99 protein-coding genes, 1 other RNA gene and 1 CRISPR repeat array (1 of these 101 running past the window's edge) are annotated in these 115,343 nt (G+C 39.2%); of the genes, 56 read left to right on the forward strand and 44 right to left on the reverse strand.

The genetic code is table 11. The features are described from left to right. Positions 1-6 precede the first annotated feature (6 nt). Positions 7-889: a CRISPR direct-repeat array (repeat unit 46 nt; unit sequence GTTGTGAATTGCTTTCAAATTGATATCTTCCCAAGGGAATCACAGC). Positions 890-1,017: 128 nt separating this feature from the next. The 4 genes from cas2 to cas9 all read right to left on the reverse strand — a co-directional run bounded on the left by cas2 (position 1,018) and on the right by cas9 (position 7,309). Next, positions 1,018-1,365 carry a CRISPR-associated endonuclease Cas2 gene (cas2, locus tag A33Q_RS12530; protein ID WP_009035782.1) on the reverse strand — a complete coding sequence of 116 codons (348 nt, stop codon included), beginning with the start codon at positions 1,363-1,365 and terminating at the stop codon, positions 1,018-1,020. Then, entirely contained in the window at positions 1,358-2,254 is an 897-nt protein-coding gene (cas1, locus tag A33Q_RS12535; RefSeq protein WP_009035783.1) for a type II CRISPR-associated endonuclease Cas1, read from the reverse strand. Before cas1 ends, cas2 begins: the two co-directional genes overlap by 8 nt. A gap of 80 nt (positions 2,255-2,334) precedes the next feature. Then, complete coding sequence (locus A33Q_RS12540) at positions 2,335-2,925, reverse strand: transposase (RefSeq protein ID WP_009035784.1); 591 nt, start codon at positions 2,923-2,925, stop codon at positions 2,335-2,337. Positions 2,926-3,244: 319 nt separating this feature from the next. After that, the gene (cas9, locus tag A33Q_RS12545; RefSeq protein ID WP_009035786.1) at positions 3,245-7,309 is read right to left on the reverse strand and encodes a type II CRISPR RNA-guided endonuclease Cas9; all 4,065 of its coding nucleotides are present in this window, start codon (positions 7,307-7,309) and stop codon (positions 3,245-3,247) included. Between the two features lie 261 nt (positions 7,310-7,570). On the opposite strand from cas9, the gene A33Q_RS12550 reads away from it, so the two are divergent. The 8 genes from A33Q_RS12550 (at position 7,571) to A33Q_RS12585 (ending at position 21,457) form a co-directional block, all read left to right on the forward strand. Further along, on the forward strand, positions 7,571-8,152 hold the full coding sequence (locus A33Q_RS12550) for a peptidylprolyl isomerase (protein WP_009035787.1): 582 nt from the start codon (positions 7,571-7,573) through the stop codon (positions 8,150-8,152). Positions 8,153-8,211: 59 nt separating this feature from the next. After that, positions 8,212-12,570 carry a PAS domain-containing protein gene (locus A33Q_RS21580; RefSeq protein ID WP_009035788.1) on the forward strand — a complete coding sequence of 1,453 codons (4,359 nt, stop codon included), beginning with the start codon at positions 8,212-8,214 and terminating at the stop codon, positions 12,568-12,570. Positions 12,571-12,578: 8 nt separating this feature from the next. Then, positions 12,579-13,661, forward strand: a complete 1,083-nt coding sequence (locus A33Q_RS12560; RefSeq protein ID WP_009035789.1) for a Gfo/Idh/MocA family protein — start codon at positions 12,579-12,581, stop codon at positions 13,659-13,661. 163 nt (positions 13,662-13,824) lie between these two features. Beyond that, positions 13,825-17,508 (forward strand): PAS domain-containing protein, encoded by a 3,684-nt coding sequence (locus tag A33Q_RS12565; RefSeq protein WP_009035790.1) that lies wholly within the window; start codon positions 13,825-13,827, stop codon positions 17,506-17,508. Between the two features lie 3 nt (positions 17,509-17,511). Further along, the gene (locus A33Q_RS12570) at positions 17,512-19,524 is read left to right on the forward strand and encodes an ATP-binding protein (protein WP_009035791.1); all 2,013 of its coding nucleotides are present in this window, start codon (positions 17,512-17,514) and stop codon (positions 19,522-19,524) included. Between the two features lie 78 nt (positions 19,525-19,602). Beyond that, the gene (locus A33Q_RS12575; RefSeq protein ID WP_009035792.1) at positions 19,603-20,049 is read left to right on the forward strand and encodes a response regulator; all 447 of its coding nucleotides are present in this window, start codon (positions 19,603-19,605) and stop codon (positions 20,047-20,049) included. After that, on the forward strand, positions 20,046-21,059 hold the full coding sequence (locus A33Q_RS12580; protein WP_009035793.1) for a response regulator: 1,014 nt from the start codon (positions 20,046-20,048) through the stop codon (positions 21,057-21,059). The genes A33Q_RS12575 and A33Q_RS12580 overlap by 4 nt, the downstream gene beginning before the upstream one ends. Further along, entirely contained in the window at positions 21,056-21,457 is a 402-nt protein-coding gene (locus A33Q_RS12585; RefSeq protein ID WP_009035794.1) for a response regulator, read from the forward strand. Before A33Q_RS12580 ends, A33Q_RS12585 begins: the two co-directional genes overlap by 4 nt. Positions 21,458-21,505: 48 nt before the next feature. On the opposite strand, the gene A33Q_RS12590 is transcribed toward A33Q_RS12585, so the two are convergent. Further along, a complete protein-coding gene (locus tag A33Q_RS12590; protein WP_009035795.1) occupies positions 21,506-22,285 on the reverse strand; it encodes a hypothetical protein in 780 nt (259 codons plus the stop codon). Between the two features lie 75 nt (positions 22,286-22,360). Further along, a complete protein-coding gene (locus A33Q_RS12595) occupies positions 22,361-23,233 on the reverse strand; it encodes an AraC family transcriptional regulator (protein WP_009035796.1) in 873 nt (290 codons plus the stop codon). Between the two features lie 544 nt (positions 23,234-23,777). Here A33Q_RS12595 and A33Q_RS12600 point away from each other — a divergent pair. The 7 genes from A33Q_RS12600 to A33Q_RS12630 all read left to right on the forward strand — a co-directional run bounded on the left by A33Q_RS12600 (position 23,778) and on the right by A33Q_RS12630 (position 31,998). Then, complete coding sequence (locus A33Q_RS12600; RefSeq protein ID WP_009035797.1) at positions 23,778-24,530, forward strand: SDR family NAD(P)-dependent oxidoreductase; 753 nt, start codon at positions 23,778-23,780, stop codon at positions 24,528-24,530. 149 nt (positions 24,531-24,679) lie between these two features. Continuing rightward, positions 24,680-25,531 carry a fumarylacetoacetate hydrolase family protein gene (locus tag A33Q_RS12605; protein ID WP_009035798.1) on the forward strand — a complete coding sequence of 284 codons (852 nt, stop codon included), beginning with the start codon at positions 24,680-24,682 and terminating at the stop codon, positions 25,529-25,531. A gap of 25 nt (positions 25,532-25,556) precedes the next feature. Then, positions 25,557-26,387, forward strand: coding sequence for an amidohydrolase family protein (locus tag A33Q_RS12610; RefSeq protein WP_009035799.1), 831 nt, complete (start codon positions 25,557-25,559; stop codon positions 26,385-26,387). A gap of 6 nt (positions 26,388-26,393) precedes the next feature. Continuing rightward, on the forward strand, positions 26,394-27,179 hold the full coding sequence (locus A33Q_RS12615) for an L-fucose dehydrogenase (RefSeq protein WP_016255214.1): 786 nt from the start codon (positions 26,394-26,396) through the stop codon (positions 27,177-27,179). Positions 27,180-27,247: 68 nt separating this feature from the next. Continuing rightward, positions 27,248-28,543: an L-fucose:H+ symporter permease gene (gene fucP / locus A33Q_RS12620; protein ID WP_016255215.1), complete on the forward strand. Its 1,296-nt coding sequence runs from the start codon at positions 27,248-27,250 to the stop codon at positions 28,541-28,543. Positions 28,544-28,933: 390 nt separating this feature from the next. Continuing rightward, entirely contained in the window at positions 28,934-31,588 is a 2,655-nt protein-coding gene (locus A33Q_RS12625; RefSeq protein WP_009035801.1) for a ligand-binding sensor domain-containing protein, read from the forward strand. Beyond that, entirely contained in the window at positions 31,585-31,998 is a 414-nt protein-coding gene (locus A33Q_RS12630) for a response regulator (RefSeq protein ID WP_009035802.1), read from the forward strand. The genes A33Q_RS12625 and A33Q_RS12630 overlap by 4 nt, the downstream gene beginning before the upstream one ends. Positions 31,999-32,061: 63 nt before the next feature. Here A33Q_RS12630 and A33Q_RS12635 read toward each other — a convergent pair whose 3' ends face one another. Beyond that, positions 32,062-35,292, reverse strand: coding sequence for a S41 family peptidase (locus A33Q_RS12635; protein ID WP_009035803.1), 3,231 nt, complete (start codon positions 35,290-35,292; stop codon positions 32,062-32,064). Between the two features lie 243 nt (positions 35,293-35,535). On the opposite strand from A33Q_RS12635, the gene A33Q_RS12640 reads away from it, so the two are divergent. From A33Q_RS12640 to A33Q_RS12655, 4 genes are all read left to right on the forward strand, one after another. After that, positions 35,536-36,339 (forward strand): universal stress protein, encoded by an 804-nt coding sequence (locus tag A33Q_RS12640; RefSeq protein WP_009035804.1) that lies wholly within the window; start codon positions 35,536-35,538, stop codon positions 36,337-36,339. A gap of 129 nt (positions 36,340-36,468) precedes the next feature. Next, positions 36,469-37,347, forward strand: a complete 879-nt coding sequence (locus A33Q_RS12645) for a TraB/GumN family protein (protein ID WP_009035805.1) — start codon at positions 36,469-36,471, stop codon at positions 37,345-37,347. A gap of 325 nt (positions 37,348-37,672) precedes the next feature. Then, positions 37,673-38,938, forward strand: coding sequence for a competence/damage-inducible protein A (locus A33Q_RS12650; RefSeq protein WP_009035806.1), 1,266 nt, complete (start codon positions 37,673-37,675; stop codon positions 38,936-38,938). Between the two features lie 83 nt (positions 38,939-39,021). Further along, entirely contained in the window at positions 39,022-40,329 is a 1,308-nt protein-coding gene (locus A33Q_RS12655) for a dihydrolipoamide acetyltransferase family protein (RefSeq protein WP_009035807.1), read from the forward strand. A gap of 15 nt (positions 40,330-40,344) precedes the next feature. On the opposite strand, the gene A33Q_RS12660 is transcribed toward A33Q_RS12655, so the two are convergent. The 18 genes from A33Q_RS12660 to A33Q_RS12745 form a co-directional block, all read right to left on the reverse strand. Continuing rightward, positions 40,345-43,239: a PAS domain-containing hybrid sensor histidine kinase/response regulator gene (locus A33Q_RS12660; RefSeq protein WP_009035808.1), complete on the reverse strand. Its 2,895-nt coding sequence runs from the start codon at positions 43,237-43,239 to the stop codon at positions 40,345-40,347. Further along, a complete protein-coding gene (locus A33Q_RS12665) occupies positions 43,236-44,240 on the reverse strand; it encodes a hypothetical protein (protein ID WP_009035809.1) in 1,005 nt (334 codons plus the stop codon). The genes A33Q_RS12660 and A33Q_RS12665 overlap by 4 nt, the downstream gene beginning before the upstream one ends. 24 nt (positions 44,241-44,264) lie before the next feature. Continuing rightward, a complete protein-coding gene (locus A33Q_RS12670) occupies positions 44,265-44,504 on the reverse strand; it encodes a hypothetical protein (RefSeq protein ID WP_009035810.1) in 240 nt (79 codons plus the stop codon). Continuing rightward, the gene (locus tag A33Q_RS12675; RefSeq protein ID WP_009035811.1) at positions 44,501-44,917 is read right to left on the reverse strand and encodes an OsmC family protein; all 417 of its coding nucleotides are present in this window, start codon (positions 44,915-44,917) and stop codon (positions 44,501-44,503) included. Before A33Q_RS12675 ends, A33Q_RS12670 begins: the two co-directional genes overlap by 4 nt. 1 nt (position 44,918) lies before the next feature. Further along, positions 44,919-45,530, reverse strand: coding sequence for a bifunctional phosphoribosyl-AMP cyclohydrolase/phosphoribosyl-ATP diphosphatase HisIE (hisIE, locus tag A33Q_RS12680; protein ID WP_009035812.1), 612 nt, complete (start codon positions 45,528-45,530; stop codon positions 44,919-44,921). A 27-nt stretch (positions 45,531-45,557) separates the two neighbouring features. Further along, the gene (gene hisF, locus A33Q_RS12685) at positions 45,558-46,313 is read right to left on the reverse strand and encodes an imidazole glycerol phosphate synthase subunit HisF (RefSeq protein WP_009035813.1); all 756 of its coding nucleotides are present in this window, start codon (positions 46,311-46,313) and stop codon (positions 45,558-45,560) included. 143 nt (positions 46,314-46,456) lie between these two features. Next, positions 46,457-47,170, reverse strand: a complete 714-nt coding sequence (gene hisA / locus A33Q_RS12690) for a 1-(5-phosphoribosyl)-5-[(5-phosphoribosylamino)methylideneamino]imidazole-4-carboxamide isomerase (protein WP_009035814.1) — start codon at positions 47,168-47,170, stop codon at positions 46,457-46,459. A 253-nt stretch (positions 47,171-47,423) separates the two neighbouring features. Then, complete coding sequence (hisH, locus tag A33Q_RS12695) at positions 47,424-48,017, reverse strand: imidazole glycerol phosphate synthase subunit HisH (protein WP_009033224.1); 594 nt, start codon at positions 48,015-48,017, stop codon at positions 47,424-47,426. Between the two features lie 167 nt (positions 48,018-48,184). Then, the gene (locus A33Q_RS12700) at positions 48,185-49,078 is read right to left on the reverse strand and encodes an NAD-dependent epimerase/dehydratase family protein (protein ID WP_009033225.1); all 894 of its coding nucleotides are present in this window, start codon (positions 49,076-49,078) and stop codon (positions 48,185-48,187) included. An 11-nt stretch (positions 49,079-49,089) separates the two neighbouring features. Beyond that, positions 49,090-49,875, reverse strand: coding sequence for a phenylalanine 4-monooxygenase (locus A33Q_RS12705; RefSeq protein WP_009033226.1), 786 nt, complete (start codon positions 49,873-49,875; stop codon positions 49,090-49,092). A gap of 172 nt (positions 49,876-50,047) precedes the next feature. Continuing rightward, positions 50,048-51,067 carry a 3-deoxy-7-phosphoheptulonate synthase gene (gene aroF / locus A33Q_RS12710; protein WP_009033227.1) on the reverse strand — a complete coding sequence of 340 codons (1,020 nt, stop codon included), beginning with the start codon at positions 51,065-51,067 and terminating at the stop codon, positions 50,048-50,050. A 4-nt stretch (positions 51,068-51,071) separates the two neighbouring features. Then, positions 51,072-51,845, reverse strand: coding sequence for a tryptophan synthase subunit alpha (gene trpA / locus A33Q_RS12715; protein WP_009033228.1), 774 nt, complete (start codon positions 51,843-51,845; stop codon positions 51,072-51,074). Positions 51,846-52,266: 421 nt separating this feature from the next. Then, a complete protein-coding gene (gene trpB, locus A33Q_RS12720; RefSeq protein ID WP_009033229.1) occupies positions 52,267-53,445 on the reverse strand; it encodes a tryptophan synthase subunit beta in 1,179 nt (392 codons plus the stop codon). A gap of 127 nt (positions 53,446-53,572) precedes the next feature. Then, positions 53,573-54,196, reverse strand: coding sequence for a phosphoribosylanthranilate isomerase (locus A33Q_RS12725; protein WP_009033230.1), 624 nt, complete (start codon positions 54,194-54,196; stop codon positions 53,573-53,575). Between the two features lie 2 nt (positions 54,197-54,198). Further along, positions 54,199-55,014, reverse strand: coding sequence for an indole-3-glycerol phosphate synthase TrpC (trpC, locus tag A33Q_RS12730; RefSeq protein ID WP_009033231.1), 816 nt, complete (start codon positions 55,012-55,014; stop codon positions 54,199-54,201). A gap of 3 nt (positions 55,015-55,017) precedes the next feature. Beyond that, the gene (gene trpD / locus A33Q_RS12735; protein ID WP_009033232.1) at positions 55,018-56,031 is read right to left on the reverse strand and encodes an anthranilate phosphoribosyltransferase; all 1,014 of its coding nucleotides are present in this window, start codon (positions 56,029-56,031) and stop codon (positions 55,018-55,020) included. Positions 56,032-56,397: 366 nt separating this feature from the next. After that, a complete protein-coding gene (locus A33Q_RS12740; RefSeq protein WP_009033233.1) occupies positions 56,398-56,961 on the reverse strand; it encodes an anthranilate synthase component II in 564 nt (187 codons plus the stop codon). 184 nt (positions 56,962-57,145) lie between these two features. Further along, entirely contained in the window at positions 57,146-58,552 is a 1,407-nt protein-coding gene (locus A33Q_RS12745; RefSeq protein WP_009033234.1) for an anthranilate synthase component I family protein, read from the reverse strand. Between the two features lie 335 nt (positions 58,553-58,887). On the opposite strand from A33Q_RS12745, the gene A33Q_RS12750 reads away from it, so the two are divergent. The 4 genes from A33Q_RS12750 to A33Q_RS12765 all read left to right on the forward strand — a co-directional run bounded on the left by A33Q_RS12750 (position 58,888) and on the right by A33Q_RS12765 (position 62,388). Beyond that, entirely contained in the window at positions 58,888-59,118 is a 231-nt protein-coding gene (locus A33Q_RS12750) for a hypothetical protein (protein WP_009033235.1), read from the forward strand. 425 nt (positions 59,119-59,543) lie between these two features. After that, on the forward strand, positions 59,544-60,668 hold the full coding sequence (locus A33Q_RS12755) for a Re/Si-specific NAD(P)(+) transhydrogenase subunit alpha (protein WP_009033236.1): 1,125 nt from the start codon (positions 59,544-59,546) through the stop codon (positions 60,666-60,668). Between the two features lie 2 nt (positions 60,669-60,670). Beyond that, complete coding sequence (locus tag A33Q_RS12760; RefSeq protein ID WP_009033237.1) at positions 60,671-60,988, forward strand: NAD(P) transhydrogenase subunit alpha; 318 nt, start codon at positions 60,671-60,673, stop codon at positions 60,986-60,988. Further along, positions 60,988-62,388, forward strand: a complete 1,401-nt coding sequence (locus A33Q_RS12765; protein WP_040490483.1) for an NAD(P)(+) transhydrogenase (Re/Si-specific) subunit beta — start codon at positions 60,988-60,990, stop codon at positions 62,386-62,388. The genes A33Q_RS12760 and A33Q_RS12765 overlap by 1 nt, the downstream gene beginning before the upstream one ends. A 198-nt stretch (positions 62,389-62,586) precedes the next feature. Here the strand turns inward: A33Q_RS12765 and A33Q_RS12770 are convergent, their stop codons facing one another. Further along, positions 62,587-63,717 (reverse strand): aldose epimerase family protein, encoded by a 1,131-nt coding sequence (locus A33Q_RS12770; protein ID WP_009033239.1) that lies wholly within the window; start codon positions 63,715-63,717, stop codon positions 62,587-62,589. Positions 63,718-63,848: 131 nt separating this feature from the next. Here A33Q_RS12770 and A33Q_RS12775 point away from each other — a divergent pair, with 131 nt between their 5' ends. Next, positions 63,849-64,694 carry an OmpA family protein gene (locus A33Q_RS12775; RefSeq protein WP_009033240.1) on the forward strand — a complete coding sequence of 282 codons (846 nt, stop codon included), beginning with the start codon at positions 63,849-63,851 and terminating at the stop codon, positions 64,692-64,694. A 71-nt stretch (positions 64,695-64,765) separates the two neighbouring features. On the opposite strand, the gene A33Q_RS12780 is transcribed toward A33Q_RS12775, so the two are convergent. Beyond that, entirely contained in the window at positions 64,766-66,217 is a 1,452-nt protein-coding gene (locus A33Q_RS12780; RefSeq protein WP_009033241.1) for a PhoPQ-activated pathogenicity-related family protein, read from the reverse strand. A gap of 245 nt (positions 66,218-66,462) precedes the next feature. Then, the gene (locus A33Q_RS12785) at positions 66,463-69,174 is read right to left on the reverse strand and encodes a M14 family metallopeptidase (RefSeq protein ID WP_009033242.1); all 2,712 of its coding nucleotides are present in this window, start codon (positions 69,172-69,174) and stop codon (positions 66,463-66,465) included. A gap of 211 nt (positions 69,175-69,385) precedes the next feature. On the opposite strand from A33Q_RS12785, the gene A33Q_RS12790 reads away from it, so the two are divergent. From A33Q_RS12790 to A33Q_RS12810, 6 genes are all read left to right on the forward strand, one after another. After that, positions 69,386-70,249, forward strand: a complete 864-nt coding sequence (locus A33Q_RS12790; protein WP_009033243.1) for a dienelactone hydrolase family protein — start codon at positions 69,386-69,388, stop codon at positions 70,247-70,249. A gap of 300 nt (positions 70,250-70,549) precedes the next feature. Further along, positions 70,550-70,702 carry a hypothetical protein gene (locus A33Q_RS22200; RefSeq protein WP_009033244.1) on the forward strand — a complete coding sequence of 51 codons (153 nt, stop codon included), beginning with the start codon at positions 70,550-70,552 and terminating at the stop codon, positions 70,700-70,702. Continuing rightward, on the forward strand, positions 70,699-71,640 hold the full coding sequence (locus A33Q_RS12795; RefSeq protein ID WP_040490449.1) for a DUF4238 domain-containing protein: 942 nt from the start codon (positions 70,699-70,701) through the stop codon (positions 71,638-71,640). The genes A33Q_RS22200 and A33Q_RS12795 overlap by 4 nt, the downstream gene beginning before the upstream one ends. A gap of 207 nt (positions 71,641-71,847) precedes the next feature. Then, positions 71,848-72,387, forward strand: coding sequence for a hypothetical protein (locus tag A33Q_RS12800; RefSeq protein ID WP_009033246.1), 540 nt, complete (start codon positions 71,848-71,850; stop codon positions 72,385-72,387). A 10-nt stretch (positions 72,388-72,397) separates the two neighbouring features. Further along, complete coding sequence (locus A33Q_RS12805) at positions 72,398-72,787, forward strand: helix-turn-helix domain-containing protein (protein ID WP_009033247.1); 390 nt, start codon at positions 72,398-72,400, stop codon at positions 72,785-72,787. Between the two features lie 68 nt (positions 72,788-72,855). After that, positions 72,856-73,059 (forward strand): hypothetical protein, encoded by a 204-nt coding sequence (locus A33Q_RS12810; RefSeq protein ID WP_009033248.1) that lies wholly within the window; start codon positions 72,856-72,858, stop codon positions 73,057-73,059. Positions 73,060-73,296: 237 nt separating this feature from the next. On the opposite strand, the gene A33Q_RS12815 is transcribed toward A33Q_RS12810, so the two are convergent. The 3 genes from A33Q_RS12815 to A33Q_RS12825 all read right to left on the reverse strand — a co-directional run bounded on the left by A33Q_RS12815 (position 73,297) and on the right by A33Q_RS12825 (position 78,932). Next, complete coding sequence (locus A33Q_RS12815; RefSeq protein WP_009033249.1) at positions 73,297-75,426, reverse strand: TonB-dependent receptor; 2,130 nt, start codon at positions 75,424-75,426, stop codon at positions 73,297-73,299. 115 nt (positions 75,427-75,541) lie between these two features. Further along, positions 75,542-78,250, reverse strand: coding sequence for a PQQ-dependent sugar dehydrogenase (locus A33Q_RS12820; protein WP_009033250.1), 2,709 nt, complete (start codon positions 78,248-78,250; stop codon positions 75,542-75,544). Between the two features lie 103 nt (positions 78,251-78,353). After that, positions 78,354-78,932, reverse strand: coding sequence for an outer membrane beta-barrel protein (locus A33Q_RS12825; RefSeq protein ID WP_016255222.1), 579 nt, complete (start codon positions 78,930-78,932; stop codon positions 78,354-78,356). Between the two features lie 254 nt (positions 78,933-79,186). Between A33Q_RS12825 and msrA the strand changes: the two genes are divergently transcribed. Then, positions 79,187-80,290: a peptide-methionine (S)-S-oxide reductase MsrA gene (msrA, locus tag A33Q_RS12830; RefSeq protein WP_040490450.1), complete on the forward strand. Its 1,104-nt coding sequence runs from the start codon at positions 79,187-79,189 to the stop codon at positions 80,288-80,290. Between the two features lie 355 nt (positions 80,291-80,645). On the opposite strand, the gene A33Q_RS12835 is transcribed toward msrA, so the two are convergent. Beyond that, positions 80,646-81,251, reverse strand: a complete 606-nt coding sequence (locus A33Q_RS12835; RefSeq protein WP_009033253.1) for an alpha-ketoglutarate-dependent dioxygenase AlkB family protein — start codon at positions 81,249-81,251, stop codon at positions 80,646-80,648. 110 nt (positions 81,252-81,361) lie between these two features. Here A33Q_RS12835 and A33Q_RS12840 point away from each other — a divergent pair, with 110 nt between their 5' ends. Then, positions 81,362-81,772: a hypothetical protein gene (locus A33Q_RS12840; protein ID WP_009033254.1), complete on the forward strand. Its 411-nt coding sequence runs from the start codon at positions 81,362-81,364 to the stop codon at positions 81,770-81,772. Between the two features lie 257 nt (positions 81,773-82,029). On the opposite strand, the gene A33Q_RS12845 is transcribed toward A33Q_RS12840, so the two are convergent. Continuing rightward, positions 82,030-82,449 carry a Dabb family protein gene (locus tag A33Q_RS12845; protein WP_009033255.1) on the reverse strand — a complete coding sequence of 140 codons (420 nt, stop codon included), beginning with the start codon at positions 82,447-82,449 and terminating at the stop codon, positions 82,030-82,032. Positions 82,450-82,586: 137 nt separating this feature from the next. Between A33Q_RS12845 and A33Q_RS12850 the strand changes: the two genes are divergently transcribed. After that, positions 82,587-85,022: a penicillin acylase family protein gene (locus A33Q_RS12850; protein ID WP_009033256.1), complete on the forward strand. Its 2,436-nt coding sequence runs from the start codon at positions 82,587-82,589 to the stop codon at positions 85,020-85,022. Between the two features lie 84 nt (positions 85,023-85,106). On the opposite strand, the gene A33Q_RS12855 is transcribed toward A33Q_RS12850, so the two are convergent. The 6 genes from A33Q_RS12855 to A33Q_RS12880 form a co-directional block, all read right to left on the reverse strand. After that, the gene (locus A33Q_RS12855; protein WP_009033257.1) at positions 85,107-85,442 is read right to left on the reverse strand and encodes a rhodanese-like domain-containing protein; all 336 of its coding nucleotides are present in this window, start codon (positions 85,440-85,442) and stop codon (positions 85,107-85,109) included. A 123-nt stretch (positions 85,443-85,565) separates the two neighbouring features. Further along, the gene (locus A33Q_RS12860) at positions 85,566-85,808 is read right to left on the reverse strand and encodes a hypothetical protein (protein WP_009033258.1); all 243 of its coding nucleotides are present in this window, start codon (positions 85,806-85,808) and stop codon (positions 85,566-85,568) included. Continuing rightward, complete coding sequence (locus A33Q_RS12865) at positions 85,789-86,748, reverse strand: sterol desaturase family protein (RefSeq protein WP_009033259.1); 960 nt, start codon at positions 86,746-86,748, stop codon at positions 85,789-85,791. The genes A33Q_RS12860 and A33Q_RS12865 overlap by 20 nt, the downstream gene beginning before the upstream one ends. 319 nt (positions 86,749-87,067) lie before the next feature. Beyond that, on the reverse strand, positions 87,068-88,150 hold the full coding sequence (dinB, locus tag A33Q_RS12870; RefSeq protein WP_009033260.1) for a DNA polymerase IV: 1,083 nt from the start codon (positions 88,148-88,150) through the stop codon (positions 87,068-87,070). A 3-nt stretch (positions 88,151-88,153) separates the two neighbouring features. After that, positions 88,154-89,341, reverse strand: a complete 1,188-nt coding sequence (locus tag A33Q_RS12875; protein WP_235062801.1) for an anthranilate synthase component I family protein — start codon at positions 89,339-89,341, stop codon at positions 88,154-88,156. Positions 89,342-89,476: 135 nt separating this feature from the next. After that, positions 89,477-90,196: a YceI family protein gene (locus A33Q_RS12880; RefSeq protein WP_009033262.1), complete on the reverse strand. Its 720-nt coding sequence runs from the start codon at positions 90,194-90,196 to the stop codon at positions 89,477-89,479. 133 nt (positions 90,197-90,329) lie between these two features. Here A33Q_RS12880 and A33Q_RS12885 point away from each other — a divergent pair, with 133 nt between their 5' ends. The 6 genes from A33Q_RS12885 (at position 90,330) to A33Q_RS12910 (ending at position 96,225) form a co-directional block, all read left to right on the forward strand. Then, complete coding sequence (locus A33Q_RS12885) at positions 90,330-90,839, forward strand: gamma carbonic anhydrase family protein (RefSeq protein WP_009033263.1); 510 nt, start codon at positions 90,330-90,332, stop codon at positions 90,837-90,839. 458 nt (positions 90,840-91,297) lie between these two features. Further along, entirely contained in the window at positions 91,298-92,011 is a 714-nt protein-coding gene (locus A33Q_RS12890; protein ID WP_009033264.1) for an esterase family protein, read from the forward strand. A gap of 17 nt (positions 92,012-92,028) precedes the next feature. After that, the gene (locus A33Q_RS12895; protein WP_009033265.1) at positions 92,029-92,985 is read left to right on the forward strand and encodes an ATP-grasp domain-containing protein; all 957 of its coding nucleotides are present in this window, start codon (positions 92,029-92,031) and stop codon (positions 92,983-92,985) included. Between the two features lie 2 nt (positions 92,986-92,987). Further along, complete coding sequence (locus tag A33Q_RS12900) at positions 92,988-94,094, forward strand: carboxylate-amine ligase (protein WP_016255226.1); 1,107 nt, start codon at positions 92,988-92,990, stop codon at positions 94,092-94,094. Positions 94,095-94,200: 106 nt separating this feature from the next. Further along, on the forward strand, positions 94,201-95,025 hold the full coding sequence (locus A33Q_RS12905) for a type 1 glutamine amidotransferase (RefSeq protein ID WP_009033267.1): 825 nt from the start codon (positions 94,201-94,203) through the stop codon (positions 95,023-95,025). Between the two features lie 6 nt (positions 95,026-95,031). After that, a complete protein-coding gene (locus A33Q_RS12910) occupies positions 95,032-96,225 on the forward strand; it encodes a hypothetical protein (RefSeq protein ID WP_009033268.1) in 1,194 nt (397 codons plus the stop codon). Between the two features lie 46 nt (positions 96,226-96,271). Here the strand turns inward: A33Q_RS12910 and A33Q_RS12915 are convergent, their stop codons facing one another. Continuing rightward, on the reverse strand, positions 96,272-96,571 hold the full coding sequence (locus tag A33Q_RS12915) for a hypothetical protein (RefSeq protein WP_009033269.1): 300 nt from the start codon (positions 96,569-96,571) through the stop codon (positions 96,272-96,274). Between the two features lie 142 nt (positions 96,572-96,713). On the opposite strand from A33Q_RS12915, the gene ffs reads away from it, so the two are divergent. The 10 genes from ffs to secG all read left to right on the forward strand — a co-directional run bounded on the left by ffs (position 96,714) and on the right by secG (position 105,176). Next, positions 96,714-96,800: signal recognition particle sRNA small type (ffs, locus tag A33Q_RS21865), an RNA gene on the forward strand. A 206-nt stretch (positions 96,801-97,006) separates the two neighbouring features. After that, positions 97,007-97,666, forward strand: a complete 660-nt coding sequence (gene fsa, locus A33Q_RS12920; RefSeq protein ID WP_009033270.1) for a fructose-6-phosphate aldolase — start codon at positions 97,007-97,009, stop codon at positions 97,664-97,666. A 116-nt stretch (positions 97,667-97,782) separates the two neighbouring features. Beyond that, positions 97,783-97,986 (forward strand): hypothetical protein, encoded by a 204-nt coding sequence (locus A33Q_RS12925; RefSeq protein WP_009033271.1) that lies wholly within the window; start codon positions 97,783-97,785, stop codon positions 97,984-97,986. Between the two features lie 2 nt (positions 97,987-97,988). Then, a complete protein-coding gene (locus A33Q_RS12930) occupies positions 97,989-98,699 on the forward strand; it encodes a cell division ATP-binding protein FtsE (protein WP_009033272.1) in 711 nt (236 codons plus the stop codon). Positions 98,700-98,816: 117 nt separating this feature from the next. Further along, positions 98,817-100,202 carry a S41 family peptidase gene (locus A33Q_RS12935; protein ID WP_016255228.1) on the forward strand — a complete coding sequence of 462 codons (1,386 nt, stop codon included), beginning with the start codon at positions 98,817-98,819 and terminating at the stop codon, positions 100,200-100,202. A 337-nt stretch (positions 100,203-100,539) separates the two neighbouring features. Then, complete coding sequence (gene miaB, locus A33Q_RS12945) at positions 100,540-102,000, forward strand: tRNA (N6-isopentenyl adenosine(37)-C2)-methylthiotransferase MiaB (RefSeq protein ID WP_009033275.1); 1,461 nt, start codon at positions 100,540-100,542, stop codon at positions 101,998-102,000. Between the two features lie 14 nt (positions 102,001-102,014). Next, entirely contained in the window at positions 102,015-103,301 is a 1,287-nt protein-coding gene (locus A33Q_RS12950) for a sigma-54 interaction domain-containing protein (protein ID WP_009033276.1), read from the forward strand. Beyond that, complete coding sequence (lptE, locus tag A33Q_RS12955) at positions 103,288-103,830, forward strand: LPS assembly lipoprotein LptE (RefSeq protein ID WP_009033277.1); 543 nt, start codon at positions 103,288-103,290, stop codon at positions 103,828-103,830. The genes A33Q_RS12950 and lptE overlap by 14 nt, the downstream gene beginning before the upstream one ends. A gap of 37 nt (positions 103,831-103,867) precedes the next feature. Continuing rightward, on the forward strand, positions 103,868-104,788 hold the full coding sequence (locus A33Q_RS12960; RefSeq protein ID WP_009033278.1) for a hypothetical protein: 921 nt from the start codon (positions 103,868-103,870) through the stop codon (positions 104,786-104,788). Position 104,789: 1 nt separating this feature from the next. After that, positions 104,790-105,176, forward strand: coding sequence for a preprotein translocase subunit SecG (gene secG, locus A33Q_RS12965; protein WP_009033279.1), 387 nt, complete (start codon positions 104,790-104,792; stop codon positions 105,174-105,176). Between the two features lie 191 nt (positions 105,177-105,367). Here secG and A33Q_RS12970 read toward each other — a convergent pair whose 3' ends face one another. Next, positions 105,368-106,075 (reverse strand): hypothetical protein, encoded by a 708-nt coding sequence (locus A33Q_RS12970; protein WP_009033280.1) that lies wholly within the window; start codon positions 106,073-106,075, stop codon positions 105,368-105,370. 218 nt (positions 106,076-106,293) lie between these two features. On the opposite strand from A33Q_RS12970, the gene A33Q_RS12975 reads away from it, so the two are divergent. The 4 genes from A33Q_RS12975 to corA all read left to right on the forward strand — a co-directional run bounded on the left by A33Q_RS12975 (position 106,294) and on the right by corA (position 109,833). Continuing rightward, positions 106,294-106,572, forward strand: a complete 279-nt coding sequence (locus A33Q_RS12975) for a co-chaperone GroES (RefSeq protein WP_009033281.1) — start codon at positions 106,294-106,296, stop codon at positions 106,570-106,572. A 41-nt stretch (positions 106,573-106,613) separates the two neighbouring features. Then, the gene (gene groL, locus A33Q_RS12980; RefSeq protein WP_009033282.1) at positions 106,614-108,242 is read left to right on the forward strand and encodes a chaperonin GroEL; all 1,629 of its coding nucleotides are present in this window, start codon (positions 106,614-106,616) and stop codon (positions 108,240-108,242) included. 209 nt (positions 108,243-108,451) lie between these two features. Beyond that, positions 108,452-108,826 (forward strand): response regulator, encoded by a 375-nt coding sequence (locus tag A33Q_RS12985; RefSeq protein WP_009033283.1) that lies wholly within the window; start codon positions 108,452-108,454, stop codon positions 108,824-108,826. Continuing rightward, complete coding sequence (corA, locus tag A33Q_RS12990) at positions 108,826-109,833, forward strand: magnesium/cobalt transporter CorA (RefSeq protein WP_009033284.1); 1,008 nt, start codon at positions 108,826-108,828, stop codon at positions 109,831-109,833. Before A33Q_RS12985 ends, corA begins: the two co-directional genes overlap by 1 nt. Here corA and A33Q_RS12995 read toward each other — a convergent pair whose 3' ends face one another. Continuing rightward, positions 109,834-110,784, reverse strand: coding sequence for a DUF6563 family protein (locus A33Q_RS12995; protein ID WP_009033285.1), 951 nt, complete (start codon positions 110,782-110,784; stop codon positions 109,834-109,836). It lies immediately after the preceding gene. 417 nt (positions 110,785-111,201) lie between these two features. Here A33Q_RS12995 and proB point away from each other — a divergent pair, with 417 nt between their 5' ends. Next, positions 111,202-112,269, forward strand: coding sequence for a glutamate 5-kinase (proB, locus tag A33Q_RS13000; protein ID WP_040490451.1), 1,068 nt, complete (start codon positions 111,202-111,204; stop codon positions 112,267-112,269). A gap of 1 nt (position 112,270) precedes the next feature. Continuing rightward, positions 112,271-113,512, forward strand: a complete 1,242-nt coding sequence (locus tag A33Q_RS13005) for a glutamate-5-semialdehyde dehydrogenase (RefSeq protein WP_009033287.1) — start codon at positions 112,271-112,273, stop codon at positions 113,510-113,512. Here A33Q_RS13005 and A33Q_RS13010 read toward each other — a convergent pair. Continuing rightward, positions 113,509-114,042, reverse strand: a complete 534-nt coding sequence (locus A33Q_RS13010) for a hypothetical protein (RefSeq protein ID WP_009033288.1) — start codon at positions 114,040-114,042, stop codon at positions 113,509-113,511. The two genes, A33Q_RS13005 and A33Q_RS13010, sit on opposite strands and share 4 nt — an antisense overlap. A gap of 406 nt (positions 114,043-114,448) precedes the next feature. Continuing rightward, a complete protein-coding gene (locus A33Q_RS13015) occupies positions 114,449-114,817 on the reverse strand; it encodes a DUF2237 family protein (RefSeq protein WP_009033289.1) in 369 nt (122 codons plus the stop codon). 361 nt (positions 114,818-115,178) lie between these two features. On the opposite strand from A33Q_RS13015, the gene A33Q_RS13020 reads away from it, so the two are divergent. Beyond that, positions 115,179-115,343 carry the beginning of an alkaline phosphatase gene (locus A33Q_RS13020; protein WP_009033290.1) on the forward strand. Its footprint extends 1,242 nt past the window's final position, so the window shows 165 of its 1,407 coding nt (coding positions 1-165); the start codon lies at positions 115,179-115,181; the stop codon falls past the right edge of the window.

A 115,343-nucleotide genomic window follows, 5' to 3' on the forward strand; every position in this document is an offset into this window, starting at 1 on the left:
TGATCCGTTGTGAATTGCTTTCAAATTGATATCTTCCCAAGGGAATCACAGCGCTGACGATGTTATCTACAATGACCAATTGGTTGTGAATTGCTTTCAAATTGATATCTTCCCAAGGGAATCACAGCCTGTTAGTGATATTCCTACATTACCACTAAGTTGTGAATTGCTTTCAAATTGATATCTTCCCAAGGGAATCACAGCATCGCCTGTGTCACCATCACCCCAGGGCACGTTGTGAATTGCTTTCAAATTGATATCTTCCCAAGGGAATCACAGCAGTCCTTTATGGCCTGTTCGACAATTCGATGTTGTGAATTGCTTTCAAAATTGATATCTTCCCAAGGGAATCACAGCGGATTTCCTTTTGCATTGGAAATACCTGGTGTTGTGAATTGCTTTCAAATTGATATCTTCCCAAGGGAATCACAGCAAGAAGAATACATCAATGCCGAGCTGGACAGTTGTGAATTGCTTTCAAATTGATATCTTCCCAAGGGAATCACAGCACGTTGGAGTGATAACACTAAAATTATATTGTTGTGAATTGCTTTCAAATTGATATCTTCCCAAGGGAATCACAGCCATAAGCTTAAAGACAGGCAGGAAGCGGAGGTTGTGAATTGCTTTCAAATTGATATCTTCCCAAGGGAATCACAGCTGACGGGGTGGATTATGACCCCTCCAAGATGTTGTGAATTGCTTTCAAATTGATATCTTCCCAAGGGAATCACAGCCCAACAAGCTCAGAGAAGCAGGGAAGTTCCGTTGTGAATTGCTTTCAAATTGATATCTTCCCAAGGGAATCACAGCACTGAAATAGACATCCTCATCACGGATGCGGTTGTGAATTGCTTTCAAATTGATATCTTCCCAAGGGAATCACAGCATACCCCACCTTAAGTGGCTGGTATGCTGTTTTTTATGATTGAAATTAGAAAATAAAAATATTGCTTTTAAAATGCGAAATTGAGTCAGACCTGACAGGTTTTGAAAACCTGTCAGGTCTAAATACTTTCAAAACAACTCCAACTGTTGTGAAGGAGGTTCTGTCTCCTGCTTACTTGTTCCAAAAAATACCTCCATCATTCCAAACTGTTTATCGGTTATGGACATGATTCCAACCTTCCCCTTAGGAGGAAGGTTCTTTTTAGTACGCTTAATATGAACATCTGCGTTTTCTCTACTTGCGCAAAACCGCATATAGATGGAAAACTGAAACATGGCAAAACCATCATCCAATAGTTTTTTACGGAAAGAAGTGGCTATTTTCCTATCCTTTCGGGTTTCAGTGGGCAAATCAAAAAAGACTAGCACCCACAAACTCCTATATTGATTAAGTCTTGAAAAATATTTTTCATCCATATTCAGGGTAAATGATTTTTCGACTGATTCCGGAAAAACACTCAAACAAGGAGGAAGTCGTCCTTGATGCCGCTACCATCAACGGACTTTTTTGACCATCTATCTTCACATCCAAAGCAGGGATACTTAACAGTTCCTTCTTCAGTTCGGTAGTCAACTCTGAATATTCATCCTGAGTCTCTACGATATGGGATACCACCAAATCCACATAAGGCCTGTATGGTTCCATGATATCATCTGCCAAGCAGTATGCATTGTATTTGTTTCGGTGCCAAATCCCCACTCCAGGAAGCATCCCTGAAGAAACCAAGGCCCTTGCTATCACCGCTCTTAAAATGGCGTAGCCATAATTCAATAAATTATTTGGGGGAATACCCAGCTGACCTCTATTGAAATCAGGAATGTCAAACAATTTCTGCCAATAAATCGCCGCTGCCTGAGCTTCATGATTACCGGAATCTCCGGAACTAACATTTTTATATAGATACTCCATCCGTTTGGACTCCTTCCCTTTTTCATGTAAAAGCGCATATTGATTTTTAATTTTTGCGGATACGGTCTGTTGCCAAAGATTTTTTTTGAGAGGCTGAGAAGCTTCCAATTGATAACGGACCCGCTCTGTTTGCTCTGAATGCCCCTGCATCGGTAACAGTAGACCTTCCGGCAGGTGTTGGGCATTGCAAGAGACAACTGCTACTTTTCTATCGGTAAGTTTGGCTAATAAACCATTCGTGATAGTTATTTGCTGATTTTCCAGTACAATCATCCCCAAGTCTTCAATAGGAACTGTCCTATCAACCTTATCCGCTTCAGGAAAACTGATATGCAGCTGCTCGTTTTTGGTGCTGAGGTAGGCAGGGTTACCGAAGAAGAGGGTTCTTTTGATCATGTTTTAAAATTTAAAGACTTGGCAATTTTCAAGACCTCAAGACCTGAAAGGTTTCTAAAACCTGTCAGGTCTAACCTTGTCTACTCCAAATCCTTATTCATCAATAATTCTTTTTTCACTTCCATCATATTTCTCACATGCTCCCAGCTGTCAAAGAAATTGTTAAAATAGGCTCTGTCCAGATTTGAAGGCTTGTTGAGATTCTGATAGGCATGCCAACTAGACCACTTCCAATCTCGATGATCTTTGACAAAGCCATGCTTCACGGGGTTGAGGTGGATATATAGGAAATTTTCTTGCCATTGGCGTTCGTCTAGGATTGGGGTTCTTTTGAAAGCTCGAATAAATAAATTTCCTTTTCTATCAAACCGCTTATTGATTGCCTTTGTATAAGAATTGAAAAAATTTGTAAAACCTTTAATTGCTGGATTTTTGGATGGATGCTGGATCAGACCTGTCAGGTTTTGAAAACCTGACAGGTCTGAAGTCTGCTTCACCCCCACCAACAAATGAAAATGATTCGGCATCAAGCAATAGGCATAAGTATCTACCACCCCACTTAAATATTTTGAATATTGCTGCAGGAAAAACCTATAGTTCTCTTCTTCACGAAATATATTCTCCATTCCATTGGCGTGATTGTAGATATGATAGGATTGCCCTAGCTCCATACATTTAATTTTTGAACGAGTAATTTAAAAGATAGCTTGTCCAAAGTTTTAGAACTTTGGAAAAGTTGAAAAAAGAACCTATAATTCTCTTCTTCACGAAAGATATTCTCCATTCCGTTGGCGTGATTAAAGATAGGGTAGGATTGGCCTAGCTCCATAAGTTTAATTTTTTAACGACTAGTTTAAAGGAGAACTTTTCCAAAGTTTTAGAACTTTGGAAAAGTTGAAAAATGAACCTATAACTCTCCTCTTCTCGAAAGATATTCTCCATTCGGTTGGCGTGATTGAAGATATGATAGGATTGACCTAGCTCCATTTTTTAATACTCTCCAACTTGAATAATCTGTCCTAAATGGTTTAATCTAACTTTTTTTATTCCATTTAAATATTGAAGACTTTTCAATTGTTTATAAGCAACATCTTTAAGCTCTTTTACATCATTAAGTACAGTTTCAAGGTGATGCCGAAATACATAATCTCTAACTGCTGAGTTTCCATACATAACTTTAGAAAACTTTTGAGCTCTATAAAGATTTGGACTAATCAAATCATAATTTTTAGGATCCAATAAATCAAAATCATTAGGATTAAAATCTTGGGATGGAAAAACAAAAAACTCGTTTTGTTTAATTGAATACAAAAAATTCCAACCTTCTTCATGCCTATACTTAATTATTGATTCCCCTTGATTTCTTCTAATTACGGCTTCATAAAAATTAACTACTTCATCTTGTAAATTCCCATCTTCATCCTCGTAAATTGCTACATGATGATTATTACCTGTACTGACAAAATCAACTGGTATTTCATTTCCTTCCTCATCTAAAATTTTTTCTCCGAAATGATCTTTCTTCACATGAAGTGATTCTACATTGCTAACACCTGAAATCTTGACTCTTTTTATAGGAATACCTTTCTCCTTGTTTAGCCAGATAGGATTTTCTTCAAGATTTGAAAATGCAAGCTTAGCATTACCTCCAAACTCTTCCAATCGGCTTTCTAATATTCTTTTTATACCAACATCAATAACTTTATCCACCTTCAAATCCGGATCAATATTTTTTCTGATGGTGTAATTTTGCTCGAGCACAACAGTTTTAACTTTTTCAGATAGCTTGATATTTTTCCCCAGATCCAAATAAATTGGCATTTTATTCAAGGAATTTTTTCCGGTAAAAGCTTTTTTTGGGTCATTCCCATTTTCAGCTAGCCTTTTCAAAAGGGCTTCCCTTTCTTCTTTCTTGGCAACAGTATTAATTTTCTGAGCATCAAAAGAAGCACCAATTTTTTCAAATTTTGTACTGTAGTGAAAGGACTTCCCGTAAACTGTTTCCTTATGTAGTTGACCTCTTGGTGTTAATGCAGTCTGTTCATTAAAACCTGCTTTCTTCTTGGTTTTATTCTTATTAATTGTAACAACTTTATTTTTTGCCTTGTAAGATACCAAGATCTTTGAAAGGTGCTTTTTTGCCTCAGCCCGAATATTTTCTATTGGAGGAATAAAACAAAGTTTTCCATTTTCTCTTTTAAGATACTTTTGTTCTATTGCGAAAATCTCTGTGCCTTTTTTGTTACCTATCGCTTTAGCATTCAAATTATTGAGATATTGAATGTATGCTGGTTTTGTTAAAGCAACCGTTAGTGCATCCATCGCATGGTGGCGGTGATCATTCCTTTTATTCCAATCTTTAATTTTATTTAATCTTTCACCATGTTTCCCTTCAATTGTATAGGTCAAACCTAACTTATCATACTTTTCCCAATTCAGCTCTTTCATGATCTCTACCAATCCCCAATCTTCCCTTAGTTTATCGGTAATAGTTCCTGTAGTAACTGAAACTCTCATTGTTATCTCAAAGAGTATTTCCTTCGCCTTTTTACTGATATAGCGGGTTTCTTGAAGCTGTCTAGCAATAAAATCCTCTGGGATTTTATCATTGGCCATCAAAAGCTTTTGAATTTTGGCCTTACTCAATTTCCCATAAAGTGATTTCACCCGAGATTGATATTGCTCAAATTCATCAGCAGAAAGTTTATTTTGAAGAAAACTAAATGCCGTAACATTTGCTTTATCAATATTTAGCTGCCTTTCACAAATAGTTTTGTTAGAAAAAGAGTCATCAAATAATCTTGCCTTAGGAATAATATGCTCAATATCATATTCCTTGGAAAAAAGCTTACTTGCCTCAATTGGTTTACCAGTATAAAGAGATATCCCATCTGTTTCAAGCCAAAGCTTGTAGCGTAACAAATCGTTTTTAGTAACTCTTTTCAGCCCAAACTCTTTTTTGAGTATTTCTCTATATTTTTCATGGTCTCGAGTTGCTGATGCAATATTGGAAGTCATATTTTTCCGTTGCTCAGCATTTGCCTTTAGCTCGCGAGCCATTTCAACTCTTATTTCATCTGGCCTACCTAGATTTGGATCTTTTAAAATGGCATTTACCACATTTATCATCTGATTAAGAATCTTCTCTACGACAGGATTTCTTAAAGAATTCTTTTTTAATAATTCCAACTCTGCTCTCAACTCCCTCTTTTCATTTTCATCTTTTGTAAATGAAGAAGAATGATTATATCCTGCATAGGTACAAGCCTTGTCGTAAATAAGCCCAGATTGAAGATGTGGTAATATTTTTTTTATTGCCCTACTACTTAAGGAAGCGTGATCATCTTGAAGACTAATACTTGCCAAAATTTTTGCATGTTCAGGTTTGAAACCAAACTTTCTGATCAAATTTTGCTTTAATTTCTGATCATCCTCAGAGCTATATAATAAATGCCAAAATTGAATGTAGGACTGCTTTTCATATTCTGCCCCCTCGATATCACTATTTACTTGAAGTAATTCTGTATCTATGCCAATTCTCAAAAAAGCTTCAGAAAACTGATCCAAAATATCATCAGCTTTTAAATTACCCAAATCTATTGGCTCACCATCTTCTAATTCAATGATTTTTGCAAACGCCTCAAAAAAAGCATGATTAGTACGATTACCTTCTATTTTTGTAAAATTGAATTCCCAATCGCTAGGTTTTAAACCTAATACTTTCAAAGCATCCTTTACACTTAATTCCTTTTTGAAAGCTAATTCATTTGCTAGAGCAGTTTTATCCTCTAATGCTAATTCACATTTCTCATTTAGGTTATCTTTTTTTATCAAAGTTAAATTATTGAGATTTTGCCATATCCTAAACTCCTGAAAGATAGGATGTGATTTAGGTACAACTTTATGGTGTTCTTCAAACTCACAATTGCTAATCAAGTGCTTTTGAGATTTAAGTCGGCGCTGAAAGAAAATAGTAACATCCCTAACCTCCTGTTTTAATTCATCATTTAATTGAGGATAAAAACTTGACTGTACACTCCAAATTTTTTCGAATTCATCCAAATAATCCTGTCTATAAAATACCTGTCCTTTCAATCTTGTATGGGGATTCTTTTTGACTTGCTGATACAGATATTGACCAACAGTTAAATTTTTGAAGTATAACTCCTTACTTCTATCACTAATAGCACCTAAATAGCCACTGGAATTGGATATTTGAGAATTAATTTGGGAAAGAATTAATGCGATTTCCGAAAGATCTATTTTAAAGTTTACTGCTTCAGCTCTCCATTTATATTCTTGTAATCTTCTTTCTTCCCGTTTTCCTTTATTTTCGGCTAATTGAACTCCTCGTTTATTGAAATATTGCTTTGTAGGAGTACTAGCTTTTCCCATCCAATCTTCAACAAAAGATGTATTCAAAATATCTGGATAGAATTCAGATTGGTAATTCACAATTTTCTTAAATTCTTCCTGAAGGTCAGATCTATAAAAATCAGGGACATTTTTTCTACCATTTTTCAAAGCTTCATAGACCCACTGTCCAGGTGTTAGATCATTTTCATATAACTCCTTAGCTATACCCATGCTATCAATAGCCGTTCCTTCATCCTCTTCGGACATTGCCTTTCTACTGCTTTTATAGCCTCTTTTTTTATTGATTTGCAATAGGACTTTCACAAAATCATCGAGCTCTATTTTTTCTTTCGCTGCTTTATCTCTCAACTTCAATGTTGAAAAAGTAGAAGATGGACCGTCCTCAGCATATTGGAAGTTTGAAGGAATTAAATTCTTTTCTTTAAAGGTTTCAAGAAGTGCATTTCTCCTTTGCTTGAATCGTTGTAAGTTTCTTCTGGCTCCTCTTTTAAGAGTCCTATCTGCATTAATTGATATAGTATTCCCCTTAGCAAAGTCATTTTCTTCATCAGAACTGAGAGGTACTATCCTTACTCCCATATCAACAATTTCACTTCCAACCACATCTTTTTCAGGTTCTTTGATAAAAGCCCAACCAATTGAAGTAGTCCCCAAATCCAATCCCAAAATCTTTTTCATATTTTTATAAAAGTTTAAAGTTTAAAATCTATATTAGCGTCATCAATTTGAAGCAATTCACAATAAGGATTATTCCGTTGTGAAAACATTTAAGAGGGCCCCGATGGATTTGATCTTTCGGGGTCGTCTTTTTCTCCCCTACCCTAAGAAATCCCATTATACCCCTATTTATTTACTTAAAAAATCCCCTGTACAGGGGATTTTTATCGATTGACATACGCTGTCACATTTTTTTAATAAATTCACCCAAAATCCCATTTTATGAAAAATCTCTTTTTGATCATCGCTTTTTGCACGCTTATACCATTGTATAGTCCTGCTCAGGACAAAATCCCTGTAGGACTCATCGAAACACCCTTGGGGAAAATCTTTATTGAGTTTTCAGACCTGACGCCAAATCACCAGGAAAGCTTTGTCCAATTGGCTGAAGCCGGTTATTGGGATTCTTTGACTTTCAACAGGGTCATCCCTGATTTTGTGGCACAGGGTGGCTGCCCGGATACTCCCGAAGGATTCAATGATCCCGAATATCTCTTAGAACCGGAATTTCACCCCACACTCACTCATGTTTATGGAGCTGTTGGGGCAGGTAGGGATGATAATGTTGACAAGCTCTCTGCTAGATGCCAATTCTATATCGTCCAAAACAAAAACGGACTTCATCGGCTCGATGGAGACTACACTGTTTTCGGTCATGTGATCCAAGGAATGGAAATTGTAGATCAGATTGTTCAAGTTCCCAAAACAGAGCAAAACCAACCTTTAATAGCGATAACCTTAGACATCAAAATAACCTACATGACGTCGCAGGAAATTATTGATTTAAAGAAAGGAAATACATGATATTTATTTGACAACTTTTCATTTAATTTCATTAGTTTGTCAGCCAGAGTTCTTTTACGATGAGCGAGCCAAAGAAAATTTACAATGAGGAGGAGCGGTTAAAAAACCTTTATTCCTACCGGATTTTAGATACAGACGGAGAAAGCGACTTCGACTTCATCACAGCTATGGCTGCTCAGATCTGCGGAACCAAATACGCTACAGTGACATTGGTAGACAAAGAGCGACAGTGGTTTAAGTCTGCTTATGGTCTGACTGTCAAAGAAACCCCTATCTCGCACTCGGTCTGCGCCCTTGCCATCCAATCTCCGGATGATTTTTATGAAGTTCAAGACAGTGCTACCGATCCCAACATGTCTTCCCATCCTGCCTGGACCGAACTGGGCATCAAATACTACGCTTCTTATCCGCTTATTTCCGAAGATGGCTATGCATTGGGAACCCTTTGTGTGGCTGATGATGAACAAAAGACGCTTTCTGAAGAACAGAAAAAAACCCTAAGAGCATTGAGTACCCAAGTCATGAGGCTTTTGGAACTCAGAAAAAGAAATTCCGAACTCAAAAGAAACCAAGCATACTATAAATCTCTTTTGGAAAACACCCATGGAAGCCCCTATAGATGTAAAAATGACCCAAATCAAACTTTTGTTTTCCTGACTGATGGATTTGAAAAAATAACAGGCTATTCACTAAAAGATTTTTTGGATAACCCTAACCAATCATTTATCAACCTTATTCATAAAGAAGACCTGGAAAAGGTGCTGAGCGTAAAAGAAAAAGCGATCAAGGAAAAAAAACCTTGGCAGCTTCAATACAGAATAGTCCACAGCTCAGGGTTAATTAAATGGATAGATGAAAGGGGAAAAGTATTCCTGGACCAAGTAGCTCAGGAATACTACCTGGACGGTATTCTTTTGGATATATCAGCTACTAAAAATGAAGAGGTACTTTTCAGAAATATCTTTGACAACTCACAAGGTCTGATCTGTATACATGATTTTAATGGAAAAATTCTAAAGATCAATGAGGCTGCATCGAATTCTCTTGGATATGAATTAGATGAGGTGATCGGTAAAAACCTCCGGCAGTTTATCAATGACTACGATCAGTTTATGATTGACCTTTACTTTGAGGAAATGAAAAAAGTAGGTCGGCATAAGGGAATCCTTCGCCTGAAATCCAAAAACGGCATCAACAAGTACTGGGCTTATGACAATTCTGTAGCAGATTTTGGAGGCATCAGGGATATCATTGTAACCAATTCAGTAGATATTACAGAGAGTATAAAAGTAGAAAAAGCACTCAAAGCTACCGAAGAACGCCTTCAAATGATAGCCGAAACCGTGGATGACGCCTATTATGTCTATGATGTATTGAAGAACAAATACGAATATTTAAGCCCTAACAGCGAGAAAATCCTAGGTGTTGGTATGGATTTTTTCCAAAGTGGCAAGAGCTTTACCGATACCTATGTCCTTGAGGAGGACCGTTCGATCTGCCGCGAAGGCACTGATAAGCTCCACAATGGAGAAGCATACAACATTGAGTTCAGAGTGAACATCGACAATCAGATCCGCTGGCTCAATGAAAAGGCTTTTCCTGTATCCAATCAAAAAAAACAGGAAAAAAAAGTAGCCGGAAGAGTTTCGGACATCACAGCGAGAAAGGAAATCCAATTAGAATTGGAAAAAACCAAAGAAATATTGGAGCAAGCCAGTAGAACCGCTTCTGTAGGTGCTTGGGAAGTAGATCTTTTGGACAAAAAAGTCAATTGGTCCAATGTAATGAAGGAAATTCATGGTGTGAATCCGGATTTTGAGCTTTCTGTGGAAAACAGCCTTCAGTTTTTCAAAAAAGGATTCAACAGAAACAAAGTAAGAGAGGGCTTCGACCAATTAATCAAGAAGGGAAAAAGTTTAGATCAGGAATTGATCATCATTGATGCCCAAGGTCGGGAGAAATGGGTGAGATTGATTGCAAAAGGAGAATACAAGATGGGACAATGCATCCGTCTTTATGGTACGATGCAGGACATCAATGACATCAGGAAAAAAACTTCAGAATTGGTTAAAACCAAACAACAACTTGAAAGCATACTTTCAGAAATGGAAGATGTGGTTTGGGCTGTTAAATTACCAACAAAACGGGTTCTTTTTGTCACACCATCCATCAAGGATTTTTTTGGTCTTGAACCGGATGAAGGTATGGAGAATGCTGATTTCTGGTTAAAATTTATTCACCCAGAAGACGTAACTGTTGTCGAAGAGGTCAGGAAGCAAGTAGATGATCTCAAATCCTTTGAAAAGGAATTCAGAATTATAAAAACAGACGGGAGCACCCGATGGGTATATACTTTGGGCAAAATCATATTTGATGACCATGATGCCCCAGTAAGGCTTGATATCAAAATGACAGATATCACCAAAGACAAACAGTTTGAAAGTCAACTGATTGCGGAGACCGAGAGGGCCAATGCTGCCAGCAAATCAAAATCTGAATTTCTTGCCAATATGAGCCATGAAATCAGAACTCCCCTCAATGGTGTCATAGGCTTTACGGATATTTTGCTCAAGACAGAGCTAAGTCATATACAGAAGCAATATGCAGAAAATGCAAATACGGCAGGAAAATCCCTTTTGAACCTGATCAATGACATCCTGGATTTCTCCAAGATTGAGGCTGGTAAACTGGATTTGGAACTGATTGAAACAGATCTCCACCAGCTTCTGTATGAGACCATGGATATTATCAAATATCCTGCAGGACAAAAAAATCTGGAAGTGATCTTGGATATCAATCCAAATATCCCAGAATCAGTCCTGTTAGATCCTTTTAGACTCAGACAGATTCTGATCAATCTGCTCAACAATGCCATAAAATTCACAGAAAAAGGCCATGTTATTCTTAAGGTAGATTTTCAAACCAAGGAAAATCAGGAAATAGACTTAACCTTCTCAGTTATTGATACAGGAATAGGCATAACAGAATCCCAGCAGAAAAAATTATTCAAAGCTTTTTCCCAGGCAGACAATTCTACCACAAGGAAATTCGGAGGTACGGGACTTGGCCTTACCATTTCCAATTTGCTTGCCGAAAAAATGGGAGGCAAAATTCAGATTGAAAGTAAAGAAGGCAAAGGTTCTACCTTCTTCTTCCAAATAAATTCAAAAATATTAATTCCGACCAATAAACCTCTTGAACCAAGTCTTCCATTTAGTAAAGTGCTTGTCCTAGATGACAACAGAAACGTTGCTGAAGTTCTTGCTTCGCAGTTTTCTCTCTGGCAGGTTAAAACTTATCTGGCCTCAAACGGCCTGGAAGCCTTCAAAATATTAAAGGAACATTCTGATATTGAAATGGCCCTGATAGATTATCACATGCCTTATGTCAATGGCCTTGATGTGACCGGAAAAATCAGAAATGATTTGGGGCTCAGCGAAGAAAAACTGCCGGTATTTTTGATGAGTTATTATTCAGATGAAAAGGAACTTGCAGACCGATTAAAACCACTGGGAATCAAACAGACCCTCATCAAGCCGTTGAAATTAAAGCAAGTCTTCAGTATTCTTCAAAGCTACCGAGAGACAGAGAAAAATACTCCTGTCCCATCTCAGCCATCAAATAGAACAGATTCTAAGATTGAAGGAGAATTCACCATTCTGGTGGCAGAGGATATCAGCATGAATATGCTGCTATTGAAAACCTTATTGAACAATATTCTAAACAAGGTTAAAGTCATTGAATGCAGCAATGGAAAAATAGCCCTTGAGAAATATAAGGAAAACAAAGTTGACCTGATCTTTATGGACGTTCAGATGCCAGAAATGGATGGGCTGACGGCAACTCAGAAAATACGAAATTACGAAGCTGAAAACAACATAAAAACTCCCATTGTGGCACTTACTGCAGGTGCTCTGAGTGAGGAAAGGGAAAAATGTTTTAAGGCTGGAATGGATGACTTTCTGACCAAACCTATACAGCCAAATTCCCTCAAAGCAGTCTTGGAAAAACACCTGAATTGTTTGGAAAATACTGCTGAAAATCTAGATGCCCTGGAAAGCAAGGGTAAAGGATTGATCAGCTTCAATAAAGGAAAGCTCCTTAAGCTTATTGACAACAATATCCCTTTACTCAAAGAGCTTCTAATTACTTCCAAAGACCTCTCTTCGAAAGTATATGAAAATATAGATCATCTTAAGCAATCGAGGCTGGACGAAATTCAAGCGAACGCACATTATATCCGAGGGGCTTCCCAATCTATGGGCTTTGACATATTGGCCGAAATTACAGGAGATTTGGAAATGAGAGCTAAAGAAGCTGATCTGGAAAGCTTGAATGCTTTGGTTGCAGAAGTGAAGGAAGAATGGGATAAGCTGGCAATAATCATTGAAAATGAAATCAGTATCATCAATAGCTGAAAAAACATATGAGCAAATCAGATAAGCCACTTAAGATTTTGGTAGTAGGATGTGGAAACATGGGAGCCTCTCATGCTGCTGCCTACCACTCCATGAAAGAGTTTGAAATCTGTGGTCTTGTAGCACGAGGAAACAGCAAGGTAGAGCTCAATCTAAAACTAGGCGCTTCTTATCCTTTGTTTGCTGATTATGAAGAAGCATTGAAAACCACCAAGCCGGATGCAGTTTGCATATCTACTTATCCGGATACCCATGAGCCTTACGCCTTGAAGGCCTTAAAAGCAGGCTGCCATGTATTTATTGAAAAACCATTGGCAGATACAGTCTCAGGCTCTGAAAAAATTGTGGAAGCAGCCAAGAAGACCGGTAAAAAAGTAGTGGTCGGATATATTCTAAGACATCACCCTTCTTGGGAGAAGTTTATTTTTGAAGCCCAAAAACTTGGGAAACCCTTGGTGATGCGCATGAACCTCAATCAGCAGAGCAAAGGCTACATGTGGAACGTGCATAAAAACCTCATGCAAAGTCTCAGTCCAATAGTGGATTGTGGCGTGCATTATATTGACGTAATGTGTCAGATGACCCGTTCGAAGCCCCTTACGGTTTCAGCTATAGGCGCAAGATTGACGGATGAGATTGCCTCTGACAATTACAACTACGGTCAATTGCAGATTCGCTTTGAGGATGGATCGGTTGGCTGGTATGAAGCCGGCTGGGGACCCATGATCAGTGACAATGCATTTTTTATCAAGGATGTTTTTGGTCCAAAAGGTGCAGTTTCCATCGTAGCCAAAAATGCCGGAGGTATGGGCAAATCAGATGATGTGGATTCACATACAAAGACCGAAAGTATCAAAATACACCATGCAGCGATTGATTCAGAAAATCAATTCCTGAAAAAAGACGAATGGATTGATATGAAAGATGAACCTGACCATCAGGAACTATGCAACAGGGAACAAGAATATTTCCTAAAGGCTATTCAGGAAAACATTGATTTGACTGACCACTTAAGTGATGCAGTCAACAGCCTGAAAATTGCTTTTGCTTGTGATGAATCAGTAAAAACAGGGAATATTGTGAAGTTATGACTTTCTAAAATTATCTATTAGAAATTTTCCAGTTTGAGAAAAAAAATAATGTTTTGATTTAACAGTTATTATTTGGCTTTGTATAATTAGTTTCCTTATTTTTAGTTAAAGTAAGAATTTTAGGAAGAATTCACCACAGTAATCCTCACATTCTCTACACAACATGCTATCCGAAAACTCAAAATATAAGGCCATATTTGATGTTGCCCCTATTCCAATTTGGGAAGAAGATTTTTCGGAAATCAAAAATTACCTTGATGAGTTGGACTTGATGGGGAAGTCTGAAAATTCAGTAAGAAATAAACTTTTGAAATCCCCGGAAATTATAAATGCCTGCATCAGTAAATTGCGCATTCTCAATTTCAATCTAGCCTGCTTAGAATTACATAAAGCTAATAGTAAGCAAGAACTTTTAGAAAGTTTTCATAAGCTTATCCTTCCCGAAACCGGTGCTGCTTTTTTGGAACAAATAGTGGGCATCACGCAGGGAAAGCATTCCATGGAAATGGAGTCCAAAATGATGTCAATGGACGGCAGTGTCAGGGAAATTTACGTAAGGTGGAAAGTTGTACCAGGTTTTGAGGACAGTTTGAAAGAAGTTTTGGTAACCACAGAGGACATTTCATCCACCAAATCCCAAATCGAAAAGCAAAAAGAAACGGAACAAAAACTTAATGATGCTCAGAAGATAGCCAAAGTAGGCTATTTCGAATTTGATCCTGCCACAGAGGAGTTATTTTGGTCTGAAGAAGTATATCATATTTGGGAGATGGATCCTGAAAAAAGTAAGCCAGGTAAGATCAAACTTTGGCAAAGTATCCATCCGGACGACCGCAAAAACTTCCAATTGGTATTAAAAAAAGCTTTGTCAGGTGAAATCAATGCTGATTTCAAATACCGTATCATCACCTCAGAAGGAAATACCAAATGGATTAAGGAAAAAGGTTCTCTAAAATATGATCAGCATAGTAAAACTGAAAAATACAAAGGGACCATACAGGATGTCACAGAAGAGGAGGTTTTAAGGCAAGGACTCAAAGAATTGCTCAAGCGGTACCACTTGGTCAGCAAAGCCACTTCTGAAATCATTTACGATTGGGACTTGGTCAATGGATCCATTTTTTGGGGTGAAGGGCTTCGCTCCCAATTTGGCTATCATATTTCAAGCAGTTCGGTCAATTTAGATGATTTCGGAGGGTTTATACACCCTGAAGATGAGAGCTTTGTTAGAGAAAGCATGAATAATTTTTTCAAATCCAAGGATGAGTTTTGGCAGGGGGAATACAGGTTCAAAAAGTCCGATGGCAGCTATGCTACTGTCATTGATAAAGGCTACGGAGTAAGAAACTCCAAAGGTAAAATAGAAAGAATGGTCGGTGCGCTCCAGGATATTACAGAAATCAAAAAAACCACAGAAGACCTCAAACAAAGAAATCATTTTATTCAAACCACGATTGACAACCTCCCGATTGGCATCGCTGTCAATTCTATTGATTCAGGCCAAGTCACTTTGATGAATAAAAAATTTGCCGAGATTTACGGTTGGCCTATGGAAGATCTGAATAATATTCCATCTTTTTTTGAAAAAGTATATCCTGACCCTGTTTATAGAAAGCAGCTCCAGGAAAGAATCCTTGCAGATGTTGAAAGTGGAATTCCTGAAAAGATGAATTGGTCAGGTATAGAAATCACCACTAAAGAGGGGAAAAAGAAAATAGTCACTGCTAAAAACATCCCGGTTTATGACCAGGGACTGATGATCTCAACAGTAATTGATGAAACCGAAAAATACAAAGCAGAAAAAGAACTGGAAAAAATCAATGAGCGCTTTTTGTATGCTACCCATGCGGTATCCGATGCTATCTGGGACTGGAATTTGGAATCTGAAACCATTTTTTGGGGAAATGGCTACAAAACTTTGTTTGGGTACCCTCTTGAAACCAATTACGTGACACAAGACGCCTGGGAACATGCCATTCATCCGGAGGATAGAATTGCAATTGTAAAAAGCATAACAGCAGCAAGAAAAGATAAAAGTGTTTCAAAATGGGAAGGGGAATACCGGTTTAAAAAATACTGTGGTGAGTATGCTTTCGTCAAAGAAAAAACAATCATTCTGAGAAATGATAAAGGCAAACCAGTCAGAATGGTGGGAGCACTGCAGGACATCAGTGAGCAGAAGAGAACAGAGGAACTTATTGCCCAAGAAAGAAATCTCCTGAGAACCCTCATAGACAACATCCCCGATTACATCTATGTAAAGGACAAAGATTTCAAGCACCTGATCAACAACAAAGCAAATGTTCAATTGATCGGAAAAGAGCAAGAGTCAGAAACAATAGGCAAAACCGTCTTCGATTTATTTCCAAGTGATTTTGCAGAACTTTTCCATGCTGATGACCTGAAGGTCATGAAGCATAAAGAACCGGTCCTTAACAGAGAAGAGCCTATAATCGATGGTCATGGGCAGGTAAGAATCCTGAGCACTTCAAAGCTTCCATTGAAAGATCCTGAGGGTAAGGTTTTCGGGCTGGTCGGCATTTCCAGAGACATTACAGAAAATAAGGATTATGAAAAGTCCCTACTTTATAAAACCAAACTTTTGGAAACAATTACCTCGGTAGTCAAGCTTTTGCTTTTCAATCAGGACTGGTTAAAAGCTTTGGAGGAATGTTTGGAATTGATTGGGAAAGCTATAGGCGCAGACAGGGTCTATTTCTTTAAGAACTACACAGATGCTGAATCCGGAAAATTGATGACCCGACAGCTTGTTGAATGGAATGATCCAGAGGTAAGTTCAGAATTGGAAAATCCCGATTATCAAAAATTATCCCTTGATGATTTTCCTGAATTTTTGACTAAAGCCTATAAGAAAGAGCCTTTTGTAACTAACTCAAAAAATACTTCAGGACCTCTTCTGAAAATACTTTCAGAACAAAATATCAAATCGATTATTCAATTTCCCATTTTTATCCGAAAAGATTTTTTTGGATACATCGGTTTTGATTATTGCAAACAAGAAAGATTTTGGTCAGATGAAGAGATTTCATTCCTGAAAACCCTCACTTCCAATATAGAAGTGGCTATAGAAAGAGCGCAGAACTTGGAGTCTTTAAAAGCATTGAATGAAAAGCTGCAACAAAGCAATCATGAACTGGGAATGTCAAACAAAGAACTGGAACAGTTTGCCTATGTCGCCTCACATGATCTACAGGAGCCCTTGCGGATGATTACGAGCTTCCTTTCCATGATAGAAAGAAAATATGCTGAGCAACTCGATGACAAGGGAGTACAATATATCCGGTTTGCAGTTGAGGGCGCTATGAGAATGAAATCAATCATTCTGGATCTATTGGAGTATTCCAGGGTAGGCAGGATTCACATCCCCAGCGAGTCAATCAATTTGAATTTGCTTTTGGAAGAAATCACTTCTCTTTTCCAAACTAATATTGAAGAAAACAAGGCAAAGCTAATTTGGTCTAGCCTTCCTACGATCAAATCACAAAGACCGAATATCAGGCAGGTTCTTCAAAATTTAATTTCTAATGCGCTCAAATACAAGAGTGAGGATAGAGATCCTATAGTAGAAATCAAAACCTATGAAGAAGGAGATATCTGGCATTTTGAAGTCGCTGACAACGGGCTTGGAATTGCTGAAGAGTATCACAAGAAAATTTTCATTATCTTTCAAAGGTTGCATGGGAAGGAAAAATATTCAGGCACTGGAATAGGACTGGCTATTTGTAAAAAAATCATTGAAAACCTGGGTGGAAAGATTTGGGTAGAATCGAGTCCTGATCAAGGAAGTATATTCCATTTCACAGTACCGAAAAAGCACAAAAATTAATTTATGCGCAGCAAGTATTTGAAGTTCTTCTATAAAAAGCCTCTTTTTACAGGACTTTTCACTTTTGCAATATCCTTTTTAATCACACAGTTTCTTACCTATAAGGAAGTCGAGTTGTACCGGTCTTATGAAGAAAACTCAACCATAGAACAAGCCAATTTAATTGAAAAAAGAATTTCAAACGGACTTTCTGCAGCTATCACAGCCGCCAGGACATTGGAATTTATAGAAAGCCGATATGGGACTGAAAATGAATTTGAAGAAGTAGCAAAAAAAATACTAGCGGATAATCCTAACTTAGATGTGATCCAATTATTGAAAGGAGGAGAAATCATCCAAGTCTATCCGCTGGAAGGAAATGAACCTGTATTGGGTTATGATATCCTGGAAGACCCCACAAGAAGTCAAGAAGCAATCAAAGCCAGAGATAACAAAGACATCTTTTTCGCTGGGCCTTTTGAGCTCAAGCAGGGTGGCGTAGGCATAGTGGGCAGGTTACCCATTTTTAAAGACAATGAATTCTGGGGATTTTCAGCGGTGATTATTTATTTGGAAACTTTCAAAGAAATTATCGATTCAAGTATTGGTAATCAGGATCAATTTTATGTACAACTTTCTAAAGTAAACCCCTACACAAATTCTACCGAATACTTTTTACTTCAGGAAGATGAAGCGCAATTTACAGGATTTAGGGAAGATATTTTTATTGACTGGGGAGAATGGTCACTGACAGTTATTCTAAGAAAAAGTGAGGCTTTGAGTAAAGTTTATCTGGCATTTACCCTGAGGTTTATCTTCTCTTTAATCTTGGGAGTGGTGGCATGGTTTCTTGCCAAGCAACCTGCTATGCTGGAGGAAAAAGTACTGCAGCAATCCCAAAGGCTAGCTTTATCGAATGAACGTTTCAAATACGCCACAAGAGCTACTTCTGATGCCATTTGGGATTGGGACTTCAAGTCAGGTGAAGTTTACAGGTCCAAAAACTTTGAGAAACTTTTTGGTTTTAAGCGGGCCACCCTCAACAGCAGCACTGACTTCTGGGACAGCAGAATTCATCCTGATGACATTGATAGAGTACAGCGTAATTTAAAAGAAAACATTGCCTCGGAGCGAACCTACTGGGAACAGGAATTCAGATTTAAAAAAAGCGATGGTAACTATGCTTATGTCATTGACAAGGGGATTATTTTAAGGGATGATAAAGGGAAACCCCTGAGAATTATTGGGGCCACCCAGGATATCAGTAAAATAAAAGCTTCGGAAAACTCTCTAAAAGAAATCAGTGAGCAATTAAAAGAAAGAGCTAAAGAATTAGAGTTGTCAAATGAGGAGCTGGAGAAATTCGCCTACAATGTTTCCCATGACCTGCAGGAGCCTTTGAGAATGATCTCGAGCTTTATCAAATTGTTGGACAAAAAATACGGCCATCTCTTGGATGAGAAAGGCAAGCAATATATCCACTTTGCCAGTGAAGGGGCTATTACCATGAGACAGATTATTTTGGATCTTTTGGACTACAGCATGGCCGGTAATGTAGGACAAAAGGAAAAAGTATGCCTACATGAAGTAATAGAGGATGTCAAATTACTCCATAGAAACTCGATCCAGCAAAAAAATGCCAAATTGATCTATGACCAACTACCGGAAATCGTAGCCTCCAAAGCCACAATCAGGCAATTATTTCTAAACATCATCGATAATGCGCTAAAATATAGCAGTGAAAAAAGAGAACCGCTCATCGAAATCAAAGTCAAAGAAAGCCCTGAATTTTGGCATTTTGAAATAGCTGACAATGGTATAGGAATAGCCCCTGAATTTCACCACCAAGTTTTCAATATTTTTCAAAGGTTACATACAGACGACATTTACAAAGGAACGGGAGTAGGACTTGCTATTGCTAAAAAAATAATTGAAACCCATGAAGGCAAAATCTGGGTAGAATCCGAATTAGATAAAGGAACAAGTTTTATGTTCACTATCAAAAAGTTTGACCTCGAACAAAAAAGTACTGCATAATTAAAAAAATTATTATGTATCTTTTGAATCAGTAATACTAATCACCCAACAAGTATTCAACTGTTTAATCGTATTATTATGAAAAAAGATCAAATCAAAATTCTATTGGTCGAAGACAATGAGGGTGATATTGTTCTGACTCAGGAAGCCTTCGAAATGGCAAATATCCAAAGTGAAATTGCAGTAGTCAGGGATGGTGAACAAGCAATTTCTTATCTCACAAAGTCTGGGGCTTTTCAGGATGCCACAGAGCCGGATCTGATATTGTTGGACATCAACCTGCCCAGGAAAAACGGACAGGAAGTTCTTCATTTCATCAAAACAGATCCCAAATTCAAGCATATCCCTGTAATTATGCTGACCACATCCTCTTCAGAGAAAGATATCAATGAAGCCTATAAAAATCAGGCAAGCTGCTATATCATCAAACCTGTAGAGGTAGATGCTTTCCTAAACATAATTGTAGAGATTGAAAATTTCTGGGGTAAAATTGTAGAATTGCCCAGAAACAAATTTGTATTATGATCAAAGACAGCCAAACCTACTCAATCCTTATTATAGAGGATAACCCCGGAGACAAGCTTCTTGTAGAAACTTATCTGGAAGAATCTGTACTGATCCCCAGGATCACAGGAGTAGGTAGCTATAGAGAAGCAAGGGATTTAATCAAGGAAAATAAAAATTTCGATATCATTTTGCTTGATCTTTCTTTGCCCGATATGCGAGGTGAAGAATTGATCAATGCCGTCATGGAGCTTGCCGGAAATATCCCCGTCGTTGTTTTGACAGGCTATTCAGACGTAGAGTTCAGTAGAAAGTCAGTAAAGCTGGGGGTAGCGGATTACCTGCTCAAAGATGAACTGACGGCCTCAACCCTCTACAAAAGTGTCATCTACAGCATTGAAAGGAAAAGAATATTCAATGAGCTGGAAGAATCACAAAAACGTTACAAAGACCTTTTCCAGCTTAGCCCTATTCCGAATTGGGTCTATGATCTGGATACATGGGAGTTTTTAGATGTCAATGAAGCTGCCATTTCAGCTTATGGCTATTCCCATAATGAATTCTTGAAAATGAAAGTGCACGATCTGATTCCTGAAGAAGATCTTAGCGACACGCAAAAGCATTTTGAAGAGACATTGCAAAATGTCCCAAAGTTCTCAGGAGAATTCAGGCACATTAAAAAAAATCGGGATATTATAGCTGTAGAAACCAGTTCTACTTTTCTGCTATACAATGGCAAACCAGCAAGAATGATGCTTGCCAATGATATCACGTTTAAAAAGAAATACATAGAGGCTATCGAAATCCAAAATAAGAAACTCAAAGAAATTGCCTGGATCCAATCACATGTAGTAAGAGCACCTTTGGCAAGACTGATGGGATTGGTAAATCTGCTTTCAGAAGAAGAAATTGAAACTGACGAAAGAAAAACCTATTCCAAGCTGGTAATGGATTCAGCTACAGAACTTGACAAAATCATCAGAGATATTACTGAGAAAACAGAACAAATTAACATAAATAAAATCAAATGAAGCCTGACATAATCATAATAGATGACGAAGAAATCGTTTTGATGCTTATTAAGAGGTTGGTGGTAAAAGCCGGACTTCATAATTCTCCGCAACTTTTTTCCAACGGCATGGACGGTCTCAATTACCTTCAATCCCAAAATGGAAGAAAATCACCCATACTTATATTTTTGGATATCAATATGCCAGGTTTTGATGGATGGGAGTTTTTGGAACTCCTTCAAACATTCTCTCTTGACTTTCCTACTAAAGTAGTGATCATTACTTCTTCCGTAAACCAATCTGACAAAGTAAAATCCAAAACTTATGAGTCTGTAATAGGCTACATTGAAAAACCGGTCACAGAAGACATGATGAAAGGTGTTGCACAACTGGACGGCCTCTCCAAGTATTTCGAATAAGGCTTGTAATCCAAAGAATTCCCAGAAAATAATTTGATATTACTTTTTTTAATTGGCCGGGATAAATTCAGGACTGTTCACTTGGGCAGGGACTCTGTTGTCGAAAGGCTCAGAAGAAGATTGAGGAATTGGCGGATTGGCAAACAAAACTTTTTTTCCTTCCCTTACAGCGTTGGCATTTAAAATTCGAATACTCAGTATTGGTAAAGACGAACTGCTTGCATCAAGCCTATCTCTGGCGTCTAAGATCTCAAAAGCAATCAAGCCCAAGTTATCCCCTTTCAGATTCCCTTCAATTGGAGAATAATTGATGCTGATATCACTGTCATATACCAAAGCCAAAACCTTTTTTCCGATAAGCATTTTCAAACCTGTAGCTCTTAAAGGAATAACATTTGGAATCTCATCCAATAAAACCTCTCTGTCATCATCAATATTTGGGGAACCTAAGCCAGGCCCCGGAGCCAACAAATTCTCAATACCATTCCCGGTAGGCCCTGCATTGATCCAGGTGTTAGGCGCTTTGGTCAAAGCAAACCAGGCTTCATCTCCCACCTGTCCACTGTAAAGGTCGATTGTTTGACCAACATTATCTGCAAAAAATCTTAACTGTTGCCGCAAGCCTACACTTGCGAGGTCATCGTTCACATCAGTCTCAGAAAAATCATTAGGTCCCAAACCATTGTCAATACTATCTTCATCAATTAACAAAAAAACTGCTTCATCTCCAGGATCTGTGAGGTCACTGTCATCATTAAGTCCTGACATACAGCTCCCTATCAAGACAAAAATCAGCAATCCGTATACACTTAATCTTTTACTTTTCATGGTTCTATTGTATTAACTGAAAAACAGGGAGTTGTCCCTAACCAATTAATATGCCAAAACCATTAACCTAAGAAATTATTTATGAACCTGATGCTTCGAAAGAAACTGACTGGGAGATAATCCCATCATACTTTTGAATTGCCTATTGAAATTTGACAAATTGTTAAAGCCTGACTCATAGCCCACTTCTGAAATATTGAGCCTTTCTTCCAAGAGTAGTTTACAAGCAAACCCAATCCTGATTTCATTCAAAAATTTTGAGTAATTCTTCTTGGTGTGCTTTTTGAAAAATCTGCAAAAGGCTGTAGGATTTAAATTCGCTACATCCGCTACCTGATCCAAGGTGATATTTTTTCGGAAATTGTTGAAAGTGTAAGCATAGACTTTATCTATTCTAAGATCACCGGTTTTCTCAGCTGGATTTGAAAAGCCCTTTGTGCTCAGAAGCTCAAATTCCCTTTGAACAGCTAAATACTGGAGCAATTCCAAGAAAAATATGAGTCTCTGGAAACCATCTGTCTGATGGATTTGGAGCATCATCTCCTTGACTTTGGATGCTACTTCCTCAGTGAATACCATCCCCTGTCCTGCTGTTTCGAGCAAGTGTTGGATTTGGAGCATTTCTGTCATTTCCAAAAACTCCCTTCCTCCAAAATCTTTTCTAAAATGAAGTGTGATAGCCTCTGCTTTTAAATCAGAATCCTTTTCAAAGTATTCAGGATCGTTCTGCCACATATGCGGTAGCCCCTCCCCTATCAAGACCAACTCCCCAGCTTCAAAAGGTCGAATGCTATCTCCTATGAATCTTGTACCGGTAGATTTCAGAATGTATACAAGTTCAAGTTCGGTATGATAATGCCATACATTGAGAAAATGAGGATATTCATGAATCGCCGAATTGAAGGATTTGTCAAATGGATTTCTTCTTTCAAGTAGTTTTGCTTTCATGCCATAAATTTTACCCAATTTTCTTAAAAAAAGAATTATTTAGCTAATATTATATGCAACAAGTATAAACCTGTTGTAGGAAGCTCAGTACATTTTAGGCAATTTGCATTTGAAGATTCAATGTCGTTTAGATAAGACTAAAAGTTGAATTTAAATTTTTCCAAAGTTGGATTAAAAGTAAAAACAAACATTATTTACAAACCTGAACTTTGGAAAAGTTACCCTTAACTAAACGACATTGCTTGAAGATTTACAAGCTTGAAGAAAATCAGAATACACAGACAAAAAAATGCTTAACATGATTTTCCGCTTTCTTACAAGTAGATCTTCATCATAGAGTAAACCTTCGGTTTTAAGTCAATCCCGATAAACCGGGACAAGTTATCAATGAATAACTTGTCCGCATAGGGGGATCCAACTTTCCTGCGGCAGGCAGACATCTATTAATTGCGGTTGATTCAAGACCAAAATTAAATAAGTTGCAGGGTCAATTACGGATATAAAAATTGCTTAAACTTCTTAATTGAAAAAGTCAAAAATATAAATGAAAACAATTGTCGTTACCGGGGGTGCCAGTGGAATAGGCTTGGCCATTACGGAGAGATTTGCAAAAGATGGACATGATGTAATCTTTCTGGATTATCATCAAGAAAATGGAAAGCTCCTTGAACAGAAGCTTCAAAAACTTGGCCTCAGCACTCAGTTCATTCACGTCAATGTATCAGATAAAAAAGAAGTCGAAAAAGCTTTTTCACTCATTCCCAACACTTTGGATGTTTTAGTCAACAATGCTGGTATTTCACATATTGGAAACCTGGAAAGCACATCTGAGCAAGACTTTGATTCAGTGTTTCAAGTCAATGTGAAGGGAGTATTTTTATGCGCTCAGGCTTCTATTCCAAAATTAAAAGCTAATGGAGGAGGAAGTATTATCAATATGTGTTCGGTCGCTGCTACAATGGGATTGGCAGACCGATTTGCCTATTCCATGACCAAAGGCGCAGTACTTTCCATGACCTTATCCATAGCCAAAGACTATGTACAGGATCAGATAAGATGCAATTGCATCTCACCGGGAAGAGTTCATACACCCTTTGTAGATGGTTTTTTAGCAAAAAACTATCCGGGGCAGGAAAAAGAAATGTTTGAAAAACTAGCGGCCACCCAACCCATAGGAAGAATGGGTAGACCTGATGAAATAGCCGGATTGGTAAGTTACCTTGCTTCCGATGAAGCCTCTTTTATAACAGGAAGTAATTTCCCTATCGATGGGGGATTTCTGGGACTGAAAGCTTAAAAAAGGAGGAAGGATGAAGGAAGAAGGATGAGGGAGGAGAAATCTGATCAAATCATACTTCCTTTACCTGCTGAACAGGCTTTGCATCAAAATCTTAAATCTAAATTCTATAATCTAAAATCTTAAATCTTAAATCTTAAATAACCACTATGAAACTCATTCGATTTGGAGAAGCTGGAAAGGAAAAACCAGGAATAGAACATGAAAATAAATGGTTGGACTGCTCCACTTTTGGTGAAGATTGGTCTGAAACATTTTTTGAAAATGAGGGCTTAAAAAGGCTGGACAATTGGCTCAAAAAAAACCTTGATTTACTTCCTGAAATCAACAAAGCAACAAGGCTTGGACCGCCGATACAGAGGCCTTCAAAAATCATCTGCGTAGGACTGAATTATTCACTTCACGCCAAAGAAAGTGGCATGGAGGTCCCGGAGGTGCCCATACTCTTCATGAAAGCTACATCCAGTATTTCAGGACCAAATGATCCTATAATCATTCCAAGAAACTCAGAAAAAACCGACTGGGAAGTAGAATTAGCAGTAATTATCGGTAAAAAAGCAAGTTATGTATCCAAGGCTGATGCTATGAACTATGTAGCAGGATATTGTCTTCACAATGATGTCAGTGAAAGGGATTTTCAATTGAACCATGGCGGACAGTGGGTCAAAGGAAAAAGTGCGGACAATTTTGCTCCACTTGGCCCCTACTTGGTCACCAAAGATGAAATCAGCAACCCTCACAACCTGAAACTTTGGCTGAGTGTAAACGGAGAAATGCTTCAAAATAGTGTCACCTCCGATCTTGTATTTGACATTCCAACTTTAGTATCCTATATCAGCCAATACATGAGCTTATTACCCGGAGATATTATTTCTACCGGCACACCTTCTGGAGTTGGGTTGGGATTAAAGCCTCCAAGATACCTCAAGCCTGGAGATGTGGTGGAATTGGGTATTGAAGGTTTGGGACAGGCGAAGCAAGTAGCTGAAAATGCCAAATAAAACCTATTTACCATTATAATAAATCATGAGAATTGACGCACATCAGCATTTTTGGAAATTTGACCCAATAAGAGATTCTTGGATAGGTGATTCGATGAAAGCCATTCAAAAGGATTTTTTACCCAAGGATCTCAAACCTGAACTGGACAAAAGATGGCTGGATGGATGCATTGCAGTGCAGGCCGATGAATCATTACAGGAGACTGAGTTTCTGCTTCAAATGGCCAAAGAAAATCCTTGGATAGAAGGTGTGGTGGGTTGGATAAATCTTGAAGGAAAAGATCTTGATGTACAGCTGGAAAAGTACTCGGAAGAAAATAAACTGGTGGGATTTAGAAAAATCCTTCAAAGCCTCCCTCCAATAGCCTTGGAAAATCCTGGATTTTTGAAAGGAATAAGTAAACTTTCAAAATTTGATTTCACCTATGATATCCTGATTTTCCCAAACCATCTAGACCAAGCCTTCCAATTAGCCAAAAAATATCCCGACCAAAGGTTCATCATAGATCATCTGGCAAAGCCGGAGATAAAAAATGCTGAATTTGGAAATTGGTCAAGAAAAATCTCCTTATTTTCAGATTTGGAAAATGTCTACTGCAAGGTTTCAGGTATGGTAACAGAGGCCGATTGGCAAGAATGGAAGACAAGCCATTTTCACCCCTACCTGGAAAAAGTAACAGAGACTTTCGGAACCAAAAGACTTGTATTTGGTTCTGATTGGCCTGTNTGCCTTGTTGCTGCCAGTTACACAGAAGTCTATGACATAGCCTCTGTGTTTTTCAGCTCATTTTCCAAAACAGAACAGAATGATATTTTTGGAGAAAATGCTTGTAGATTTTATGGGCTCAAAGGGTAAAAAAAGATGAACTTAAACTTAAAAGATAAGGTCTACCTCATCTCAGGGGGAGCTAAGGGTATAGGAGAAGCAATCAGTAGGATACTGGCAGAGGAAGGTGCTATCCCAGTGCTCATCGACCCTTCATTAGAAGAAGGAAAAAAAATCATCAAGGATATAGAAGATAATGGCGGGAAAGCAGCTCAATATGCTCACCGTCTAAGCCAAACAAAAGATGCTCAGAATGCTGTGGAATTTGTAATCGAAAAATTTGGACGGATAGACGGGGTGGTCAATAATGCCGGTGCAAATGATAGCGTAGGTCTGGAAAAAGGAAGCCCGGAATCTTTCCGATCCTCGGTAGAAAAAAACCTTGGCCATTACTATGATTTGGTACATTTTGCACTTCCATATCTCAAAAATAGCCGTGGTGCTATTGTCAATATCAGCAGCAAAACAGCCATCACTGGTCAAGGAAATACAAGTGGCTACACTGCGGCCAAAGGAGCGCAGCTTTCTCTGACCAGAGAATGGGCCGTGGAACTTCTTCCCTATGGAATCAGAGTAAATGCAGTCATTCCAGCTGAAGTCATGACTCCACTTTACAAAACCTGGCTGGACACATTTGAAAACCCCAACGAAAAAAGGTCTGAAATTGAGAAAAGAATTCCACTGGAAAACAGGATGACCAAGCCTCAGGAAATTGCTGATATGGTCGTTTTTCTACTTTCTCCAAGATCCTCGCATACCACAGGGCAACTTATTTTTGTGGATGGGGGCTATACCCATCTTGATAGAGCCATAGGAACTTAAATTCCATCTAAATACAAAACCTATCCCTTTCAAAAATGAAACGCATTGCTGAATCAAATTGAGAAAAAATGACAAACTCCCCAGTAGTTCCAAAAAATCTGCTTTTGCCTTTCATTTTGATTACTTCTTTGTTTGCACTTTGGGGTTTTGCCAATGACATCACCAACCCCATGGTTGCAGCATTTAAGCGTGTTCTCGAATTGAATAATGTTCGGGCTTCTTGGGTTCAATTGGCGTTTTACGGGGGGTATTTCACAATGGCCTTGCCTGCTGCCATTTTTATAAAAAAATACTCTTACAAAACCGGAGTCTTGATTGGGCTTTCTCTTTATGCTTTTGGGGCACTGCTTTTTTATCCTGCAGCCGCCTGGGAAAGTTATGGTTTTTTCCTCACTGCATTGTATATCCTGACTTTTGGTCTGGCTTTTCTTGAAACTACCGCCAACCCCTATGTCTTGGCAATGGGGCCAGAGGAAACTGCTACGCAGCGCCTGAATTTTGCCCAGGCTTTCAACCCAATGGGGGCACTGGCTGGATTGTTTGTCGCCAAAGAATTTATCCTGAACGCGCTCCAGTCAAATAATGTAGACCTAGAAGGGAATCTCATTTTCCCTAGTTTGGATGAAAGTGCGAAAGCAATGATCAGAACCAATGACCTGATGGTCATAAGGAATCCATACGTAATTTTAGGTTTGGTAGTGATAGCTCTTGCTGTATTGATTGCTACGGTCAAAATGCCCGAAAATTTATCAAAAGATAAAAAGCTGGACTTCTATCCTTCCATGAAAAGGCTTTTCAGCAATCCCAAGTTCAGGGAGGGGGTCATCGCACAGATGTTTTATGTAGGCGCCCAGATTATGGTATGGACCTATATTTATCAATATGCCGAAGTGCTGGGTATCGACAATGCCACTGCAGTGAACTATGCCTATACTGCACTCATCTTGTTTTTGGTCGGAAGATGGGTTTGTACATACCTGATGCGCTTTATCAATTCCGCAAAACTGCTTTTGATTTTTTCGGTTAGCGCTGCGATGCTTACAATTGGAACAATTTTTCTGACAGGTATGGCCGGACTTTATTGCCTGGTAGGCATCTCCTTTACCATGTCATTGATGTTTCCTACCATTTATGGGATAGCTTTGGAGGGACTGGGGGAAGACGCCAAGTATGGAGCAGCATTCTTAGTTATGGCCATTGTCGGCGGTGCAGTCATGCCAACCCTTCAAGGAGTGATTTTAGATTTAGGAGGTCCAAATTACGACGACATCCAAATCTTGGGAGTACCGGAAGTCAACTTTTCATTTATTCTACCCTTGATCTGTTTTGCTGTAGTAGGAGTTTTTGCCTATAGAAGGGCGTAACCAAAGAAATGTTAAAAGCCCTATTTTTGAACTTAAAATAATGCAATTCAGTCCTTTCTCTATTGGTGAAAAATACAAAAAGTCTAAACTCAGGTGAATTTAGGTTAATCCTCCTTTCGTTCAACAAGCAAAATTTTGAAACCACTTTTTCTCTTGTCAAACTAAAAAAAATGAATAATAAATTCTAATAAAAAAAAGGTTTGGAATATGATTTAATTGAAGCTATTTTTCCGTTTATACAAGCGATTTAGGATTCCTATTTGGTATTTTATACCAGATAAACCTAAAACCTTGAGGGTAAAATCCGGATATTTATTATCTTGATATTACACATTCTAATTCACACTGAAGGACAGGACATTGAACTTGGGGCTAAATAAAATCATCTGTTTGATTATTATATCTTTCCTGACCTTCAGCAGATCATTGGAAGCAAAACCCTTTGAAGCTGAGTTTGAGGAAAACATTAAAAAACTCAAAAACAGAAATGAGCATGTTGTAGAGTTATGGGACAATACAAGAGGATTGCCCCAAAATGCTATCTACGCCATGAATTTTGATCATGCGGGATTTTTGTGGATGGCCACTGAGGAAGGCCTTGCCCGACATGATGGTTTGGAAATCAAAGTATTTGATAAAGGAGGTTATAATCGAATGCTTGATCAGACCTACTATTCATTTTTTAAAGGTAAAAGCGGAATTTGGGCCTCATCAGACAGGAGCATCGCTTTACTCGATAAAACAATCACAAAGGTAATTGACTGCAATCACATCGCTGATAATTCGTGGATCATGACCCTTTCAGAAGATGACAATGGCTACCTATGGATAGGTACACAAGATGGCAATGTACATCTCTGGAAAAACGACACTTTCAGCCTTTTACCCAATTGGAAACCAGAGCAGGGAACCGAAACACAAAGCCTTTTCCACAAGGGAGATGGCATTATGCTGATAGGCACCAATAATGGTCTCTATGAGTACAATTACCAAAAGAACACCCACAGACTCCTGACAGAAAGGAATATTGTAGCAAGGAAAGTACAGGTAGAAGGTGGTCGCATTTATATAGCCGTTCCGGAAAAGGGTGTTTATCGAGTTGAGGAGGATATGAAATTGGTAGAGTTGGTTTCATTTGAGAAAATCAAAGATGTCGGATTTCATACTATTACTAAAGATAAGTACAACAATTTATGGGCAGGCTCAACAGAAAATGGACTTATTCGCATTCATAGTGGGGGAATTGAGCGTTTTTATTTCGATGAAATAAAAAACTATACGATCCGGAATATTCAATATGATGGAGAGAATCTATACTTGGGAACACATGGGCGTGGATTGGTAATTGTAAAGCCAGCTAAAGTTCAAAAAATCAACCATCAGGAATTGAGGGAGAAAAATGTAAAAGCACTTTTCCAAGACAGCAATGACAACTACTGGATAGGTACCAAGTCTGAGGGAGTTTACAAAATTGAAAATGGAGCTATCAAATCCTTCAATACAAGTAATGGACTACTTCTGAACTGGGTCAATACCATAGGGGAAGATAAGAACAATATCTATGTAGGATCTACAGCTGGGATTTCCATAATCGATAAAAAAACTGAAAAAATCATCGGGTCGATTACCGAAAAGACAGGATTAAAGAGTAATTATGTTTATGTAGTATTTGAGGACTCAAAAGAAACTTTGTGGATTCTGACCCGATATGGAGGCTTACACTATAGGGAAAAAGGAGGCGAGCTCAAAAGAGTATCTTTACCGGATAAATTCAGAAATACTAATTTCAATACAATCAAAGAACTTCAGAATGGTGAACTGATGATTGGTTCTATGAATTATGGTGCGTTTCGAATTGCAGATCATGAATTCAAGGAAAATATTGACTTACCGCTAAAACCTGGGGAAAATGTAATTTATGCCATCCATCAAGATAGTTCAGGTGATTTATGGTTTGGAACACATGGTGGGATTGTACTTTACAAAGATGGGAAATTCAGTCGCTTAACAAGGGAAAATGGGTTAAGCTCAGTTTCAGTTTTCAGCATAACGCATGATGGTAAAAGAGGGATTTGGATCAGCAATAATTTTGGGGTTCAATATTTCCCGGAAAAAGAATTGGAAAAATTTAAAACCTCTGAATCTGAAAGCTTTCATGCAGCCTCTGTAGTCTACAATAAAAGTCATGGAATGCCCAATTCAGAAACAAACGGGTTGATTTTTCCTGCAGCCTTCAAAGATAACACAGGGAAAATCTGGATTCCAACAGTGGAAGGTGTCGGAATTATCAATCCCATGAATATGGAACTGAAAGACAACTCTGCCAACTTCAAGTGGGATGAGTTGCTCTTGGGAGGAGAAAAAATCTCTATAGAAAATGAAGGGCTTCTAATTCCTGCTGGCACCTCAAGTTTTCAGGTATCCTTTTCAAACATTGATTTTACCAATCCGTCTGAATTCACTTTGTACCAAAGAATCCCAAGTAAAAATGAACAATGGATACCGATCCGGGAACAGAGATCTATCATCTTCAGCGGGTTGAGACCTGGGAATTATGAACTTCAGGTAAGGGTCATGAGAAATGGGCAACTGGACGGCATTCATACCCTCCCAATGGAAGTCAAAGCTTTTTTCTTTGAAATGATATGGTTTAGATTAATAGTAGTTTCTTTGGCATGTATTTTGGCATATTTCATTGTAACCTACATCGCTAAGGTCAAAGTCAATAATACTTTAGAAAAATTGGTTCAGGAAAGAACTTTGGAACTCAGTAGCACAAACGACCTTTTGAAAGAGGCTTTGACAAAAATTGAATCCCAAAACTACAGTCTCAAAGAAATCACATGGCAGCAATCCCACCTGGTCAGAGCCCCTCTGACCAAAGCATTGGGACTTACACATCTTCTCATCAATTACCCCAAGTATAAGGAGGTGGGTAAGAGTAAAGATCAAGTAAAAAAAGAAATACTAGAAACATTGGAGCAGTTGGACAAAATTGTGCGCGAAACACACAAAAGGTCTGAGAGTTTGGTTAATAACAAATGAGTACAAAAACGAAAATACTGATAATTGATGATGATCCTGGGGTAATATTTTTACATAAAATTATTATCAGGGAATCCGGGCTTTGCAAGGAGCCGGCAAGTTTTGAAGAGGCCAAAGAGGCCCTTAATTATATTTTATCTGAATCCGGGAGTGATACCAGATTTTTGCTCTTTTTGGATATCAATATGCCATATATGAATGGTTGGGAATTTTTGGAAAAACTCAGTCCTAAAGTAAACCCAGATCATGTAAAGGTTATCATGGTAACCTCTTCTCTTTCCCATGCAGATAGAGAAAAAGCAAGGTCTTACAAGTTGGTCTATGATTTTCTTGAAAAGCCCTTAGTGGATAGCCAATGCAAACAAATCCATCAAAAACTCAATGGTTGGATCAATGACTACGTAAAATAATGGTCAAAAAAAGCCGTCACTTCTAAAGAAGTGACGGCTTTTTTATGTTGATCAGAAATGCACCTACTGCACTTCCTTCATCAGCTCTTCGACTGCTTTTTCCAATTGCTGATCTACGCCTTTATCAATTTTTCCCGGCATGTTTTTCACCTGGAATTGAGGCTTGGTTTCATTGTTTTCCATCCAGTTTCCTGCTTTATCTTTGGCAGAAATAGGTACTATTCCCCATCGGCCTCCATTGGGCAACATTTCCCAGCCGGCAAAAGAACAGGTTCCAGGAGTTGGCATTCCCACGGTTTTTCCGATTTTAAGATCTGTATAACCACAAGCAAAACAATGCCCATCAGAATAATTTGCTTCATTAAACATTGCCAGTGTAGGCTTGGTCCATCTGAATGTAGGCTCATAGCCTACATCTCTGTCCTCAGTAGCGTAGGTAATGAATTTTTCACCTGTGAAAAACATCGCTAAATCAGCTACCAAGTCTCCTCCTCCATTAAACCTGGTATCAACAATGACACCTTCCCTGTCGTGGTATTTACCCATCATTTCTTCATAGGTCGTTCTATATGGCCCATCAGACATTCCGGGGATATGGACATATCCAAGTTTCCCACCACTTAGTCTGTCTACCTCCGCCTGATTGCGTTTCACCCATCTTTTATACAGTAATCTATTTTCTTCTGCCAAAGTAATTGGCTTTACAGTGACTTGCTTTCTGGCATTGTTATTCGGATCTATCAACTCCAAAAGTGTGAACTTATCTGCCTTTCTGTTTAAATACCAGGCCAGGTCTTTATCAGTGCCAATTAACTCTCCATCAATTTTCTCGATAACCATTCCTGCCTGAACCTCCAAGCCAGATTTATCCAGAGGCCCATCTTTGATGATTTCTTTTATTTTAATTCCATTTTCTTTGTGTCCATAATCCATAAAAACCCCCAAAGATGCCGTAGCATCGGATTGTGGAATAGACCTATTATAACTCGCTCCTGCATGAGACACATTCAATTCTCCTATCATCTCAGAAGCCATTTCAGAAAACTCATATCCGTTTCCAATATAAGGTAGATATTTCCTGTATTGCTCGGTCAGCTCATCCCAATCGACCCCATGCATATCTGAAGTATAAAAAGCTCCTTTTGTTCTGATCTTGATATGTTCAAACATTTGCTCAAACTCAGCTTCTTTATCCAAGGTCATCTCGCCGGCAATTTTGATCTGTTCCCGCTTACTACCACTGTCTGTAATTTTGGAGATATTTCCCCCTGAAAGCAGATATAGGTTTTTCATCTCCTTATCCCAAGTTAGGCTTCCATAGCTGGCGTCCAGCTTCAACTCCATCTTGGTTTCCTTGGTCCGTAGGTTGGTACTCCAGAGGTTCATGCCCTTTTCAAAGCGTGCAAGGTAGAGTAACTTCTCACCTTCTTTATCCAAAACGGCATCTCCCAATTGGGCAGAATGAATAGTTAATTTAGACTTCCTCTCCCTTAAATCTTCCCAGTCTATCTTTAAGTTATCTACTTTTTTTGAATCGTCCCCCTTCTTATCTTCTTTTTTATCCTCATCCTTTTTACCTGCCTTTTCCACTTCCTTCATCAAGTCAAAATCTTCCTTGCTTAAATTGAATTTATCATAAGCTTCCTTGGTAAAGAATAATGTAAAAACATCATTTTGGGATCCACCGCTTGTGGCAAAACTCTTCAATCCATCTCTGTTGGAAAACCAGATCATTTGTTTTCCTTCATTTACCCATTTTGGATTGCTATCTCCATATCCACTTTGGGTGAGGTTAAGCATTTCTTTTTTACCTGTTGCATCCAATAAAACCACTTCTCCATTAGCCATGGTAGGTCTAAAAGATGCAAGTAGCCATTTGCTATCTGGGCTCCATTCGAAATACTGATCTCCGTCTCTCATGTGGAAAAGATGTTCAGGAGTCATCAAAGTAGTAGTTTCTTTGCTAGAAAGGTCCAACACTTTAAGTGTTCTTCGATCTTCAATATAGGCCAGTTTTTTTCCGTCAGGGGATATTTTTGGCAAATAGCAATCTACTTCTTTACTGACAAGTACCTCTTCTTTTAGCAAAGTGCTGGCAAAAAAGAAAGGTTCTTCAGCGTCTCTCACCTTACTTACTTTAAAAATCTTCCACCTACCATCTCTTTCTGAAGCATATATGATGGATTTACCGTCAGGTGCAAATTCCACAAAACTTTCCTGGTTGGGTGTGTTGGTCACTCTTTTGGTGATAGCCCCGTCCACGGATGTTACAAAAACTTCCCCTCGGGCTATGAATGCTATTTCCTTTCCGTCTGGTGAAACTGACATTTCCCTGACCCCGCCGTTGATGCTGATATAACTGTCCGGATTGGCAGAAGCTTGGGTTCTGATGGAAACTTCCAGCTTTTGGGGGGACTCACCATCTCTCAAAGTATAAAGTTCACCATCATAGGAGAAACTCATTAATCCATCATTAGCTATACTCAGAAATCTTACTGGAAAATTCTCCAATGAAGTGATCGCTGCTTTTTGTTTGGGATTATCCATTGCCATTTTAAAGACATTGAAGCTTCCTTCGGCTTCACTCAAGTAGTAAACCGTATTTCCATCTGAGGAAAAAACAGGATTTCTATCCTCACCCTCAAAATCAGTGAGCATTTGGTGCGATTCGGTCTCAGCATCATAAACCCATATATCCCGGGTGATGGCTGAAGTATGTTTCTTTCTCCAAATATTTTCTCCACCTTTTTTATCATGATAAATCATTTTGCTGCCATCAGAATTTACCTGAACATATTCTGCAGGGATAGTCCAGACTTGGTCAACCCTTCCTCCTTTTGCAGGAACCTGATACAGCTCTGGCTGTGATGCAGTTGGATATTGCCTATGCTCGGCAAGATCTTGTCTTACACCTCCAAAAATGACAGCTTGGTCATCTGATGAAAAAGAATAAGGCATTTCATCATTTGAATGGAAAGTCAAGCGACTGGCCATTCCTCCTCCGGAGTCCATGACGAAAACATCAAAATTACCATAGCGGTCAGATGCAAAAGCAATTTTACTCCCATCCTTGCTCCAGACAGGCATGAAGTCATGTGCATCGTGAAATGTCAGTTGGGTAGCATTCCCTCCCTTACTGGAAACTGTGTATAGATCACCCTTAAATGTAAATGCTATGGTAGTCCCGTCAGGGGAAATAGCCGGATAACGAAGCCACTTAGGGTTTTCCTGAGCATATGAGGAAAACACCAAAAAGACCAGCATTATGGCCATCATCATTTTCAAATTCTGCATAAAATAATTGTTGTTTTGCCTTAAAAATAGATAAAAGCTCAAGAACTAGCTCCATAATTTTTCAAGAAGGTGAAAAATGGATATAGATGCTGTTTTTTAGGTTTCAAAAACCTTTCAAACTTATGGGAAAAGAAACTCTGGATATCATATAAAAAAGGATGATTAAAATCATAAAGCTCTTAAAGAAAATTAAGTAGCTTGAGATTTGAAATAAAATTGATTCTAATCTAAAAATATCAACCTATGAAAATCCTTGTACCCACAGACTTCAGCGACAATGCCAATAATGCATTGACATTTGCAGTTGAATTGGCAAAAATAGAAAAGGCAGAAATCACATTGTTTTACGCCTTCTATGCAGTATATGATTTTGCTGCACAGGCAACAGAGATAATTAGCAATATTGAGCGGGATGCTAAAGATCAAATGAAGCAGATTTCTGAAAAACTCAAGAAACAAGGATTAAAAATTGACTATAAAATCATGCAGGGCAGTATCGCTACTGCAGTCACTGCTTTTGCTTACAGGGAAGATTATGATTTAATAGTCATGGGTACCCAGGGTGCCAGTGGAATCAAGAAAGCTCTGATTGGGTCAAATACCGGACATGTTGTCAAAGACGCCCGGACTTCTATCTTGGTAGTGCCCCAAGATGCTGATCTTCCTTCTAAGAAAAAAATATGTGTCGCCCTGGAGCTTTTGGACGAAAAGGAATCACAATTCAAGAAGCTGATCAATTTGACTTCTAAATTTGACCTACCTTATGATTTTTTTCACGTTTGCAATGCCCAAAGTTTTGAGAAAAAAATTGAGCTAAAAGGTCTGGAATCTTACTTCAAAGAAACATATCCGGAAATCCATGCGGATTTTACAATGTTGGAATCTAAAGAAACAGAAATTGGAATTCAAAAATACCTGGAAGAAAACCCTAACTCAATATTGGTCACTTTTTCCAAAGACAAGTCATTTTTTGAATATTTATTCAACAAAAGCACCAGTCTGAAAATGGCTTACCATACACATGTTCCAATGTTGGTGATCAAATAGTCATAAATCCATTTACTGAATTCTCAAGTTTGGAAAATATAGTACAACAAGAATATGATTTTTGATGTATTTCAAGAAAACTTTTACTTAATTTGATACCAGTCATTATCTATTAAACTCAAAAAGTTTATGCTTCCTATCAGTTCAACTATTAAAAAAGGCCTCATTCTTTCCTATTTCCTCTTAATCTGCTCTCTTCTTTTTGCACAAGAAAACTCATCTTTACTTTGGAAGGTATCAGGAAACGGGACCGTGCATGAATCTTACCTATTCGGAACCATTCATCTTATTTGTAAAGACCAGTTTATGATGGATGAAATCACCCTCAAGGCCCTGGAAGATAGCGATAAACTATTCATGGAAATTGACATGTCTGACCCTGGAATTATGGGTAAAATGAACCAAATATCCTTCAATAAAGACATGGAAAACATCAAAGCGCATATTCCAGAAGAAGAACATGCCACAGTTGATGCGTTTTTTAAGGAAAGTTTTGGTGCGGGACTAGATCAATTGGGAGCAATGAAGCCCTTTATTCTCAGTTCCATGGTATTGATGAAAGTGATTTCTTGCCCGAATGTACAGAGCTATGAACAGTTTTTCTTAGGAAAAGCACAGGAAAAACAGATTCCTATAAAAGGATTGGAAACAATTGAGTTTCAGGCAAGTCTTTTCGATGAAATTCCTTTGGAAGAACAAATCGATGAGTTGGTTAAAGTGATTTTGGATACTGAAAAAGGCAATCAGGAATTTCAGGAATTAGTAGATGTTTACTTAAGTAAAGACATTGAATACATTCACGATCAAATCATAATATCGGATATGTTTGCAAATCACGCTGAATCACTCTTATACAACAGAAATAAAGCTTGGATTCCCATCATTGAAGAGGCTATCAAAGAAGCTTCTGCCTTCGTTGCGGTAGGTGCAGGCCATTTAGGGTCTGAAAATGGACTTGTTCAATTACTCAGAAAGCAAGGTTATACTGTGGAGCCTGTGTTGAAGTAATGGTGAGGCATGGCATACGATATTCTTTTGTAGCTATAAAAACTTTTCCAAAGGTGGTTGAAAAGTCAAGACCGACACTGTGTACAAAACTGAACTGTCGAAAAGATAGATAGACCAAATAGCTTTGACTTAAATATCCCATTTCTCCTTCCATAAAGTGATTGGATTTAAATTTCTGATAATAAGAACCTTATCTTCCCATCAAAATTCTTAGGGTAGAAATGTTCTCCAATACTTTTTTAACCAAATTTCAATTGAACCTCCTCACAGTCCTATTATCAAAATACTTTACCTAATTTAAGCCTTTGAAAACAATTTAAATTGAATGGGGAGTACAAAAACTGTTACAGCAGAAATTATTGCCATAGGAGATGAATTGCTTTATGGGCAAATAGTAGACACCAATAGCCACTGGATCAGTCAGGAACTGGATAAAATAGGTGTCAAAGTAGTCAGAAGGTCAACCGTCGGGGACAATAGAGATGCTATTCTGGAGGCTTTTAGGAGTGCTGAAAAGCGGGCAGAAATCATCCTAATGACAGGAGGTTTAGGACCTACCAATGACGACCTTACCAAGCCTCTTTTGGCTGAATATTTCCAATGTGCAGTGGAATTAGTTCCAGAGGCTCTTGAAGCAGTCAGAACATTTTTTGAAAAGAGAGGTAGAGAACTGACCGAGCTGAACAGACTTCAGGCGCACCTACCTACCAAATGCACATACGTTCCAAATGAATTGGGAACAGCCCCTGGGATGTGGTTTGAAGAAAACGGTTGTGTTTGGATGTCTATGCCAGGAGTACCACATGAAATGAAGAGATTGATGGAAGCTTTTGTCATACCCAAAATCAAAGAAATTTATCCCCTACCCAATATTTACCATAAAGTGATCAAAACCGTGGGAATTGGAGAAAGTTGGTTAGCTGATCTGCTAAAAGACTGGGAACAAAATCTTCCTGAACACATCAAATTAGCCTACCTGCCATCACTGGGGCAGGTCAAGCTTAGGCTTACAGCTTTTGGGGAAAGGATGGAAGAACTTCAAAATGATGTGGAAGAGCAGATCCTTTTGGCCAAAAAGATCATTGGAAAATATATTTACGGATACAATAAGGAATCGCTCGAAGAGGCTATTGGAAGACTCCTGATACAGGCCGAAAAGAAAGTAGCATTTGCAGAAAGCTGCACGGGTGGTTATATTTCACATCTGGTTACCAGTATCCCGGGAAGTAGTAAGTATTTTCAGGGAGGCTTGATTCCCTACCACAACAAATTCAAAAACAAACTACTTGAGGTAGAGAAAACTGTACTTTCTGAAAAAGGAGCCGTCAGCGAAGAGACGGTGATTCAGATGGCTGAAAATATCAAAAACTTGTTTGATGCTGATTTTGGCTTGGCAAGTTCCGGCATTGCGGGACCAGGAGGAGGTTGGGCTGAAAAACCAGTGGGGACAGTTTGGATAGCTTGCGCCTGGGAGGATAGGACTATCACCAAAAAGCTTCAATTAACCCAAGACAGGATGCTCAATATTCAATTGACAGCAGTGGCTGTGCTCAATATGCTCCGCACTGCAATTTCAGGAAAAACAGAATAAAAATTTTCCAAATCAATTTTGTATTAGAAAAAATAAAATTTAATTTTAAAAGTCAGAAATAAACCCAATTAAATAATAAAATTATGGCGACTGTAGAAATGCTGATGCCCAAAATGGGTGAAAGTATCATAGAAGGAACAGTACTCACTTGGCTCAAAAACGAAGGTGATACCATTGAACAAGATGAATCTGTATTGGAAGTAGCTACTGATAAAGTAGATACAGAAGTTCCTGCTACCCATGGTGGAGTATTAAAGAAGATTTTGGCCAAAGAAGGTGAAGTGGTAGCAGTAGGTGCACCAATAGCTCTTATTGAAGTGGAGGGAGAAGAAAATGCTCCTGCTGAGGCCGGCACAGAAGAAAAGAAAGAGGCTAGCCCAAAAGAGGAGTTAATAGCAGCTGCACCATCCCAGACGGAGGCTTTACTGAAGGATACTTCTTCTGGTAAAAATGCTCAAGAGGATGACAGGTTTTACTCGCCATTGGTTTTGAGTATTGCCAAAACTGAGAACATCAGCAAAGATGAACTTGCTACAATACCAGGAACAGGTAAAGAAGGAAGAGTCACCAAGATTGATATGCTGACATATCTGAAAAACAGAGATCAGCAAAAACCAGCTGTTCAAAGCAGTACCTCTGTCAAGGACACTCCGGCACCAAAAGTGGAAATCACTTATTCCGGCCAGGATGAAATCATCGAAATGGATAGAATGAGAAAAATGATTTCTCAAAGGATGATCGATTCCAAGAGAATTTCAGCTCATGTCACTTCATTTGTTGAGGCAGATGTGACCAATATTGTCTTGTGGAGAAATAAAGTAAAAGAAGCTTATAAGAAAAAAGAAGGTGAGCCCATTACATTCACACCTTTCTTCATTCAAGCTGTAGCCCGTGCCATCAAGGATTTCCCGATGATCAATGTATCCGTAGATGGAGACAAAATCATCAAAAGAAAAGATGTCAATGTAGGTATGGCGGTAGCTCTGCCATCAGGTAACCTGATTGTACCTGTTATCAAAAATGCAGATCAACTTAATCTGACAGGACTTTCCAAAAAGATAAATGATCTGGCAAATAGGGCCAGAAACAACAAACTGAGTCCGGATGAGCTTAGTGGAGGCACTTATACGGTTTCCAATGTAGGTTCATTTGGAAATGTAATGGGTACCCCAATCATCATGCAGCCTCAGGTGGCCATATTAGCTGTAGGCGCTATCCAGAAAAAACCAGCAGTAGTTGAAACTCCTACAGGTGACGTGATCGCCATCAGACACAAAATGTTCCTTTCTCACTCTTATGACCACAGAGTAGTTGATGGTTCATTGGGAGGCATGTTTGTCAAAAGAGTAGCGGATTACTTGGAGGCTTTTGATTTGAATACCGAAATCTAAAAAAATATAAGGAGGCTAGGCCTCCTTTTTTTTATGCTCAAATTTCTCTCTGATCAATCTGGCTAAATCCTGAATTCCAATCGGCTTGGTCAGGTATTCGTTCATACCAGATTCCAGAGCATTCTGGACATCTTCCTTAAAGGCATTGGCAGAAAGACCGATTATCTCTGATGTGGAAGCATGGTTCATTTTTCTTATTTGCCTGGTTGCTTCCAGCCCATTCATTTTTGGCATCTGAATATCCATCAAAATCAGGTCATAAGTTTTGGTCTTGACCTTTTCGACTGCCTCAACCCCATTTCTTGCCACATCCAATTTATACCCTAGCTGCTCCATAGTCATACGCATAAAAGTAAGATTAATGTCATTATCTTCTACCAAAAGAATATCCAATGGAATCTGGTTTGCCATATTTTCATAAGACAACTCATTTCCCTTGTTTGAACGAACCTCATGTACTTCAGGCTTATCGGCATTTTTCTTAACTGTTCCAAAAACACTAAATGTAAATACAGAACCAATACCCAGCTCACTTTCAATATTCAAATCTCCTCCCATCAATTCAATAAGTTTCTTTGAAATAGCCAATCCAAGTCCTGTTCCGGGGTATTCTCTGGTATTACTTCCATCCACCTGTACAAATGGCTGGGTAAGAGAGCTGATTTTTTCTTTTGGTATACCCAATCCTGAGTCTTGGATAGAAAACTCCAAGATGACATTATCATTCATAAAATACTCAGCAGTAACTTCCACTTTAACTTTGCCGCCATCGGGAGTAAATTTCAGTGCATTGCCGACAATGTTGTAAATTACCTGAGCAATTTTATCTTTATCCAACTGCACAAAATCAGGAATGTCCTCATCCAGCTTGCAGGAAAAGTTTATATTTTTCTCCTTAATCAAGCCCTCAAATAACCTGAAAGTGCTTTTAATTTCTTTCGGAAAATTGAAGACGGAAAGATTGAGATCCATCATGCCTGATTCTATTTTGGAATAATCCAAAATATCATTGACAATGGATATGAGAGATTTCCCTGAATCTTTGATTACCTGTATATATTCAAGTTGCTTCCTGTTGAGCTGGGTGTTTTCCAATAGACCTAAAATCCCCAGCAAACCATTCATTGGGGTTCTGATTTCATGGCTCATATTGGCCAGAAACTCCGACTTCGCTCTGTTCGCTTGCTCTGCAGCTTCCTTTGCCTCCTGAAGCCCTTTTTCCCAAAGTTTCTGACCTGTAATTTCCCTTGCCATAGAGATAACACGTTGGTCGTCCAGCTTAAAGAGTCTCGTCTCAAAAATACGCTTGCCTAAAGGCAGCATGATTTCAAATTCCAAAGTCTGTCCTTTGCCTGTATGAATGACCTTATCAAAAGCACTGACCAGCTGGGATTTTACAGGTTCCGGCATGATATCCCTAAAATTCTTCCCTTGAGTGCTTTCTGGCGGCATCATCAGTAAGCTTCTGTCCTGTACATAATAGTCTAAAAAAACACCTTCGTTGTTATAAATGAAAATCAGGTCCGGAAGACTATTCAATACAGCCCTTAGCCTGTTTTCACTCCTCTTTAATTCCTGCTCTGCTTCATACCTATCCTGTATATCAGTACAGATTCCTACATTTCCTTGAAAGGTACCATTTGAATCATAAATGAATTTTTCAAAAATCTTAACCCTTACCCATTCTCCAGATTTTTTCTTGAAATTAAATTCGGTAGCCAAAACCTCCTTTTGTTCATTCAGCACATCCTTAATCTCCTTAAGAAGCGTGTACCTATCTTCAACCTTCATATAAGACTTGAAGTTTTCAAGAAACTCTTCAGTTTCATAACCTAAAACATCCTTCACCTCTCTGCCTACAGAAGTCATGTTACCATCTGCATTCTGAAAGTAAATAAAGCCTTTGGACTCTTGAAGCAAGAGGGTTTGTCTTCTGAAAAGCTCTTCGATTTCTTCCGATGATTCCGCAAGTTTGGTATTAGCCAATTGGACATTATTGATAAACTTATATAAAAAAATTATCACGGCCATCAGCAAAACTGCCAAGCCAAGCAATAAATAAAAATAGGTATTGTAAATATCAAACCCTATGTTGCTGATATCCTGAGCAAAAATAACTGCAAATTTTTTATCAAATGGGTTGAGCGAAAAAGGGTAATAATGTACGGTTGCTTTAATTGGTTTTTCTTCTTGATTCAGCCCATTTACTTTTCCGGAGACATATCCTTTAAGGCCTTCGGAAATATCGGTCGCAATAGTCTGGTTTATGGAGCCATTGATATCCAAGTTTTGCCTTTCATAAGTATCTTCAAAAACGATATACTCACCATTGATCCAGATTATTTTTTCACCTGTAGAACCAAGGTAATAATTACTCAACTGCGCTCTGAAGTATCTATTGAAATTAACCTTTACATGGATACTTACCCCTTTGGTAGCATTGACAAGATTGATGCTGTTGTCACTGATTTTGGGAAGGGACTCTACTGAATTATAGCTGCTTCTTATAAAGTTGTTTTGTCTGTCAAAATGAAAAGAAACATGGTGTCTGGGAAAAGATACAATGATGCTGTCCAGAACTTCCCTATGGTTATTAAAAATCCTTCTAGCACGTTTTTCAAATGCCAATTGCTCATTTCCTGTACGGTCGTATGTCCAAGGCTCCAGGTTGTTGACAAAAAACAACATGTCCTCATACATGCTTTCAAAGTTTCTTTGTAAGTCCTTTCCAGCAATTTCCACCTGTTTATTGAGATTGGTCTGTCTTGAGCTAATTTGACTTTCCCGAAGGGCCGAAAAAAAACTAAAACCCAAAACCAAAACAAGAAGCACCAAAGAAATCCCAACAGCCACAATCCAGCCAGATGCCTCTACCTTGAGTTTGGGATTATCTTTCTTTATTTGTTTCATTCAAATACAATATCTAAAACAAACCAGTCCATTCTGTCCATTTTGACAACTGATATGGCAACTGATTCCTGTCCGTCTTTCAGAAAAAAGGACTCCTCACCCGAGAGGATGACTTTTGAGGCAAGTTTCCTTACTTCTTTACTTTTACTTCGGAAAAGATTGAAATCTTCCATCCTGAAGTTGTCCGCTTTGATGGTCTGATTATAGGTAAAGTTTTTCAAGGGAGGTAGGGATAATGCCTCAATTCCTTTGGATTTCCCTGCCACCACAGTACCTGCTCCATCTATAATCACCAAGTTCCTACTGGTATTATTAAGGTAAAATTCAATCAAGTCATTGACTGTGATATCAAAACCCAAAACCATTTTAAGGTCTTCTTCTACATAGACTGGGTGTATCAATGACGCAACCCAACCTTTGCCCACTGGATCAATATAAATATCCTTTACCCAGACAGTTTTTTTCTCCGGATTGTAATCCAAATCTGCCTCATAGTAAAAATTAAAAGAGGGAATATGCAAATCAGGCTCTAACATGGTATTTGCATCGTATGGAGGATAAAGTCTGTTGATTTGGAGCTTACTGTTGAAATAAACCTGTGACAACACTTCATATTTTTCAAAAAGTTCCTTGAAATGATGGTCAATTGGATTGGTCAGGTATAGCAAATCCATTACCTCATCCATATTTTGAGCTTTCGAGGAAATATAGATGGTCGACAGATTAGGGTCTTCATTGGGAATGGCATTGGCTATTCCACCTTGAAACTTATACCTACCTCTATCGGCTACTGCTAAAATGCTGTCTTTTTTTTCAAAATAGCCTTGGAGTATATCTCCCAGGTTTTTGATTTCATTTTCAAGATTCCCAAGATCATAATCCAATAGCCTTGTGAAGGTAACCAGCTCTAGATTATTTGGTGGTGTATTCTCCTTTTCCCTCTGACTACAAGAGGATAGGATTACAAAAAAAAGCAGAAAAAAAAGCCTATGAACGCCCATAAAACTTTAGGTATTTTTCTAAAGCTAAATATTTTCCAACTGTTTTCGCAAGCTTTCTCCCATTTCTTTGAATAAGCTCTCTACCTTTTCAAAAAATTCCCCTTCACAAAAAGCATCAATGTCCTGCTCTTCCAAAATTTCCGTTTCCGGAACTTTGTAGGTCTGCTCTAAAGGGCCAATTTCAAATTTGAGCAGATATTTATTGTTCCAAGAATAAACCGAAACCCTTATTTCTTCTTTTGTAAATTCTTTGACTACTCTCATGCCGGCAATCTGATTTCAGAACTGTAGGTGATTTCAGATTTGATTGAAGAAGCTACTGAACAGTACTTATCTACTGATAATGCAACTACTTTAGCAAACTCCTCCTCCTTAGCATCGGGAGAAACCAAAACGAAATGCAAGTGGATAGATTTATAAAAGGCCGGAATTCCGTCATTTCTGTCTCCCTCCACCTCTATAAAAAAGTCTACTATCGTTTTTCTCTTTTTTTTCATCATCAGTACGGCATCTACAGCAGAACAGCCACCCAAAGCTGATAGCAATAGATCCATAGGAGACTGTGCTTTTTTGGCCGGAGCATCATACATATCCATTTGAACTGTATTTCCCTGAAGGTTGCTGGCCTCATACTCATAGTCAGCATTCATGCGTACGGTTACATTTCTCTTGCTCATCTTATGATTTTTTTTGATGTCTTTCGATTAATACATTGATCACTTCATCTAGTTCATAGCCTTTGGCTTCCAACAGAACCAAATAATGGAAAAGTAAATCTGCAGCTTCACCCATAAACAGGTCTTTATTATCATCTTTGGCTTCAATCACGATTTCAACAGCCTCCTCTCCTACTTTTTGAGCTACTTTATTGATCCCTTTGGCGAATAAAGAAGCCGTATATGAGGTGTCATTGGGATTGTTTTTCCTATCCTTGATAATGGCTCGCAACTCATCTATAAATAATGTTTTGCTTTTGTTCTCTTCAAAAAAACAAGTGTCAGCTCCCGTATGACACACCGGTCCAATGGGATTTGCTTTGATCAATAAAGTATCATGGTCGCAATCTACCTTTATCGAAGTCATTTCAAGAAAATTTCCCGAGGTCTCACCTTTGGTCCACAATCTCTGCTTTGTCCTACTGAAAAACGTCACCTTTTTGGTGCTGATCGTCTTGTCCAAAGCCTCTTGATTCATATATCCCAACATCAAAACTTTATTGGTGTTTTGATCTTGAATGATGGCTGGTACAAGTCCGTTTACTTTTTGAAAATCTATTTTTAACGAATCCATAGTCGTTTGATGCTTATGCAAATAAAGTTAAAGTCTGGTTGGAATACCTTCATCTTGAAGGTACTGTTTTAATTGCGGAACAGGAATTTCCTTGAAATGAAATATTGAGGCTGCGAGTGCAGCGTCTGCTTTACCGAAAGTAAATACATCTTTGAAGTGGGGCATAGTACCTGCTCCCCCCGATGCAATCACCGGAATGCTCAGCATGGAAGAAAGTTCGGCAGTAATTTCATTGGCAAAGCCAGACTTTGTCCCATCGTGATCCATGGAAGTCAAAAGAATCTCTCCAGCACCTCGCTCATTCACCTCTTTGGCCCAAGCTTGGGTTTTGAGCAAAGTAGGCTTCCTCCCCCCATGGGTATGTACGAAGTCTATACCGTCTACATTTCGGGTGTCTATTGCTACCACGATACACTGACTTCCGAATTCAGCGGCCATTTCATCTATTAGCTTTGGGTTTTTGACGGCGGCTGAATTGATAGATATCTTGTCAGCGCCTGCACCGAGTAAAATCTTGACATCTTCCACTGTAGAAATACCTCCACCCACAGTAAAAGGAATATTGATGGCCTTGGCCACTTTGGTGACCAATTCAGCCAATGTCTTTCGCTTATCTACAGTGGCAGTTATATCCAAAAATACCAATTCATCTGCCCCTTCATCAGAATAGATTTTGGCTAGTTCCACAGGATCTCCTGCATCTCTTAATTGCACAAAATTGACTCCTTTGACCGTCCGGCCATCTTTGATGTCTAAGCAGGGAATAATTCTTTTAGTCAGCATGGTAGTGATAGTATTGGAAAACTGTAAAATTTAAAGGTTGGAAGATTGGATGTCGGATGTTAGGAGGCTGAAAGTATGGATGATTGGTTGCACCTCAATTCTGTTTTCTTGTTTCGGACTTCTCGTCTCTCGCATCTCGCCTCTCAAAACGCAGCCATCTCATCCAGCGTAATCCTACCTTCATAGTAAGCTTTTCCTACAATGGTTCCGTATACGCCTGTTTTTTGCAACTCCTCCAAATCTTTTACCTGTGCCACTCCTCCACTGGCAATAAGCTTAATACTTGGAATTTCCTGTAGAATCTCTTTGTAAAGTGCTGTTGAAGGACCTTGCAACAATCCATCCTTGGCCACATCTGTACAGATGACATAAGAAATCCCCTTTGCATGATAATCTTTGATGAAATCTATCAAGTCTACTGAGGTGGTCTCTTCCCAACCAGAAATTGCAATTTTTCTGTCTTTTGCATCAGCACCTAAAATGATTTTATCCCCTCCGTATTTTGCAATCCAAGACTCGAACATTCCCGGATTTTTCACAGCAATACTTCCTCCGGTCAACTGATGGGCCCCCAGTTCAAAAGCAAGGGCAACATCTTCATCAGACTGCACCCCACCACCAAAATCAACCTGCAACGAAGTGCCTGATGTTATACTTTGGAGCACATGTTGATTGATAATTTTTTTTGCCTTGGCACCATCCAAATCTACTAAATGCAACCTTTTTATGCCTGCATCCTCGAAACGTTTGGCCATTTCCAATGGACTGTCATGGTATTCTTTTTTCTGCCCATAGTCACCTTGGGTCAGTCTTACACATTTACCGGCGATAATGTCTATTGCAGGAATGATATACATGGGAGATTGTTGATTTTAGATTGTAGATTCAATGTCGTTTAATTAAGATAACTTTTCCAAAGTTCAGTTTTGTAAATTGTATTTGCATTTACTTTTAATCAAACTTTGGAAAAGTTTAAATTCAAATGGTAGTCTTATCCAAAACGACATAGATTATAGAATTTAGATTTTGGGTAATGGTGAGTATGGATGATAGATAAAATTGAACGGAATTCTCATCTCTCGCTACTTTACACTTCTTACCTCGTACAGACTATAAGCTCAGGAAGTTCTTCAAAATCCTTTCTCCTACCAAGCCACTTTTTTCGGGATGAGCCTGCATGGCGTAGAAGTTATCTTTATGCATCAAAGCAGAAAAGGGTAAGATATAATCTGTTTTGGCTATTGTATGATCTCCTACTTCACAATAGAAACTATGCACATAATAGACAAAAGCTGCTTCATCCAAGCCTTCAAGTAAGGGGGATTTCAGATTTTGAAGATTATTCCAACCAATATGAGGAACCTTAAAATCAAATGGGTTTTCTGGAACAAACTTTTTTACCAAAACAGGAAATATCCCAAGGCAGGGAGTATCCCCCTCCTCTGAATGTTCACAAAGCAACTGCTGCCCCAAGCAAACCCCAAAGAAATCCTGCTTGAGTTCAGGAATCAATCGGTCCAATTTTTTTTCTTTGAGGTATTTCATTGCGGTACTGGCTTCTCCCTGTCCCGGAAAAATGACTTTATCAGCATTACTGATATTTTCCAGATCATCGGTCAATTCAGCCTCCACTCCCAAACGCTCCAAAGCATAGAGAACAGACTGCACATTACCCGCATTGTATTTAATTACTGCTACTTTCATAAGAAATCAAAAAGACAGGTAAAGATTAATATGATCACTTACCTGTCTTTTTATTAAATTTTAAGAGAGAACAAATTTAAAAATAAATTCATCCTCTCAGCTTTTATTCTAAAGTTCTTCCACCCTTTTTAATTGATTGACTGAATGACCTGATCAATAATATCAAATTATTCTGCCTTCACATACTTCCTCCAATTATGCTGCTCTTTAAATCCCAAAACATCCTTGATTTTACGATTTGAAAAAAGAGCTTCATGTTCTTCCAAATCTCTTGTTAAAGGTACACCTGGGAAAAACCTTTCCGCAAGTTCAAGACTTGGAATGATTGCGCCATTATGGTCATTGCCTGCATTGAAAACTTGGTATCCCAAGCCATCTTTTTGTAGACATAGATCCACTATCTGTCCCAAGTCCCGTGCATCGATATAACAAAAGGCATTTCTTCGGCGCACTTCAGGATTTTTAAAATAATGAGGGAAGAGCTTTTCATACTCATGCGGCTCAATCACATTCCCAATCCGAAGCGCGTAAATATCGAAACCCGAGCGTCTTTGAAAACTACGCGCTGTTTTTTCATTGACTACTTTGGACAATCCATAGCTGTCCATAGGGTCTACATCGTAGTCTTCCTCCAAAGGCAGAGATTGGGGATCTGTCCGTCCATCCGAAAAACAAATCCCGTAAGTAGTCTCTGAAGAAGCAATAATGATTTTTTTGATCCCAAGCTTAACTGCCGCTTCGATCACATTGTAAGTACCCACCGTATTGACCCGAAAAGTCTCATTGTCCGGATTGATCAGAATCCGTGGAACTGCTGCAAAATGCACCACCGCATCAAATTTTGGAACGCCGTCTCCTGCCTCCAATTCATCTAAGCCAGCATAAGCACTCATGGCATTAAACATCTGACCGGAATCAGTGATATCAGCGATAAGATTGTCCACTCCGGGAAGATCTAAAGGCTTCAAATCGACATTCAAAACCCTGTGCCCTTGATCAAGAAGGTAAGAAATGGCATGTTTCCCTGCTTTTCCTGATCCTCCAGTAAAGAATACTCTCATTTTTTTGGTGTTTATAAATTTTTCGCTTCCTCTGCAACCATCTCTTCCAATATCTCTTCTATCTCGGGCAGAGATTGATAAAGCTGTTCGTAACTTTCAATGACGAAATACTTATCTTGAAATTTATCTTTCCAGTAAGGTGTGTTGAGGATTTTTCTCACATCATACTCAAAGTGTTTAGGTTCATCAGATAGACTAAACTTGGTCTCCCCAGCCGAACTCAAAATCCCTGCTCCATAAATTCTCAATTCTCCATTTTCACGGATCAGTCCAAACTCAATGGTAAACCAATAGATCCTAGATAGCAATTCAATTGCCCATTTGTTTTCAATATGCTTCAAGGCTATGCCGCTTAGCTTTTCCAAAAAATCAACATAAGGTTGATTGGTCAGCAAGGGCATATGAGCAAATGCATCATGAAACATATCCGGCTCCTCTAAGTAATCCAACTGTTCCATTTTTCTCAACCAGGTAGAGGAACAGAATCTCTTATTGTTCATCAAACCAAAGAAAAGATCATCATCTATCAAACCCGGTACAACATGAATCTTCCAACCAGTGCTTTTGGCCAGTCTCTTATTGACATCATCAAAATCAGCAATTTTATCCGCAGAAAACCCGATTTCCTTGATTCCTTCCAAATAAGCAATAGAAGCTGCTTTGGGAAGGTTGACAATCTGTCTTTCGTAGAGAATTTTCCAGACTTTGAAGTCCTCCTCTGTGTAGGCATTATAGTCCTGCTCTAGGTTTTGTAATCTTGGGTCAGAAAAGACCCAGTCTTTGGGTTTATTCATCATTCTATATTTGGGTTATAAAGTTTATTCGCTTCTGGTTATTTGATTTCGGACTTTGGGCCTTTTATTCTACTTCAATTCTACCTTTATGTTAACTGATTTTGGTAGAATATCAACCTAATTACCAAAACTAATAAAATCGCATGGTTTTTTCCATGAAATTCTTTGAGCGGGTTTACACCAAGTCAAATGATTTTCTCATTTCAAAGGTCCTTCTGATCCAATCTGCAAGCATGCCACTTTGCGTAAAGTCCAAAGTCTGCTGTCCATCAGAATATGCTTTTTCAGGGATTTCATGAGTTTCGTAAATGATCCCATCCGCTCCTGCCATTACTCCTGCCAAGGCCATTTGGGTTACATATTCCCGCAAACCTATACCATGTGAAGGATCCACGATGACCGGCAGATGTGATTTTGCCTTTAAAATAGGGACTGCATTCAGGTCAAGCGTATTTCTACTTGCTCTTTCGTAAGTTCTGATACCTCTTTCACAGAGAATCAGTTTCTCATTGCCTCCAGAGAAGACGTATTCAGCAGATTGCAGAAGCTCCTCTATGGTTCCGGAAATCCCCCTTTTGATCATCACTGCTTTATCTACTTTTCCAAGCTCATCCAACAAATTGAAATTTTGAGTATTTCTTGCTCCCACTTGATAGATATCCACGTAAGGATACATCTCTTCGATCTGTGATACTTGCATGACTTCTGTGACAATTTTGATTCCAGCCTCCTGCGCCAACTCATACCATAATTTCAAGCCGTCCAATCCCAATCCCCTAAAGGCATAAGGGCTCGATCTAGGTTTAAAAACCCCACCGCGCATCATTTTGATGTTATTTTCCTTCAGGTGATTGATGACTTTTCGAATCTGCTCTTCAGACTCGATCGAGCAAGGACCTGCAATGACAGCCATATCACCATCTTTGATACAGACTCCATCACCGAGATCTATTGTGGTAGGCGCTACTTTCCATTTCTTGGATACAAGCTTGTATTCATCCGAAACAATATGAATGTCCTGAATACCTTCCTTCTGTCCTATTTTTCTGATGTCAAAATCTTTTTTCCCGATCCCGATCAGATAATCGCCCAATTGGGTCTTTACCTCGGTGATTTTGTAACCTGCTTGCTGTACTTCTGCAATCAATGCTTCCTTCTGATTGGCATTGATATCACTTTTCAACTGGATGATCATATTCTTATTTGATAACAGACTGAATATACTCCTTGATATCAGTCTCTAAGTTTTTACTTTCTTTTAAAACTTTAATAAATGCACTGCCAATGATAGCTCCATTACTGAAAGATGAAGCCGTATGGAATGTGTCGGCATCAGAAATTCCAAAACCTATCAAGCGTGGATTCTTTAGATTCATGTCCTTCACCCTTTTAAAATACGCTTTTTGTTCGTCTGAAATACCGGATTTGGCTCCGGTGATACTATGAGAGGATACCATATAGATAAAACCATCACTGTGCTCATCTATTTCCCTGATCCTCTTTTCGCTGGTCTGGGGAGAAATCAAAAAGGTATTGCTCAGTCCATACTGCTCAAAAAGCTCCTTAAATTCTTCCAGGTACTGATGCATGGGAAGATCCGGTAAAATCAGCCCATCTATTCCCAATTCCTGACACTTTTTGCAGAACTCCTCCATTCCATATTGTATAATTGGATTCAAATAGCCCATTAGGACCACAGGCAGATTTACTTTTTCTCGGAAGCCTTCCAGTTGTGCAAACAACTTCTTGAGGCTCATCCCATTTTCCAGGGCGATGAGATTGCTATCTTGAATGGTAGGGCCATCAGCTATGGGGTCGGAATATGGTACGCCTATCTCAATAATATCTGCCCCTGCAGCTTCAATGGCTTCCATAATAGGTACAGTATTCTCCAATTTTGGGAACCCTGCGGTAAAATAAATGGACAGTACCCGCTCTTGTTTATTTTTAAATAATGTATGTATTCGGTTCATATGCTAGACAAAAGATGTAAGACTGACATCTTCTTATTTTATTTGACACTTTATTTAATTTATCCAAACAGGATTATTTTATCTTCCGTGACTGCGGCATTTTTTGCGCATGGGATGCGACGCATCAAGATTTAAGTAATTCAGAAATTTTGATAGATCCATGGCTATCAATATTCTGCAGGCAGCTACTCTAATTTCCTCTTCAATCTGCTTTTCGCTTTCCTTTCATCCCTCATCTGGGAAATGATTCTGCCCTGGCTTACACTCACTTCACACTTCCTCTTGTTTCTTGATTCTTTGTTCTTGTTTCTTATTTCTTACTTCTCGCATCTCGCATCTCCTTTTCATCCTTCATCCTTCATCCTTCATCCCTCATCCTTCATCCCTCATCCTTCCTCCCCCATCCTTCATCCTTCATCCTTCAATACCCTCCCCACTTAATGTAAGTATCCAAATCCTTGTCTCCTCTGCCGGAAAGGTTGATGACGATAATATCATCTCTTTTGTATTCGATCATATTAAGTGCATGGATGGCATGAGAAGTTTCTATAGCCGGAATAATCCCTTCCAAGCGACTCAATTCAACACCTGCTTTCATAGCGTCTTCATCCTCGACTGCTACAAACTCCCCTCTGCCAATATCGTATAAGTGCGCATGCACAGGACCTATCCCAGGATAATCCAAGCCCGCAGAAATAGAGTGAGGCTCGACTACCTGCCCATCTTCTGTCTGCATCAAGAGTGTTTTGCTACCATGCAGAATCCCCATGGTTCCTAAGACTGTAGTAGCAGCTGATTTTCCTGAGCTGATTCCCAGTCCGGCTGCCTCAGCTGCAATTAATCTCACCTCCGGCACATTGTAATAGTGGTAAAATGCTCCTGCGGCATTGCTTCCTCCACCAACACAAGCTATGACCAAGTCTGGATTTTCCCTTCCTTCCTTTTCTTTCAGTTGAGTTTTAATCTCTTCGGAAATTACAGACTGGAATTTAGCTACCATTTCCGGGTAAGGATGAGGTCCTACCACTGAGCCTATGATATAATGCGTATCCACTGGGTTGTTGATCCATTGACGCATGGCTTCATTGGTGGCATCCTTAAGGGTTTTACTTCCTGATGTGGCAGGTACTACTTTGGCACCAAGGATTTTCATCCGTTCTACATTGGGTCGCTGACGTTGAATGTCCAATTCACCCATATAAACCGTGCAGTCCATCCCCATCAAGGCGCAGACAGTCGCTGTGGCCACGCCATGTTGACCTGCACCTGTCTCAGCAATAATCCTCTTTTTACCCAACTTTTTGGCAAGGATAATCTGTCCCACAGTATTGTTGACCTTATGTGCTCCTGTATGACAAAGGTCTTCCCTTTTGAGGTATATTTTCGCACCGTATTTATCAGAGAGCCTTGAGGCCAGATAAAGTGGCGTAGGTCTACCTACAAAGTCCCTCAGCAAGGAATTGAATTCCGTTTTAAACTCCTCCGTTGAAATGATCTGCTCGTAATTTTCTTTGAGCTCCTCAATATTGGGATGCAACATTTCAGGGATATAAGCCCCTCCAAACTTCCCGTAAAATCCTTTTTCGTCTACTCTGATCATATTTTTATACTTAAAATGGGTATAAAATCTTTAATTCTCTATTAACCTCTTATTATTCTTAACCTTACACCTGACCTCCTCCCAACATATCGCCGAAGGCATATATCAATTTATATCAACTGTATATCTATTTAATCATCCCCTTAAACCCCCTTACCAACTCTACATCCTTCAAGCCGGGAGCAATTTCAAATCCTGAATTGATATCCACACCAGCCAATTGCGGCAGACTTTCTTTTATCTCCAGAATTTTGCCAACATGACCTGGGCCGATCCCTCCACTCAACAAAAAGGGTTTGTCAAATGGGTAATCTTTCAACAATTGCCAATTGAAGGTTTTTCCTGAACCTCCATGTGCTTTGGTTAAGGTGTCGAAAAGGACATAATCAATATTAGGCAGGAATGCTTCCATCTGGACCCAGTCAATATGTTCTCCAACAGAAAAAACCTTAAAAACCTCCATTCCTGTCTCATCTTTAATAATCTTGGCCTCTTCTGCTGATTCTTTTCCGTGAAGCTGAATGGTGGAAAGGCCATAATCCTCGATTGCCCTTTTGATTTTTGCCATATTTTCATTGACAAAAACCCCCACTTTTTTGATATCTATTTGTCTGATTTGTTGCGATGCTTGCTGACCCGCATACCTCGGCGAAGGCGGGTATAAAATTACTCCCATCCAATCAGGTCGAACTGACTCTACCAGCTCCTGGCAATTTTCAGCTTCACGCATTCCACAGACCTTCAGTTTCATGATCAGGCTTTTGCTGAAAGTTTTGACAATTCTTTTCTAAATGCATTCATAAAATTCAGTGCTGCTTGGTGTGGTCTGCTGGATTTCATGAAGTTTTCTCCAATCAAAAACCCTTCAAAACCCGCTTCCTTTAATCCAATTAAAGTTTCTGGCTTTGATAAGCCTGATTCAGAGATTTTCACAAAGTCATTGGGTATCTTATCGACCAAGTCATAAGAAGTGTCTACAGATACTTCGAAGGTTTTTAAACTTCTGTTGTTGACTCCTACCAGATCAAGATGCCCGTTTAGGCTTTTCTCCAACTCGCTCAAGTCATGGACTTCCATCAGTACTTCCATTCCCAGTTCCTGGGCAAAGGCTGCCAACTCATTTAGCCTCTTGGGTTCCAGTGCTGCAGCTATCAATAATATACAGTCTGCTCCTATGGATTTGGCTTCAATAATCTGGTATTCATCAATGATAAAATCCTTCCTCAATATCGGGCAGAAATTATACTTGCGGGCAATAATAAGGTCCTCATTTTTCCCTCCGAAAAATTCCTTATCTGTCAGGATGGAAAGTGCGGAAGCACCGGCCTGCATATAACCTATGCTTACTGTCTCCACCGATGCATTGCCATTGATAGGTCCTTTGGATGGCGATTGTTTTTTGAATTCGGCAATGATTCCGGTTTTGTCTTCCCGCTGAATGTACTTTTTCATGGACACGGTCTTGGAATCGAAATAAATGCTCTTTTCCAACATTTTGACAGGCACCAAACTGCTTTTTTCTGCAACTTCTTTGTGCTTATGCGCTATGATTTTTTCTAAAATATTCATGTCTTAATTACTGATTGAAATGCTTGTTTTTGGATTTACTAGAGCTTTAAAAACCTTCAATGCTTTACCTCCTAGGAGTGATTCTTCTGATTTGGAGAGTGCTGTCTCAAAAGTAAGGTTTGGATCAGCAGTGATCAAGGCTGCTGCGGCATTGGCCAAGACCACATCGTTTTGCGATTTTGAACCCTTTCCCTTGAGAATGGTCTCAAAAATAGCCGCTGATTCTTCCACTGTATCCCCTCCTTTGATTTGTTCTGCTTTGATTTTTTTCAAACCTATCTGTTCCGGACTGTACAATTTTTCCCCTGAATTGGAAATCATTTTGAAATCACCGGTGAGTGAAATTTCGTCATATCCGTCCAAAGCATGTAAAATGCTAAATTGACCATCATGCTCTTGGTAAAGGTAGGCGTACAGCCTTGCCAATTCCAAACTGAATACACCAACCAACTGTTTTTTCGGGAAGCTTGGATTAACCATCGGCCCTAACATGTTGAAGAATGTTTTCACCCCCAACTCTTTTCTTATCGGCGCTACATTTTTCATAGCCGGGTGAAATAAGGGTGCATGAAGAAAACAGATCCCGGCTTCATCCAGGGACTTTTTGATTTTATCCAAATCATTGGTAAACTCATACCCAAAGCTTTGGAGCAGGTTAGATGAACCGCAAATGGAGGATACGCCTGTATTACCATGCTTGGCAACGGGCTGGCCGGCTCCTGCTACTATAAATGAAGAAAGTGTGGAAATATTGAAAGTATCTTTTCCATCCCCTCCCGTACCACAAAGATCCATGGCGTCATATTCTGCTATGTCCACCGGTACGCAAAGCTCCAGCATCGCCTCCCTAAATCCTCCCAATTCCTCTACCGTGATACTCCTCATCAGATAAACTGTCAAAAAGGAAGCAATTTGGCTTGAATTGTAAGCACCTGTTGCAATATTTTTTAAGACCTCCTTGGCCTGTTCTTTACTGAGTTTTTTATGTTCTATTAAGTGGTTAAGTATGTCTTTCATCTTATTGGTATGATTGTAAAATTGAAAAATTCAAAGATTTTACAGGAGCTATAGTCACTTTCTTATTTCTCAATTGGTTTATTAAATATTTACTTCTTAGTCGTATCTCGGCATGATATATTGCTACATACTGAATCTGGTTATAACTTTTTTAATGTTTTTAATATCGTCCATGCCTTCGGCATTTAAGAAACTACTCTTCATCTTTCCACCCGGCAGTAAATTACCGGGTAATTATTTCGGCCATCCCTTACGGGATTATTAAACTTAACATCAAGTCTATCAATTCTCGCTTCTTATTTCCTCATATTCTCGGGACAAGCTTCGTTTCTTGTTTCTTGTTTCTCTCTTCTCGCATCTCCCCTCTCACCTCAGCCAATTCCGCATCATATCCACTCCAAATTCTGTCAACACCGATTCAGGATGGAATTGCAGACCCCGGACCTGATGCCTTTTATGTCTTACACCCATAATCTGGCCATCGGGTGTGCGCGCAATGACCTCAAGATCTGGACTGAGTGTTTTTTCATTGATTACCCATGAATGGTACCTCCCTATTTTAAATGAACCGGGCAAACCCTCAAAGAGTAAATCCTTTTCTACGGTAACTTCTGAGGCCAGGCCATGGACTACCTCAGAAAGGTTGATCAATGAACCATCAAAAGCCTCACCAATGGCTTGATGGCCTAGGCAGATGCCCAGGATATCCTTTTCCTCAGCATATCGCTTCAGCAATTCAGGCATAATTCCGGCCTCTTGCGGGACTCCTGGGCCGGGAGAAAGTAATATTTTATCATATTGTGAAACTTCATTCAACCTGATTTTATCATTTCTATAAATATCCATTTGATTTCCATAGCCCAGTTGCCTGATGATATAAACCAGATTATATGTAAAGGAATCGTAATTGTCTAGAACGAGAATGCGCATTTTTTTAATTGGAAGATTGGGAAATTATAAGATTGGAAGATTAGAAGATTAGAAGATTGGAAGATTGGAAGATTGGAAGATTGCATATGCCATTTAAGGTTTTTTCAGATTTGATTTTTTTTGGTTTTCGAAGTCTTGGAGGTATTTCATAAAGCCTTTGATTTCTTTTGAGACAATTTCCAGTTTAAATACCCTCCGCTGTTTTCAAGGCTACCCGCAAAGCTTCAAGCTTATTGGCTACTTCCTGTAATTCGGACTGAATAGAAGATTTTGCCACCACACCTGCCCCGGCCTGAAAACGGAGTTCGTTATTTTCAGAGACAAATGATCTGATCAGAATGGCATGATTGAAATCCCCATTGAAACCAAGATACCCGATAGCTCCACCGTAGAATTTTCTCGATGTATTTTCCAATGAATCAATCAACTGCATGGCTTTGTATTTTGGGGCTCCGGATAGTGTTCCTGCAGGAAAGGTATCAGCCACCAATTGAAGTGGGTTCGCTTCCTTAGGTAAAATTCCCGTCACTTTAGACACCAAATGAATGACATGCGAGTAATATTGAATCTCTTTAAAAACTTCTACATCCACTTTTTCAGATGATCTGCTCAGGTCATTCCTCGCCAAATCTACTAACATCACATGCTCAGAATTTTCCTTGGGATCATCGTATAATTTTCTCGCCAAATTCGCATCGGCCTGATCATTTCCAGTTCTTTTGAAAGTACCTGCAATTGGATAAATGGTAGCTTTGTTGTTTTTGACAACGATCTGGGCTTCAGGAGAACTACCAAAAACCTTGAATGACCCATAGTCAAAATAGAAAAGGTAAGGTGATGGATTAACCGAACGCAGCGCCCGGTACACGTTGAATTCATCTCCCTTAAATTTTGTAGTAAACCTTCTGGAAATTACTATCTGGAAAACATCTCCTTTGAAGCAATGGTCCTGACCCTTTTTCAAAATATCCAAAAACTCCTCATCGGTGTAATTGGAGTACTCTTCCCCTACTAGCTTAAAATTGTATGCAGGTATGTTTTTATTATTGAGCAGCATCTGAAGCTGTCCCAGCTCTGAATTCTTTTCATAACCCTGAACCTGATGTTCGAAGAGGTACAGTTCATTTTTGAAATGATCCACCACGATGACATTTTGGTACACGGCATAGTGAAGCATAGGGACTGTGTCGGCTTGGGTTTGTTGGAGGTCTATGTCCTCAAAAAATCCCACAGAATCATATTGCATATAACCAAAAAGGCCGTTATTGATAAATTTGAATGGATTCTTTTCTTCCTCAAATTTGCCTGAAAATGCTCTCAAGGCATCAATCAACTTATTTTCTTCCCCTATGGAATAGCTTAAAATCTGATTGCCGGGCAACTCTTCTTTGACTTTCCCATCGCTGAAACTAAAAGAAGCCAAGGGATTGAAACAGATGTAAGAAAAGCTATTTTCCTGTCCATGGTAATCCGAACTTTCGAGCAAAATGGGATTTGAAAAACGGTCTCTCACCTGAAGGTAGATACTCACCGGAGTGATAGTATCTGCCAGTAGTTTTTTGTGAGATGAATTGAGTTTAAATTTTTCCATGATTTTAGGTTAAAACGAAAAGAGGCTTGCCGGAAAAACCAGCAAGCCTCTTAGATATGTTTTTACAAATATTAGGCAATAGCTATTGGTTCTTCCGTTTTAGAAGTCAAATGCCACCACCAATATGTTGATTGAATTGTTTTCATTTTTGCAATGCGACAAAGTTAAAAATGCATTCTATTTAACAAAACATATTTTTAAAAAATAATTTCACAATGAAGGACTTTCTTAAGGTAAATAAGAAAATCAGGGGTTCAAATTCTAAATAAGAGGTTTTAGCTCTGCAATGACTTACATTTTTACGAATAAGTACTTACTTTTAAAAAAAAGAAATTATGAGTGGTATAGCCAAATACTATAAACAAGTTTTCGAAGACTATCAGGTTCTCGTCAAAGTCAACGCAGATGGCCTTACAGGAACAGAACTGATTATTCATCCCGATGGGAAAGTAGAAAAAACAGAAATGGATTTTGATGATGAGATTTTTGATGATTTGGAAGTGGATGGATTTCAAACCTGTAGCCCCTTGGAGTTCAACCTACATTTGGCAAAAACCTCAAAATGATTCATCTCTTTAAAATCACTTCCAAAATCAAGCAAATGTAAACTTACTTTTATCTCCTTAAGCTATGGTTTGCAGTAGGGCATATTTTTCAATTTTGGATTATTCTTTACCATTATCACTGAAAACTCAGTAACTGCCTTTCACCTTTTATTTTTTTAAAAAGCCTTATAAAAAAGGACCAGCATCAAAATCAAATACCTCAATTCGAATTGTATGCTTTCACAAAAGATCCTTTGGTTGCGGGTTTTTAAAAATTTGGATTTTGATGAATCCTAAGGATTTCATCAGATTAAAGAAGTGGACGGAACAATTTTGGTACAATCTTCAAATTCCCCTATAAAAATACCTTCATTTTTAAAAAGTTTTTGATAGTTTAGGACTTTGAGTGATTTTCTGAAATAAAATTTCCCACCTATTTCCATATCATGATTATTGGAATTCTAAAAGAACCTCAAGGGGAAGCCAGGGTTTCCATGCTCCCCGAGGCTGTTAAAACATTATTGTCCTGGAATACCGAAGTCTGGGTAGAAAGTACTGCCGGCGATTCTGCTTATGCTTCAGACAGCACTTACGAGTCGGCTGGAGCCAAAATCAAAAACCGCCAAGACCTACTTAGCCAATCAGATATTCTTATAGGAATACAGGCAATCCCTACAGATGAGATTGGCACTATGAAAGCTGAGGCTGTTTGGTTTGGACAGCTCAATGCCCTTTACAGCCCCGAATTGACCAAGTATCTTATTGAGCATAAGAGAACAGCTTTCAGTATGGAACTCGTACCCAGAACTACCCGAGCTCAATCCATGGATGTGCTTTCCTCAATGGCAACCGTCAGTGGCTACAAAGCCGTGCTGATGGCAGCAGGCCTGCTACCTAGATTTTTCCCGATGTTTATGACAGCTGCCGGGAGTATCACGCCCGCTAGAGTTTTGATATTGGGTGCAGGCGTGGCAGGTTTGCAGGCAATTGCCTCTGCAAGAAGACTTGGTGCTTCTGTTTTTGCATTTGATGTCAGACAGGCTGCCAAAGAAGAAGTCCTTTCCTTAGGGGCCAAATTTGTAGACGTAGAAGGTGCCAAGGAGGATAAAGGGGCCGGTGGATATGCGGTAGAGCAGTCTGAAGACTTCCTGCAACGTCAAAAAGATACCATCCACGAACACGCTATGAAGGCTGATGTGATCATTACTACAGCTCAGATTCCTGGCCGGAAAGCTCCCTTATTGGTTGAAGAACGGACAGTGAAATCCATGAAACCAGGTTCAGTGATCATTGACTTAGCAGCTTCTTCAGGAGGAAACTGCGCACTTTCCCAGCCGGATCAAACTGTAGAAGTCAATGGTGTCCGGATAGTTGGTGTGGGCAATTTAGCGGCTGAAATGCCGCAGGATGCCAGTAAAATGTACGGGAAAAATTACCTGAACTTCCTCAAACTGATCATCAAGGATGGAGCCTTGGACCTGAATTTTGACGATGACATTGTCAAAGGCACCTGTGTTTGTCATGCCGGGGAGCCTATAAGTGAAAGAATCATTCAAATGCAAAACGCTTAAACATGGAACAGTTACTCAACTATATTGGGGCCAATATGGAAATGGTCTATTTTCTGATTTTAGCCATACTCTTGGGTGTGGAAGTGATTTCAAACGTACCCGCAATTCTTCATACCCCATTGATGTCAGGTGCCAATGCCATACACGGGGTAGTTGTAGTCGGTGCAATTATCGTCATGCTTCAGGCCTCGCCAGAAAATTACCTGGCTCTTACAGTAGGATTTTTAGCTGTTGTAGTAGGTATGTTGAATGTCATCGGTGGATTTGTGGTGACCGACAGGATGTTGGAAATGTTCAAGAAAAAACCTAAGAAGTCATGATCAATCTGAACATATTGGAAATAAGCTACTTGATAGCTTCCTTAACCTTCATCATAGGTCTCAAAATGCTCAGTCACCCTGACACAGCACGAAAAGGTAACCTTTGGGCTGCTGCAGGTATGGGTTTAGCCATTTTGACAACCCTTACTTTGTATCAGGATTTTGATTCGGCCAAAGGATTGAACTACGTATTGATATTTGTTGGACTGTTGGTAGGTACAGTAATAGGTACCATCATGGCCAAAAAAGTCCAAATGACAGCTATGCCGCAGATGGTTTCATTTTTTAACGGTATGGGTGGAGCCTGTGCAGCATTGATTGCGATTATTGAATTTCAGCACCACCAACATAGCCAAATTACAGGTTTTGACGGGGAGCTTTTGGTCATGTTGCTGGGCCTATTGATCGGATCTGTTTCATTCTCGGGTTCCATGATTGCCTATGGTAAATTAGAGGGCAAGATCAAAGACAAAGTCCTCCCTATGAATCAGGTAATCAATATGGTCTTATTGGCTGCTATCATAGGATTGATAGGATATCAGATGTTTGCCGGTTCTGACCCAGTGCTCTTCTTCATTTTGCTTGGAATTGCTTTGGTATACGGAGTACTTTTTGTCATGCCGATTGGCGGGGCAGACATGCCTGTTGTGATTTCCTTGCTCAATTCATTTACAGGAATGGCAGCTGCCTTTGGTGGATTCTTATATGACAATAAAGCCATGCTCACAGGTGGTATTTTGGTAGGTTCTGCTGGGACTATCTTAACCATCCTGATGTGTAAGGCTATGAACAGGTCCTTGACAAATGTGCTGCTTGGAGCATTTGGTGCAGGAGCTGCGGGATCTGCTAAAAAAGGAGATTCTGATCAGACAGTAAGGGAAATTTCAATTTCTGATACTGCTGTTTTACTGGCTTATTCTCAGAATGTAGTGATCGTACCCGGATACGGATTGGCAGTAGCCCAAGCACAGCATATCTGCCATGAACTTGAAAAACTCCTGGAAGAAAAAGGTGTGGAAGTAAGCTATGCCATACATCCAGTTGCAGGAAGAATGCCAGGACACATGAATGTGCTATTGGCAGAAGCAGATGTACCCTACGAAAGACTACAGGAGATGGAAGAAATCAACCCAAAGCTCGCAAGTACAGATGTAGTGGTAGTCATCGGCGCAAATGATGTAGTCAATCCTGCGGCTAAAAATGATCCTGCTTCACCGATTTTTGGCATGCCTATCCTGGAAGTGGACCAGGCCAAAAATGTAATCATCATGAAAAGAGGAATGAGCTCCGGCTATGCGGGAATAGAAAACGAACTGTTTTTCTTCCCAAAAACCAGAATGCTTTTCGGTGATGCAAAAGCCTCTCTACAAAAATTGGCAGCTGAAGTGAAAGAAGTTTAAAAAGAGAACTTGAAATATCATTTACGGTAAATAAGTTCAAATACCGTTTAGTTCAGGATAACTTTTCCAAAGTTTTGATTTATAAAAGATATTTGTTTTTACTTAAATCCAACTTTGGAAAAGTTTAATTTCACAATTGAGCTTTGCGCTTAAACCTTTTTAAGCTTCAATGGATAGAAAATAAGTCTAAAGCGCCCATTACCTCAGTCCAAACTCATACACAATTTCATGTTTATATTTTTCTCCTGGATCCAATCGGGCTGAAGGAAAAGAAGATTCATTGGGAGAGTTTGGGAAAAACTGCGGTTCTAGACAAAATCCATAATTTTTGGAATAGACCACTCCTCCTGTTTCTTGTTTTCCATCTAGGAAATTTCCCGTGTACAATTGAACACCCGGTTTGGTAGAATAAACAAGCATCAATCTTCCTGTGCCTTCATGATAGACTTCAGCCATTTTGTGAAGCTCTCCATCGTGCACCTGAGATACTACAAAATTGTGGTCATAACCAGCACCGGTTTCTTCAATATCCTCTCCTATTTTCTTGGCCGATCTAAAATCAAATGCAGTACCTTCAACGGACTTGATTTCTCCGGTTGGAATTAAACCTTCGCCTACAGGTGTATAAGAATCAGCAAACAATTTCAACTCGTGGTTCAAAATATTTTCCTCCATATTGCTGAGGTTGAAATAACCATGATGTGTCAAGTTTACAAATGTAGGCTTATCTGTTTCCGCCTCAAAAAGGATTTTGAGCCTATTATCTTTTTCCAAAATAAAATCCACAGTAGTCTGTAAAGTACCGGGATACCCTGCTTCTCCATCTTCACTGACATACCGCATCCTGATTCCAATAGAATTTTCCAAGCCCTGAATTACTTCTGAATCCCAAAACTGTCTGTTGAAGCCCTTTTTACCTCCATGCAAATGGTTTTCTCCATTATTAGTTTCCAGTTGATATAATTCACCATCTAGTTCGAAAGTACCCTTTGCTATTCTATTGGCATATCGGCCTGCCGTTGCACCAAAAAAATAACTATCATTGATAAAATCTTCCACTTTTTCATAAGTAAGCAAGACATTTTGGGAATTGCCATCCCTGTCCGGGACCAGTATTTTGGATAGGGTCGCTCCATAATTGGTCAGCTCTACTTCCATGCCCTTGCTATTTTTGAGTGTATAGGCAAAGGCATCCTGTCCCCCCATATTTATTTTTCGCACCTCTATATCAAAGGTGATGGTCTCACTAGATGATTCCTCTTTTGGAGATTGACATGCGATCACCGAAAAAAGGATAAATACTGAAAATAAGGTCTTTAAACTTCTCATAATTGCTGGATTTGGTAGGTAAAATAAGACTAAATACTCAGAATTTCGGCCAATTATAGGATCAAATGCTCATTTAATTTTCTGATGGCTTCATTTTTGGCATAGGCCAGTCAAAAATTTACCAACTAATTATGAGAAAGTTCATCTTATTTTCTATCGCAGCAGCTACTTTAACAGTATCCTGTGTTTCTAAAAAGAAATACACTGAGCTGCAGAATGATTTGTTTAAAACGGAGGCCCATTTGGCTGAAACCCGTAGTGAAAAAGAAGCTGTAGAAGCTGAGAAAAAAATCCTTGAAGACAAGGTAGGCCGTATCGAGGCCAGGGTCGCGGAGTACAATGCACGCATCAATTCCCTGAAAGAAGACAACGATGCCAAATTTGATCTTTCAGGAAAAACTCCAATGTCCAATGTAACCCGTGAAAAGCTAAATGCAACTTTGGCCAAAGTGGATCAGGAAAAACTATCCAATGCCAAAACCATGGAAGATTCTGTCAATTTAGCGGTATCCTACAATCTGAAAAAGTCAATTTCTGACGGTTCTATGGAACAGGATGATGACATTCAGATTGACATTGACAAAACTGTGGTAATGATCACTGTTTCTGACCGATTGCTTTTCAATACCGGAAGCTACATGGTCAACAGAAATGCTGAAAGCCTTTTGGAAAGACTTGCAGAGGTGATCAATGCTGAACCATCCGTAGAAGTGATGATTGAGGGACATACGGATCCAAGAAGCATCAATACCGGTGTATTGCAGGACAATTGGGATTTGAGTGTAAAAAGAGCCACTTCTATCGTAAGGGTATTGCAAAACAAATATCAGGTAGCTCCTGAAAAACTGATTGCAGCAGGTAGATCTTCTTATATCCCCGTAGTGGATAATGACAGCCCTGAAAATATGGCTAAAAACAGAAGAACTAGAATTGTGATCATTCCGGACTTGGATAAGTTTTTTGCAATGATTGAATAGAATTCAAGTTTAGCTGATTGATTTTTTAAACTACATAAGCCTCTCCCGACTCTCAGGAGAGGCTTTTCCTTTTATTTATTCCCTTTGGGATTCTCCGAGACATATTCTTCAAAAGGATATTCTCTTGGCAATACATCAACTCCTGTAGTTACCTTTATGGGTGCCTGACCAGGATAAGTAATTTCCACAAAATACCCGGTAAATCCTTTTTCCGGTGCTTTCATTTCTACTTCGTATCTTCCACTTTCATTGATAATGATTTCACTTGATGTCCACTGTGGACCGAATCTGTCAATCATAAAATTACGTTCCTCCGGATTAGTTGCCTGCCATAACTTGATGGATGCAGGCTTCTGATTGGGATCAGTGGTCACAATAATATTATCTCCTTCAATTTTCCAATCGTATTTTGGCCTAGGGTTTTCATTTAAAACAGATGCATAGAAAGCAATCAAATTGGGCAGTGCATCAGACTTTGAAAGATCATGACCATGATTGGGCACATACTGCACGTGCTTCTCACCTTTTAAATCATCCCAATAAAATTTCCAGCTATCGGGTTGGAAAAACTCATCACCAGCAGCATTGATCAACAGTTTAGGAATATCCTTGTATTCATCCAGAAAAGAATACGGTTCTACCAACTCGTTTAACCTCTTATATTCCTTGCTCCCTTGCCATTCCATGATTTCCTCTCGCACATAATCTCCAACGGCAGGCGCCCAATACCCATAGTTTTTCCAGTGGTGTTTGAAAGACTCCTCCACATTCAACAAATCGATGACAACAGGTGCCATTGCCACTACCCTATCATCCACTGCTGAAATGGTCCAGGTAGTCCAGCCTCTTTTGGAGGCCCCTGCCACCATATAATTCACGACTTCTTTTTCATGCTCATTAAAAGCCACTTCAGTAACCACGTCCATGGCAAGCTTAACGGCTTTAGTCATTGGAAAGCGGGAAAGCCAGATAGCATCCTCATCCTTGGCCCCTCCTTCCATAAACTTCCTCCAGCCATAGGCGATGATGGCATCTTCATACCTTTCTCCAAAAGTATCATTGGCAAAAACCAAAGGCTGAAATGGAATATTATGGACCGTAGCCACCACCGAGTTGGTTTGGCTTGCGGCCTCCAGTATCAGTGGATCAGGCTTTTCAGGCATTTTTGTACCTTGACTTCCTCCTCCTATCCACATCATTCCTGTTGTATGTGGAGTCTCCTTTGGGATGACCATAGATACCCAATGCCACCACTCAGTCTGATCTACCAACACGGATGTCAGCCAGTTTTGCGATACCATCCTGACCACCGTGTAATGATAGTCTCCCATATCCTCTTTGAGAACTATTTCATAGCTGAAGTCAGGATCTTCAGCATGCACATAATTCCATAAAGGATGGACAGAGGCTTCTACTGTATCAGTTACCTCTACATCTCCTTTTGGAGCACAATTCCAGAACAGTATCATACTGGACAGCATTAATATGCCGTAAAAATTCAAAGAAAGTCTCTTGTTTTTCATAAGATTAATTTTGGGTTAAAATGCGATGTCGTTTAGTTTAGGGTAACTTTTCCAAAGTTCAGATTTGGAAACAATGTTTGTTTTTACTTTTAACCCAACTTTGGAAAAGTTTAAATTCAACTTGTAGTCTTACCTAAACGACATTGCGTTAAGATGTTAATTTAAACAATCATTTTGAAAACTACATGCATAAAAAAAAAGCGACCACTTACATGGCCGCTTTCAAAATGCGCTGATTGATCTAATTATTTATAAAGTTGATTGAAAAGGAGTTTAAAGGTATTGTGTGCCTGTGCCCTGAAAGTGATTTCCGGACCGAAAGCATAAAGTTTCCCTTTTCCTATTGGTGCTTCAAAAGCGACCACACCATTTTTCAGGTATGACTCACCCCAAGCCCAACCGGATACCAATGGAGATTCTGTACCAAACCAAGCAAGAGGTTTAACTCCATTCATCATGGCATCAGGCGCTAAGGTAAATACAGGTGAATTATTGAAAACCATATTGGCTGATTCACCCATGCCCCAATTGGCAGCATGGTTGGTATCAAGATTTGCTTTAAGAATACTTCCAGGAATGTAGTATTTATCTCCACCAAGCGGCTTTTCTGTTCCATTAGGCAGCTTTTCTACCAAGGCATTGCCTACGGGCAATCCAAGGTCAAAAGCCAATGAAGTACTTGCTCCGACAGCTACTACATTTCCACCGGCCTCCATAAACTTCTTCAATTCAGGAACTGACTTTTCTTTGGTCAGACTACCCATAAGTTTGTGAAATTCCTGTGGAATATCTTCTTCTTTGGGCATACCTCCCCAGCTTCTTACCGTACCCGGTGCACCCGGTCCAATGAAAAGAATAACATCATATTTAGCATTCAGATTTCCAGCATCGATATCTTTGGGATAAATCACCTGGAATGGGAATTGATACTGCTCAAGCATCCATCTAACCCAACCTGATGGCATAGAACCTCCATAATGATCAAACAATGCCACTCTGGCCGGCTTCACACTTACAGCTCCAGAAGGTCTTGAAGAAGCAACCATTTTTACACCATATTCTTTCGCCGCTTTTTCGATAGTAGCTTTATTTCCAGTGACAAAAAAGCTTCCTGCCGGTAATCCAGAGGTAGCTGATGTAGTCCTGGATACATTTGCCCCTGCTTTCAAAAGCTCATTGACAGCGATAAAGGAGTTATTTCCCCTTACATCAATCAACACTCCGGATCCACTTGGAACCGTGGCAGGCTCAAAAGCCAAAACTTCTCCATAAGGCAAGGCTTCAAAAGGTCCGTCAAACTCATCCAAAATCCTATCAAACTCAACTCCCATTTGAAAAGCCAGTGTCCAACCTGCTGCATCGTATGGCCTTTTTGGAGGACCTCCCGGGAACTCAAAATCATTAGGGTGATCCTGCGGCTCAAACATATCCAACAGGTGAGGCCTAAATGCCTGTGCTGATTTGAAAACCAAAGAACCTTTAGGGTACTGCTTTCCATTCACTGTAAAATCCGCGTTGGCTTTATGAACCTGAATACCTGATTTGATCAAGGCATTGGCAAAACGTATGGCAGTCTGAAAATCGGCCTGATCTGAAGGAACTACAAAGCCCCTTGGATCTCTCAAGTCAGGATCTTCAAATACTTTTCCAAAATACTCAACCGGAAGGCCGCTTCGCATTCCATAATATGCCATTTCAGGATCATCAGCTTCTCTTTCTTTTTTGGCTTTGTCAAATGCTTCCTGTACTGCCGCTGACCTTTTCGGGTATTTGGTCCAATGATCCATATTTCCCCTGTCAATACTGTTTTTACCCATTGTGAAGATATTGAGTAAAAGTGCATCAGCATTTCTGCTTGCAAAATCCAAAACCGCCCAATTCATGGAAACAGAATAATCTATCGATTGTCTAAAATGCCACTTTTGCGGCTCTATAGGAAATGGTGTAGCATGGGTAGGTATCAATCTTTCCGGTACCAAAGGAATCTCAGAAGGTGTAGGACCTCCGGTGGTTTCTGTCAAAATCCCGATCATATTGTGAAAATACGGAGTGGTTCTCAGGCCGCCATTCCACCAAGAAGAGAATACAGAACCGCCCAAACGGGTATATCCTGGCTTACCTTCAAAATTCAACCTGTTGATCATCGCTGCTCCTACCCCATCCAGACTTGTCATAATCAATGGGTCAAAAACATGGTTGAAAGGATCCCTGTAAGGAGGCCCTGCCACCACTGTACCTGCAGGAGAAGTTTGATGATGGTTAAAGATGATCTGAGGCAACCATTCCACATACTGCTGTAATGAAATATTGGTTGACTCATCCATATTGTTCATAAAGAAATCTCTGTTGTTGTCATGTCCTACATATTTGTGATACATGTAAGGAGTTCTCATGTCCCTTTTGGTAACATCCTCCCGGCTCATATACCAGTCGGTTACGATCTCCTGTCCATCTGGATTGGTCTGTACCATCAGAATAATCAAGTCATCCAAAAACCTGAGGATTTCGGGGTCTTGGCTGGTAGCAAGCTCATAAAGAGTTGGGATCAATTGATGGGAAGCTACAGTCTCTGTGGAGTGAAGACCACCGTCAATCCAGACTACTGCTTTTCCCTCTGCTGCCAAAGACTTGGCTTCATCTGATGAAACCTCAGCCCTTCCAAGCTTCTGAGAGATTTCCTTGTATTTATCAAGGTTTTTGTGGTTTTCAGGAGAAGTGATGATCATCATCGGCATTTGCCTGCCTTCTGCTGTAGAACCTATTTCAACAAATTTTACTCTGTCGGAATTTTCAGCAACTTTCCGAAAATAGGCATCAGTAGAAGTATAGGTTGCCAACATGTAATCATCACCAATATCAAATCCAAAATGTTCTTTGGGTGTGGGGACTTTTTGGGCAATCGCATTTCCAAAAATCAGAAACAATGCGCAGACCCATAAGAAGTAAGATTTTCTCATGTGAATTCAGTTTAGTGAATTCTAAAATACGTCTATGAAAATTACCAAACAAAATTCTCCATGCAATCGGAATAAATTCAGTTTGATTGGTAGGATTGATCAAGCCAAATAAATTCTCTTCCGCTTAAGGAATAATTAAAGTATATTCAATGATGGAAGTGAACACCTTACAATTAATTCAGTTTTAACCCCGTACTTAAAAAAAACTCCCATGCATAAAATTTTCATCTCAATCAGTCTTATCCTTACCGGCATGTTTGCCTTTTGGATCAATGGTTCAGAAAGATCAGAACCCAATAATGAAATTACCATCTGCCATACAGGCCCTTCAGAAATGATCGCCTTTTTGGATGATCCTGCCTTTGTAGCCTTCCACCCATCTCCTGTGCCTTTCGATTTTGAGGGTTTGGGAGAGATGGTTTCATTTCCTGCTTCCGACGGTAAAGATGCCAGTGGCTACCTGATCAAAGCCAAAGAGGATTCAGACCAATGGCTATTTGTATATCAGGAATGGTGGGGGCTCAATGACAATATCAAAGAAGAATCTGACAGGTTTTACAATGATCTTGGTGGCAAAGTGAACGTTTTGGCTTTGGATATGTACGATGGAAATGTCACCTCCAACCCTCAGGAAGCCGGTAACTTTATGCGCTCCACCAATGAAGAAAGGTTGGAGGCCATAGTGATGGCAGGAAAGCAGTATGCAGGCTCTGATGCCAAAATCGCCAATGTAGGCTGGTGCTTCGGCGGAGCTTGGTCGCTGAAATCTGCTTTGTTGCTTGGAGATCAAAATATAGGTTCAATTATTTACTATGGAATGCCTGTCAGAGAAGTGGAAAGATTAAAAACCTTAAATTCTGATGTATTGGGACTTTTTGCTACCGAGCAAAACATCTCCAAGGAAGTAATTGAAGAGTTTGCTTCTGCCATGGATCAGGCTGGTAAAGACCTGGAATACAAGATTTTTGATGCCGTCCATGGATTTGCCAATCCCTCCAACCCAAGACATGACGAAGAGGCTACCAAAGAGGCCTATTTGATGGCACTGTCGTACTTACAGGATAAGTTTAATTGAAAAAATATATTGAAGACAAGGTGAATTCAGGATAGAATAGCTTAATCAAATTGCTGTTTTGATACTAATGGATATTTGATATTCATGGATATTTTTTCCAAAATGATCTTCTATTTTGATTCAAATGTTTTCCTGCGAAGGTAAATCAGGAATCGTAAATAAAACCATGTCCTCCTCTTGAGGACATGGTTTTTTTTATGACATAGGCTGTCCGGTAATTATTGCTCTGACTAAAGATTTGTTGGAATTAAGCAATTAAAAACCCATTTTGAGGAGCATTTTCTAAATTGTTCTTTCAGCATGCAGATCCACAAATTTCTTAAGCCGAGGCAGGCTTTAAATAAGGCATTTTTAAAAGTTAAGCCTTTAAAGAAGCAGATCGACCAATTGATTTATGAACTTTATGGGTTGACTGAGGAGGAGATAAGGATAGTGGAAGGGGGTGAAGGGTGAGCCAGCCAAAAAAGCATCATTATGTGCCACAGTGTTATCTAAAGAATTTTCGATCTGAGAATGGTGGACCTCTGTTTACTTTAAATATTGAGCATTTAAAAAAAGGTTATAACACTAAGATTAAGTCTCAGCATCCAGGGGCAATTTGCTATATAAATAATTATTACTCAATTAAGGACAAATTAATTTTGAGTGGAGAATTAAAAGCGATTGACTTTGTAGAAAATATAGTAAATCATTACTACGAGAATAGATATCAATCAGTTTTTGAAAAACTTATTAACAACCAATCAATCTCTTTTGAAGACGCGATGTTTGTCTCCGATTTTTTAGTGCATTTAAAAATTAGAAACCCATATCAAATAGGATTGAATGAAAATCTTAAAATCGAAAAAATCATCCAAATTGCTAAAGAAAGATATTCTTCCTTGAAAAATGAAGCTATAAAATGGGGGTATTCATCAGTTTTTTTCGATTCGATTTATGGAAACGAAATTATTAAACTTATAAACAAGGAGTCTTTGACAAAAGATTTTCAACTTGAAAGTCTGGTACAAAAATTTACCAATCCTGAAAAAAAACTAGCACTATTTAGAGAAGCGATTCTATTATGTCAATGGACTTTAATCGAAAGCAAGAATGACCAAGAATTATTTATCACGACTGATAATCCAGGGGTTGCAATTGACACTTTTGGAAAAATCCATAACACAAAATTTACAAATGGATTTAATTTCTATTTTCCCATTTCACCAAATCATACACTTGAAATATCAGATTCAAAAAAAGATCATCTAAGAACCAATAAAAAAGAAATCAAAGGAAAAAGTATTAACTCAAAATTAGTTATGGGCTTAAACCATTTGTATACAAAAGTTTCAACACGATATCTAATTGCGAATAACGCACGAACTTTGCAAAATTTTATAGATCTATGAAAGCCAACGAACTGCAAATCATCAATTTTTTACAGATATTAAGAGTACAGTTTGTTGTGACTTTGATTTAGCAGGGTTTTATCTGCTTTTCGAAATGAAATTAGCTGATGAGTCTAAGGTATCTAGATTAAAAAATATTAGTAGTTTAAAAGACAAACATTTGCATTTAGTTAGTCTTTTGTAAATTGAAATTTATTTGGGCAAAAAATGATACGAGCATCACTTAACCCACACGTTTATTTAAATCATGCAAAATCCACTTTGTTGGTAGCAGGAGAAAATTTAAGAATCTTCTTTGAAGTAGCGAATCAGTCTGATTTGATTGAAGAAAATCGCTTAAAACAATTAGGTTTTTTTCGATCAACTTTATTACATTATGCTATAACAATAGAACTTTTATTAAAGGATTTAGCTCTTAATTATGAGAAACCAAATATTGAATCTGGAAAAATTAAAACATTTGATGACTTCCTAAAGAATTTAAAAAATGGGAAGAAAGGTGGTAATGGACATGATTTTAAAACTATAATTAAAAAGTATAATCTAAATTTTGAACAAAAGGAATTAGCATTGATTAATTCCCTTCAAGAATTTGCTATTTGGGCAGGTCGATTTCCATATCCTAAAAACAATGATCAAATTGAAAAATTAGAAAATGTTAATGGGGTTTCAGGACCATCTTTATCGAATGAAACAGATGAAATTGTTAAAAAGATTCTTGAAAGAGTAAATATCGCTTTACAATAATTTAAGCTCTATGAAATGGGATAAAATCATCACCACTACCCAAGAATATGAAAAAGCGCTAAAAAGACTCTCTTCAATATTTGATGTCAATCCAGATAGTCCTGAAGGCATGGAGGCAGAGCTATTGGTGACGCTGATAGACAAGTATGAAAAAGAGCACTACCCTATCGCTTTGCCTGAGCCTATTACGGCCATCAAAGAAGCCATGGAAATGAAAGGGCTAAAAGATAAAGACTTGATACCTGCCATTGGTAGCAAGACTACCGTAAGCCTTGTACTCAACCGTAAGCGGGCTTTGATTATAGATATGATCAGAAACCTTCACGATCTTTTAGGTTTGCCTGTTGAGGTTCTCATTCAGCCTTATGAACTCAATAGCAGTCAGAAAATCATAAGTTGATAATAATGAATAAGCTAAAGATTGATTAGACCATTGATAGAGGCGAAGATGACAAATTATGGGGATCAGTGTGTCACAACGGTAACTTGATCAGTGACTATGATGATAGCATTGCCGAACTTGAGGTCAAGTTTAAAATCCTGTTGGAAGATTTTGAAAAGGTAGAGTGGTTGAGGAATGAGTTAATAAAAGGTGAGGAAAGTGGTTTATCCAATAAGACTATGAGCGAAATTTTAGAAGAAGCAAAAAGACGTGCTAAATTGGCTAAATGAATTACACCCTTACCCGCCAAGCTGAAGAAGACTACATCCCTTAACTTTCTAAGCATTTCGATAATAAAAAAGAGAAACCAACTCAAGTCAGTTTCTCCTTTTTAAATTTTATGAATTGAAAAAAATATCCAGTATTTTTTTCGGTCCAATATCCAATAATTTCTTCTGAGATAAGCTCTAGGCCATCCATCCTCTCTAAAGTCCTAGAAAAATGTCCAGGAATTCGATTGCTCATTATCAGAAATTCAACCTGCCTGACAAACCAAAAGTGGCCGGCTCTCCCAAATGTGCTGCGCCAAAATTATAGGCATAGGCCACATAGCGGGTATTGGTGATGTTTCTCATCCAAAATCCCAATTCTACATTTTTTACATTCAGCCCTATCCTTGCATTTACCAACTGATAAGGATCCTGGCTCAAAGTATTGGGAAGGTCAAAGAAGGTCTCTCCTATGTACTGCCACTCTGCCCTGAGCAAAAGTGAAATCTCCTTTTCGGAATTCAATACCTTTTGGTACTGTGCCAAAGCCAACGAGGTGAAATTTGGGGTAAACAGCTGCCTGTTTCCGCTATAATCTACATTTCCTTCTCCCGCTGCCAGGTCTAAAGTGGTAAATCTGGCATCAGTGATACCTGCATTCCAACCGAGTGTGAAGTTATTGCCGATCAAAGCTGTCAGTTCAGACTCCAAACCTTTACTGGTCAGTTGACCTTCATTTCGGGTAATTACAATGGCATCTGGCAAGACCAATTGAGGCACCTGAATATTGTCCACTGTCGTGAAAAATGCACTTACATTCCAACGAAGGGTGTTATCGAGAAAGTCATTTTTCATACCTACTTCAAAATTATTGCTGAACTCCGGATCAAATGGCTGCAATGGAGACTCTGAAGGATTAGAACTAATAGGAGTCAGGCCTCCGGCACGGAATCCCCTTGCAAATGAAGCAAATAACATTTGCTCTTGATTGAGTCTATAAGACATGATGGCTTTTGGAGAAAAAGCACTGAAATTAGCAGAAGCACTGATCTCAGGCTGAACAACGATTGGATCCGGCATTCCCTGGGCTTGAAATTCACCAAAACCTCTCAATTCTCTTCTTTCCACATCATACCTCATTCCCAGATTGACATCAAACCTATCTGTCAGTTGGTAAGTAGCACTTCCAAACCATGCAAAGCCTCTGTTATTGCCAATATTGGTCAGAATAGAACTTGCATTTACCGGAGCTCCAAAAAGTGCCCCGTCTGCACCGAAATTAGTGGCCTGCTTGACAGGTTCATCCTGAATAAAACCAAAGACTCCTGTCAACCAAGAAAACTTCGACTCAGGGTTTTTGACAGAAGAAATTTTCATTTCCTGAGTCCATACACTTACCCGGTTCCATTCTCTGCCATAGTCATTGAATATCGTAACAATATCCAAAGGAGAAAAGTCACCGTCCAAATCCCCCTCATAAATCCTGTAATTTTCCTGATAAGCCGTCTGTGAACTGAAATTGATTTTTTCACCTGTATAATCCACACTCAAAGAAGCATTGAAAACATCATCTCTCATCCTGGCAGGACTGTCCTGATTCAAAACAAATGGGTTATCTAATGCTTGTGAGATAGATCCTGCCAAAGGAAAAGCTCCTTGATTCCTGTTGTTGTTATTTTTGACATTCAGGGACATAGACCATTTGTTACTGGCCAAGTACCTTAAATTGTAATTTCCCAAAAAAGTATTTCTTCTATCGAAGCTACCTCCTGTAAACTCATTGGTGAAAAAACCTCCATGGGTCTCGTACAAGCCGGAAACCCCAAGAAAAAGCTTATCCTTGATCAAAGGAGTCTGCACGCCAACAGAATATCTTCCCAATTTGTAATTGCCAAAGTCAAAACCAAAAAAGCCTTTGGTTTCATTGCTTGGTTTTTTGGTGATGATATTGATTACTCCTCCCATTGCATTTCTTCCATATAAGGTTCCCTGAGGGCCGCGGAGCACTTCAATTCTTTCTACATCCAAAAGCGGATTGATATATGTATCCAAGTCAAACTGGATCACTCCATCAATATAGGTGGCTACAGCAGGATCATAAGACGTGGTGGCAATCCCACGGATGCTGTTAACTGTTCTACCGTCTCCTGAATGTGCTGCATAAAAATTCGGAAACAAAGCAGAAAGGTCTCGGTTATTCCACAATCTGAATTGTCTGATTTCTTTTTCTGTCAAAGAAGAAATGGAAACAGGGACTTCCTGTTGATTTTCTTCTTGCTTTTGAGCTGTCACGGTGACTTCGTCAAGCTGTCTTTCCTGTGTTTGGGCTGTGACATGTCCTGCTGCCGCACAAATTACAGCTGCCAAAAGACTGATCTTAAACTTCATGTAATCTTTGTTTAATAGGTAGGGGTTATTTTGCGTATTCTGAGCCCGAAATTATACAAAAAAACCATTTCCTCATTCAGGAAATGGTTTATCTGGTCAGAACTTTGATGATTGGTTATTTTTGGGCAAAATACACTGTGTTCAAAAGAAATGAATTCCAAATGTCAACTCCTGTTTCGGTTCTGAAAATCAGGTAAAGGTCATCAGGATTTTCTGTTTGACGCAATGCAATTTCCACATCAAACCATTTTCCCTTATGGTTTTTTGGACGGAGATCATTACTCAGGACCTCACTTTTGCCTAAAAGCTCGCCTGACTCTCCCCCACTCCTGACTTCTATCCAACCGCTTTTTCTGTTGGGGTCTATGGATAAAACCAATTTATGGATATCCTTCAGGTCAATATTTTCAAACATGATGAATGAATTGTCTTCTGTGAATTTTACCAACCTTGAATTTTGATGGTTTGCCTTCGCCGCACCTTGGAATTCGTCTGCATTCGCTGCAGGCATCAGTGGATTCCTCAAAACCAGTTGCTGCCTCCTAAATATTGGATCAATTTCATTGGCGCCTTTATCCCTGTAACTGGCAGTGAATATGTAAGTACCGTTGGTCTCCTGCTTACTGTGCGCATCAAAATCCAATTTCCCCTTCAAGGGCATGCTTTTTCCCTTCTTCCCTTGCGCATTGGGGGATAGAGAAAGAACATAATCAACCATTTGAACTATAACTCCTTCCTCCAAATGTGCATGGGCAGGCATCAAACGCTCTCCCCAAACTCCAGACCCACCATTTATAATTTTTTCCTTCAGGTAAACGGATGCATCTGCTCTATCCTCATACATTTTCGCCACCTCCTTATAACTCGGTCCTACTGAGGCTTCACTTACAGCATGACAGGCCTTGCAGCCGCTTTTTGCAGTAAGATTCATCCCAATGACCTGTACTGGGTCTTCTTGCTGATGTCCCATAGAAGCTTCTACCCTATCAAAGCCCTCTGGAAGATACATAAAGTTCACCTGGACATTTTCCTCTTCTATCCCTTCACCCAAAATACCATCCTCCTTATCCTGAACGGACACTTCATAGGATACTTGAGCATTGTCCCAATAAAAACTTCTGTTTTCAGGCCATTCAATTGCTACCTGTGGCGGCTCATTTCCTACCCTAATTTCAATGCTTGCGCTAGCCTCCAACCCTTCCAGGTCTCTTACTTTCAATGTGGCCTGATAGGTCCCTGGCTTTTCGTAAGTAAATAAAGGGTTTTCTTCAGCGCTGGTCATTGAACCATCTCCAGAAAAATCCCACTCATAAGTCAAGACATCATTTTCATCGAAATCAAAGCTTTCGCTTGCTGAAAACTGCACATTCATGGGTGCCGCTCCCTGCGTTTTATCCGCTTTTGCTTTGGCTATTGGTTTTCGGTTACCTGCACTGAACTCTATTTTATAAATGCCTGAATCATCATTTTGGGCACTCCAATACGTCCCATACTCCAAAATATAAAGTGAGCCGTCAGGACCAAACTGCATGTCCATGGGTTTGTCAAAAACCGTGGACGGCATAAATTCCTCCATGGAAACCAAGTTATGGTTTTCATCCATAGTCACCGTAAAAATCCAATTCCTCATCCAGTCATAGATAAAAAGCTTTCCTTCATAGTACCGGGGAAACTTTACTTCTGTTTTTGGGAAAAGGTCAGGGTAATAAACCGGTCCTGCCATGGCATTTCTACCCCCTTCCCTAAGCTGGGGAAAGGTATCAGAAGCAGCATAGGGATACCAAATAAACGCTGGCTGTGCAGGCGGCAATTCATTCAGTCCGGTATTGTTGGGAGAATAGTTGACGGGCTTTTTTGCATCATATTCATAATTACTCTCCTGCTTTTCAAAATCATAGTGCCAATAAGGCCTGTTATCGGCAATCAGATAAGGCCATCCAAAAAATCCCGGTCCTTTGGCCTGGTTGATTTCATCGTAGCCCCTAGGCCCTCTCCCCAAGCTGTCCTGGTGGGCATCTGGCCCCACCTCTCCCCAGTACAGGTTGCCATTCATGGGGTCAACAGAAATCCGGAACGGGTTTCTATTTCCCATCACATAAATCTCCGGTCTGGTTTTGGGAGTGCCCTCCGGAAATAAATTTCCTTTGGGAATGGTATAAGTCCCATCAGCCTGTGGGGTAATTCTTAAAATAGCTCCCCGGAGATCATTGGAATTTGCAGAGCTTCTTTGTGCATCAACATTTTCTGGCCTACCAGCCCTTTCATCGATAGGGTTGTAATTGTCAGATTCAAAAGGTGTACTGTCATCACCCAATGACAGGTAAAGGTTGCCTTCACTGTCAAATTCAATGGAGCCTCCACTATGGCAACAACCTCTGAATTGCGGAATTTCCAACATGACCTTTTCAGATTCCATATCCACCTGGTCATTGAGCAAAGTAAATCTTGAAAGCCTGTTGATGTGATTGTCTCCCACAGGTGAATAGTAAAGGTAGATCCACTGATTTTTTTCAAAGTCAGGATCCTTTGCCAATCCAAGCAGACCATCCTCACTTTCGTAAAAAACATCTATAAAACCAATATCTTTAGCTGTGCCCGTCTCGGGTTCATACATCCTGATTTTCCCTTTTCTCTCGATAAACAATACCCTTCCGTCAGCCAGGACTTCTAGTTCCATGGGTTCGTCAAGCTTTTCGATCAGGGTAATTTTGGTAAATCGGGTTTCTTCAGGTTTTTCCGTTACAAACCTTTCGGGCTCTTGACAGGCCCAAAAAAGCAGGGCAATCAAAACACCGGAGAAGGCATTAGATTTAGAGGTATTCATTCAATAGGTTATTTTGGCTGGATCAAGGTAAAAAATAAAGTGGCACCAAAACAAAAAAATCCCCTGTTGGACAGGGGATTTGATTAACGGAAAAATAATTTCTTTAAAATTTAAATGATAAGCCGAGCAAGAGTTGCTGAAAACGAAAGTCTCCAGTACCGGTAAAAACATCATCAATCATTACTGTTTGCCCCTGCATTACTCTTTCATATCTGAGGTCAAGTCCTACACTGTTGAAGTTGAGGCCAATCCCAAACTGATATCCGGCATTGTATTTTTCATAGTCAAAATCCCTTAATCCATCCTGCAGGTAGTAATGGAATGATGGACCTGCAAAGACAGAAACTACAGACCCCAGCAAGTTCAAGCCTACCAAAACCGGTGCATCCAATCTTTCAGTTGTCAATTGGACATTATTCACTTCGGATTTCAAATTGGTATACCCCAACTCCGGCCTGAGGTATAAAGGACCCAGGTTGAGTTTACCAAATACACCCACATTGTAGCCCAGGTTATTCCAAGGATTGCCCCATATTGCTTCTGCGTCTTTGAAATACTGGCCGTTGGAATTGTAATTCATTCCTCCTTTGACACCAAAACCAGAGCCCATCTGCGCATTTACGGTATCAAAACAAAATAACATTCCCACAATTAGGAACATGGATTTAATTGCTGTCTTCATAGTTGGTCAATTTGATATGTTAAAGAAATATTTATTGTACTATCATGAAACATAAAAAGAGACTATCAAGGATAGAGTCGTTTCCTAAACAAGCTCATCTCTTTTGGAGTTTATTAACGTATATGAGACGAAAACCAAATCAAATTATTATAACTATTGGTTTGTTCACACTCGAAATTGCTCAGCTCTTTAAAAATCAATTATCTAAAATCATGCCTCAAATACGGAAGTATTTTCAGACTAGTAATACATTTATGAAAACAACAGAAAAAATCCTCTTAATGGTATTAATTCAGGTTTTTAGCCTGGGTTTGGTTTCTTGTTCCAATGCAGAAAATGGTCAAGTATCAACTGAACAAGAAGTAGATTTGGAAAATTATCCCGGTAAAAAAGTCCTGGCAACATTTGCCGGCGGCTGTTTTTGGTGCATAGAAGCCCCATTTGAAGGGATCCCAGGAATACTTTCTGTTGTCTCTGGATATTCTGGGGGAAAAGAAAAAAACCCAAACTACTCCGATGTTTCTTCCGGAAAGACAAGTCACAGAGAAGCAGTACAGGTAACTTTCGACCCTGATGTCATCAGCTACACTGAAATCATGGATATCTTTTGGCAGCAGTTTGACCCCACGGATGAGGGGGGCTCCTTTTATGATAGGGGGTTCCAGTACAGTTCTGCGGTCTTTTACCACGATAAAAGCCAAAAAGAAGTCGCCGAAAATTCAATCAAGAGATTGGAAGCAGCAGGGATTTTTGACAAACCTATAGTGACTCCTGTCATCAAATACAGCAATTTCTATCCAGCAGAAGATTATCACCAAGACTATTACAAGAAAAACCCCGAGGAATATTATGCTTATCGGGAAGGATCCGGTAGAGACGCATTTATAGCCAAGCATTGGCCAAGTAATCTGTCTGAAAAATATAAGAAACCTTCAGATGCTGAATTGAAAAAAAGGCTGACTACCCTGCAGTACAATGTGACCATGCATGAAGAAACAGAACGGGCATTTGATAATGCATACAACGGTAATAAGGAAGAGGGAATTTATGTCTGCATAGTTTCAGGAGCTCCCTTATTCAGCTCTAAAGACAAATATGAATCTTACTCCGGCTGGCCAAGTTTCACCAAGCCTATAGATGCAAGATTGCTGGACAAACCTATAGATTCATCATATGGGATGACCAGAGTAGAAGTCAGAAGTAGACTAGGCGATTCTCATGTAGGCCATGTATTCAATGATGGCCCAAATCCTACAAACCTCCGATATTGCATGAATTCTGCAGCCATGAAGTTTATCAATAAAAATGATATGGAAGCAGAAGGTTATGGGGATTGGCTTTGGGTGTTAGAAGATTGAAGAAGATATATATGAATTATGTATATCCGTAATTAGACCAGTAAGCAATTTAATCAGGCACCTGGATCAATCCGATACTAATAGATATTAGATACTCATTGATATAAACCTAAATTCATAGGTTTATTCTATTTTAAAGATTCTATTGGTAAGATAGCGGAATAAATATTATGGATTCCAAACCCTCCTCGGCGGACTGCTTATTCTTAGATATTGGAATTGCCATCTTTACCAAGCTTAAAAAATAGTGAAAAACCTGTCAGGTTTTAGCCTCTGTATTAGGTCTAATGCGGACGCTTTAGGTAATTAAACCTATCAGGTTTCGTATTTACTTTTAAAACCAACAAATTTCATTTCACCCAATAATGCGGCGAAAAGTCAGGTTGATTCTTCCGCTGCTTATTTTTTTTCTCTTGGGAAGCTGATGCTCCCAGTGATGCTGACTACTTCCCTGCATCAGGAGAAGAGAACCGTCTTTCAGGTGCACATTGACCTTTACATTTTTTTGCTTATAATGCCTCATCTGAAATTCCCTTTCAGCCCCAAAACTTACTGAAGCAATCACGGGATTGATTCCAAGCTCCTTTTCGTTGTCCCGGTGCCAACCCATACTGTCATCGCCATTGCGATAATAATTTAAAAGGACATGGGTAAAGTGAGTTCCTGCCTGAACTTCCACTCTTTCTTTGATCTCTTGGAGTTTTCCCGTCCAAGGGTAGGCTTCCATCTGAATCCCTGAGTATCCATAAGGTATCTCCGGATCCCCATACAAAGCTGTCAGTCTTGGCTGCATCACCTTTTTTCCAAAAATCCATATTGGTTCCTGTTTCCATTGGATCTCATTTTTAAGCAATTCAAAAAATTTCATCCCTGGACTTTCTCCAAAAAAGTCTGGATAATAGAACACTTCTCCATCGAAAGGAAGTAGATTTTGATCGGAGGAAATAGGAAAAAGGTTCATAATGGCAAAACCAGATTCAAGCAGGCAAAGTTTACAAATAAACAAGCAAGCTATTGGAATATTCACCACATTATGTCAAATTCAAGCACTTTAATTTTTAAAATACACTTATGAACAAATATGTAAAAATCGGATTGGCTATTGTGGTCTTATTCTTGGCAGGATTCGTTTACTGGAATTACTTTTTTGTATTCAGTGAAGGAGTCAAAGGAGGCAGCCTAAATTATTTCGAAAAGAAGGGATTTGTATTTAAGACCTATGAAGGAAGATTGGTACAGGATGGCTTTCAAAGCCCGCAAGCAGGAGCACTTCAAAGCAATGAATTTCGTTTCAGCGCTGTGGGATCCGATGTAGCCCAGCAACTTGAAAGAGCAAGCGGCAAGTTCGTGGAGTTGAGGTACAAAGAATACCTTGGGAAGTTGCCCTGGAGAGGAGCCAGCAAATATGTGGTGTATGAAGTAGTAGAAATAAACGATTCCTCACCCGCTCGAAACAATGAGATTCCAGCTGGGACGAATTAAATTTAAAAAGGCAACCATGATTGGTTGCCTTTTTAATTATCAAAATAATTCGCTTTCTCAATAATAGACCCTTAAAAGGGGAATTACCTATGATTTCTAACCAATCCCGATAAACCGGGACAAGTTATCATTAAATAACTTGTCCGCCGAGGCGGATCCAACTTGCCTGCGGCAGGCAGGTATCTATTAATATCATGGTTATTCAAGCCCCACTTTAAATTGGTTACTTGCATGATTGCGGATATACATATGAATTATTAACGTTTTGCCCAGTAGTCCACTACTAAAACTTTGTCCAAATATGGCCCTAAAATGGCGCCAAAGGCCTTATGATCTGGATGAGGCAGATAAGCATCTCTATCCTCCTCTGAGGCAAATGTTAAAAAGAAACAATGCGTAAAACCTTGGTCCAAGCCTTCGGGACTGTTGTTGATCCCCCACTCTATAGCTTTGATTTCATCTATTTTTTCGGGCAGTTCCATAAAAGCATCCACCACTTTCTGAACATCAGCTTCTGAAGCTTCATCTTTAAATTTAAAAAGCACCACGTGCCTCAGGGCATCATCCATTTTTATGATTTTTTTCTCGATGATTTTTTCTTCTTTTTTTTCTGTGGCTTGGGGCTGACAAGACATAACTGCCAACAATAAACCTGCACAAATAGCTGTTTTCTTCATGATTAAGTTTGATAGGTTATGTTGGCAATTTGCAAAAATATCAGAAGAGGAAATGACCGCTCGTACAATTTTCAATGCTTTTTAGGTGAAATTTGCGAAATTATTAAGTTGAATTTATATCCAAAAATCATTTCAATATGACATTCAGGCCATATCTCAAATCAATAAGCCTCTTCTTCATTCTATTACTATTTAGCTTTTTACCACAGCCCCAGGTTTTTTCACAAGAGTCTCAATTGACTGGTCTGATGGACAAAGTGGAAGTTATCAGAGATCAAAACGGCATCAACCATATCTACGCTCAAAATGAACACGACCTCTTTTTCAGCCAAGGATACTTGGCAGCCAAAGACCGGCTATTTCAGTTTGAAATTTGGAGGAGGAGAGCAACCGGTACTTTGGCTGAAATTCTCGGTCCCAAAGCTATAGAAAGGGATAAGGGAGCCAGGCTTTTTAAGTTTCGTGGCTCCAAAGAAGCCGAGTTAAGCCACTATCATCCACAAGGGGAGTTAATTGTGGATGCTTTTGTCAAGGGCATCAATACCTACATTATGGAAGTCAGAGAAAACCCGGATCTACTTCCTTTTGAATTCAGGGCTTTGGATATTTTACCTGAATATTGGACTTGGGAAGTTGTAATTTCCAGACATCAAGGTCTCTTGGAAAATGTACAGGATGAACTGAAATACGCAAGGGTTGTCAGTCAGATTGGACCTGAACTTGCAAAAAAGCTCTATTTTTTCCATCCTGGCGAACCAAACCTGAATTTACCTGAAGGAATACCACATGAATTGCTTTTTAAGGATGTACTCAGGCCTTATGATGCTTTCAGGAAGGCTCTTACATTTGAAAGGGAGGATTTGCAAGTAGCTTATAGGAATTCTTTGATAGAATCCCTTGCTGAAAATCAAAGTATTATAGAAGAAGAACAGCTGTACCTGGAGTATGAAAAATTTGATATAGGCAGCAACAACTGGGTGATTTCGGGAGAAAAATCCAAAAGTGGATTTCCCATCATGGCGAATGATCCACATAGACTGCACGCAGTGCCTTCTCTCAGGTATTGGGTCCACCTCAATGCACCTGGATGGAATGTAATTGGTGGTGGGGAACCGGTAATACCGGCGGTATCTATTGGGCATAATGGCTTTGGTGCTTGGGGCCTTACTATTTTCGAAACAGACAATGAGGATATGCGGGTATATGATATCCGCCCGGACAATCCTCATCAGTATTTCTACAAAGGCCAGTGGCATGAAATGGAAAAAATACAGGATACGATCAGCGTAAAAGGAATGCCGGATGAAATCGTAAACCACTTTTACACAGTGCATGGGCCGGTCACATTTATTGACGAAGACCTGAACAAGGCTGTCGCTGTAGAATGTGCATGGTTGGAGCCTGGTGGGGCACCTTATCTGGCCAGTCTGAGAATGGACCAAAGCCAAAGCTGGGAGGAGTTTAGAGAAGCCTGTGCTTACAACCATATTCCAGCGGAAAATATGGTATGGGCAGACAAAGATGGTAACATTGGCTGGCAGGCAACAGGCATTACACCTTTGAGGAAAAACCACTCAGGACTTCTTCCCTCATTAGGTGATGGAAGTATGGATTGGGAGGGATATCTACCTATCAAAGAAAGACCAAATGCCTTCAATCCAGCTTCAGGTATTATTGCTACAGCAAACGAAAATGTCACCCCTGCGGACTACCCCATTCGGGATGCTATAGGGTTTGAATGGGCCGATGCATTTAGAGGTGAAAGGGTGAGAGAAGTCTTGAGCCAAAACAAAAAGTTTTCTCTTGATGAAATGGGTGAGCTTCAAAATGATTACCATGCGATACCGGCGCGTTTGATGGTACCTCATTTATTGGACTTGAATTTTGAAGAAAAAATAGTGGCAGAAGCTCAAAAATTACTTGTCAACTGGGAGTATGAACTTGATCCTGAAAGTATCCCAGCTGCCATCTATGTGATGTGGGAAAGGAAATTAAGAGACAATTTCAAAAATGCTTTGGTGCCTGAAAAAGTACATTCAGACTTTGGTGCTCTTCGGATGACCCGGGTAATTCAATGGAGTGAAAATCCTGAATTGATTTTTGAGCTTGATGCAGAAAATCAAAAAAATGAAATTTTAAAACAAAGCTTTATAGAGGCGATTTCAGAACTCAAAATTATACTTGGGCCAAACATGGACAACTGGCAATATGGACAAGAAAATTTCAAGCACGCCCACCATAGGCACATGTTGAGCGCAGTGTTTTCCAAAGAATGGAAAGAGAAAATAGATGTTGGACCTGTGCCAAGAGGTGGGTACAGCTTTACACCTGCTGCCAATGCCTATGGGAATAACAATACTTCCGGAGCCTCATTCCGAATTATAGTGGATACAGGAGATTGGGAAAAAACTAAAGGAATCAATACTCCTGGACAATCCGGAAATCCTGAGAGTCCTTTTTACTCCAATTTATTTGAACAATGGGCCGAAGACAATTTCTTTACTGTTCCTTATTCCAAAGAAAACGTTTTGAAAAATGCATTTGAAAACCAAACCTTTACACCAAAACAATAAGCTTTTAATAGACTTCAAAATCGTATAGTATAAAACAGAAAAATCCACCTCGAGGTGGATTTTTCTTTGTATTCAAGCAGCGGTCTATTGCAATCCAAATGGCCAACGCATCACTCCACCTGAAAGGTTATAGGTCTGGTCAAAGCCCATCTCAGCCATGATTTCACAGGCTTGGCCACTTCTGTTTCCGCTTCTGCAGTAGATATAATATTTTTTATCCTTAGGCAGGTTCATCAATTGAGCCTGAAACCCCCGGCCCATGATATCAATATTTCTTGCACCTTTTATCTTGCCTGACTGGAACTCTCCTGATGACCTGACATCTATCAGCACGGCGTCTTTGGCAGTCATGCCACTTTTAAATTCATCAGCGTTTAAATCTGTATATTTTTTTGGTTTTGTTCTAAAGAAATCAAACATGGATATTTCGTTTTGTTTTATACAAAGATAGGCTCAATCTCAGCCCTGATTCGTAACCAATATCACATATGAGGGAAGCAGGTAAATCAAGAGAATAAAACAGCTGCAAACCAATAATATATATTATTGATTTGCAGCTGTTTTAGCATATTTACCCAAAGCCTTTAAGATGACTATCCTTATGAAAAGAACTGCGGGAATACCGTGGAAGAAAAAGTCAAACCAATCCATAGCCTGCATGCCTTTAGCACCTCCTAAAATCCACCTTACTTTTCCAAATAAATGTGGCTCAGGAAAGAATGGAGCCAAAGCCAAAAGCAACCATAGAAAATGAATAAATTTCCAATTAGAGCGTATCCGTTTCATTGACTTTCACTTGTTGTTCAAAAGGGGCTTTAGGAAAACCCTCTTTCCCATTTTCGTTCTTTTTTACTTTCAGGAATGGATAACTGACCTGTTGCCAAAAGGTCTTGGGAAAATCTTCTACCCCATCAAAACCCAAAGGCTCGTCTCTTCCTTCATGTGGGATATAATCAGTACCAAAGAGGTAATCCCAGACACTCAAGGTGATTCCGTAATTGACCCCATATTTTCTATCCTCAGGAAGTGCCTTTACATGATGCCAAAGGTGCATGATAGGATTATTCAAAATATATTTAAATGGGCCATAAGTTATTCTAAGGTTAGCGTGGTTGAGATGGCCAATAGTAGTCGCAAATATGTGTACAATGAAGAAGTCCTCCAGCCCAAAGCCTATCATCGCCAGTGGAATATATTGCACTGATTTGTAGATAATTGTTTCCATCCAGTGAAAACGCAAGTGAGCCGCAAAACCCATCTGTTCTACAGAATGATGAACCTTATGGAACTCCCACAGTGCGGGAACTCTATGCAGCATCCTGTGCACATTCCATTGAATAAAGTCTGCCGAGAGGAAAAGAAGCAGAAACTGTCCCCACCTCGGCCATGCCTCTATGTGAATTGCCACCATATTCTCTATTCCAAAAAGCGCCAGAAAATCATTGAAAGCCTCTACGGCCACATTGGATATGGCATTGTAGGCTATAAGCGAAAAAAGAAAATAATTGAAAAACATGTAGAATCCATCCAGCCAAAAGTCTTTTCTGAAAATAGGTTGGTCCTTCCTCCAAGGAATGATAATTTCCAACAACCAAACAGCAACGGACATGCCCAATAGCCACCAGAAATAATTGGTCCAGGAAGGATAAAACATCTCATTGACCAGGTAATCGAAATACCCGTAATAAGAGTCCATTACTATTTTAATATACTTTTCGAAATCCATAAGCTCAATTTAAATAAAGAAAAGGGACAATTAACACAATTGCCCCATTTCGGTACTCCCATAAACCACAACTAAATGCCATCTGTTTCCGGACGACATGTTTTCATAATCAAGAACCCATTCTCATGAATTCAACTCAACCTATTTTTATTAGCCATGGAATTCAAGGATATTCCTTGCTATGGCTGTAATTCTTTTCAGATGGCTCCTTTTCGGTATTCAAAACCGATCTATTACCCTTAATGATTCAAAAGTATAAAGAAGTTAAGGGCGAAATTGTGACCAAAGTTACATTAGTAAAAATCAGCTGAATCCTAATTTAGGGTGTATCAAAATCTAGCCAAAGCTGCTTCCCGAAGTGTACCCTTTCTTCCTCCACATTCAAATTGGAAAGGCCAATGCCAAATAACCTCACAGGAGAAACCAAAGCTTCTTGTCTCAACAATTCCAAAACCGTTTCCCAGATTTTGCCTTCTTCAGGATATTGTTCAAAGGTTCTGCTTCTGGTCTGAATGTTGAAATCATGGTATTTGATTTTTAACGTTACCGTCCTGCCCTTGATTCCGGACTTTTCCACTCTCCTTTTGAGTTCTTCGAATATTTCAGAAAGAGCAGCCAGCCATTCTACCTCTGACTTCAAATCTGTTGAAAAGGTATTTTCTGCACTGAGTGACTTTCTTATCCTGTTGGGTTGCACTTCTGAGAGATGAATTCCCCTCACGATGTTATAAAAATGCAGACCTGACTTCCCAAAACGCTTGGTTAGAAATTGGAGTGAAAACTGTTTGAGGTCATAACCATTGTGAATTCCCAAGGATTTCATTTTTTCCGATGTGACCTTACCTATTCCAAAAAACTTTTCTATTGGTAGTTTTTCCAAAAAAGATTCAGCATCCTGGGGAAGGATCACTGCTTGACCATTGGGTTTGTTAATATCTGAAGCCGTTTTGGCCAAAAATTTATTGTAAGAAATCCCTGCTGACGCATTGAGCCCTATTTCTTCTTTGATTCTTGCTCTGATCTCTTTTGCAATCAAAGTGGCTGAGGGATTACCAACCTTATTTTCAGTCACATCCAAGAATGCCTCATCCAATGAAAGCGGCTCTACCAAGTCTGTATAAGCGTAAAAAATCTCCCGGATCCGGGTGGAGATCTCCTTATACCTATCAAATCGGGGTTTGACAAAAATCAAATGGGGACATTTGAGCGCAGCCATTTTACCGGACATAGCCGACCGGACGCCATATTTTCTCGCTTCATAAGACGCCGCAGCCACTACTCCCCTTTCTCTGTTACCACCTACTGCAAGCGGTCTCCCTTTTAGGTCAGGATTATCCATTTGTTCTACAGAGGCATAAAATGCATCCATATCCACATGAATAATTTTTCTGACCTTTTCCATTTATCAACCTTCCAAAATTTGCAGGATTGCAGAAGCCTTGAGCAGACATTCGGCATATTCGTATTCTGGATCTGCATCAAAAGTAATGGCAGAACCTACAGCAAAGTATCCTTTGCTTTTTTCTTTGTCAAAAAGGACACTTCTGATAATTACATTCAGATCAAAATCTCCATTCTCTTGAAAAAAACCAAAACAACCTGAAAACCATCCTCTCTTGAAATTCTCAAAATCATCTATCAACTCCATGCATTTGACTTTAGGGGCTCCTGTCATGCTGCCCATTGGGAAAGTAGCATGGATAATTTCTTTTAGCCCGAGTCCTTCTTTCAAGTCTGAAGAGACCGTTGAAATCATTTGATGAACTCTTGGGAATGAATAAATACCAAAGAGTTCATCAACTTCTACAGAGCCGGTTTTTGAAATTTTTGACAAATCATTTCTCATCAAGTCCACGATCATCAGATTTTCGGCCCTTTCTTTTTCTGAATTGAGGAGTTGTTCTTTCATCACATCATCTTCCTGCTTATGGGTTCCTCTTTTAATGGTTCCCTTGATGGGTTGGGCGATCATCTTTGAATTTTTTCTTTTGAGAAATCTCTCCGGGGAAGCAGCCAACAGGTATTTGCTTTTGGATTTAAAAACTCCAGAAAATGGCATCGGAGATATTTGCATCAAATCTTCATATGCCAGGATAGGATCCCAATCCCCTTCAAAACTAAAGCCCATACAATAATTCAACTCATACATATCTCCCTCTCGGATATGGTTCTGAATATTTTTGACCTTTTGAATATAATCTTCAAGGGTAGTCAGACGCTTGGTTCTGACTCTTGGATTTTGCCTGCTTGAGGGAATAAACTTTTGGAATGAAATAACAAAATCCTCAGCATTAGCACCCTTAAAAACCAAAAAATCCTTTTCAATTTGGATACTTAGCTCTGGTTGAAAAAAAACGGTCTCTTCAAGTGCTATGACTTCAGAGTTTATACTTTGTAGATTTTCAACCTTGTTTTTATAGTCATAGCTAATTATTCCAGCCAAGTCTGATTTCCGATAAAGAAGGTCTGCCTTTTGAAGATCTATACATGTGCTTGATGCATGCGCTTGGTTTGGAAATGTTCCTTGAGGGTATTCAAATCCATTTCCTTCCTGAAAAATAAAAAAAGGGAAGTTGAAATCTAACCATTGCATAAGCTGCTTCCGGAATTTTTCAGGCTTTAGGATTTTTATTGTAGAAGTATGCAACATGACGTAAAAATAAGATAAAGGCATAAAAAAAGAGGAAACCATCAGATTTCCTCTTTGTCTTACTAAAATATAATTGGCTTAGTTAGCTTTTATATCAAAACCTACACTTACAGTATTGTAAATAAATTGATCTTTAGCTTTGTCAGTTGCACTGCTTTCATCACCATACATCAATCCCCAGTTAGTTCTGTCAATATTGAAACCTGCTTTTGCAGAAACAACTCCATCGGCAATACTTACTACTGCTGGAAACTTAATGTTTTTGGTAGTACCTCTCATGGTTAGATTTCCTGAAATCCAGTGAGTAGGATTACCTTCGATCAATTCAGAGTCTTTCTTTGGAGTGTTGTCAGTTTCAAACTCTTCGTTATCTTCAATGGTGTCAGCAGAAAAAGGCTCTACTTTAGTCAATTCAAACTGGGCCTGAGGATGGTTCTCTGCATCAAAGAAATCATCAGACTGCAGGTGACCCCATAGTTTGCCGTAATTTTCATTGCTCTCTTCCATGTCCTGGATTTTCAAACCGGTAATGTCAAAAACAAATTTTGCTCCCGTTAGAGACTCTCCGTCGACCATCACTTCGCCTTCAATCACTGGAATGTATCCATAATGCTGACCGGATGGCTTGTAACCTCTCCAATCGATTTTGCTTGTAGAAGCATCGATACTTAGGGTAGTTCCTGATCCAGCTGCTACTTCTTCAGCCTCACCTGTCTCTACTGTGTTTCCTCCAGGTCCACATGCTACGATCATAAATGCTGATGCCAAGATCAAACCTGATTTTTGTAATAGTTTCATAAATTGAATTGTTTTGTTTCGGTATTAAATGTATATACACGAAAACCAATTAGTTTTAAAAAAGTTCAAGATTGCCTGAAAAAAAATATCTTTGATTTATAAAAACCCTCAAAAAACGTCAAACAAGGAAGAAATGGCCCTGATAAAAAGTGTGCGTGGATTCACTCCACAATTTGGAAATAAGTGCTGGTTTGCTGAGAATGCAACTTTGGTAGGTGATATAATTATGGGTGACAACTGCACCGTCTGGTTTAATGCTGTCATTAGAGGAGATGTCCACGAAATCAGAATTGGAAATGACACGAATATTCAGGACGGAGTAGTTATTCACGGAACTTACAATCAATCGGGGACTTACATAGGAAATAGAGTTTCCATCGCCCATAATGCCGTAGTCCATGGCTGCACCATTCATGACAATGTATTGGTTGGTATGGGCGCAATCATTATGGACAAGGCTGTAGTTCATTCTGGAGCGGTAATAGCCGCAGGAGCAGTAGTATTGGCTGGTACGGTGGTAGAGGCCAATAGCATTTATGCCGGAATGCCAGCGAAGAAAGTGAAAGAAACGGGACCTGAAATGCTGGAAGTCATCAGGCGGACAGCTGATAATTACCCCAAATACGCATCTTGGTTCGAGTAAGATTTCAAGCACCTAATAATTATACTTGCCCTAATCGGTAAAAAGCCCTGTATTTTTGAATTCAGGCATTAAAAAAATCGAAAAACATTTGGCCATAGCTTCTCTTTTTAAAATACCATAATTTACAGAAAGATAATAAAAGTGTAAAGCGGCTGATTTTCAAGCACCTCTTCTTAAAAAAGCCTTCAAAAACTGAGTTAGTCTCTTTTCTCATCAGATCAACTTTTGTATTCAAGCAACATTATATTTATCTTGAAAGGAATAAAACATGTTTTTATTTGCTCCCAGCACAAAATTATTAAAAATTGATTATTTTAAATTTTAGTCAAAAATCAAAATTACTTGAATAATTTCGGATTATTTAAAAACTAAAATTTTGAATAAAAAAACATTTTCAACATCCTTTTGCATATCAGCAAAAGGCAGTTATTTTTAATCAACCTAGAACTTAGTGTTTTATGAAAGAAGAATATTTTAAATGGCATTCTCAATTTGTCAATAGGGAGGTTCAGATGCTGGTTTTTGGGCATGCTGGCTATCCTGTGGTTTTATTCCCCACATCCATGGGTTCATTCCATGAAAACAGAGATATGGGCCTTCTTGAATCAGCCAAATGGTATATTGATCAGGGTTTGATTCAGATTTTCTGCCCGGACAGCAGTGATAGACAAAGCTTCTATAACAAACACGTACATCCTCACCAAAGAATCCAAAATCATGTGGCCTACGATAAGATGATCTGCCATGATATCGTAGAAAGAGTAAGGCTAAATACCGGTGTGGGCAAAGTGGTAGTGGCAGGATGTAGCTTCGGAGGCTACCATGCAGCAAATTTTGCTTTTAGACATCCAGGATACGTCAGCCATATGTTTTCCATGTCCGGGGCTTTTGAAATCAGAAACTTTATGGATGGCTATGTCCATGATGACATTTTCTTCAACTCCCCTCTTGAGTACCTTCCAGGCCTTCAGGACCAAGAACTCTGGAAAATGGACATTGTACTGGGCACATCCAACTGGGACATTTGCTTTGATGCCAACATCAAGCTTTCGGATGTCCTGGAAGGTAAAGGAGTAAGACATTGGCTGGATGTCAGAAAAGACAGGCAACACGACTGGCCGGTTTGGAAAGAGATGTTTCCTCATTATTTATCAAGAATCAAATTCAATTAATCTAATACCACGCGTTTATGAAAAAGATAGGAATCCTATTTGGCATGGAAGACACTTTTCCCCATGCATTTATCGAAAGAGTCAACGAAAAGAAAGAAAAAGGCATCATCGCTGAAGCTGTAACTATAGATAAAGTCGTTCAAAACCGATTAACAGAATATGCTGTCATCATAGACAGAATTTCGCAGGATGTACCCTTCTATAGAGCCTACCTCAAGAACGCAGCTTTGACAGGTACCGCAGTCATCAACAATCCATTTTGGTGGTCAGCAGATGATAAGTTTTTCAACAACTGCCTGGCAGATCAGCTAGGCGTACCCCTTCCAAACACTGTTCTGCTTCCCTCCGCAGAGCATCCTACTGACACTACAGCCAAATCATTCAGAAACTTAAAAATGCCATTGGATTGGGAGGCTATTTTTGACTATATAGGATTTCCTGCCTACATGAAACCTTATGCTGGAGGTGGATGGAAAAATGTGTACCGCCTTGAAAACAAAGAAGAGTTTTTCGCCAAACACAGGGAAACAGGACAATTGGTAATGCTCCTTCAGGAAGAAATTGTCTTTACAGAATACTTTAGGGTGTATTGCTTGGGCGGTAAGGCTGTTCGCATCATGCAATATGAACCGAGAAATCCTCACCATCTCAGGTATGTCATCGATGGCCCACCGGCATCCAAGAAGTTGTTGAAAACAGTAAAAGACTACACACTCAAATTGTGCCAAGGTCTTGGCTATGATTTCAACACAGTGGAATTTGCGGTGAGAGATGGAGTGCCTTATGCTATAGATTTTGGAAATCCAGCTCCGGATGCAGACATCAATTCTGTAGGTCAGGCCAATTTTGATTGGGTTGTAGAGGAAGCTGCAAAAATGGCAATCACATACGCCAAGGCTCAAAAACCCGGCAAAGTCAATCTTACCTGGGGCACATTTATGAAAGATGCTGTCAGCATGGCCAAACGATTTTAATCATGAAAAAACTACCCGTTTTCACACTTGGGGTTGAAGAAGAATACCAGATTATAGATCCTGAAACACGGGATCTACGCTCTCATATGTCCAAAATCGTGGACGGTGCCAAGATTATCCTTCGCGAACAGGTAAAGGCCGAAATGCACCAATCGGTGGTTGAGGTCGGGACAAATATCTGTCAAAACGTATCGGATGCCAGAAAAGAAGTTTCTTTTTTAAGAAACAAAATTGTCGATTTGGCCTCAGAACAAAACCTCATTGTAGGTGCCTCAGGAACTCACCCATTTTCAAAATGGCAGGAGCAGCCTATCACGGATGATCCCAGATATGATGTGATCGTAAAGGAACTTCAGGATACTGCACGCTCAAATCTGATTTTTGGATTGCATGTTCATGTGGGAATAGAAAACAGAGAGGTAGCCTTGCATATCATGAATCAGGCCTGCTATTTTCTTCCTCATATTTATGCATTATCCACCAACTCCCCCTTTTGGGAAGGAAGGGACACAGGTTTCAAGGCATACAGGGCACACATATTTGCAAAATTTCCAAGAACAGGTTTACCGGAGTATTTTGATTCGGTACAATCTTATGACAATTTTCTCGAAACTCTTGTCAAGACCAATTGCATAGATAATCCAAAGAAAATCTGGTGGGATCTCAGGATGCATCCTTTTTTCAGTACAATTGAATTCAGAATCTGCGATATGTGCCTGACCGTAGATGAAACCATGTGTTTGGTAGCATTGATTCAGGCAGTGGTAGCAAAGCTATACAAAATGCACATGATGAACACGAGCTTCAATGTGTATAGAATTGCACTTATCAGAGAAAATAAATTCAGAGCGGCAAGGTATGGAACCGAAGGTCTGATGATAGATTTTGGTCAGAAAAAAGAAGTGGAATACAAAGCACTCATGATGGAATTGCTCGAGTTTGTAGATGATGTGGTAGATGAATTGGGCAGCAGGGAAGATATCAATTACATCCACAAAATCCTTTCTGAAGGTACTGGTGCCGACAAACAGAAAAAGGTTTTTGAAGAAACAGAAGACTTGGTCAAAGTTGTTGATTTCATCACAGGGGAATTTACCAAAGGGGTTTAGGTATTGAGAAAAACGGATTAAATCCTTTGTATTCAATATTTTGAAACTTTCTGAACGGGCAATCCCAAAGATGCATTAACTTGCGCCCTCATTTATCAAAAATATCATGCAGGAGAAAATTAAAGTGGCCATTCTGGACATGTATGACGGGGAGCCCAATCAGGGTATGCGATGTATCCATGATATTATCAATAGGTTTTCAGAAGATCTGACTTTCAAAGTTTATGATGTAAGAGGAAAAGCTGAATTGCCTGATCCGGACCAATACAATCTCTATGTCGCTACAGGAGGTCCAGGAAATCCATTAGAAGGAGATGGTAATTGGGAAGTGAAGTTTGGACAATTCTTAGAGCAAATCTGGTCCTGGAATAAGGAAAATACAAGAAAAAAACATATCCTCTTCATCTGTCATTCTTTCCAGATGGCTGTCAAGCATTTTGGTCTTGCCGAAATCACCAAAAGAAAATCCACCTCATTTGGAGTGATGACCATACACAAAACAGTCGATGGTTTTAATGATCCTCTTTTTGAGGCCTTGGACAATCCATTTTGGGCCGTGGACTCACGCGATTACCAAGTGGTCAAACCACATGCTAAAAAATTCAAGGCCATGGGAGCCAAAATCATAGCCCTCGAAAAAATCAGAAGCCATGTAGAATATGAAAGAGCCATCATGGCAGTCAGGTTTTCAGAAGAGTTGGTTGGTACACAGTTCCATCCTGAGGCAGATCCGGTAAGCTTTCTCAACCACCTCAAAAAACAAGAGGTCAGGGAAAAATTGATTGCACTCAAAGGAAAAACAAAATACAGAACTATGCTGGAAAGATTGGTGGATGAAAACACCATTTACAAAACCAATGAAACCCTGATACCCAATTTTCTTAAACAGTCCATAGAAAAAATAAGGCTGGAAAACAGCATTTTAATCTAAAAACTTATGATTTCAGCACATAGAAAACGGTTCAATTCAGAGTTTACAGAAGCCAAATACAAAGCATTTTTAGATGCTATAGCTTCTGATTTTGATTATCGCCCCACATTCAGAATTGCTGAAACGCCGTTTTTTATACCCAAGGAACTCAAAGAACAAATTCTTGAAGGCAGCAAGCAGGTCATTGATTTCATCAAAAGAGAAGACTTCAAAGAAATCACCCAAAAGTCTCTATTAATTAATTCCAATGTCCCTAATGAAGACAAACATACCCAGTTCCTTGCCATTGACTTTGGGGTATGCGAGGAGAATGGAAAAATAATCCCAAAACTTATTGAAGTACAGGGCTTTCCTTCCATTTTCAACTTCCAGTTTAATCTGTTCAAAAAACTAAAGGCTAGCTATCCTTTTTTGGATCAGCTAAGCCCCTATTTGGAAGGGCTAGATGAGCAAGGGTATTACAAAAAGTTCGAAGAAACTGTATTAAAAGGCTTCAATCCCGAAGAAGTCATACTCTTAGAGATAGAACCTGAAAAGCAAAACACCAAAATAGACTTCTACTACTGCAATAAAGACTTTAACATTCCCATTTGTTGCGTCACTGAAGTCACCAAAAAAGGAAATCAGCTTTATTATAACAATCCAGAAGGAAAAGAAATCAGAATCAGGAGAATTTACAACAGAGTGATTTTTGATGAACTCGAACTCCGAAAAGACCTGAAAATGAATTTTAGCTTTATGGATGATTTGGATGTGGAATGGGCAGGCCACCCGAACTGGTTTTTTAGGATTTCGAAATTTATTTTGCCTTACTTGCATGGACCCTATTTTATAGAAAGTAAGCTACTTAGCGAATTGAATGAAATTCCAGCTGACTTGGAGAATTATGTACTCAAGCCTTTGTTTTCATTCTCGGGTAGCGGCGTAATATTTCATGTCAAAAAAGAGGATATTGAAAATGTGAAAGAAAAAGACCTCTACATTTTGCAAAGAAAAGTGAACTACGCACCTGTAGTCGATGCGATTGAAGGCAAAGTAAAAGCCGAAGTGCGGATTCTTGCAGTATGGCCTGAAGGAGACGATTCCCCTACCCTGATGGGCAATCTGGTGAGGTTGAGCAGGGGAGAAATGATCGGCGTAAAATTCAACAAAGACAAGGATTGGGTCGGAGGTACGCTAGGCCTTTTTGAAAAATCATAAAAAAAAGACCGCCCTGTTAAGTAGCGGTCTTATATGCGGTATATAATTATCTGTTCCTATTTTCTCGTTCCCTTTCGTCTTGAGGAGTCATCCATGCAGGCCTTGCTTCTATCTCCTCTAGCTTGACAAGCTTTCCATCCTCGAAAGTAGCCAAAACATAAAATCTTTCCCCTCTGTCAACCCTGTAAACGGTTTTGCCATTATCCAAAGTATTGATGACGGCATCTCTATTCTGTCTCAAAAACCTTCTTTCTGTCATCCCTTTTTCAAATTCCGGTCTTGGCAGAAAAATCCCGCAAGAACCCAACATCATTAAAGTTGCTATAAAAACAATTCCTCTTTTCATAATTTTATTTTTTATAATGCATTAAAAGATACAAAAACTTTGCCATAATATTTGTAATTGAGGCTTAGACAATTAGCCATTTACCCTCTTGAATATAGCCTTTCCGATTTGGAAGATGAGGATTTTGCTTTACCTTTGTGATCTAGCGGCACGACCAGCTCCTGCTGAATCCCCCAGGTCCGGAAGGAAGCAAGGGTAGGCGGTTGTAGCGGTGCGATGCCGCTTCTTTTTTGATCTAAATAACTAACTGATTAGTGATTTTTGTAATTGATTTTAACTTTTTTTTAACTTTTTCACGCAAACCAAACTAATGATAAGTTTTTAAGGCTAAGAACAGCTTTTTCAGAATGAATATTTCCAATCTTTCGAATAGCAATCTTCCAAATCCCCTTTATTCAATTAACTTTGCTTGCAACATCAACAAAAACCTATAACATGAAATTCTTTATCGACACAGCCAATCTGGATGACATCAAAGAAGCTTACGACCTAGGCGTCCTGGACGGCGTCACTACAAACCCATCATTAATGGCCAAAGAAGGCATCAGTGGTGATGAAAAAGTGAAGGCACACTACAAGGCAATCTGTGATATTGTAGACGACAATGTCAGTGCTGAGGTAATTGCGACAGACTTTGAAGGAATGATCAAAGAAGGGAAAGAACTTGCCAAAATTGACAACAAAATCGTAGTCAAAGTACCCATGATCAAAGACGGGGTAAAGGCAATCAAATATTTCCATTCTGAAGGGATCAGAACCAATTGTACATTGATTTTTTCCGCAGGACAGGCAATTCTTGCAGCCAAAGCAGGTGCAACTTATGTATCTCCTTTTATAGGAAGGTTGGACGACATTTCTTACGATGGACTGGAACTGATAGAGCAGATCGTTCATATTTACAATACCTATGGGTACGCAACACAAGTATTGGCAGCTTCTGTAAGACACTCTATGCACTTGATCAAATGTGCGGAAATAGGTGCTGATGTAGCTACTTGTCCACTTAAAGTAATCACAGGATTGTTGAAACACCCTTTGACAGACTCTGGCCTGGCCCAGTTTTTAGCTGACCATGCTAAGGCTGCAGGAAAATAATTTAAATTCCGGGAAGGTGATCTATCAAAAAACCAACCCGGAATTTCTTTTTCTTAAAACAAAATCTCCCCAAATAGGGTAATACCTCAGATAAATAACCGTTAAGATTTTTTACCATGTACATTATCAAAGTCAAGGGCAAGGCAAAAATTCCTGATTACATTCAGATCAGAGATCTTAATTTTGTTTTGGTAGCTTATTTCAGAGCTGACAGGCCAATGAAAAATCTTGAGAAATTTGGATTGGAAGGAAAAGAAAAAGAATTGGAGGAATTGATCAACCAACTGCCCTTTGGAAAACTCCAAAAGCTGGAATTATAATTATGGATTTCGAAAGTCAGGCAATAATCAAAGTAGAAAACGGAAACATCTTTCAAGGGATGGATGCCATCCTTCAAGATGTCAATTTCACTATAGAACAAGATGAGTTTGTCTTCCTTATCGGCCGTACCGGTAGTGGAAAAAGCTCTCTGCTCAAAACCTTGTATGCTGATTTGCCCCTCAAAATGGGCAAGGCTGAGATCGTAGGGTTTTCCCTGGAAAAAATCAAAAACAAGGAGGTCCCATTTCTTAGAAGAAAGCTGGGAATAGTTTTTCAGGATTTTCAGTTGTTTCCGGACAGAACAGTCGCTGAAAATTTATTTTTCGTCATGAAAGCTACAGGCTGGAAAGACAAATCAAAAATGAACAATAGGATGATTGAGGTACTGCTCAAAGTGGGTTTGGGAGACGCCTCTACCAAAATGCCACATCAACTTTCCGGCGGAGAGCAACAAAGAGTCGTGATAGCTCGGGCTTTGATCAACAATCCATCTATCCTTTTAGCCGATGAGCCTACTGGAAATCTTGATCCGGATGTTGCTGATGGGATATTCAGACTATTTCAGGAAATCAACAAAGAAGGTACTGCTATCTTGATGGCCACTCATAACCATGATTTATTGCGAAAATATCCCTACAGAGTCCTCAAGTGTGAAAAAGGAAAATTACTTGATAGCAAAACCGCAGACATTAGCATCAACACCTCTTTTTAAAGTAGGTGTTTTTTTACTTTTTTACCTAAATTGAAAGCCCTAAAAGCACCTGAACATTGGACCAGCTTTTTGGTTTTATTTGAACTTAAGGAATCGAATATAAAAACTTACAATAGATTGTTTTTAATTACCATCCTCATCTTATTCGCTGCATCTTGTCAGGAAAAGGAGGATCCAATAGAAAATGACAGGAGAAATTCTACGAATGGGAAAATCAATACATGGATTCAAAATTTGATGGATCAGGGCTATTATTGGTTAGAAGACATGAATAATCCCATAGCCATAGATTCCGATCCTGAAGAATACTTTGAGGCCTTACTTTTCAGACCTACGGATAGGTATTCAGAAATTTATCCCAATTACCAAGAAATTGCAAATAGTCTACAGGGCATCAGAAGAGAAGCCGGATACGAATATTTACTGGCAAGAGAGAGTTCAACCAATGAAAATGTTTTGGCTTTCGTAGCCTATATTAAAGCAGGAAGCCCCGCAGAAGATGCAGGATTGCGAAGAGGGGACATTATCACCCAGATCAATGGCATTTCCCTAAACCTAAGTAACTTTCAGAACTTATTGAGAAGTACAAGGGACAATCATAGTTTGAATTTTCTCAGATTCAATGAATCTGAGGACAGCTATGAACCACAAGAAGAAATCAATTTACAGACAGTACAACTCTCAGAAAACCCTAACTTTTTGGATACTCTTTTTACAATCGACAATCACAAAATAGGTTATGTAGTCTATCACTTTTTTGCTTCTGGGATTTCCGGGCAAGCTGATCGCTATGACAGACAAATGGATGAGATTTTTGCCAGATTCAAATCTGAAGGAATCAACAATCTCATTCTCGATTTCAGATACAACGGCGGAGGTTCACTCAACAGTACACTGAATCTTGCATCCCTCATAGCTCCCAATGTAAGCACAGATGATGTCTTTCTCGAACAAAAGTACAACAGCTTTCTTACCCAATTTGAAGAGTTTCAAGATGATAAGTTGGAGTTTTTATCTAAAAATGAAAACCTTGGCCCTATTCTGAACGGAAACAGGGTTTATATCCTAACAAGTAGAAGAACTGCATCAGCCAGCGAAATGATCATCAATGGACTTAAACCCTATATGGATGTCAAACTGATTGGCTCCACTACAGAAGGTAAAAATGTAGGTTCGGCCCTCCTTCAGGAAGAAGACAATCCGGATAACGATTACGGGATGATGCCAATCATCACAATGCTCTTTAACAGCAATGGTCAATCAGACTTTATCAATGGTTTTGACCCCGACATTGAAGGTATTGAACTGACCCAAAGATTCCTTGCTCCGCTTGGAGACATCAATGAATATTTACTAAGCTTGGCCATTCAGGACATTACAGGGACAGCTTCAGCTTCTGAAAGGAGATCCAGAATAGATAGAGTTCCTCTTGGAGACTCATTCGAGAAAAAAATCCATTCAGGAAAAACTATTCATGAAGGGTTCAAATTACCTGTAAAATAGCAAGTTCTTTATTTACAGTTTTTGAAATTTCCTACAATCGATTCATAGCCGACAGGTAAAAGACAGGTTGTTCCCTAGCTATTAAGCTGCTACTTTCATTTCACCTATGAATTGCTATAACTAGTAGCCAACCTTTTCTCCAGCATCATAAAGGAAACTTTGCAAGCAAAAAGCGTAAATAAATTCCCCAATTTCACAATGACGCTTCCCGACGGGAGCCACCTCAGCGTTTAAACCATTATTTGAAGAGTGCTCCAAGGAAAATTCATCTTTGACATAAGAATCCCTGTCATTTTGTCTGTATTTTCTTAATTTCGCATCTCGAATTACATCATACATGGAAAATATCATCAAAGACATAGACATTATCGCGCCTGATCAAGCACAAGCTTGTGATTTCAAGACCACTGTGGAGGAGGATACCGGTAAATCCAAAAAACTTTACATAGAGTCTTATGGGTGTCAAATGAATTTCTCAGACTCTGAGATTGTAGCCTCCATCATGAAAGACAATGGTTTTGACACCACATCGGACTATGAGCAGGCAGACGTTATTTTTTTAAATACCTGCTCAATCCGGGAGAAAGCAGAGCTGACAGTGCGCAAAAGACTTTCCCAATTCAATGCCATTAAAAAACATAAACCTGAGATGACTATTGGCGTCTTGGGCTGTATGGCTGAGCGCTTGAAAGACAAACTGTTGGAAGAGGAAAAAATTGTTGATGTAGTCGTGGGACCGGATGCATACAGGGATCTTCCAAATTTGGTTTCTTCAGCAGAAGATGGACAAAAAGGTGTCAATACCTTCCTGTCAAGAGAAGAGACCTATGCAGACATTGCACCTGTAAGGTTAAATTCGAATGGAATAAGCGCATTTATCTCTATCATGAGGGGATGTGACAATATGTGTTCATTCTGTGTAGTTCCTTTTACCAGAGGAAGGGAAAGAAGTAGGGATCCACATTCCATTGTCAAAGAAGCGCAGGATTTATTTGAAAAAGGATACAAAGAAGTCACGCTTCTCGGACAAAACGTAGACTCCTACAAATGGTCACCCGAAGAAAACAACAAAGCGAGGCTAAATAAAAAAGAAGAGGAAGTAAGTACAGTAGTCAACTTTGCAAATCTTTTGGAAATGGTAGCCAAAGTATCTCCTCAGCTAAGAGTGAGATTTTCGACCTCTCACCCAAAAGACATAACAGACGAGGTGCTTTATACCATGAAAGCATACGATAATATCTGCAAATACATCCACCTGCCCGTTCAAAGCGGTAATTCAAGAGTATTGGAACTTATGAACAGGACTTACGATAGGGAATGGTATTTGAACCGTGTGCAGGCCATCAGGGAAATACTGGGAGAGGAATGCGGTATTTCTTCTGATATGATTGCAGGATTTTGCACAGAAACAGAAGAAGAACATCAGGACACACTGACTATCATGGATATAGTGAAGTATGATTTTTCATACATGTTCTATTATTCCGAAAGACCCGGAACTTTGGCTGCTAAAAAATTTGAAGATGATATCCCATTAGAAACCAAAAAAAGAAGGTTGGCTGAAATCATAGAAAAGCAAGCAGCGATTTCTCTTGAAAGAAATAAAATGGATATTGGGAAGGTTCAGGAAATCCTTGTTGAAGGGACTTCCAAACGTTCAGAGGAACAATTGAAGGGGAGGAATTCGGCCAACAAAGTGGTAATCATTCCCAATACGGGAATCCAACCCGGCACATACGTAAAAGTAAAAATCACAGACTGCTCTTCTGCAACACTTTTCGGGGAGTTGGTTTCTTAATAGGCAAAATGAACATGTTTTCAGATTCTGAATTATTGAGTATCAAACAGCGATTTGGCATTATCGGGAACAGTCCCTTGCTCAATCATGCCATTTCGGTTGCCATGCAGGCTGCCCCAACTGAGATGACCGTTTTGATTACCGGTGAAAGCGGTAGTGGTAAGGAGTCTTTTTCAAAGATCATTCATTCTATCAGCCCTAGAAAGCATGGTAAATTCATAGCTATCAATTGTGGTGCCATTCCCGAAGGAACCATAGATTCTGAGCTTTTTGGACATGAAAAAGGTTCTTTTACAGGGGCGCATGAAGCCAGAAAAGGATACTTTGAGGTCACAGATGGAGGTTCTATCTTTCTGGATGAGATCGGCGAGATGCCATTGGGAACACAAGCAAGGCTCCTTAGAGTCCTGGAAAATGGTGAGTTTATCAAAGTGGGTTCATCAAAAGTTCAGAAAACCAATGTTCGTGTAATTGCGGCCACCAATGTCAATTTGATCAAAGCAGTAGAAAAAGGGAAGTTTAGAGAAGACCTTTATTATAGATTAAATACCGTTCCAATTTACGTCCCACCACTTAGGGAAAGAGGGGATGATGTAGTGTTGTTGTTTAGAAAATTCACCTCTGATTTTTCTGAAAAATATGCTGTCAAGCCAATTTCCTTGGATGAAGAGGCGAGAAAATTATTGATGAGATTCCCTTTTCCTGGCAATATCAGGCAGTTGAAAAATATAGCAGAGCAAATCTCACTTTTGGAACAGGAAAGGGAAATAGATGCCGCTACTCTGGCAAGATACCTTCCTACAGGACAGTCACGATTGCCAGCGGTTTTCACCGGAGGCTCCAATAGAGAAGAAGGTCCTGATTTTTCAGAAAGAGAAATTTTGTACAAAGTGCTCTTTGATATGAAAAAAGACATGAACGAGCTCAAAAAGCTTGTTTTGGAATCCTATCAGTCCGGCGGTTTGAATTCTACAATTATCAACAAACACCAAAATCTATTTGAAGATCTGGAAAGCCCAGTTTCTTTCGAAGAAAAAGCCCAACAGGAAGCCCCCTCTTCACACATGCCTATTGTCCTGGATTCACAAAAAAGCAAGGAAGATTCCGATGACTATGATGATGACATTGAGGACATAATCCATGAGGAAGATGACAACTCACTTTCATTGGAGAAAAAGGAAAAAGAAATGATCATCAGGGCATTGCGCAAGCATAACAACAAAAGAAAATATGCTGCCAGTGACCTCGGAATTTCAGAAAGAACGTTATATAGAAAAATCAAACAGTATGACATTGATTAAGCGGTTCATAAGGGTAAGTTTCTTTCTATTCACAGGGTTGTTGATGTATGCCTGTTCGGTCAGCTATAGTTTTACTGGAACAAATATCAACTACGACATTATCAAAACTTTTTCTGTAGAAAACTTTTTCAATGATTCCGGTGGAGGCCCTGCAAATATGGAGCAACTCTTCACAGAATCACTGAAAGATTTTTACCAAAGAAATACACAACTTGAGCTGGTGCGGCTTAACGGTGACCTTCAGTTTTCAGGTGCTATCAATCGATACACGATCAACCCTCAGGCTACTGTATCTACTCAGGACCCCAACTTACCTGACAGGGCCGGACAAATGCGACTAACGATAGGTGTAGAAGTAGATTATGTCAATACTGTGGAAGAAGAATATAGCTTGAAGCGGACCTTTTCATTTTTCAAAGATTATGATCCAAGAACTACTTCAATCTTACAGGTAGAAAGTCAACTAATTGAAGAAATATTTGAAAGTATCATTCAGGATATCTTTACTGCTACCGTAGCCAACTGGTAAAATTTTGTAAATTGGAAAGTCAATAAACTACAAGAAAGTGAACCCTCTTCAGCTTTTAGAATCAATCCAGAAAATCAAACATCCCAGCAAGGATGATTTGGTCAGGTTAATCAAACTTCATAAGGCCTTTCCTTATTTTCAGATTCCTAAAGTACTCTTGGCCAAATATGAAAAAGACAAGGCCCATGATGAATCAGAGGATATGCTTCACTTTGCTGCAATCACGAGTCCTGACAGGACTTGGCTCAAACAATTGCTGGAAAATGATGAAAAGCTTGACAACATCATCCTAAGCTTTAATCCGAGCCTGAAAAAAGCTATTGAGGACAAAGGACCTCAAAACCCTGATAACCTGATTGATGATTTGGATGGAGAATTGGTCCCTTCACCACCAAAAAAATCCGACCCGAAAGAAAGAACCATGCTACTCAAGAAGCTGGGTGAGGAATTAGTACAGGGTAAATCTCCTGATCATCAGAAACCAGGAGCAAAACCGGAAGAAAAGAAGGGAGCTCCAGCTAATGCTGAAATAGTAGCTAAAGCCCAAGATTCAACCGAAAAAGTTGAAAAAGCCACTCCCGAAGGAAAAACAGAACCCAAAAAGCGGAAAAAGCAAAGAGGAGATGAACTGATAGAGTCTATCAAAAAAAGAGAAAAGAAAGAAATCCACGATGAAAAGAAGAAGGAACAGATAGACATCATCAAGGCTTTTAGTAAGAGAGAAATCAAACTTGCCACCCTCAAGGAAATAGAAACACAATCAAAACAGGATGATTTGAGTGCAAAAAGCACCAAGCTCAACCCTACTTTGGTTTCAGAGTCTTATGCCAAGCTCCTGTTAAAGCAAGGTAAAAAACAAAAGGCTAAGGAAATTTATAAGAAATTGATGGTGAAGTTTCCAGATAAAAACACTTATTTTGCAGACCTAATTAAAGACTTGGAAGAAAATAAATCATAATATGTTTACCCTACTTATCAGTATTATCATCATTCTCGCTGTACTCTTAGTATTAGTTATCTTGGCTCAGGATTCCAAAGGTGGCGTTGGAGCTGCATTTGGTGGAAGCGCTTCCCAAATCATGGGAGTTACAAAAACCGGAAACATCCTAGAGAAAGCAACATGGGTGCTTTCTATTGCCATTTTGGTTCTTTCCTTGAGTTCAGCAGCTTTTTACAGCACTGAGAGCAGTTCTGACTTCAGATCGCCTAATGTTGAGAATGCCAGAAGACAAGTCGTTTCTCCATCCTTTGGTGAAGGAGAAGGTCTACTTCCTTCCAATACAGAAGAGCAAAGCGTGGAAACCCCGATAGATACCACCGAAGAAGAAGAAGGGTCTGAAGATTAATCGATGATTATACAATATCAAACAAAAAAGCCTGGCTGAGCCGGGCTTTTTTTATTTCCACAAACGTTAGAAATTTTTTGAAATTCAATATCAATTAATTTCCCCTCAATATTTCAAACCTATTTCTATCATATTTCTATTGTATTTCTATTGTATTTCTATTGTATTTCAACTATATCTCAATTATAAAATCAATCCACCATCTTCAACAACAATCTTTTGGAAATAGGTAAAAAGCTTTCTTGAACCGGAATCTGCTGCAAACTATGTATGCGGTAAGTAGCAGGATTAGGAAGCTCTTTATAAGACTTGATCAGATCCAATTTGATCTGTTCAAATGTATTGGTGATAGATCTCCTCACCTTATCCACGAGCTGCATCATGATACCTTTGAATTTATCTATACTGTTTTGGAATAAGTTGACTTTGTAGCGGTACACATAAATTTCATTTGACTTTTCAAAAGTAAGAAAAGCATATCCTTCATTTTGATAAATGGGAGAAAGGCCAACAGGCTCGATGGACATATCCTTTTCCAAAAACTCATAGATTCCCTTTCCTTCTTCAATAGCTTTCTGAAATTGTGGCAATGAATACTGTACTATTTCCTCCAATTGTTCCATCAATTCATCATCAACAATCAATGGTTTATATTTAAGTTTCATTTGTTTCAAGTCAGGCCCTTCAAGCAATTTTGGAAAAGCCAATTTGAGTTGATTTTTGTTTTCTGAGAAGCTTTTCAACTTTGTGTAATGTCTGATCAACTCCGCCAATGGAGGGTAAAGCTTGACTTCCTGAAACTGGGAATCCACATGTTGCAAATAGGCCAAAAGGAGGTATTTTTTATATTCAAAATCAATCCATCCTTCAGTGATCCAATTGTCTGATAATGTTTTCATAGGTATTCAATTTGTCAAAAATTTACTAAAAACTGACAAAAGATAAAATAGCCTTTGAAATTTTGACAGGCAATAAGATTGTGCTCGGCTTATTATGACAAGCTATCATGTGATTTTCCGCCTTTATGTCAGTTTGGACCAAGAATCCCCAATTGGCATAAGAAATGATAATTGGGCAATGTAAGATTTTGTAACTAACCTTTAAAAGTTAAATAACTATGTCAAAAGTAAACATCCAACCTCTTGCAGACAGAGTTCTGGTAGAACCTGCTGCAGCTGAAGAGAAAACTGCCTCTGGTCTTTACATTCCAGACACTGCTAAAGAAAAGCCTCAGAAAGGCACAGTAGTCGCAGTGGGTAACGGTAAAAAAGATGAACCATTGACTGTAAAAGTAGGTGACACGGTACTTTATGGCAAGTACGCAGGTACAGAGCTATCCGTGGAAGGTCAGGACTATCTCATCATGAGAGAAGCTGACATATTTGCAATTCTGTAAACATCTATTTCAAACAATCAAAAACCTAAAAAAACAAAAAAATGGCTAAACAATTATTTTTCGATACCGACGCAAGAGACAGACTGAAGAAAGGTGTAGATGCTCTTGCAGACGCAGTGAAAGTAACATTAGGTCCTAAGGGAAGAAATGTAATCATTGACAAAAAATTTGGCGCTCCTACCATTACTAAAGATGGTGTATCTGTAGCTAAAGAAATCGAATTGGAAGAACCAATCGAAAATATGGGTGCTCAGTTGGTGAAGGAAGTAGCTTCCAAAACTGCTGACAATGCAGGTGACGGAACTACTACTGCTACTGTACTTACTCAGGCTATTTTCAATGCCGGAATTAAAAACGTAGCAGCAGGTGCCAATCCAATGGATTTGAAAAGAGGTATTGACAAAGCCGTTACTGCTGTAGTAGCTGAGCTGAAAGCTAACTCTAAGCCTATTTCGACTTCTAAAGAAATTCAACAAGTAGCCACTGTATCCGCCAACAATGACGAGGAAATCGGTAAAATGATTGCCGACGCTATGGACAAAGTAGGCAAAGACGGTGTCATCACTGTAGAAGAAGCTAAAGGTACCGAAACTGAAGTAAGAACTGTAGAAGGTATGCAGTTTGACAGAGGTTACCTTTCTCCATACTTTGTTACCAATACAGAGAAAATGGAAGCAGAATTGGAGAATCCTTACATTTTGATCTACGACAAGAAGATTTCTTCAATGAAAGAACTACTTCCTGTATTGGAGCCGGTAGCACAATCAGGCCGACCATTGTTGATCATCGCTGAAGATGTAGATGGTGAAGCTCTAGCTACATTGGTAGTTAACAAAATCCGAGGTGCACTGAAAGTAGCTGCTGTAAAAGCGCCAGGATTCGGCGATAGAAGAAAAGCTATGTTGGAAGACATTGCTATATTGACAGGTGGCACAGTGATCTCTGAAGAGAGAGGCTATAAGCTTGAAAATGCTACCATCGAATACTTAGGAACTGCTGAGAAAGTAAACATTGACAAAGACAACACTACTGTAGTCAATGGAGCAGGTGAATCAAGTGCGATTCAGTCCAGAATCAACGAAATCAAAGCTCAGATTGAAAAAACTACATCTGACTACGATAAAGAAAAACTTCAGGAAAGATTGGCCAAACTATCAGGTGGTGTTGCCATCCTATACATCGGTGCGGCTACTGAAGTTGAAATGAAAGAGAAAAAAGACAGAGTGGATGATGCTTTGCATGCAACCAGAGCTGCTGTACAAGAAGGTGTAGTAGTAGGTGGTGGTGTTGCCTTGGTGAGAACTTCCTCTGCTTTGGATTCGCTCAAAGGTGAAAACGAAGACCAAGATACAGGTATCAATATCGTCAGAATCGCTATTGAGTCTCCTTTGAGGACCATTGTGGAAAATGCCGGTGGTGAAGGATCAGTAATCATCAATAAAATCAAAGAAAACTCAGGAAACTATGGATATAACGCCAGAACTGACAAGTTTGAAGACCTTTTTGAGGTAGGTGTTATTGACCCAACTAAAGTGACCAGATTGGCTTTGGAAAATGCAGCATCTATCGCAGCACTTCTTTTGACTACCGAATGTGTGGTAGCTGACATCAAAGAAGATGCACCTGCAATGCCTCCAATGGGCGGCGGCGGAATGGGTGGAATGATGTAATATCACATCCTGCACAAAAAATAAATTAAAAGGAAGCTCAATGAGCTTCCTTTTTACTATTTAAAGATTTTTAGGACAGAGATTTAAACTCATTTATTTCCAATCTAAAATTCGAAATAAAAATAAAACATCTAGAATTTAACCAGATGATTTTTATATTTGACAAGCACATTAGTTTAGAAAATTCTTAAGTTCAATTTTGTAACTGCATGCAACCCTACAAATCAGTCATTTTGGTCGATGATGATCCTATCAATAACCTTATCAATAAAAGATTGATCACCAAATTATCCATCTCGGAAAAGGTCGAGGAATTTTTAGAAGCTGAAAAAGCACTGCAAAAATTGAGGTCATTGGATCCAAACGAACAGACATTGATATTGCTCGACATCAACATGCCCGTAATGAATGGCTGGGATTTTTTGAACGTTTATTTAAAAGAGTTTCCTGACAGAAAAGATCAAATTTTTATGCTTTCCAGTTCAATTGACCTTCAGGACAGACAAAAAGCAATGGAGTTTAGCGTGGTCAAAGGATTCGTAGAAAAACCACTTACTCCGGACAAAATGAAAAACATAGTGTAATGGAATCCAATCCCCATATAGAACCAAAATTGAGCCTGGAACTATATGTCTACAGTGAAAACTCTCTTGAAAAGCATCATATAACAGCAAGCAAGCAAATCCAATCTTTTCTAAGTTCCCAAGATAAATTCTGGCTTAATATCATTGGCATTCATGATGACGTTTTGCTAAAGGAAATAGCGGAAATTTTTGAAATACACCCACTTGCCTTAGAAGATATCAAAAACAACCAACAAAGACCCAAATTAGAAGAGTTTGACAACCAAGTTTTGTTGATTTCTAAAATGTTGTATTCCAAAGGCAATATTTCCAAAATCCATACAGAACAAGTCAGCATCTTAATTGCGAAAAACTACATCATCACTTTTCAGGAAGAGGATTTTGACCTGTTTGATGGTATTAGAACGAGACTTGAAAATCCTTTGGGTAAAATGAGAAAAATGGGTCCGGATTATTTGGCTTATACTTTATTGGATGCAATCATTGATGAGTACTTTATCTTACTGGAAAAGTTGTATGACAAGACCGAGGAACTGGAAGATCTGATCATGTCCAATCACCACAAATCTCTTTTGGCCACCATCTACCGACACAGAAAATCTATGCAGGAAATTAAAAAAGTAGTATGGCCTACCCGAGAAGTACTTTCTACCTGGAAAAAATCAGAAAGTCCAATACTGAGAAAAAAGACCCTCCCCTATCTCAATAATATTTATGAGCACGCTGTTGAAATCATCGAAAATCTGGAGATGCAGCGGGAATCCATCACTACATTGGTGGAAATCTATATGACCAATATTAGCCTCAAACAAAATGAGGTAATGAAAACACTCACGATCATAGCTACTATTTTTATACCCCTGACATTTATCGCAGGAGTCTACGGCATGAATTTCGAATATATGCCTGAGCTTGAATGGAAATATGCCTACCTGAGCATCTGGATTTTCTTTGTGTTGACCACTGCCGGAATGGTGTATTATTTCAAGAAAAAAAAATGGTTTTGATTAAGGAGCCGCATTCAATCCCGCAAGCAATTTGGCATTCAACTGGGAAATAACCTCTTTTTGATTCTCTCTTTTTGTACCAGCTGCAGCCTTATATGCTGCCATAAGTTCAGGGTGGCCATGAAGCAATTCCTTCATATACAGATCGTCCAACATCCTGACCATCCCGCTTCTGGAATCCAGCACGTAAAAATTGATTCTCAAAGAAGCCAAAGCTCCGATCATTCCAAAAGCTACAGCGGCCATGGGGTCGCCAATTTGATCTTCAAAAAGTAAAAATGGTCCTACCAATTGGGATTTTACATAATAATAATTGCCATAAGAATAATTAGAAGCATTGAGATAAAATGCATCTCCGTCTGAAAATCCAAATAGTCCTTTAATTTTCTTTTTGGTTTGACTGTCTCTTGCTTGATATCGGGGAAAATTCCCCCTTACATTTTTCCCTTTAATTATGAAATCACCCGAAACTTGGAAAATATTAGCCCAATCAGCAAAGGTTTGGTAGGTGCTTTTTCTCATGTAGGGCTGAAAATCCAAAATGGAAAAACTTGAAATATCCAGTAAAATCTCTATCGGCTTATTATTCGATTCCGAAAATTGGTTGATGCAATCTTTCAACGCAAAAAAAAGGTTCTCACCATGCTTTCCGGTTACATCGAGACCGTTTACTTCTCTCTTGGATTCAAATTTCCCAAGAGAATACATTTTCCCGTTTTCTTCTAATAAAAATTCTACTCCAACTTCTGCATAGCCAATCTCTTTGGCTGCTAAAGTCCTTTCTGAAACCTGGAAATGATCAATTTTCAGAATCAGATCGCTTACCTCTGTATAAGTGCTGACATTTTGCTGAAGAAAATTCAACAAATAAACATCCATTGCACCGGGCAAAACAGCATAGGTAGGCATATTGCTCAAACCCTTTTTCACAGTTCCAATACTGCCTTTCACCGGTCAGCGTTTTAACCTCGACAAGGTTAAAACGCTGACCTGATATTGAAATCCCATAATTTGGAATTTCCACAACATGTGGATGTTTATTTTGTGCCAATAGCCCTGTAGAAAAGGCCAAAAGTAGTCCTAAGATGATGGTGCTTTTCATGAAGTTTTAAATTATTGGGCGAAATATCAGAATTAAGTAGTTCAAAACAACTATTTCTTAATTATTTATTTTTCAAAGAATTTACAATCATAAAAACCATTTATTTTAAAATTAAAATCTTAAATAACATAAAATAACAAATTTTATGTTAAAAACATAAAAATCATCAACAAGTATTTCCCTCCAATCAATTATTCCTTACTTTAAATGGTTTTTCAGCAACATATCTCTTATTTTTATGCCAAATATTCAATTAACAAACCCGTATTTTGAAAAATTGTGTAATCAAAATAGGCTCTAACGTCCTTATCCATGAAAATGGACAACCCAATCTACAAAGGATGGAAAGCCTCAGCCGACAGGTGGCTTCCTTATTCCGGAATGGATCAAAAATCATTTTGATTTCTTCGGGTGCAGTAGCATTTGGCAAAGGAGAACAGGCCTTGTCTGAGAAGCTCGATCCTGTATTAAAAAAACAGATTTGGGCGGCTACAGGACAAGTGGAACTTATCAAAACATACAAGGATTTTTTTGGAAAACTAGGAATTCCTGTAGCGCAGATTTTGGTTACCAAAGAGGACTTTAGAGACAGGAAGCATTTCCTCAATATGAAAAACTGTATTCAGGGATTGCTACGTCAAGGCATTCTTCCTATCATCAATGAAAATGATACCGTCGCCATCTCCGAACTCATGTTTACCGACAATGACGAGTTGGCCTCCCTGACAGCAGCCATGATCAATGCAGATAGCCTAATCTTATTGACCAATGTGGATGGTGTATACGATGGACCACCTTCCCATCCCGATGCTAAACTGATTCCAGTGATACATTCCGCCAATTTTGAGAATGAAATCCAAATCAGTCCAGTTAAATCTTCATTTGGGAGAGGAGGCATGCTTACCAAACTCAATATGGCCAAAAAATCAGCTGATTTGGGCATCAGGGTGTTGATTGCCAATGGAACAAAAGAGAACATTTTGACTGAGCTGGCCTCAGGAACTGCAAAACATACTGTATTCGAGCCCTTAGCTAAGAAGCAAAGCCCCAAAAAGTGGCTGGCTCATGGAGAGCAGTATTTCAAAGGAGAAATTACCGTTAATGCGGGTGCCAGAGAAGCATTGTTTTCTGAAAAAATCACTTCCATTTTACCCATCGGAATCACCGGTACCACCGGTAGTTTTTCCAAAGGGGATATCATCAGTGTTTTGGATCAGGAAGGGCAAAAACTTGGACTGGGCAGGGCAGAATACAGTGACCTCCACCTCAAAGAAAGAATTGGGGTAAAAAACCAAAAACCATTTATTCATTACGACTACCTTTATTTGTTTTAGCATGCCTGATTTCCAAACCCTATTTCAACAAGTCAAGAAATGCTCCACATCACTGGCATTGCTTAAGGAGGAAACTACCGCAAAAATCCTCAGTGACCTGATAAGCAATATTGAATTTGAAACCCAGACCATTCTTGAAGCCAATCAAAAAGACCTGGATAAAATGGATAAGTCAGACCCTAGGTATGACAGGCTTTTACTTTCTGAAAAAAGGCTTCAGGCAATTATTTCCGAAATCTTACAGGTGCAGGAGCTACCCTCCCCCCTTCATAAAGTATTAGAGGAAAGGACTTTAGAAAATGGACTGTATTTGACCAAACAGACTGTACCATTAGGAGTGCTGGGAATAATCTATGAAGCGAGACCGAATGTCACTTTCGATGTATTCTGCCTTGCATTAAAGTCCGGAAATGGCCTTGTGCTAAAAGGTGGGTCAGATGCACATCACTCCAATCTCGCTATCATGGAACTGATCCATAAGGCATTGGAAAAAAACGGGGTCGATAAAGGATCCTTTCAGCTTTTACCTCCGGACAGAAATGCTACCAAAGCCCTGTTGGAAGCCGTGGGCTGGGTGGATATCATCATTCCCCGCGGAAGTCAGGGATTGATTGACTTTGTAAGGGAAAATGCCAAAGTGCCGGTCATTGAAACAGGTGCCGGTATTGTTCACACCTACGTAGACGCTACTGCTGATTTGGAAAAAGCAAAAAACATCATTTTCAATGCCAAAACAAGAAGACCTAGTGTCTGCAATTCACTGGACTGTTTGATCATTCATCGGGACAAATTAAATGACCTCCCAGCCATTATCGAAAAACTTATTGAGGCGCAAGTAGAAATCTTTGCCGATGAAAAATCCTTCGAGATTCTCCAAGGTCTAGAAAATGTTCAACCTGCTACCGAAGCACATTTTGGCACTGAGTTCCTTTCTTTGAAAATGGCCATCAAAACTGTCAAAGGATTGGATGAGGCTCTTGAGCACATTTCCCGTTTTTCTTCCAAACACTCGGAGGCCATCATCGCAGAAGACCCGGAGATTCTGGAATCATTCCTGAACCGCGTAGACGCGGCAGCGGTCTATGCCAATGCCTCAACCGCTTTTACGGATGGCAATCAGTTTGGACTTGGAGCTGAGATAGGCATTTCAACCCAAAAACTCCATGCCAGAGGCCCTATGGCCCTTTCTGAACTTTGCTCTTACAAATGGATAATCAAAGGTAAGGGGCAGATAAGGAATTAAAAAGAAAGTCCAAAGGACATATATGGCCAAGGAATGACACTAATCCCACTCCTTCCACCCAATCCCACATATGGAGATAAGCCTACTCGAAAATTAAACCCTCCATCGATGGGCTGTCTTCTGTACCCTATGTTCAGCAAAGGGGCTTGCATTAAGCCAAATCTTGAACTGGGCTCAAATTCTTCCAAGCTGACTTCCATATTGGGGTTGTGTTGGAATGTCTCTACATAAGCAAGGGACAATCCTGCTCCAACTTCCAAGTATTTGCCATTGTTACCAACAAGCCAGTTGGCCAATAGAGGAATGCTCAAAAACCTATCGCTGCTCCACTGAAAATAACCTAACCCGGCCCTTATGCCGAAACCTTGAGGATTGTCGCTAAATCTACGGTCAAAATTTAGAGACATCAACCCTCCAGAACCTAAACCCTCAGCAAAAAGCGTGTTTTTCCTAAAAATTTCCTGAGCTTGAATTTCATAGCTGATTCCCAAAAGAACCAATACGCTACACAAAAGGACTATTTTTTTCATAGGGCAGAATTATTTGCTACTAAAGATACTAAAGATTCCAACTATATTATTATTATTATTTTTTTGCATATCCGCTTTATAATCAGTAAGCTCTGGAAAAATATTTTTAAAATCGTCCACATTAACCTTTAACAACCTCCTCTTCAACAGTTAATCAATTCTACAATTAAACAATTCAACTCTTCACTATCCACTTTTTTCTCCTGCAGATTGCGGTGATTTCCACAAATTTTCGACTAAAGTCGAAGGTGGATGTTCCCCATGGACCAGACCGCCGGCTAAAGCACGGCGGAAATTAGTCTGCAATGTTCTTAGCATTTACCCTTTTCATTCCCCAACTCATCAGTTCAACAATTCATCAATTCCACAATTAAACACTTCAACCTTTCATCCTTCATCCTTTCCCTTACTCTCTGATTTTAAGTGCAAAAGGTATTAATTTTTCCAAGGGAACTGAGTCCAATGTTTTTTCATGAGTTGCTTCCAAAAGGACCTTAGGAGCAACCCCTGCATGATATGCTTCTATCCACCTACTCACACATAGACACCATTTATCCCCTGCTTTTAATCCTGGAAAATACCAATCTGGCCTGGGCGTAATAAGGTCATTCCCCCTGCTTTTGCTGAATTCCAAAAACTCATCGGTCATTTCGGCGCATACTGTATGGGTGCCCTGATCATCTTCACCTGTTTCACAACACCCATTCCTGTAATACCCTGTCATAGGTGCCGTACTACAAACCATTATTGGTTCACCAAAAACATTTAATGCCATACCCTGCTGAATTTAATTGATATGTAAAGTATACATTTATTTCGCATGAGGAAATGAGCGAAGGTTAATTTTATTTACGAATAACGAATTCCGAATTACGCCGCTTTTCCCAGTTCATCGATTCAACAGTTAATCTATTAATCAGTTCAACAATTCAACGGTTAATCAATTCAACAGCTCAACCTATTATACAACCTTTGGTAGACTTAAGCACTTGTTAACAATTCCCTAAAGTTTATTTTACATAAAATATAAGATTTCAGCATACCTTTTAGGCTTAAATATAAATTTCATCTCATGCATAAATTTTAGGGAGTAGAAATACCTGTATGAGGGAAAAGTATAGAAAATAAAATGTAATATGATGAAAAGAAGAGATTTCTTTAAAAACGGACTGTTGACCACATTAGGGTTAGGCGTAATGGGATCTAGGCCGGTCCTCGCCAAACCTTCCATGTATAGGGGAGAAAAAGCCAAAAATATCATTTTTTTGGTTTCAGATGGAATGAGTACTGGAACACTCAAT

The organism is Indibacter alkaliphilus LW1 (genome assembly GCF_000295935.2).
GTDB lineage: Bacteria > Bacteroidota > Bacteroidia > Cytophagales > Cyclobacteriaceae > Indibacter > Indibacter alkaliphilus.

What these genes read in the sequence shown, in the direction of transcription:
- A33Q_RS12660 (WP_009035808.1), bottom strand. Translation starts at nt 43,239, where the DNA reads ATGAAACAAATAAAGAAAGATAATCCCAAACTCAAGGTAGAGGCATCT.
- aroF (WP_009033227.1), bottom strand. Translation starts at nt 51,067, where the DNA reads ATGATCATCCAGTTGAAAAGTGATATCAATGCCAATCAGAAGGAAGCA.
- A33Q_RS12850 (WP_009033256.1), top strand. Translation starts at nt 82,587, where the DNA reads ATGACATTCAGGCCATATCTCAAATCAATAAGCCTCTTCTTCATTCTA.
- A33Q_RS22200 (WP_009033244.1), top strand. Translation starts at nt 70,550, where the DNA reads ATGCAGATCCACAAATTTCTTAAGCCGAGGCAGGCTTTAAATAAGGCA.
- msrA (WP_040490450.1), top strand. Translation starts at nt 79,187, where the DNA reads ATGAAAACAACAGAAAAAATCCTCTTAATGGTATTAATTCAGGTTTTT.
- fucP (WP_016255215.1), top strand. Translation starts at nt 27,248, where the DNA reads ATGACAAACTCCCCAGTAGTTCCAAAAAATCTGCTTTTGCCTTTCATT.
- A33Q_RS12825 (WP_016255222.1), bottom strand. Translation starts at nt 78,932, where the DNA reads ATGAAGACAGCAATTAAATCCATGTTCCTAATTGTGGGAATGTTATTT.
- A33Q_RS12880 (WP_009033262.1), bottom strand. Translation starts at nt 90,196, where the DNA reads ATGAAACTATTACAAAAATCAGGTTTGATCTTGGCATCAGCATTTATG.
- A33Q_RS12570 (WP_009035791.1), top strand. Translation starts at nt 17,512, where the DNA reads ATGCGCAGCAAGTATTTGAAGTTCTTCTATAAAAAGCCTCTTTTTACA.
- A33Q_RS12970 (WP_009033280.1), bottom strand. Translation starts at nt 106,075, where the DNA reads ATGAAAACATTATCAGACAATTGGATCACTGAAGGATGGATTGATTTT.
- A33Q_RS12615 (WP_016255214.1), top strand. Translation starts at nt 26,394, where the DNA reads ATGAACTTAAACTTAAAAGATAAGGTCTACCTCATCTCAGGGGGAGCT.
- A33Q_RS12635 (WP_009035803.1), bottom strand. Translation starts at nt 35,292, where the DNA reads ATGCAGAATTTGAAAATGATGATGGCCATAATGCTGGTCTTTTTGGTG.
- A33Q_RS12895 (WP_009033265.1), top strand. Translation starts at nt 92,029, where the DNA reads ATGAAAAAGATAGGAATCCTATTTGGCATGGAAGACACTTTTCCCCAT.
- A33Q_RS12670 (WP_009035810.1), bottom strand. Translation starts at nt 44,504, where the DNA reads ATGAGAGTAGTCAAAGAATTTACAAAAGAAGAAATAAGGGTTTCGGTT.
- hisF (WP_009035813.1), bottom strand. Translation starts at nt 46,313, where the DNA reads ATGCTGACTAAAAGAATTATTCCCTGCTTAGACATCAAAGATGGCCGG.
- A33Q_RS12855 (WP_009033257.1), bottom strand. Translation starts at nt 85,442, where the DNA reads ATGTTTGATTTCTTTAGAACAAAACCAAAAAAATATACAGATTTAAAC.
- A33Q_RS12785 (WP_009033242.1), bottom strand. Translation starts at nt 69,174, where the DNA reads ATGAGAAAATCTTACTTCTTATGGGTCTGCGCATTGTTTCTGATTTTT.
- A33Q_RS12890 (WP_009033264.1), top strand. Translation starts at nt 91,298, where the DNA reads ATGAAAGAAGAATATTTTAAATGGCATTCTCAATTTGTCAATAGGGAG.
- A33Q_RS12840 (WP_009033254.1), top strand. Translation starts at nt 81,362, where the DNA reads ATGAACAAATATGTAAAAATCGGATTGGCTATTGTGGTCTTATTCTTG.
- A33Q_RS12725 (WP_009033230.1), bottom strand. Translation starts at nt 54,196, where the DNA reads ATGAAACTGAAGGTCTGTGGAATGCGTGAAGCTGAAAATTGCCAGGAG.
- A33Q_RS12930 (WP_009033272.1), top strand. Translation starts at nt 97,989, where the DNA reads ATGGATTTCGAAAGTCAGGCAATAATCAAAGTAGAAAACGGAAACATC.
- A33Q_RS12645 (WP_009035805.1), top strand. Translation starts at nt 36,469, where the DNA reads ATGCTTCCTATCAGTTCAACTATTAAAAAAGGCCTCATTCTTTCCTAT.
- A33Q_RS12775 (WP_009033240.1), top strand. Translation starts at nt 63,849, where the DNA reads ATGAGAAAGTTCATCTTATTTTCTATCGCAGCAGCTACTTTAACAGTA.
- A33Q_RS12905 (WP_009033267.1), top strand. Translation starts at nt 94,201, where the DNA reads ATGCAGGAGAAAATTAAAGTGGCCATTCTGGACATGTATGACGGGGAG.
- hisH (WP_009033224.1), bottom strand. Translation starts at nt 48,017, where the DNA reads ATGAAAGTAGCAGTAATTAAATACAATGCGGGTAATGTGCAGTCTGTT.
- A33Q_RS12835 (WP_009033253.1), bottom strand. Translation starts at nt 81,251, where the DNA reads ATGAACCTTTTTCCTATTTCCTCCGATCAAAATCTACTTCCTTTCGAT.
- A33Q_RS12845 (WP_009033255.1), bottom strand. Translation starts at nt 82,449, where the DNA reads ATGAAGAAAACAGCTATTTGTGCAGGTTTATTGTTGGCAGTTATGTCT.
- A33Q_RS12760 (WP_009033237.1), top strand. Translation starts at nt 60,671, where the DNA reads ATGGAACAGTTACTCAACTATATTGGGGCCAATATGGAAATGGTCTAT.
- trpD (WP_009033232.1), bottom strand. Translation starts at nt 56,031, where the DNA reads ATGAAAGACATACTTAACCACTTAATAGAACATAAAAAACTCAGTAAA.
- A33Q_RS12770 (WP_009033239.1), bottom strand. Translation starts at nt 63,717, where the DNA reads ATGAGAAGTTTAAAGACCTTATTTTCAGTATTTATCCTTTTTTCGGTG.
- A33Q_RS12560 (WP_009035789.1), top strand. Translation starts at nt 12,579, where the DNA reads ATGAGCAAATCAGATAAGCCACTTAAGATTTTGGTAGTAGGATGTGGA.
- cas9 (WP_009035786.1), bottom strand. Translation starts at nt 7,309, where the DNA reads ATGAAAAAGATTTTGGGATTGGATTTGGGGACTACTTCAATTGGTTGG.
- A33Q_RS12910 (WP_009033268.1), top strand. Translation starts at nt 95,032, where the DNA reads ATGATTTCAGCACATAGAAAACGGTTCAATTCAGAGTTTACAGAAGCC.
- A33Q_RS12875 (WP_235062801.1), bottom strand. Translation starts at nt 89,341, where the DNA reads ATGCAATGGTTAGATTTCAACTTCCCTTTTTTTATTTTTCAGGAAGGA.
- A33Q_RS12630 (WP_009035802.1), top strand. Translation starts at nt 31,585, where the DNA reads ATGAGTACAAAAACGAAAATACTGATAATTGATGATGATCCTGGGGTA.
- A33Q_RS12565 (WP_009035790.1), top strand. Translation starts at nt 13,825, where the DNA reads ATGCTATCCGAAAACTCAAAATATAAGGCCATATTTGATGTTGCCCCT.
- cas1 (WP_009035783.1), bottom strand. Translation starts at nt 2,254, where the DNA reads ATGATCAAAAGAACCCTCTTCTTCGGTAACCCTGCCTACCTCAGCACC.
- A33Q_RS12640 (WP_009035804.1), top strand. Translation starts at nt 35,536, where the DNA reads ATGAAAATCCTTGTACCCACAGACTTCAGCGACAATGCCAATAATGCA.
- A33Q_RS12975 (WP_009033281.1), top strand. Translation starts at nt 106,294, where the DNA reads ATGTCAAAAGTAAACATCCAACCTCTTGCAGACAGAGTTCTGGTAGAA.
- hisA (WP_009035814.1), bottom strand. Translation starts at nt 47,170, where the DNA reads ATGTATATCATTCCTGCAATAGACATTATCGCCGGTAAATGTGTAAGA.
- A33Q_RS12575 (WP_009035792.1), top strand. Translation starts at nt 19,603, where the DNA reads ATGAAAAAAGATCAAATCAAAATTCTATTGGTCGAAGACAATGAGGGT.
- A33Q_RS12740 (WP_009033233.1), bottom strand. Translation starts at nt 56,961, where the DNA reads ATGCGCATTCTCGTTCTAGACAATTACGATTCCTTTACATATAATCTG.
- trpB (WP_009033229.1), bottom strand. Translation starts at nt 53,445, where the DNA reads ATGATCAGAGTAGACGAAAAAGGATTTTACGGGAAGTTTGGAGGGGCT.
- lptE (WP_009033277.1), top strand. Translation starts at nt 103,288, where the DNA reads ATGACATTGATTAAGCGGTTCATAAGGGTAAGTTTCTTTCTATTCACA.
- A33Q_RS12540 (WP_009035784.1), bottom strand. Translation starts at nt 2,925, where the DNA reads ATGGAGCTAGGGCAATCCTATCATATCTACAATCACGCCAATGGAATG.
- fsa (WP_009033270.1), top strand. Translation starts at nt 97,007, where the DNA reads ATGAAATTCTTTATCGACACAGCCAATCTGGATGACATCAAAGAAGCT.
- A33Q_RS12705 (WP_009033226.1), bottom strand. Translation starts at nt 49,875, where the DNA reads ATGATGAATAAACCCAAAGACTGGGTCTTTTCTGACCCAAGATTACAA.
- A33Q_RS12605 (WP_009035798.1), top strand. Translation starts at nt 24,680, where the DNA reads ATGAAACTCATTCGATTTGGAGAAGCTGGAAAGGAAAAACCAGGAATA.
- secG (WP_009033279.1), top strand. Translation starts at nt 104,790, where the DNA reads ATGTTTACCCTACTTATCAGTATTATCATCATTCTCGCTGTACTCTTA.
- trpA (WP_009033228.1), bottom strand. Translation starts at nt 51,845, where the DNA reads ATGAACCGAATACATACATTATTTAAAAATAAACAAGAGCGGGTACTG.
- A33Q_RS12790 (WP_009033243.1), top strand. Translation starts at nt 69,386, where the DNA reads ATGCATAAAATTTTCATCTCAATCAGTCTTATCCTTACCGGCATGTTT.
- A33Q_RS12925 (WP_009033271.1), top strand. Translation starts at nt 97,783, where the DNA reads ATGTACATTATCAAAGTCAAGGGCAAGGCAAAAATTCCTGATTACATT.
- A33Q_RS12745 (WP_009033234.1), bottom strand. Translation starts at nt 58,552, where the DNA reads ATGGAAAAATTTAAACTCAATTCATCTCACAAAAAACTACTGGCAGAT.
- A33Q_RS12590 (WP_009035795.1), bottom strand. Translation starts at nt 22,285, where the DNA reads ATGAAAAGTAAAAGATTAAGTGTATACGGATTGCTGATTTTTGTCTTG.
- A33Q_RS13015 (WP_009033289.1), bottom strand. Translation starts at nt 114,817, where the DNA reads ATGGCATTAAATGTTTTTGGTGAACCAATAATGGTTTGTAGTACGGCA.
- corA (WP_009033284.1), top strand. Translation starts at nt 108,826, where the DNA reads ATGGAATCCAATCCCCATATAGAACCAAAATTGAGCCTGGAACTATAT.
- A33Q_RS12700 (WP_009033225.1), bottom strand. Translation starts at nt 49,078, where the DNA reads ATGAGAGTATTCTTTACTGGAGGATCAGGAAAAGCAGGGAAACATGCC.
- A33Q_RS12900 (WP_016255226.1), top strand. Translation starts at nt 92,988, where the DNA reads ATGAAAAAACTACCCGTTTTCACACTTGGGGTTGAAGAAGAATACCAG.
- A33Q_RS12750 (WP_009033235.1), top strand. Translation starts at nt 58,888, where the DNA reads ATGAGTGGTATAGCCAAATACTATAAACAAGTTTTCGAAGACTATCAG.
- A33Q_RS12755 (WP_009033236.1), top strand. Translation starts at nt 59,544, where the DNA reads ATGATTATTGGAATTCTAAAAGAACCTCAAGGGGAAGCCAGGGTTTCC.
- A33Q_RS12550 (WP_009035787.1), top strand. Translation starts at nt 7,571, where the DNA reads ATGAAAAATCTCTTTTTGATCATCGCTTTTTGCACGCTTATACCATTG.
- A33Q_RS12865 (WP_009033259.1), bottom strand. Translation starts at nt 86,748, where the DNA reads ATGGATTTCGAAAAGTATATTAAAATAGTAATGGACTCTTATTACGGG.
- A33Q_RS12885 (WP_009033263.1), top strand. Translation starts at nt 90,330, where the DNA reads ATGGCCCTGATAAAAAGTGTGCGTGGATTCACTCCACAATTTGGAAAT.
- A33Q_RS12860 (WP_009033258.1), bottom strand. Translation starts at nt 85,808, where the DNA reads ATGAAACGGATACGCTCTAATTGGAAATTTATTCATTTTCTATGGTTG.
- A33Q_RS12950 (WP_009033276.1), top strand. Translation starts at nt 102,015, where the DNA reads ATGTTTTCAGATTCTGAATTATTGAGTATCAAACAGCGATTTGGCATT.
- A33Q_RS12585 (WP_009035794.1), top strand. Translation starts at nt 21,056, where the DNA reads ATGAAGCCTGACATAATCATAATAGATGACGAAGAAATCGTTTTGATG.
- hisIE (WP_009035812.1), bottom strand. Translation starts at nt 45,530, where the DNA reads ATGGATTCGTTAAAAATAGATTTTCAAAAAGTAAACGGACTTGTACCA.
- A33Q_RS13010 (WP_009033288.1), bottom strand. Translation starts at nt 114,042, where the DNA reads ATGAAAAAAATAGTCCTTTTGTGTAGCGTATTGGTTCTTTTGGGAATC.
- A33Q_RS12815 (WP_009033249.1), bottom strand. Translation starts at nt 75,426, where the DNA reads ATGAAGTTTAAGATCAGTCTTTTGGCAGCTGTAATTTGTGCGGCAGCA.
- trpC (WP_009033231.1), bottom strand. Translation starts at nt 55,014, where the DNA reads ATGAATATTTTAGAAAAAATCATAGCGCATAAGCACAAAGAAGTTGCA.
- A33Q_RS12985 (WP_009033283.1), top strand. Translation starts at nt 108,452, where the DNA reads ATGCAACCCTACAAATCAGTCATTTTGGTCGATGATGATCCTATCAAT.
- A33Q_RS12580 (WP_009035793.1), top strand. Translation starts at nt 20,046, where the DNA reads ATGATCAAAGACAGCCAAACCTACTCAATCCTTATTATAGAGGATAAC.
- A33Q_RS12600 (WP_009035797.1), top strand. Translation starts at nt 23,778, where the DNA reads ATGAAAACAATTGTCGTTACCGGGGGTGCCAGTGGAATAGGCTTGGCC.
- A33Q_RS12595 (WP_009035796.1), bottom strand. Translation starts at nt 23,233, where the DNA reads ATGAAAGCAAAACTACTTGAAAGAAGAAATCCATTTGACAAATCCTTC.
- dinB (WP_009033260.1), bottom strand. Translation starts at nt 88,150, where the DNA reads ATGGAAAAGGTCAGAAAAATTATTCATGTGGATATGGATGCATTTTAT.
- A33Q_RS12915 (WP_009033269.1), bottom strand. Translation starts at nt 96,571, where the DNA reads ATGAAAAGAGGAATTGTTTTTATAGCAACTTTAATGATGTTGGGTTCT.
- A33Q_RS12665 (WP_009035809.1), bottom strand. Translation starts at nt 44,240, where the DNA reads ATGGGCGTTCATAGGCTTTTTTTTCTGCTTTTTTTTGTAATCCTATCC.
- A33Q_RS12650 (WP_009035806.1), top strand. Translation starts at nt 37,673, where the DNA reads ATGGGGAGTACAAAAACTGTTACAGCAGAAATTATTGCCATAGGAGAT.
- cas2 (WP_009035782.1), bottom strand. Translation starts at nt 1,365, where the DNA reads ATGGATGAAAAATATTTTTCAAGACTTAATCAATATAGGAGTTTGTGG.
- A33Q_RS12805 (WP_009033247.1), top strand. Translation starts at nt 72,398, where the DNA reads ATGAAATGGGATAAAATCATCACCACTACCCAAGAATATGAAAAAGCG.
- A33Q_RS21580 (WP_009035788.1), top strand. Translation starts at nt 8,212, where the DNA reads ATGAGCGAGCCAAAGAAAATTTACAATGAGGAGGAGCGGTTAAAAAAC.
- A33Q_RS12800 (WP_009033246.1), top strand. Translation starts at nt 71,848, where the DNA reads ATGATACGAGCATCACTTAACCCACACGTTTATTTAAATCATGCAAAA.
- A33Q_RS12820 (WP_009033250.1), bottom strand. Translation starts at nt 78,250, where the DNA reads ATGAATACCTCTAAATCTAATGCCTTCTCCGGTGTTTTGATTGCCCTG.
- A33Q_RS12655 (WP_009035807.1), top strand. Translation starts at nt 39,022, where the DNA reads ATGGCGACTGTAGAAATGCTGATGCCCAAAATGGGTGAAAGTATCATA.
- A33Q_RS12780 (WP_009033241.1), bottom strand. Translation starts at nt 66,217, where the DNA reads ATGAAAAACAAGAGACTTTCTTTGAATTTTTACGGCATATTAATGCTG.
- groL (WP_009033282.1), top strand. Translation starts at nt 106,614, where the DNA reads ATGGCTAAACAATTATTTTTCGATACCGACGCAAGAGACAGACTGAAG.
- A33Q_RS12675 (WP_009035811.1), bottom strand. Translation starts at nt 44,917, where the DNA reads ATGAGCAAGAGAAATGTAACCGTACGCATGAATGCTGACTATGAGTAT.
- miaB (WP_009033275.1), top strand. Translation starts at nt 100,540, where the DNA reads ATGGAAAATATCATCAAAGACATAGACATTATCGCGCCTGATCAAGCA.
- A33Q_RS13005 (WP_009033287.1), top strand. Translation starts at nt 112,271, where the DNA reads ATGCCTGATTTCCAAACCCTATTTCAACAAGTCAAGAAATGCTCCACA.